The organism is Paraburkholderia sp. J41 (genome assembly GCF_905220235.1).
Classification (GTDB): domain Bacteria; phylum Pseudomonadota; class Gammaproteobacteria; order Burkholderiales; family Burkholderiaceae; genus Paraburkholderia.
Genome location: NZ_CAJMZE010000022.1, coordinates 1 through 97709, shown reverse-complemented (window position 1 = coordinate 97709; position 97709 = coordinate 1). Strand labels below are relative to the sequence as shown.

Below are 97709 nucleotides of genomic sequence, written 5' to 3'. Positions count from 1 at the left end.
GTGGGCCGAGGGCACCAACCGGCAGCAGTGCCGGCTGACGTATTCGCTACCGGCGACGATGAACGCGAAGTCGTCCACGTGGACGACCATCGATGCGGCCTGTGAGAAGTAAGCGGGCAGGCGCGGCGTTCCGCACAACCGGTACGGATGGCCGTGCCACACGCTGGCAGCCGCGAATGTCGCCGGCCAGCAGGGACTGAGCATGGATTTCGTGAAGATCTTGGACTTTTTTTCGATGACAGTTATGCGCAGGCGGTGGCCGCGCGCCCGGGTGCTCCGGCATCGGCTGTGTGCGGCAAACTCCAGCGCTGGCGAAGCGAACGGACAATCGACAACTGTCCCTTCCATCCCTTCCGGGCTGGTGGTTCCCCAGGGTGGCAATTCGATGGCTTCCCCGGGTATCGCCGGGCAATCGAAGCGTGGCACGCGCCGCGCGATGAATATCGCATCGCAGGTTCTCGCGGTCTGCCGGAAAAAGGCGCTGCCGGTGCTAGCGCTGCTGACACTTGGCCTCGCTCCGGGGCTTGCCAACGCGACTTGCACTTTCGCCGTCGGGGCCTTTCAGATCGACGCCATTGACCTGGGCAATGTCACGATGCCGCTGAATCCGGCCATCGGAACGATCCTCGCGACCAAATCGGGTTCATACGACAATCTGTTCCAGCATCAGGGCGTTGACTGCGGGGCCAACGTATCGACCACGGCGACCTGGAACATGACAGGGGCTGGATCGGCAGGCATCTATCCGACCAACATTCCGGGCATCGGCATCCGCGTTTCGATCTGGTCCAGTACAAGCTACTGGAATACGCCGCAGGCGCCGACGCCCGCGCCGCTGTCGTACACCTATTCCTATCCCTGTTGCAGCGGAAATTACGGATCGGGCTATCTCCAGGTGAAGGTGGAACTCATCGTAACCGACACTATCACGAACTTCGGGACCAATGCGCTCTCCTACAGCGTGGGCTCGTGGCTTCAGTTTTCGGGAGGAGGCTATTCGCTGAATGCCGCGAATCTGGCAGTCACCGCAACCCTGAACCACCCCGCATGCAGCGTGACCACGACCTCGGTTCACGTCGCCCTGCCGAGCGTATCGTTCGGCACGGCGCCCGCCGGAACAACCAAAGGCGCGACACCCTTTGACCTCGTGTTCGACTGCGCGGCCGGTGCCTACATTGCCATCACCCTGAGCGACGCATCTAATAGCGCGAATACGTCGAACGTCCTGAGTCTCGCGTCGGGGTCCGGCGCATCGGGCGTTGGCCTCCAGATTCCCGATGGTGCAACGGTCGTTTCGTACGGCGCCGATTCGTCGTCGTGGGGAAACCCGAACCAGCTTTCGCTCGGTACCGCGACGGGTGGCCCGATGGATCTTCACCTGACGGCCCAGTACACCCGCACGGCAGGTCCACTGGTTCCTGGCCCCGTGAATGCGCTCGCCACGTTCACGATGTCGTATCAATAGCGCGGCGCGCGGGCACTATGATATGAAGCGTGCGCGGGCGCCTTGCCGATCATCCGGGTGCGGACGGGGCCGAGGGCACCAACCGGCAGCAGTGCGGCGTTAGATACGCGTTACGCGACGCGGTCGGCGCGAAGTCAACGACGTGGGCCACGATTGATTCGGTGTGCGGGGTCGGCGGATAAGCAGGATCTACGCGAAAGCGCCAGCAGCGCGAATCGTACAGAGAGAGTGATGGCAAAGAGTATGCAGTGGTTTAAGTCTGGGCGTCATGCAGGTTTCCGGCGCATTTACGACGTTCTGGCGAACAGGGTCGGGTTTCTGCGCGATGCGCGCAGGCAGTCCGCAATATGCGCACAGACGGATGGCGATGGACCCCGTTCGGGGGCGGCGAGCCGTTGCCGCCAGACGGCGCGCGTTGCTGCCTTGCTGGTGCTCGGATTCTGCCTTCACAATTCGGCATTTGCGGTATCAACGTGCGCGGCGACCTCCGGATTGCCACAGACGCTCACGTTTCCCGGGACCATCAAGGTGGGAAGCAACCTCCAGCCCGGTGACACGATTCCAGGGACAACGGTGCCCTTCACGATCACAGGGTCCTGCGTGCTAGGCATTGGCAGCCCGAACACCATTCAGGTAGGCAGCGCCATCGTCGCGTGTACCGAAAACGGCGGCTCGACCGAAGTCATGTCGGGTGTGTATTCCACGAGCATCGCCGGTATCGGCATGCGTATCAGAAACGGCGCCGGGACGGCGATCACCAATGCGGCCGGTTCAACCTGCGCCTCGGTCATTGCAACGATCGGCGCAGGTGGCGTGTTCAACTTTTCCGGCACGCTCGAGCTTGTCAGGCTATCCGGCGCCATACCGGCCAATGCGTCCCTGACGCCGGGCAATTTCGCCTTCATATTCGGCGTGTACAACACGGGCTATGTGCTGAACTCGGACGTCAGCAGAACGCCTGCCGTCTCATCCTACATCGCGCCGTCCGGCAACATCGTCCTGAACAACCTGACCTGCACCGTCAGCAATCCCGCGAGCGTGACGTTGCCGACGGTCTCGAGCGGCGGCATGCCCGCTGTCGGTTCGGTGACGGGAACGACGCCGTTCACGATCGGCCTGAACTGCACGGGTAGCGCCGTGGTCGGCATTACCCTGGATGCAGCGCCGATAGTGCATGTGGACAATCCCGCAGCCGGCTTGCTTTCCGTGGTGAGCGGCGGCGCGACCGGTTACGACATTCAGGTGCTTCAGGCAAATCATAATCCGATGCCCCTGCAAACCCGCGTTCCGCAAGGCTCGATTGCAGCGAATCAGCAGTACAACTATTCGTTCTTCGCCCAATACCAGCGTGTTGCCGCTTCCACAACGCCGGGTGCGGTGACGAGCGCGCTGATCTTCACTTTCGACTATCAGTAGAAGGCTGGAACGGCGCTGGTAAAGGCGTTGTCAGGTTGGCGCGCGCAGCGTTGACGAGACGATGAAGAAGCCCGCCACCGCATGACGGCGCAGTCCCCTCGCACCTGACTCAAGGCGCGCCGTGCAGCGCGGAATCGTTGGACCGTGAGTGATGCTGCCACGTGCATGCATTGATAAGGACACCGATTCGTCGGCTGCCGCCGGGTTGACTGCGCCCCCCGCAGATAACCATTCGTATTCTCAGGAAGGTGCGCGTTGCCGGAATCGCTCCCTGGCAACGCGTTTACTGGCGTGCCGCGCATAGCCACCCGTCAGGCTGATGGGGTTCCAGCCGGGCGGCGCGGCGTGCGAGACCAGCCTCTCGACGATCTCACGCAGGGGGAGGGTCGCCGGGCGCGAGCCAGCCTTCGGCGATGCCGCGCGCCTTCCAGTTCGCGATCCCGACCGCACGAGACGCCTTCCCCGGCCCACCCGATATGTCGACAGTTGCCGGCGCGGCCTTCGCCGACGCATGCAATCCACACCCAAAGTGTCGACACTTAAATCAAAATAACTTGGTTTCGCGCAAACCGGCAGCGTACAATGCGGCAAAGTGTCGACGTTACGCTGTCGGCAACGGATTTTCGTGGTGTCCGCACCGCTGCCGCGATGCCGGGGAGCGTTCCCGGCGCGGCGGTCACTGTCTGGAGGAATCGACCCAATGAGTTCCATCGCCGCCGCGTTCGCGCACGGCCTGCATCAACTGGCGCGGCAACCGCTGCCGCCGGATGTCGCCGACGAGGCCCGGCGCTCTCTCATCAACGTCATCGGCACGTCGATCGGCGCGTCGCATCATCCGGGCGTCGAGGCGATCCTCGCTGCCGCGCGCGATCTGGGCGTGCCGCACGAGGCGCCCGTGCCGGGCCGCCGCGAGCGCGCCGACGTCCATTTCTCGGCGCTCGCCACCGGCTTCGCGGGCCATCTCGACGATTTCGACGACACGCATCTCGCCACCGTGATTCATCCGGCCGCTTCGGTGTGGGCGGTGCTCACGGCGCTCGCGCCGTCCACGCGGCCCACCGGCGAGCAGGCGCTCACGGCGTTCGCGCTCGGCTGCGAGGCGCAATTGCGCGTGGGCGTGTCGATCTCGCCCGAGCACTACGACCGCGGCTGGCACATCACCGGCACCTGCGGCGTGATCGGCTGCGCGGTGGCGGCGGCGCTGCTGCTGGGTCTGGACGCGCAAGGCATCGCGCGCGCGAGCGAAATCGCGGCGTCGATGTTCGTCGGGCAGCGCGAAGCGTTCGGCACCATGACCAAGCCGTATCACCCCGGCAAGGCCGCCGCCAACGGCATCGCGGCGGCGCGGCTCGCGCAGGGCGGTCAATCGGCCGAAGCGGAGATTTTCGAGGCGGCGGGCGGCTACTCGCATTCGCTTTCGACCAAGGTCGATTTCGACTTGATGAACGGCCAGATGGGCGAGCGCTGGGAACTGCTCTCGAACACCTACAAGCCGTATCCGTGCGGGATCGTCGCGCATCCGGCCATCGACGCGGGGCTTGCGCTCTCCGCGCGGATCGCCGACGCGAGCCAGATCGAAACGATCACGCTGCGCTGCCATCCGCTCGTGCCGGAACTGATGGGCAACCCGCAGCCCAAGGACGGCTTGCAGGCGCGTTTTTCGGCGATTCACGGCGTGGCGGCGGCGCTTTGCGACAAACGCGTGGGCCTCGCGCAATACGACGATGCGCGCGTCGTGCAGCCCGATGTCACGGCCGTGCGCGCAAAGACGAAGCTCGCGCCGGACGCGGGCGTGAACCGCGACGAAGCGTTCATCGAGGCGCGGCTGCGCGACGGCAGCACGGTCGCGCATCACGTCGAGCACGCGCGCGGCAGTCTCGCGCGCCCGCTCACGAACGAGGAACTGCGCGAGAAGATCGAACTGCTGATCGATCCGGTGCTGGGCGCGGGCGCGACCGCGCGCATTGCCGAGGCGGTGCGCGACATCGTTTTGCTGCCCGCGCTCGGCCCGTTCTTCGAACTGTGCTTTCCCAAGGAACCGAATCATGCATGAGGCCGCTTCCCATTCCGCCGTATCCGAAGCGCTGGTGACGCTGGCGCTCGCGCCGTTGCCGAAGCAGGGCGAGGCCGCCGTCGAGCAGGCGCGGCGCGCGCTGAACGAAACGCGCGCGGGCGCGCAGGCGGGCGAGGCCGCCGCGCCGCGCGTGGCGTCGACGCAAAGCCCGACGCAAACCTCGCTCGACGCGCGCGTGCGGGCGTGGACGCTCGGCGCGCAACTCGCCGCGCGCGCGGTGCCCTCGCTCGCCACGCCCGTGCTCGCGGCGGCGCTCGCGGCCGGCGAGCGCTTCGGCGCTTCCGAGGACGATCTCGCCGAAGCGGTCGCGGTGGGCGTGGAAGCGGGCACGCGCGTGCTCGCCGCGCTCGATAGCGACGAATATCGCGCGCGCTGGAACGTGGCGTCGTCGATCGGCGTGCTGGGCGCGACGCTCGCCGTGGCGCGGCTCATCAAGCTCGACGCGGCGCGCACGCAGCACGCGCTGGGCGTGGCGGCCACCCAGGCGGCGGGGCTGGCGCGCAACGCGGGCAAGGCCATGGAGGCGATCGAGATCGGCAAGGCGGCGGCGGACGCGATCGAGTCGGCGCTGATCGCGAAGCACGGCTTCACGAGCGCGGTGGCGTCGATCGACGGCCGGCGCGGGCTCGCGGCGCTGATGGCGTATCGCTTCGACGCCGCCCGCATCGTCGGCCACGCGGGCGAGCCGTGGATCACGGCGGCGTGAAATCCGCGCGCCGCACGAGCAGGCTGTCGATCAGGCGACGTTAAACGCGAGGGGCGCGATGAACGCGAGGAGCGTGAGAAACGCGCGGCGTCAATCCTGCAAGCCGCGCGTGTTGCGGTACACGCACTGGCTCGACTCGACGTAACGCACGCGAAACTCCACCGGCTTGTCCTTGAACGTGTAGGCGGTGCGCTCGATGCGCAGCACGGGCGTGCCCGCCCGCACGCCCAGCGCCTCGGCCATCGCGGCGTCGGCGATCGCGCCGCCCAGGTCCTCCACCACGCGCACGACCGAAATGCCGAAGCGCTCCTGATAAAAGCCGTAGATCGAGCCGCGCCGTGCCGCGAAGGTGTCGGCGTCGAGTTCGGGGAACACGTCGAGCGGCATCCACAGATGATCGAGCATGAGCGGCACACCGTCGCGCAGCCGCAGGTTTTCGACGCTCGCCACGCGCGCGCCGCGTTCGAGCTTGAGCGTGGCGGCGAGCGCGGGCGTCGCGCGCTCCTTGCCGAAGCGCAGCAGTTTCGCGCTCACCTGCACGGCGGCGCCGTTGCGGTCGACGAAATTGAAATACTGGTCGAACGCGTGCTCGTCGGCGAACTTCGCCACGATGGTGCCGCGTCCCGCGCGCCGGATCAGCAGGCGCTCCGCGACCAGTTCCTCCACCGCGCGCCGGATCGTGCCGATCCCCACGCCGAACGCCTCGGCCAGTTGCGGCTCGGTCGGGATCTTTTCCCCCGCGGCCCAGACGCCCGTGCGCAGGCGTTCGAGAATGCCTGCGCGAACGATTTCATAAAGCGGCTGGTCGCCGGAATTGCGGATGCCTGGCATGGGTTGAAGCGCAAGAGTGCGTGAGTCGAAAGGCGCGGCGCACGGCGCGCGCAAATGACCGAAGGATACAGGAAGGCGTTTTCGTTGCGTTTCCGTTGCGGCTTCCCGCGTTGCGCGCCGCGCCTGCCGCTTGCGGCGTCGCCCTCGCTGCCGGGCGCACGATCGCGCGCGTTTATGTCGATTTGTTGACGGATCCGCGCCCGTTCGCGCACATGACTGTTGCGCCGATGACGATAAAGCTTTGCGCTCCGCTGCCGATATGCAATGAGCATGGTTTATCCGCAGACAATTGCCGTATTGCGAACACCGCCGGCAGCGACCGCCTTTCCTGTGAGCGTCTATGTCTTTGATCAAGCTTCAACCGGGCGATATCGAATCCGATAGTCCCATCCCGTTTCCGATCTATGCCGCCGACGGAAAGTTGTTGCTTCAGGAAGGGCAAGTGGTGGCCACCGAGAGCCTGCTCGGCCGCCTCTACGATCTCGGGCACCGGCGCATCATGGACACGCTCGACGCCAACGGTCACGCGCTGACCGGAACCGCGCTCGCGCCGCAACCGTCGCCCATGAGCATCGAAGCCGGCCCGAACGGCGCGGCCATTTCCTTGCCGGATCTCGCGCGGCGCGTGGACTTCTTTCATCTGACGCCGGCCGGCGGCTCCGGCACGATTCCGGTCGAGCTGGTGGGCGTGGTGCGCGAAAAGGCGATCATCGTGAAGGGCATCAATCAGGATGCCGAACTATGTCTGGACCCGTTCAACGACTACGATGCGAAGCTGCTCGCGGGATGCCATCTGTCGTCGTTCCAGACGCGCCTGACCGACGGCGGCGTGGCGCCGTTCGGTTGCTTCTTCCTGACTTACCCCGAGAATCTCGCGCATTCGACGGTGCGCCGCTACCGCCGCGTGATGACCTCGGTGCCCGCGAAAGTGCAATCGGGCGACTATCTGCGCGCCGCCGTGGACGTGACGGTCTCGAACATGAGCCTCGTGGGCGCGGGCCTCGCGTCCGACATCGACTGTCTCGCCGTGGGGCAAACGGCGCGGCTCGCGATGAATCTCGCGATCGGCAGCCAGTTGCGGCCGGTGCTGGTCTCGGTCGAGGTGCGCAATCGGCGCGAGCGCGACGTGGGCTTTTTTTACGGCATCGAATTCGTGCGCATGAGCGAAGACGTGCGGCACGACATCAAGGATTTCGTGTTCGAACGGCTTTCGATGCTGTAGCCCGAGGCTTTGGCGCGCCGTAGCGCGGCTCACTCGGCCTGTACCCGCACGCCCACTTCCACCTGATGCGCGCCGCCGCCCAGAATCACGCCGCGCAGCAGCGAAACGTCGCTGTAATCGCGGCCGATCGCGAGCGTGACGTGCCCCTGGTCGGCGAGCACGTCGTTGGTCGGATCGAGGTCGACCCAGCCCGCGTGGCGTTTGCCGGGAACGTAGAGCGAAGCCCACGCGTGCGAGGCGTCCGCGCCGATCATGGGCGCCGCGCCGGCGGGCGGGTCGTTGCGCAGATAGCCGCTCACATAGCGGGCCGCGAGCCCGAGCGTGCGCAGGCAGCCGATCATCACCTGCGCGAAGTCCTGGCACACGCCGTGACGCAAGTCGAAGGCGCGCGCCGCGGGCGTGTCGAACGCCGTGGTCGCGGGCCGATACGCGAAATCGGCGTGAATGCGGTGCATGAGGCCGATGGCGCCCGCGAGCACGGGCGTGCCCGGCGCGAAGCTTTCGAGCGCATACGCGCGCAACGCGGGCGAAAGCGCGATGTTCGGCGAGGCGAAACAAAATTCGGATTCCGAATGAAATGCGCCGCCCGCCTCGAAGCGCAGCGCATGCGCGACGCTTTCCCATGCGGGCGTGGCGTCGGCGTCGAGCGCGGCGTAGCGCGGCGCGAGCAGTACGCTCGTTTCGCTCGTCATGCGCAGATGATCGTGCGGCGCGTCGAAAGCGAAGTAGGACACTTCGTTGCCGAACGCGTCGGTCCGGCTCGTGCGATACGAGGGCGCGGGCTCGATGCTCGCGCGATAGTCGAGCACGCGTTGCCACGGCAGTTCGAGCGGCCGCATGGTCGCGAGATGCTGCGCGGTTTCCACGGGCGTGGAGTAACGGTAATCGGTGCGATGCACGACCGTCAGCCGGATATCGCTCATGACCACACCTGCGCGGCGGTGGGCGTGGCGTGGCTGAACCAGCGCGCGCTGATTTCGTTGGACGCCGCCGCCATGTTCGCGGCGAGGCTTTCGCACAGCGCGCCGAGCGCGGGATAGCGGCCGTCCTCGCCGGGGTCGCACAGCGCTTCGAGCGAAGGCAATGCGTCGACGGCGGCGAGCTGCGAGGCGAACGGCTCGCGCTTCGGGCCGCCGGCCGCGTGGGCGATCTCGTCGAGCCGCGTGCGCAGGCGTCCGTACACGCCGTAGAGGCCGCGCGGATTGGCGGGGTCGGTCACGATCATGTCGAGCAAGGCGGGCACTTCGAGCCGTCCTGGATAGAGCGCGCGATAGGTGAGCGTGCTGTCGAAGAGTTGCAGCAGCAGGTCGAAGCCGGCGGGCGTGGCGAGCATGCGTTGCTGCGCGACGATGCGCAGCACCGTGGCCATGGCCGCGATGCGCTCGATGTGGCGTCCCGCGAACAGCAGGCGCCAGGCTTCGTCGCGCGTCATGCGGTCGCCCTGGCAGCCGCTGATCGCGCTCAGTTGCGTGGCGAGCGTGTCGAGCGCGCGCATCAGCGTCACGCGGTCGTAGGGCGCGGGGCGGCGGAATTCGATGGCCGCGCCCCGGCGCGCGGGAGCGGGCGCGAGCGAAAGCGCCTCGAGCGCGTCGCGGAAGTCGTTGCGCGAGGCGAGCACGGTGCGCCAGTGGTCGCTGGAAAGCCGCCCGCGAATTTCGCCGCACGCGTGCGCCTGGCTCGCGAGCGTCTGGCCGATGCCGGCGGCGCCCGTGTTTTCGTGCAGATTGGCGGCCAGCACGCGCTCGAATGCGTCGAGGCCGCGCTGCGCTTCGCCATCGGCCAAAGGCACGAGACCGCTCGCGGCCGCGAGTTCGACGAAGGTGCCGAACAATTGATCGGCGTCGCTGCCTTCGAGCGAGCCGAGCATGAGGCGCGCGAGGCGCACGCCGTTTTCGGCGCGTTCGCCGTAGCGCCCGGCCCAGAACAGGTTTTCGGCGGCGCGGCTCGGCACGCGGCGCGGTTTGCGGCGCACGTCGGCGGGCTTCATCGGCGTGGGCAGGAGCGAGAACGTGGAGCCGGGCTGGCTCGACAGCACCCAGGTGTCGACGCTGCTGCCGCCCGCCTGCATCGACACGGACTCCTGGTGGTCGGCCGCGAGGCGCGTGAAGCCGCCGGGCAGCACGCGCCAGCCGTTTTGCGCGGCCGGGTCGGCGATGGCATAGACGCGCAGCACCGCCGGGCGCGCGCCCAGCACGCCCGCGCCGCGCTCGAAACGCGGCGCGTAGCTATAGCTGAGCGGCTGCTGGATCGTGAAGGCGTCGGGCATGGACTCGATGCGCGCGCGCCAGTCGTCGAGCGGCTGCGGCCCGGCGGCGAGGCCGGGCGGCGCGGCGTTTTCGAGCGGCTTCGCGGCGCGCTTTGCTTCGTGCCCGGTTTCGTGCCTCGTTTCGTGCTTTGCTTCGTGCCTGATTTCGTGCCTGATTTCGTGCCCGGTTTCGTATTTCGCGGCGTCGCCGTCGTGCGGGCGGCGGCGCGGCGCCATCTCGGGCCACGTCGGCACGAGCCAGCCTTCGTCGAGATGCGCGAGCGCGTCGCGCCACGCGGCGGCCTCGCCGCACCACCACGTCGGCACGCCCGGCAGCGCGAGCGGCTCGCCCAGCAGCGCCTGCGCGATGGCGGGCAAAAAGCCGTGCAGCGCGGGCGATTCGGCAAAACCCGCGCCCGGCACGTTCGAGACGATCACGTTGCCCGCCCGCATCACCTGCAACAAGCCCGGCACGCCGATGGTCGAATCGGCGCGCAGTTCCACCGGGTCGCAGAACGTGTCGTCCAGCCGGCGCAGCACCGCGTGAACGCGTTCGAGGCCGCCGAGCGTCTTGAGATACAGCATGTCGTCGCGCACCGTGAGGTCCTTGCCTTCCACGAGCGTGAGGCCCAGATAGCGCGCGAGAAACGCGTGCTCGAAATAGGTTTCGCTGAACGGCCCCGGCGTGAGCAGCACGATATGCGGCGAGCCGCCTTCGCTTTCGCGCTCGCCCGCGCCTTTGCCGGACTCCGCGCGCAGGAGCGCGCGCGCGGCGCTCGCCAGCGTGCCGACCAGTTGCGAGTAGGTGGGCGCGAGGCGGTGTACGCGCATCGCGCGAAACGGCTCGGCGAAGAGGCCCGAGACGATCAGGCGGTTTTCGAGCAGATAGCCGAGCCCGGAAGGCGCTTCCGTGCGATGCGACACCACGGTCCACTCGCCGTCCGGCGCGCGCGCGAGGTCGAGCGCGACGGTTTGCAGATACTGGCCGTCCGGCGGCGCGAAGCCTTTCACGGCGCGCAAATAGCCCGGATGGCCGAATACCAGCGCAGGCGGCACGAGACCGCGCGCGAGCAGCGTTTGCGGCCCGTAAATATCGGCGACGATCTCGTTGAGCAGGCGCGCGCGCTGCGCGACGCCGCGCTCGATCCGCGCCCATTCGTCCTCGCCGATGATGAGCGGCAGCAGGTCGAGCGCCCACGGGCGCGGGCCGCCGCCGTCGGCATAGACGTTGTAGGTGATGTCGTTCTCGCGCACCTGGCGCGCGACCGAATCCGCCGCGCCTTCCAGCCCGGCCACGCCCGGCTTGCCGAGCAGCGCGAAAAACTGCCGCCACGGCTCGCGCAGCGCGCCCTGCGGCGTGTGCAGTTCGTCCCAGTGGCCGCCGCGCACGGGAAGCGTGCGCAGCGGCGCGGCCGGCTCGTCGTCGTGGGCCGCGGCATCGAACGGCAGGGTGGATTGAGTCGGCAAGATCGTGAATGGTGGCGGCGCGCCCGGGCGGGGCGCGCCTTCGGTGAGTTCTAACCGGTTATCGGCAAACGCGCGGCGCGAATTCAGCGGCGCCGCAGGTCCAGCGTGAACGGAAATTCGAGGCTGCGCGCGGGCGGCGCGACCTCGACCGTGCCCGGCGTGTGCCCGCTCGTGAAAAAGCGCGCGCGCCGGCGAGCTTCGGCTTCGTAGGCGTTGACGGGAAACGTCTGATAATTGCGACCGCCCGGATGCGCAACATGATACTGGCATCCGCCGATCGCGCGCGAACTCCACGTATCGACGATATCTATCGTGAGCGGCGCATGCACGCCGATGGTCGGATGCAGCGAGGCGGCCTGCTGCCACGCGCGAAAGCGCACGCCCGCCACGTGCTCGCTCGCGCGGCCCGTGGGTTGCAGCGGCAGCGCGTGCCCGTTCACCGCGACCAGATGGCGGTTCCCGTTCAGGCCGAGCGCGCGCACTTCGAGCCGCTCGACCGAGGAATCGACATAACGCACCGTGCCGCCGGTCGCGCCTTCCTCCCCCATGACGTGCCACGGTTCGAGCGCGTTGCGCACCGTGAGCGCGATGCCGCCCGTGTTCAGTTCGCCGATCAGCGGGAAGCGGAATTCGAAATGCGGCGCGAACCACGCCGCATCGAGCGCGAAGCCGGCGGCGGCCGTTTCGGCGAGCACGTCGTCGAAATCCATCTGCACGAAGGTCGACAGCATGAAGCGGTCGTGCAGTTCCGTGCCCCAGCGCGTGAGGCGCTGCGCGTACGGCGTGTGCCAGAACCGCGCCACGAGCGCGCGCAGCAGCAGTTGCTGCGCGAGGCTCATGCGCGCGTGCGGCGGCATTTCGAAACCGCGCAGTTCGAGCAGGCCGAGCCGGCCGGTCGGGCCGTCGGGCGAATAGAGTTTGTCGATGCAGAATTCGGCGCGATGCGTGTTGCCCGTCACGTCGATGAGGATATTGCGCAGCGCGCGGTCGATGAGCCACGGCGGCACGCTCCGCCCGCCGCTCGCGGCTTCGCCGTAGCCGCGCAGCAGATCGACCTGGCGCTGGATTTCCGCGAAGGCGATTTCGAGTTCGTAGACCTGATCGTTGCGCGCTTCGTCCACGCGCGGCGCCTGGCTCGTCGGGCCGATGAAGAGGCCCGAAAACAGGTACGAGAGCGACGGATGGTTGTGCCAGTACGCGACGAGACTCGCGAGCAGGTCGGGGCGGCGCAGGAACGGGCTGTCGGCGGGCGTGGCGCCGCCTAGCACGAGGTGATTGCCGCCGCCCGTGCCCGTGTGGCGGCCGTCGAGCATGAATTTTTCGGTGGAGAGCGCGGTTTCGTGCGCGGCGCGGTAGAGAAATTCGGTGCGCTCGACGAGATCGTTCCAGTTCGCCGACGGGTGGATGTTCACTTCGATCACGCCGGGGTCGGGCGTGACCTGGAGCATCTTCAGGCGCGCGTCGCGCGGCGGCGGGTAGCCTTCGACGACGACGGGCAGCGCGAGATCGGCGGCCGTGGCTTCGACGGCGGCGAGCAGGTCGAGATAGTCGTCGAGTTCCGCGAGCGGCGGCATGAATACGTGCAACTGGCCTTGCGCGCGGCCGAGCGCGGCGGCTTCCGCTTTCGGCCCGGCCGCGCGCGACGGATCGCGCGCTTCCACGCACAGCGCCGTGCGGCGAATCCAGGCGGCCGATTCGCCGCGCCCGGGGTAGCGTTCGGCCGAGGCGCGGCCGGCGGTGGCGGCGGTGGCATTGCGGTCATTGGCATTGCGGGCGGCATGGCCGTGCGGCGACGTCGCGCGATCGTCCGCGCTTTCGTACTGCATGCGCAATTCGGCGGCGCGGCGCAGCGGCGCTTGCGCGGCGAACGGATCGCGCGCGTGCTGCCACGGATAATCGCCGGCGGCCACCCACGGCAGCGAATCGAGCGGCAGGCGATAGCCCATCGGCGAATCGCCGGGAATCAGATACATGCGCTCGTCGCGGAAGAACCAGGGGCCGCTCATCCAGCGCGCGCCGTCCAGCGCGGGCTGGTTCGCGGATCGGGCCGCGCTTTCGCGCGCGAGCGGCAGCACGTAGCCGGTCACGGTGTCGAGACCGGCGTCGAACACGCGGCGCAGGCGCAGGCGTTCGAGTTCGTCGTCGAGGCGCGAGTCGAACGGATCGACGTTCACGGGCAGGCGGCGCTCGCGCCACAGGTAGTACCAGGTGTCCTCGTAGCCGGGCTGCACATGTTGCGCGTCGACGCGCAGCTTGCCCGCGAGATGCGTGATGAAGCGCTGCGCGTCGGCGGCCGTGTGATGCGCGGGCGTGCGCTCGTCGGCGAAGAGTGCGGGGTCGCGCCAGCACGGCTCGCCGTCCGCGCGCCAGAAAAGCGAGAGCGCCCAGCGCGGCAACTGCTCGCCCGGATACCACTTGCCCTGGCCGATATGCAGAAAGCCGCGCGCGCCGTATTGCGCGCGCAGCTTGTCCATCAGCGAAATGGCGTAGCGGCGCTTGGTGGGGCCGAGCGCGTCCGTGTTCCATTCCGGTGCATCGCGGTCGGCGGCGGCCACGAAGGTCGGCTCGCCGCCCATGGTGAGGCGCACGTCCTGCGCGTCGAGCGCGGCGTCCACCCGCGCGCCCATCGCGTGCATGTCCGCCCATTGCGCTTCGGTGTAGGGCTTGGTCACGCGCGGCGTTTCGAGCGCGCGCGAGATCGACATCGAATGCGAGAACGTCACTTCGCAGTCGTCGAGCGCGCCGGAAATGGGCGCGGCGCTGCCCGGCTCCGGCGTGCAGGCGACGGGAATGTGGCCCTCGCCCGCCAGCAGTCCCGAAGTGGGGTCGAGGCCGATCCAGCCCGCGCCCGGCAAATAGACTTCGCACCACGCGTGCAGGTCGGTGAAATCGGCTTCGGCGCCTTGCGGCCCGTCGATCGCCTTCACGTCCGGCGTGAGTTGCAGCAGATAACCGGAAACGAAGCGCGCGGCGAGCCCCAACTGGCGCAGCGTCTGCACCATCAGCCAGCCCGAGTCGCGGCACGAGCCCGAGCGCTTTTCGAGCGTTTCCTCGGGCGTCTGCACGCCCGGCTCCATGCGGATCAAATAGCCGATCTCGCGTTGCAGGCGCTGGTTCAGATCGACGAGAAAATCGACCGTGCCGCGCGCGCTCCTGTCGATCGACTCCACGAACGCGGCGAATTGCGGCGTGGGTTCGCCGCGCACGAGGTAGGGCGCAAGCTCGGCGGCGAGCTCGGGCGCGTAGGCGAATGGAAACTGCTCGGCGCTCGGCTCCAGAAAGAAGTCGAACGGGTTGTAGACGGCCATTTCCGCCACGAGGTCGATGGTGACGCGGAACTCGCGCATCGGCTCGGGAAAGGCGAGCCGCGCCTGATAGTTCGAAAACGGGTCCTGCTGCCAGTTGACGAAGTGATCGGCGGGCTCCACGCGCATCGAATACGAAACGATGGGCGTGCGGCAATGCGGGGCGGGGCGCAGCCGCACGACGTGGGGCGCGAGATGCACGAGCCGGTCGTAGCGATACTGCGTGACATGGTTTAACGCGACACGGATGGACACACCCGACTCCTCGTTCGACGTGAAGGAAAAAGTGACGATGATGCCGACGCCGACGCCGACGCCGACGCCGACGCCGACGCCGATGCCGATGCCGATGCCGGCCGCGCCGGCGGCGTCCGGCGCGCGGCCATGATGCAAGGCGCGCGAGTGCTGGATATGACAGCGGCGCGCGGGGCGGCCCCGCCGCCGGTTCGCGGCGCTCGCGGCACGCCGCGTGCTGCCGCAGCGTGCGCACTCAACCGGGAAAAGCGGCGATGAAGACGTTCCACTGCGACCACTGCAATCAACTCGTATTTTTCGAGAACGCGCGCTGCGAGCGCTGCGACTCCCTGCTCGGCTACGAGCCGCTCACCGGCGCGATGCACGCGTTCGAGGACGCCGGAGAAGGCCGCTGGCGCAGCCTCGCCGCCGACGCGCAAGGTGCGCTTTACCGGCAATGCCACAACTACGCGGTGGAGAACGTCTGCAACGGCATGATTCCCGCCGGCAGCGAGGACACGCTGTGCCGCGCCTGCCAGTTCACGGGGACGATCCCCAACCTCGAACGCCCCGAGAACCGCTTGTACTGGTATCGGCTGGAAACGGCGAAGCGCCGCCTGCTCTACACGCTGGGCACGCTCGACTTGCCGCTCGTCACGCGCGCGGAGGACGCCGAGCACGGCCTGCAATTCGAATTTCTCGCTGATACGCCCGGCGGCCCGCGCGTGCTGACGGGTCACGATCACGGCCTCATCACGATGAACGTCGCCGAAGCCGACGACGCCCATCGCGAAAGCACGCGCGTTTCGCTGCACGAGCCGTATCGCACCTTGCTGGGGCATTTCCGTCACGAGATCGGCCACTACTATTTCGATCAACTGGTGGTGAACACGCGCCGCCTCGAACCGTTTCGCACGCTGTTCGGCGACGAGCGCGCCGACTACGCGGCCGCGCTGGCCGCGCATTACGAGCAGGGCGCGCCGCCCGACTGGGCCGAGCATTATGTGAGCGCATATGCCTCGGTGCATCCGTGGGAGGATTGGGCCGAAACGTGGGCGCACTATCTGCACATGGTCGATACGCTCGACACGGCCACGGCGTGCGGGCTCGCGCTGCTGCCCGACGCGCCCGACGAACCCGTGCTGCTCGACCAGACGCCCGTTGACGAAGCGAGTTTCGACAGCCTGATGGCGCGCTGGTTCGCGCTCACCTACGCGCTCAACAGCCTGAATCGCAGCCTCGGCATGCCCGACGGCTATCCGTTCGCCCTCGCGCCGCCCGTGGTCGACAAGTTGCGGTTCGTTCATCGCGTGATCTCGGCGGCGGCGCTGCGCGCGTGAAAACCGCGCGGCTTACGCCGCGGCGGCCACGGCCTCGGGCAAGGCGGGGCGCACGAGGTCGCGGCCCAGCCGGCGCGCGAGTTCGTTGATGCGGGCAATGAGCGCGAGCAGCCAGCCGCGCAGCGCTTGCGGGCGCTCGTTCGCAAGCGGCGCATGACGCATTTCCTCGCACAATTGCAGCGCCAGCCGCTCGATGGGCGCCGATTGCGGATTGCGCAGGCGCACGACGATGCGGCGCACTTCGTCGAGGCTGGCGGCGAGCGAGCCGGGCCATTCGGCGCACTGGAGCAGCAGCGCCGCCGCGCGCGCGGGATCGAGCGCGTCGCGATGAATGCGCCGCCACGCGTCGCCGGCGTTGGCCGCGTTCAGCAGCGCGTTGAGCCGATGCCAGTCGAATGCCTGCGCGCGCGCTTCAAACGGCTCCGCATGCGCTACAAACGATTCCGCGCGCGCTTCAAATAACTCCGCATGCGCTACAAATAACTCCGCATGCGCTTCGGCGAGGCGCGCCATGTGGTCGGCGCGCTCGATCGCGCTGCCCAGCCGCAGGAAATCGAACGCCTCGTCCTGCACGGGCGCCGCGAACTGCACGCCGCGCACGAGATGCGAACGCGCCTTGATCCACTCGAAAAACGCCTGCGTATCGTGCTCGAACGCGCGTTCGGCGATCAGGCGCCGCAAGTCGAGCCATGTTGCGTTGAGCGTCTCCCACAGTTCCGCCGAAGCCCAGCCGCGCACCGCGCGCGCGTTTTCACGCGCGAAACCGAGGCTGCTCGCGATCGACGACGGATTCGCGGCGTCGGCGCTCATGAACGCGATCACTTCGCGCGCCGTCACGTCGTGATGCGCGAGCCGCCAGGCGTCCGTGATCCCGGCGATCGAAAGAACCGCGAGCCAGCCGTCGTTCGCCTCGGGCCGCAGCATCGAAAGCTGCCAGTTCGCTTCGAGCAGGCGCGCGAGATGTTCGGCGCGCGCGGTGTGGCGGGCCATCCAGAACAGATGTTCGGCGGTGCGGCTCAGCATGAAACCTCCCTCGTTGCGAATCGTTCGGAATCCTGATGGAAAGGCGATCAGCGTTCGAGCACCCAGGTGTCCTTCGTGCCGCCGCCTTGCGAGGAATTGACCACGAGCGAGCCTTCGCGCAGCGCGACGCGCGTGAGGCCGCCAGGCACCATGCGCACGTCCTTGCCCGAAAGCACGAACGGCCGCAAGTCGATATGGCGCGGCGCGATGCCCGCTTCCACCCACGTGGGGCAGGTCGAAAGCGAGAGCGTGGGCTGCGCGATATAGCGCGCGGGATCGGCCAGCAGCGCCGCGCGAAACGCCTCGATCTCGGCGCGCGTGGCCGCCGGCCCGATCAGCATGCCGTAGCCGCCCGCGCCGTGCGTTTCCTTCACCACGAGTTCGCTCAAATGATCGAGCGTGTATTGCAGATCGTCGGGCTTGCGGCAGAGCCACGTCGGCACGTTGTTGAGGATCGGCTCCTCGCCCAGATAGAAGCGCACCATGTCGGGCACATAGGGGTAGATCGACTTATCGTCGGCGACGCCGGTGCCCGCCGCGTTGCACAGCGTGACGTTGCCCTTGCGATATACGCTCATCAAACCGGCAACGCCGAGCGTCGAGTCCTGGCGGAACACCTGCGGGTCGAGAAAGTCGTCGTCCACGCGCCGATAGACCACGTCCACGCGCTGCGGGCCTTGCGTCGTGCGCATGTAGAGATGGTCGTTGTCGACGAACAGGTCCTGGCCTTCGACGAGTTCGATGCCCATTTGCTGCGCGAGAAACGCATGCTCGAAATACGCCGAGTTGTACATGCCCGGCGTGAGCACGACCACGGTGGGATTGTCGGTGCCCGCGGGCGCGGCGGCGCGCAGCGTGTCGAGCAGCAGGTCGGGATAATGCGCGACGGGCGCGATGCGGTTGCGCACGAACAGATCGGGGAAAAGCCGCATCATCATCTTGCGGTTTTCGAGCATGTACGACACGCCCGAAGGCACGCGCAAGTTGTCCTCGAGCACGTAGAACTCGCCTTCGCCCGCGCGCACGATGTCGATGCCCGCAATGTGCGCGTAGATATCGCGCGCCACGTTCACGCCCTGCATTTCCGGGCGATATTGCGCATTGCGCAGGATCTGCTCGGCGGGCACGATGCCGCGCTTCACGATGTCCTGCTCGTGATAGATGTCGTGGATAAAGCGGTTGAGCGCGTTCACGCGCTGGCGCAAGCCGCGTTCGAGCCGGTTCCATTCCTCGCGCTGGAAGATGCGCGGAATCACGTCGAAGGGAATGGTGCGCTCGGTGCCCGCGCCGGTCACGTCCTTCTCGCCGTACACGGCGAACGTGATGCCCACGCGCCGGAAGATGGTGTCGGCCTCGGCGCGCTTCTTGTGCATCTGCTGCTCGCTCTGGCTGCGCAGCCATGCGAAGAAGTCGCGGTAGTGAGGGCGCGGCTCGCCGGCCTGCGTGAACGTGGCGGCCGCCATGCCGCGCACGTCGAATTCCCCTTGCTCGAACATCTCGTTGAAGAATGGTTGCGTCATAGTCGTTCTTCCGTCCGCTGCTTCTTTCGACTGGGTTGGCCCCGACTTCCCCGGCGGCCTTGCGTATGATGAGCAGGCTGCGCGCAACGATCAGCGGATGTCGCCTGATCGAAAGCGCACTGGCGCATGCCGGTGATCGGGCTGGAAAAGGGCAATGCAACTTCCATGCCGATGCGAAAAGCGCCGCGCAGGCGCGCGTTCGCGGTGCAAAAGCGCGGCGCGGCCGCCGACGCGGGACGAACAGACCGCGCTTCGTGCCCGATGATGGTGCGCGCCGCGCGGGCTTGAACCGGCGTTGCCGAACGTTGAGGATTTCGAGGAAAGACGCATGGCGCACGAGACCACCGCCGACCATTGGCTGCGCGCGTGCCGCGACCCGGAAACGGGCATCGAAGGCGTGCGCGCGCATTTCAGCGGCCACGCCTTCGACCTGCACGATCACGACGACATGCTGATCGGCTACACCGAGCAAGGCGTGCAGCGCTTTCGCTGCCATCGCGCGCTGCACACGAGCGTGCCGGGCCGCGCGATCCTGATCGAGCCGCACGCGCTCCACGACGGCCATGCCCCCGAGGCCGGCGGCTTCACTTACGCCATGCTGTATCTGCCGCAACGCTGGGTCGAGCGCGCCGCGCGCCGCCTGGGCATTGCGGGGCTTTCGGGCGTGGAGGCCGCGTTCGGCCGCACGCTGGTGGACGACGCCGCGCTCGCGGCGACGATTCGCGCGGCGTTCCTGGCGCTGGAAGGCCGCGAAGGGCGGCTCGCGCGCGACCAGGCGCTCGATCGCATGCTCGCGTATCTGGGCGCGCAGGTGCGCGCCGCGCCGCCCGCGCAAGGCGCGCCCGCGTTGGCGCTCGCGCCGGAAATCGCCCGCGTGCGCGACTATCTGCACGCGCGCATGGACACCGACATCGGCCTCGACGAACTCGCGGCCGTGGCGGGCGTGGACCGCTTTCGCCTCACGCGGCGCTTCGCGCGCGCGTTCGGCATGTCGCCGCATGCGTATCTCGTGCGCCTGCGTTTGCGCGTCGCGCGCCGGCTGCTCGCGGCCGGGCGCAGCCCCGCGCAGGTGGCCGCGGAAACCGGTTTCGCCGATCAAAGCCACCTGGGCCGCTGGTTCCGGCGCGCCTATCGCATGACGCCCGCCGCCTACCGGCGGCTATGCACAAACGTTCCAGACTGAACGCGCGCGTTCGCGCACCATGAGCGGCTCGACTCACTCGCTGCAAGCCGGAGCCCTCCATGTTCGATACCAAGGTCGCGCTGATCGTGCGCGACGATCTCGCCGTCTGGCAAAAACTCAACGTGGCGGCCTTTCTCGCCACCGGCGTCGCGGCCGCGCGACCCGAGGCGCTGGGCGAGCCTTACGAAGACGCCGCGGGGCGCCGCTACGGCCGCATGCTCGGCCAGCCGATGATGGTGTTCGCCGCCGATCTCGCGGGCCTGCAAGGCGCGCATCGGCAAGCCGTTGCGCGCGAGCTGGCCATCGTGCCCTACGTGTACGCGATGTTTTCCACGGGCCACGACGCCGCGAACCGCGAGGCGTTTCGCGCGGGCGACGCCGAAAACCTCGACTTCGTGGGCCTCGCGCTGCACGGGCCGAAGAAGGCCGTCGACAAGGCCGTCAAGGGGCTGAAGCTGCACACGTAAGCCACGCAGGCCGGCGCCGCGCCTTAAGCGGCGCGCGCCGGTTCACAACATCGGCGAATGCAGATGATCGGGATGATCGAGCATGTCGGCGACGAGATGCAGCGACTCTTCCATCGCAAGCGCGTCGCCGGGGCCGCCCAGACAAATGCGCACGGCGTTGGGCGGATTGCCGTCGGTGCTGAAGGCCGCGCCGGAAACCACGCCGATCTGCTTCGTGCGCAAGTGCGAGGCGAGTTCGGACGCGCTCCAGCCCGTTTCGGCGGGCACCGTGAGCCACAAATGGAAGCAGTCCTTCGACGTTTCGAACGCGCGCGAAGCGAACACTTGCGCGGCGATGTGCTGGCGCACCGCGCATTCGCCGCGAATGGCCGCGAGCATGCGCTGCGCGACGCCGTTTTCGATCCAGCGCGCCGCGAGATGCGACATGTACGGGCTCGCCATCACCGTGGTCGCCCGCAGCGCGCCCGAAAGGCGCTCGGCGTGGCGCGCGCCGGGCGCGACCACGAACGCCACGCGCAAGCCCGCGCCAAAGCACTTCGACATGCCCGTGACGTAATACGTGAGTTCGGGCGCGAGCGTGGCGAGCGCGACGGGCGGCGTTTCGCAGAGCATGCCGTAGGCGTCGTCCTCGATGATGGGCACGTCGTAGCGCAACGCAATGTCGGCGATATGCTCGCGGCGGTTCTGCGAGAGCGTGCGCGTGGTCGGATTCTGGATGGTGGGATTGCAGTAGAGCACGCCGGGCTTGCGCGTCTTGCAGAGCGCCTCGAACGCGGTGGCGTCGAGCCCTTCGTCGTCGCGCGGCAGCGGCGCGAGCGTCATGCCCAGTTGATTGGCGATCACCTTCAGGCCCGGATACGCGAGGCAATCCACGCAAATCGTCTCGCCCGGCTTCACGAGCCGCAACAGCAGCGCGACCAGCGCGTTGTGGATGCCGGGGCACACGAGCACGGCGTCGGCGCGATGCTCGGGCACGGTATGGCGCAGCCACTGGCTCGCCATGTTGCGCTCGAACTGCGTGCCGCCGAAATCCTGATAGCGCAGCAGCGACCACGCGTCGGCCCCGCCGATGATCTGCGCCGCCGATTCCGCGAGCAGCGCCGTCATTTCCGGCGGCTCGGGCGGCATGTTCATCGTCATTTCGAGCGCGGTGCCCGCGCGCAGCGGCACGGCCGGCGGGCGCCCGCGCACGTAGGAGCCGCTGCCCGCGCGCGAATCGATCAGGCCGCGCTTGCGCGCTTCCGCATAACCGCGCGCGAGCGTCGTATAGTTGATCTTTAAGGCATCCGAAAGATCGCGCAGCGCGGGCAGGCGGTCGCGCGGACGCAGGCGCCCGCTCGCGACATCTTCTTCGATCAGATCGGGAATGGTCTGGTAAACGGGCTTCTCGCTTTCCACGAGCCGTTTGAGCCAGTGAGCGGCGACGTTCGACATGGGACTCACGCGTGACAGGAATGGGCGAAATCATTCTAGTCAGAATGCGCGCGAAAAAATAAATCAATTGATCGCACGCGATCGCATCGAATGATCCGATTTGATGCATGCGCGCACCGAAGCGAGAAGCGCATTCCCCACGGCGGGGCGAAGCGCGGTTTCGCCGGCATGGCGAGTCGTGCGCGCGGTGCGCGCCGGGCCTGCATCGCGCAAAAAAATTCGCCTCGATCATTCCCGTCATGCGGCATTGATTGGAAATTGATTGCATGACGCGTGCCGCTTGATGGCATAGCCGTTGCAAAAAGAAGGGCGCCGGCTGCGAAAGCGCAGACCGCGACAAGCCCTCAACCATCGAACGGAGTCACGCAATGCCCGCCATCACCACGCCCGCCCACAAAACCGGTGATTTCCTCGTCGACTATGAAGAGAAAGTGTTCGAGGACGTCAAGGCAGAACCCGGCGAGAAAGCGCTCGTCACGTTCCACACCGTTGCATTCGAAGGGTCGATCGGCTTCGTCAACATGCTGCAAGCCACGCGGCTGCAACGCAAGGGCTTCGAAACCTCCATTCTGCTCTACGGCCCCGGCGTGATGCTGGGCGTGCAGCGCGGCTTTCCCACGCTCGGCGCCGAAGCTTTTCCCGGCCACCTGAACTTCAACAATCAACTGATGAAATTCATGGCCGAAGGCGGCAAGGTCTACGCGTGCCGCTTCGCGCTGCAAGCGCTTTACGGTCACGGCGAAGCCTCGCTGATCGAAGGCGTGCGGCCCATCAATCCGCTGGACGTGCTCGATCTGAAGCTTCTGCATCGCAAGTCGAACGCGCTCGTGATCGACACCTGGACCGTTTGAGCGCACACGGGTATCGCCATGCCGATCACAACTTCGAAACGCATCGTGCGCGCCGCCGCCGTGCAGATCGCGCCGGATCTCGCATCGGGCGCGGGCACGCTCGCGCGCGTGTGCGACGCGATTGTGGACGCCGCGCGCGAGGGCGTGCAGCTCGCCGTGTTTCCCGAAACGTTCCTGCCGTACTACCCGTACTTTTCGTTCGTGCTGCCGCCGGTGCAGTCGGGCGCCGAACATCTGCGGCTTTACGAAGAAGCGGTGACGATACCCGGCCCCGTAACCGGCACCGTGGCCGCGCTCGCGCGCGAACACGGCATGGTGATCGTGCTCGGCGTGAACGAGCGCGATCACGGCAGCCTCTACAACACGCAACTGATCTTCGACGCCGACGGCCAGCTCAAGATCAAGCGCCGCAAGATCACGCCCACGTTTCACGAACGCATGATCTGGGGGCAAGGCGACGCGGCCGGCCTCAAGGTCGCGCAAACGGCCGTGGGCCGCGTGGGCGCGCTCGCGTGCTGGGAGCATTACAACCCGCTCGCGCGCTATGCGTTGATGACGCAGCACGAGGAAATTCATTGCAGCCAGTTTCCCGGCTCGCTCGTCGGGCCGATTTTCGCCGAGCAGATCGAAGTGACGATTCGTCATCACGCGCTGGAGTCGGGCTGCTTCGTCGTCAATTCGACGGGCTGGCTCACCGATACGCAAATCGTCTCGATCACCGCCGACCCCAAATTGCAGAAGGCGCTGCGCGGCGGCTGCAACGCCGCGATCGTCTCGCCCGAAGGCCAGCATCTCGCGCCGCCGCTGCGCGAAGGCGAAGGCATGGTGATCGCCGATCTCGACATGGCGCTCATCACCAAGCGCAAACGCATGATGGATTCGGTCGGCCACTACGCGCGGCCCGAGCTGCTGAGCCTCGCGATCAACGACCGGCCCGCCACGCCCGTGATGTCTTTCGACGATGCGCCCATCGTCCCTTCCTGGAGTGCTTACGATGAATGCCAGCGTCAACCTGCCGGAATCGAACCTGCAACTCTTGACTGAGCTGCAATCGAGCGGACTGCGCCTCGCCGCGCCGCAAAGCGACGGGCTTTCCCGTCGCGGCGGCGCGGGGCCGTCCGATCACAAGGCGCTCACCATCGACGGCGTGACGCTGATGGTGCCCGTGCATACGCATGGCGCGCATCAGTCGGCGTTCGTTGCCGAGGCGCCCGACGCGAACGGCGTGAGCACGCTCACGCGCGGCGCGATTCCCATTGCGCAGATCGCGTTTGCGAAAGCGCCGCGCTTCTACAAGCTGCAAACGCTCGACGGCGTGCCGTATTCGCACATCGCCACGCTGCACGGCACCGACGTGCTCGCCACCACGGTGCTGCAAACCTGCATTCGCTACGAGAGCCGCAAGAAGGCGTGCAAGTTCTGCGCGATCGGCCAGTCGCTCGCGGCGGGGCGCACCATCGCGCACAAAACACCCGAGCAGCTTGCGGAAGTCGCGCGCGCGGCCGTGCTGCTCGACAACGTGAAGCACATGGTGCTGACCACGGGCACGCCCGCCACGCCCGACCGCGGCGCGGCCATTCTGTGCGACAGCGCCCGCGCGATCAAGCGCGCCGTGGACTTGCCGATCCAGGCGCAATGCGAGCCGCCCGACGACGACGCGTGGTTCGCGCGCATGCGCGACGCGGGCGTGGACACGCTCGGCATGCATCTCGAAGTGCTGGGCGAAGCGGAGCGCGCGCGCATCATGCCAGGCAAGGCGACGGTGCCCGTGAGCCGTTATATGGAAGCGTTCGAGGCGGCCGTGCGCGTGTTCGGGCGCGGCCAGGTGAGCACCTATATTCTCGCGGGCCTCGGCGACACGCCGCAGCGCATTCTCGAAACGGCGCAGCAACTCGTGGCGATCGGCGTGTATCCGTTCGTCGTGCCGTTCGTGCCGATCTCGGGCACGCCGCTCGAAGACCACGCGCCGCCCACGCCCGAATTCATGCGCTCGATTCTCGCGCCGCTCGGCGCGCTGGTGCGCGAAGGCGGCTTGCGCGCGGGCGACATCAAGGCCGGTTGCGGCAAATGCGGCGCGTGTTCGTCGCTTTCCTCATACGAGAAGCTCGACGAGAAGGTGGCCGCGTGAACGCCAGCGACGACAACGCCGAAATCGTGGTGCGCTGGGCGCGCGAATGCTGGGAGCGCGAAGGCGCGTTCGCGCTCCGGCGCGACGTGTTTTGCGAGGAACAAGGCATTTTCGAGCGCGACGACCGCGACGCGATCGACGCTCATGCGCAGTTGCTCGTGGCGGTGCGGCTCGCGCCGGGCGCCGCGCCGCGCGTGGTGGGCACGGTGCGCATTCATCGCGATGTCGAGATCGACACGACCTGGTACGGCTCGCGCCTTGCGGTGAGCGCCGATTTTCGCCGCCACGGCCGTATCGGCGCCACGCTGATCCGGCTCGCGGTGAGCAGCGCGCACGCGCTGGGCTGCCGCACGTTTCTCGCGCACGTGCAGGCGCAAAACGCGCCGTTGTTCCGCCGCCTGCATTGGCGCACGATCGAGGAAGAAATCCTGTTCGGCCGCGCGCATCATGTGATGGAAGCCGATCTCGCGCAGTATCCGCCGTGCGCCACGCCTTACGAGGGTTTCGCCATCGACCAGCGGAGGGCGGCATGACGCTCGATGCGATCGTCGAGACATTGCGCGCGGGCCGCGGCGTCGCGCACAAAACCGATATTGCGCCCATGCTCGCCGCGTTCGATGCGAACTCGAGCGAAAGCGCCGTGATGGCGGCCGGCGACGATTGCGCGGCGATTCCCGACGGCGACGGCTATCTGCTGTTCGCGGCCGAAGGCATGGTGAGCGATTTGATCGACGCGATACCGTGGTTCGCGGGCTATTGCTCGGTGCTCGTGAACGTGAGCGACGTGTGCGCGATGGGCGGCCGCCCGCTCGCGGTCGTGGACGTAATCTGGAGCGACGGCGTGGGGCCGGCCGCGCCCGTGATGGAAGGCATGGCGGCCGCATCCAGACAGTTAGGCGTGCCAATCGTGGGCGGCCACAGCAACGCGCGCAGCGAGCGCACGCAACTGGCCGTGGCCATCGTGGGCCGCGCGCGGCGTTTGCTTTCGAGCTTCGCGGCGCGCGCGGGCGAGCGCCTGTTGATGGCGGTCGATCTGCGCGGCGCCTTCGTCGAGCCGTACCCGTACTGGAACGCCGCCACGCAAGCGCCCGGCGCGCGCCTGCGCGGCGACCTGGCCGTGCTCGCGGAAATCGCCGAAGCCGGGCTCTGCGCGGCGGCGAAGGACATCAGCATGGCCGGTATCGCGGGCACGGCCATGATGCTCGCGGAATGCTCGCGCGTGGGCGTGCGCATCGACCTCGAACGCATACCGAAGCCCGAAGGCGTGCCGCTCGCGCGCTGGCTCGAAACCTTCCCGAGCTTCGGCTATCTGCTGAGCGTGCCCGAACATAACGTCGCCGCGGTGATCGCACGCTTCGCGGCGCGCGAGATCGCCTGCGCCGAGATCGGCGCGATCCATGCCGAGCCGAGCGTCGATATCCGGAGCGCGGGCGACACGCGCACGGTATGGCGGCTCGACGAGCAGCCCTTCATCGTGCCCGGCGACCGGCGCGCCACACGCGCGTTCGAGACGAAAAACGTCTGAATGCCTTTGAAACGGAGAACCTCCCGATGCCCGTGACTCATTTCGTCGTGCGCTGGCCCGACGGCAAGGAAGAACGCTGTTATTCGCCCTCGACCATCGTGCGCGACTACCTGCACCCCGGCGCCTATGCGCTCGACGACTTTCTCGCGCGCGCGCACGAAGGACTCGAAGCCGCTTCCGGCCGCGTGCGCGAGAAGTTCGGCTACGCGTGTTCCTCGGCGCTCGACCAGTGGAGTGCGATCGAGCGCACCGCAACGCAATACCGTTCGCATCCGGCGGCGCAAGTGACCGTCGTGAGCGTTGATTGAACCCTTGAAGGAGAGTTGCATGTCCCATCACGCCGAGGAGCATTTCAGCGTCGCGATCGTCGGCGGCGGCCAGGCCGGCTTGTCGATGAGTTATTGCCTCAAGCAGTACGGCATCGACCACGTCGTGCTCGAAAAGCGCACCGTCACGCATACGTGGCGCGAGCAGCGCTGGGACGCCTTTTGTCTCGTCACGCCGAACTGGCAATGCGCGTTGCCCGATTATCCGTATCGCGGCGACGATCCGCATGGCTTCATGAAGAAAGAGGAAATCGTCGCGTGGCTCGACGGCTTCGTGCGTCACGTGGATGCGCCGGTGCGCGAGGGCGTGGCCGTTACGCGCGTGTCGCGCCGCGCGAATGGCGGCTTTCTCGTGCAGACGAGCGAGGGCGCGTTGAGCGCCGATCAGGTGGTGGTGGCGTCGGGCGGCTATCACACGCCTATCGTGCCGCGCATGGCCGAGCGCTTGCCTGCCTCGATCGTGCAGATTCAGTCGTCCGAATACCGCAACGCGGGCGCGCTGCCGGAAGGCGCCGTGCTCGTGGTGGGCTCGGGTCAATCGGGCGCGCAGATCGCGGAGGACCTGCATCTCGCGGGGCGCAAGGTCGTGCTCGCGGTGGGCGAAGCGCCGCGTTGCGCGCGCTTCTATCGCGGCCGCGACGTGGTGGACTGGCTCGCGGACATGAAGTATTACGACATGCCCGTGGAGGAGCATCCGTTGCGCGAAGGCGTGCGCGACAACACGAATCACTACGTGACGGGCCGCGACGGCGGGCGCGATATCGACCTGCGCAAGTTCGCGCGCGAGGGCATGGAACTGTATGGCGTGCTGGAGGAGTTCGACGGCCGCGCGCTGCAATTTCGCACGAATTTGCGCGCGAGTCTCGATAGCGCGGACGAAACCTATAACCGCATCAATGCGTCGATCGACAAGTTCATCGCGCAGCAAGGCATAGGCGCGCCGCCGGGCGAGCCGTATCGTCCGGTATGGGAGCCGCAGCAGGAGCGCGCGACGCTCGATCTCGCGGCAAGCGGCATCGGCAGCATTGTCTGGTGCATCGGCTTTCGGCCCGACTTTAGCTGGATCGACTTGCCGGTGTTCAACGGGCGCGGTTATCCCGGCCACGTGCGCGGCGTGACCGCGCAAAGCGGCCTCTATTTTCTCGGTCTGCCGTGGCTGCATACGTGGGGCTCCGGCCGCTTCTCGGGCGTCGCGCGCGACGCCGCGTATCTCGCCGATCGTGTCCTTTCGCTAGCGAGGCCCGATGCGCGCGCGGCGTGAGGCGGTGCGTGCGGAGGCGCGTGCGAGGGTGCGCGGAAACGCCCGCCCGGCGGCGGCGCGCACGAATTACGTGGCGGGCATGCCGGAGCTGGCGTTCGCGGGACTCTCGGAGCAGTGGTTGCTGCGTACGTGCGGGCAGTTGCACTGGAGCGCGCTCGCCGCGCAGTCGAGTCTTGCTTCGCCCGACTTTTACGACGAAGCGGGACACAAGTCGTATGCGGCATTTACGGCCCTGCGCATACACGAGGCGCGGCTCGAGGACGTGAGCGAGAACCAGCGCTTCGCCATTGAAGCCGACGTCCGGCGCATCGCGGGCGCGCGGCACTTCGGCGAATTCCGCGTATTCACCACCGAAGGCGCGATCGCGAAAGTGGACATGCTTTCCACCTTCGTGCGTCGCGAGAAGGCGGGCGACAATCATTCGGTGTCCAAAGCAATGTTCAACGGCACGGCCGTGAGCCCGACGCCGGCGGCCGCGCAAGCGCTGATCGAGCAGGCCAAACGCTTTCGCGCGGGCGACTGGGCGCGTCATGGCCGGCTCGATCGCGCGGCGCACGTGGTCGAGCATAGCGTCGATTATCTGCCGTGCCCGTCGCTCGATTTCAACGGCGCGCATTTGCTGTATTTCGCCAGCTTTCAGTCGATGGTGGAGCGCGCCGAATGGCACTGGCGCTCCGCGCCGCATTCCGCGCCGCCCTCGCTGGTCGAGCGTGAAATGGCGTTCTACGGCAACGCCAATATCGGCGACCGGCTCGTTCTTGCATTCGGCGCGCGCCATGCGGGCCACGACGGTCTTTCGCACTGGTGCTCCATCACGCGCGCGGGCGATGGCGTGCGCATTGCCGACGTGGTGACGCACAAACGGTGGTCGCATGAGTGAAGCCGATTTGCGGCCGAGAAAGCCGCTTTATACGCGCGCCGATATCGACGATATTCCCTGGCTCGACGCGCGCCCCGGCGAGTATCCGTTCCAACGCGGCATTCACGCGACGATGTACACGCAACGGCCGTGGACGATACGCCAGTACGCGGGCTACGCCGACGCGGCGGCTTCGAATCTCGCTTATCGCCGTGCGTTGGAGCAGGGCGCGAAAGGCCTTTCCATTGCGTTCGATCTACCCACGCATCGCGGCTACGATTCGGATAACGAACGAATTGCCGCCGACGTGGGCATGGCGGGCGTGGCGATTGATTCCGTGGAGGACATGAAGCGCCTGTTCGACGGCATCGCGCTCGATACCGTGTCGGTTTCGATGACGATGAGCGGCGCGGTGCTCCCCGTGCTCGCGGCATTCATCGTCGCGGCGCGCGAGGCGGGCGTGAGCGCGGACCGCTTGCGCGGCACGATCCAGAACGACATTCTCAAGGAGTTCATGGCGCGCAATACGTATATCTTCGCGCCCGAGCCTTCGCTGCGCATTGCCGCCGACGTGGTGAGCCATGTGCTCGAACAGATGCCGCATTTCAATGCGATGTCGGTGTCCGGCTATCACTTGCAGGAAGCCGGGGCGAGCGGCGTGCTCGAACTTGCGCTCACGCTCGCCAATGCACGCGAGTACGTGCGGCGGCTCGTCGAGCAAGGTGCCGACGCCGACCGCGTATGCGCGCAACTGAGCTTCTTCTTCGCGGTGGGCCGCGACTTCTTTGGCGAGATCGCCAAGCTGCGCGCGGCGCGCGTCTTGTGGGCGGAACTCGCGCGTTCGCTCGGTGCGCATTCCGCGCGCGCGATGCAGTTGCGCATGCATTGCCAGACGGCGGGCTCGACGCTGAGCGCCGAGCGGCCTCACAACAACGTGGTGCGCACGACCGTGGAAGCGTTGGCGGCCGTGTTCGGCGGCACGCAGTCGCTGCATACCAACGCATGGGACGAGGCGCTTTCGTTGCCGGGCGTTTCGGCGGCGGAACTGGCGCGCGACACGCAACGGATCTTGCAGCACGAAGCCGGCCTTTGCGATGTCGTCGATCCGCTGGGCGGCGCGTGGTTCGTGGAGTCGCTCACGGCGCAAACCGTCGATGACGTGAACGCCGCGCTCGCGGAAATCCATGCGCGCGGCGGCGTGATTGCCGCGATCGAATCCGGCTGGGTGCAGGACCGTCTGCATCGCGGCGCGGCGCGCGTGCAGGCTCGCATCGACACGGGCGAACACGTGGTGATCGGCGTGAATCGTTATCGGGGTGCGCCGCAAACCGCGCCGGAGCGCCTCGCCGTGGACGGCCGCATGGTGCGCGCGCAGCAGGCGGAACGCTTGCGGCAACTGAGGACGGCACGCGATAGCCGGCGTGTGCAAGCCGCACTCGACGCACTGACGCAAGTGGCCGCAACGGGCGAGGGCAACCTGCTCGCGGCGACGATCGAGGCGATGGCCGCGCGGGCCACGGTCGGTGAATGCACCGCCGCACTCGAACGTGTGTGGCCGCGCTGGCAGGCGCCGTTGACTGCCGACTCGCGCGCATATGCCGATGCACGCGCGAACGACGCCGCATGGGCGCGCACCCAGGCCGACGTCGCGCGCTGGCGCGCGGCGCACGCACGCAAGCCGCGCATGGCGCTCGTGAAGCTCGGCCAGGACGGCCACGACCGTGGCGCGCGCACGATCGCGGCGGCGCTCGGCGACGCCGGTTTCGACGTGGCGCTCGGCCCGCTGTTCGCGGCGCCGCATGAGGCCGCGGCATGGGCGTGCGCGCAGGCGCCCGATATCGTCGGTATTTCCTCGCTGGCGGGCGCGCACGCGCAACTGGTGCCGCAATGCTTGCGCGCCGTGCGCGAGGCCGGCGTGGACGCGCCCGTGGTGCTGGGCGGCATCGTGCCCGAAGCGCATCGTCATGCGCTGCGCGCGGCGGGCGTGGCCGCGATCTTCGGCGCGGACACGCCGCTCGAATCCATCGTGCGCGATCTGCTGGCCGTTCTTGCGCTGCCGGCATCCACGAAAAGCCGTATCGACTGTAATCCGTGATGTGACCAACCGGTTGGCGCGGAGACGATTTCACTCACGCGCGCGCCGAACGCCTTCGTGCGCGGCTCACGCGTGTCGTATCGCATGGTGTCGTGTCTCTTTCGGCGGCAACTCGGCCGATAAAGTCGCGAAGGTTTTCATCCTGCACGCGACAACCCGTAAACTCACTTCCACTGCGATGTGCGAGTCAGTCAGTAGACGAACCGTATCTCGACAATGGCTTGCGTAAGACGAGCGTACCGGCTTCGTCGCGCAAGCGTCAAACAAGCGCCTTTATCGACGAAAGCCCGTGCTGCCGGGCGAAGCGCGAGAGTAGTAAGTCAATGTAAAAGGAGTGGATTTGAGGGTCGGTTAGGAATAAAAAATGCGTTCAGGAATCAATCCGCCAACAAGTGAGATTGTGGCGGAATTGGCCGATTGATCTTCGCGAAAAACTAGCCCATATTCGGAGTGATATCATTCACGTCCGCCGCCTTTCCACTCACATACGACAACGCTGCGCCTTGTTTGACTGGCAGCAGTGAGTTCGACGCAACCACGCTCTCGCACTCCTATGCTGAACGAAACCGGACACGCTGGCTCTGGGCCGTGGCAATGTGGCCACTGTGGCACCAGAATGAAAGCACCGCTGATCTTTTGCCCCCATTGCGGCGCAAATCAAATGAGCGCGCAAACGAGCGCTCCCGCGAGTGCGCCCGCAAGCCTGCACGCCGATACCGCGCGAACCGAACCCGCATGGCACGAACCGCCGCGCGGCGCGCATTATCGAATGGACGCGCCTGCAAGAGGGATCGAACCTCAATTTCGCGGTGCGCCTCGCAGCACGCCTTATGGCGACGACTACTCGCCGCAGCCGGAACCGGGCTACGGGCGTCGTGCCGCTTTTTACCGGAATTCGCGCGAGGCGTTTTACGTATGCGCGGCGCTCGCGATCATCGCGGGTGTGGTCGGCTCTTTCTGGGCGATGAATCGCGACAATGGATCGCAAACCGACAATACGCGCGTGACGATGGGCGCGGTGGCCGATCCCCCGGCGCCGGCGCAAACGGTCAAACAACCCGCTGAGCCGGTCGAATCGGTGGCCGTTGCGGCTGCGCCGGTCAAACCCGTCGTGGTCGCGCCGGTAGCGGGTGCAACCGGTGCAGGCGTTGCGGCATCGGCGCAGGAAACGCCGGCGCGGCCGCGCGCGGTCACGGCGCAGATCGCGCCGCCGGTGGCTGCCACGGACGATACGCGCACCGGCAAATCGACGATGTATCCACGCGCCGATCTCGCGCGCAATCTCGCCATCGCGCATGCGGGGCTCGACAAGGACAACCTCGCGCTCGCGCATTCGGCGATTGCGCGCGTGCTGTCCGAGCAACCGCGCAATAGCGACGCGCAGGCCATGCGCGAGGACCTTGCCTCGCGCGAGGCGGATCGCGATTCGCTGCTCGGTTTCGCGCGTCTTTGCGCGAGTCAGCAAAACTGGAATTGCGCGTGGCAAAACGCGGGACATGCGTTGACGATCGACTCGTCCAGTCATGAAGCGCGCGACCTGCTTTCGCAGGCCATTGCCGAGCGCGGCGCAGCGCCCACGCCGCCGCAACCGGACGTGCCCGCCGTGCCGCAAGCGCATTGACGTCATGCGGATGTGACGAACACCGCGCGCCGCGGCTAACGGGCTTCGGGGCTTCGGGGCTTCCGGTCTATTGGGTCTATTGGGTCTATTGGGTGTATTGAACGGCGATCAACTCGTCGTCGTATGCAGCGTGCCCGCCTGGGCGAGCACGTAATTCGATAACGAACGCGGGGAGCGTGTCGATCAGGCGGCTGCGCGGCCGCTTTGTGAAGCGCATCGTCGCGTGCCGATGGCGGGCCTTGATCGCGCGGCCTGAACCGCCGAATGCGGCGCGGGCATCGTGCGAGACGCATGGCCGCCGAAGCCGGCCACGCATCGCGGACAGAAACCGCTCACGTCGGCTCAGTCGACCGACGGGCTGCACTCGCAATCGAGTTCGGCGATTCGCGCGGGGCGCTCCATTGCCGCGAGCCGTTGCAGTGTCACGAGGCCAAGCAGCGCGAGTCCGATGCCGAGCACGAAATCCGCGTGTATGCCCGCGCGGTCGACGATCGTGCCGCCCACGGAAGAACCCACGGCAATCGCCACCTGAATCACGCTCACGAACAGCGCCGATCCCGCTTCGGGCAGATCGTCGGTGCTGCGCTGAATCCACACGGAGAAGCACAGCGGCAACGCGCCGAATGCGACGCCCCACGTCAGCATGGCGGCGACTTCGGCCGCGCGCACGTGGTCGAGCACGATCATCGCCGAGATCGCGCAGAGCAGCAGCGCCGTCATGGCCGCAACCGAAGTCTTGAGGCGTTTCGATACCACCATCGACATCAGCGCGTTCGAGAAGAAGCCGATCACGCCGAAGCCGAGCAGCATCAGCGTGATCGCGCCCATCGAAAAATCTTCCTGAAGCAGCGGCGCGATGAACGTGTAGGTCGAGAAGTGCGCGCCGAACACGAGCGCGACCATCAGCATGCTCAGGCGCATGTGCGGGCGGCGCAGCAGCGCGACGAAATCGGCGATGCGCAACGCCGTGGCCGAGGGCAGCGAGGGCACGAGCAGCGCCTGCGCCGCGAGCGCGAGCGCGACGAGCCCGCCCGTGACGATGAACGACATGCGCCACGATGCAAAGCCGGCGATGAAGGTGCCGAGCGGCACGCCGATCACGGTGGCGAGCGTCACGCCGGTGAGAATCACGGCGGTGGCGCGCGGCGCGTCGCTGGTATGCACGAGACGGCCGGCGGCGGCCGTGGCGAGCGTCCAGAAGCCGCCGAGCGCGGCGCCCAGCATGGCGCGGCCGAGCAGCATGACGGGCAGGTTGGTGGACCATGCGGAGACGAAGTTCGAGACGAGCAGCATGGCCGTGAGCAGCAGGAACACCACGCGGCGGTCCATGCGCCCCGCGAAGATCATGAGGCCCGGCGCGAAGATCGCGGCCATCACGCCCGGCGTGGTGACCATGAGCCCGGCGGTGCCCGTCGTCACGCCGAGATCGTGCGCGATTTCCGTGAGGAGGCCGACGGGCAGAAACTCGGACGTCACGAACGCGAACGCGCTGATCGCCACGGCGAACACGGAGAGCCATTGGCGCAACGTGGTTTCGCCCGGCGGCGCGGACGCGGAAACGGAGGGGCGGTCGTTCATCATGAGATAACTGTTTTATGTCGAGCGACTAATAAAAGCGATTGTTCGGAAAATACGCGCTAAAAATCCCGGGAAATCGCCGAATTAATCGAATAGGCGAGAAAGGCGTTTAACTTAGCACTGCGGACGACATTGCGCTCGCGCCGCACGAGTAACGGTGCTGGCGGAAGGGTTATGAAGGCGGTGTGACGCGAGCGGATTGAAATCGCGAACGCGAATTATCGCATTTTTACGCGAAAAAATTAAATCAAACTTTTTGCACCGCGATTTGCGGGCTTTTATGGCCGAAAAGCGCTAGTGCCCCATCATCGGCGTTTGCGTTTGCGTTCTCGTTTGCGCATTGGCGTGGGCCGCTTCCACGCCGGTTTTGCCGTGAAATCCGCCAGGCGGCATGCCGAGTTCGCGCCGGAACATGTCGCTGAAACTGCTGGGCCGATAACCGAGCGAATGCGCCACCGCGCTCACCGATTGCCCTTCGGCGAGCTTCGACACCGCAATCGCGAGCTGCACCTGGCGGCGCCATTCGGCGAAACCCATGCCGAGCGTTTGCGAAAACAGGCGCGCGAGCGTGCGCACGCTCGCGCCGACCGTGGCCGCATGCTGCTCGAAATTGACCGCCGCCGTGGGGTTTTCGATCACGGAGCGGCACAGCATGTCGAGGCGGCGGTCGCTCTGGCCGGGCAGCGGAATACGCAGCGAATAGCGCGCCGCATGGCCGAGTTCGAGCGCGACGAACCGGTACGCGGCGTCGAGATAATCGTCGCTTTTCGTGGCGCCCGTTTCGGCCAGCGTGGTGATGAGTTCGCGCAGCAGGCCGTTGACTTCGAATACGTCGGGCTCGCGGCTCAAATGCGGCACGTCGGCTTCGCGCAGGTACAGGTTGCGCATTGCCACGGCGCTCATCATGCGGATCGAGTGCGTGGTGCCGGGCGGCAGCCACACGGCGCGCTGCGGCGGCACGACCAGCGCCTGCTGGCCGACTTCGACCCACATCACGCCCGAGACCGCGTAGAGCACTTGCGCCCAGTCGTGGCGGTGCGGGTCGATGCGCATGCCGCGCGGGTAGGTTCTCGCCACCGACTTGCCGTGGCCGGCGTTGCCGGAGAGATCGGGAGGCGCGGCCTTCGGCATGGTGTTACCGCGCGATGCCGGCGAGCGCGTTCGTCGGCGGATTGGCGTTTCGCGTGGTCATCTTTTCTCCCGTTGCGGTGGCCGGAACCGGCAATCCGGTATTGTAGGATGCTTTGATTTCGCCGGGATTTTCGCAGGCGGCCAGTGTGTCGCGCCCGCTCTGTCGTCCCCTCTTGCCGCGTATTGTTCACGCAGGGTTCAAGCAGGATGCCATTGTCGCGAACGATGCCAATAATGTCGTTTACGACTCTGGCCACGCGAATGCCCGCGAACTACACTGCGTAACCTATTCAACGCAGGAGCGAACGATGGCTGAAGTGACCGCGCACGAACCGGTCGAAGGCGTTCATCCGCTGGACGATGTGACCTGGAACGCGCTAACCGGCCCGCACCGCGCGTTCGCGGAAGGCGGCGGCCGCGTGCTGCGCTATCCAGGCGCCGTGGCGCCGTTTGCCTCGATGACGGATACGCTGCCTTCGTCGTTCGATGCTTTGCACGCGCTGGTGCAGCGTCACGGCGTGGCGGCCCTCACAACGCTCGAACCGGTCGCGCCGCCCGAAACGTTGACCGTCGTGCGGCAGGCGAAGCTCGTGCAAATGGTCTGGCAAGGCAAGGCGATGGAAGGCGCCGCAACCGGTTATGTGCGGCTCGACGCAAGCGACGTGCAGGACATGATCGCGCTCACGACGCTCGCGCAGCCCGGCCCGTTCGGCACGCGCACCGTCGAATTGGGCGATTACTTCGGTATCCGAAACGAGGGAAGGCTGGTCGCCATGGCGGGCGAGCGCATGAAGCTCGACCGCTTCACCGAAATCAGCGCGGTTTGCGTCGATCCTGCTTATCGCGGGCAAGGGCTGGCCGCCGGCCTGATGAAGCGGCTGATCGAAACCATCGGCCGGCGCGGCGAAACGCCGTTCCTCCACGTATTGACGACGAATCACGGCGCCATCGCGCTTTATCGGATGCTTGGGTTTGTCGAGCGCCGCGAAATGCATCTCACGGTGCTGGACGCCGCCGCGCGTTGAGCGCGCGGGTCTGCGGACGCGAGTCTGGACGCGGCACGAGCCGCGCACTATAGTCGTAAACGATCTTTTGTCATCATTTACGACATGCGAATCGTTATCCTCGCTTTCGACGGCGTGTTCGACACCGGCATGACCGTGCTGCTCGACACGTTCGCGACAGCCAACGAACTGGCCGTCGCGAACGGTTTCGCCAAACCGCCTTTCGACGTGAAGCTCGTGGGCGCGCGCAAACGTATCCGCACGGCCCTCGGCCTCAGCACGCTGGTCGAACCGCTCGCCGCCGTGCGCAAGCCCGATTGGGCGATCGTGCCGGCCATCAATGCGAAGCAGCCGGACAAACTCGCGGCGGCGCTGCAACGGCGCGACGTGCGCGAGGCGCTCGCGCATCTTCGGCCGTGGCATGCGAAAGGCGTCAACGTGGGGGCCGCCTGCATCGGCACGTTCCTGCTGGCCGAGGCGGGGTTGCTCGACGGGCGCGAGGCCACCACGACCTGGTCGCTCGCGCCGTTCTTTCGCGAGCGTTATCCCGCCGTACGGCTCGACGATTCGCGCATGGTGGTGGCTTGCGAACGCGTGGTGACGGCGGGCGCGCTGATGGGCCATCTCGATCTCGCGCTCTGGCTCGTGCGCCGGATGACGCCCGATCTCGCAACCCTCGTCGCGCGTTTCATGCTGATCGACAAGCGGGATTCGCAGGCGCGCTACATCATTCCCGACCATCTCGCGCACGCCGATCCGATGATCGCCGGCTTCGAGCGTTGGGCGCGCGCCAATCTTTCGGCGGGCTTTTCGCTGCACGATGCCGCGCGCGCCCTGGCGGTTCACACGCGCACCTTGCAGCGCCGCACCGAAGCCGTGCTCGGCAAGTCGCCGCTCGCGTTCTTTCAGGACTTGCGCATCGAACACGCGCAGCACCTGGTGTCGTGCGGTTATGACCTGGAGACGATCGCGGTCGAAGTGGGTTATGACAACGCCGCGACACTGCGCAATTTACTGCGCCGTAAGCTTGGGCGCGGCGTGCGCGAACTACGGGCGGAAATGCGCTAACGCGGGCCGGATGGGAGTGCGGCAGAGCTTAAGCATAACTTCAGGTTTCATCGGCAACACTAAATAATTGCGGACGAACGTCCGATGTCATGCGAGCGATCTATACCGAACTCAAGCGCGTCCAGATGCGCCCGACCTCGAGCCGCGTCGTCGTGCTCAAGCTCTTTCACGAGTTTCCCGGCGAACACATGACCGCCGACCAGGTGTTCAGGAAGGTGCCGCAGGGTGTCGAGCAATGCAGTCTCGCCAGCGTCTACCGCGCACTGGGCGGCCTCGTGGGGGCCGGGCTGCTCACTTCGACTTCGATCGGCGAGCAACGCGTGGTCTACGAACTGGATCACGGGCCGCACTCGCATCTGGTTTGCGAAACCTGTGGCGCCATTCACGACATGCGCGACGCCGAAATGGACGCGCGCAATGCGGTGATTGCCGCGGCGCACGGCTTCAGCTATTCGAGTTCGAGCCTCGTGGTGTTCGGGCAATGCGACGCATGCGCGTCGAAGCGCGAGGTCGCGACGAATTGACGGCCATGCCGTGTGCATGCCGATACTCGCGGTGCGCTCGAAGTGCGGCGCGGCACGAAGCGCTTCGCGCGCCGTCTGTTTTGCTTAAAAGCGCTTCAAACAAAGAGCGAAACGATGCCGCCGAGCGTCAGGCCCGCGGCGATCCATCGTCCCGTCGAATACGCCTGGTTCGGGTCGGCGGGCTGATCGGGGCGGTCCAGGCCGAGCGTGCCGTATACGAGCGATTTGACGGGCTGGGCGTTGGCCTGGTCGGCGGCTTCGGAGGATGTGCCGCCGTACGCATCACCTTGTTCCGCGATGTCGCCGATGTCGCCGTCATCGACGTCATCGACGTCATCGGCGTCATCGACGTCGTCGGCATCGTCGTCGGCGGTCGCCGCATAGCCTTGCGGCGAGATTCGCACCGCATCGTCCTGCGATGGAAAACGCGCAGCAACGCTGCTGGAATCGTCGGCCGAATCCATGCTGTCCGTCGCGGCAGGATCGGCTGTCGCGTCCTTGTCGAAGAGACGCGTCAACGCGTTGTCGTAGCCGGATTGGTGACTGCCCCCGATTTGCATGATCCCTTCCTTTCCACTTTGATTAACGCACCGCGCGATTGCCGCCGCGGATACGCGAGTTGGGGCGAACGGCAAGCGCGCGCGAGGTCAGGCGCCGCCGGGCGCCGGTAACAGCGCGGTGGCGCGTTGCGACGCGAGCGGGTTGCGCGTGGCGCCCGCGCGCGAGGGCGGCGCGCATAGCGAGCAGGTAAAAGGCTTGTAAGCGTCGTTGATCTGCCGAACGAAGCGGCCGCGGCAAACCTGGCACCGCGAAAGCGTCAACAGGCCGCCATCGAAAAAGCGCAACAAGGTCCAGGCGCGCGTGAAACTGAGCACGCGCTCGGAGTTCGAATGCTCGCAGTGTTCGATATAAAGACGATAGGCGCGCGTGAGTGCGTCGAGGCGGCTGCATTTCGCCGTGTCTTTGAGAAAAAGAAAGATGTTATAGAACAGCGAGGCGTGAATATTGGGGAGCCATGTGAAATACCAGTCCGCCGAAAAAGGCAACATGCCTTTGGGTGGCGAGTTACTTTTTAGCTCGCGATAAACGCGAATCAAACGATTGCGCGAAAGCATCAATTCCTTTTCGAGCACGGGCATGCGCGCGCCAAGCTGGATCAACTCGATCGCGCGGAGCACTTCGCGCGCCTCATCCGTCACACTGCCTTTGTACATGCGCGGGACTCCCACTGGCTTTCACCGTTTCCGGGCCGATTATAAAAGCGCGGCAATGCGCGTCAAGAATAATATTCAGGAAGAATTGGTGAGAATTGAAAATGAATTTCTTGACACGCGTATATCGTGTATGCGGATAATCAATTAAACGGAAAATAGCAGCAATGCTCCTCGCAAGGTAAGGATTGGAAAGGAGTAAAGCGAATTGCCTGTGTGCTTGCGGCGTGAATCGTCTTTATGACGCTTTACGATATGCGGTTCAAGGCGCCACGGCCGCCGGCGTCGGCATGGCGCATAGGGCGCATGGGGTACATAGGGACGCATCGCATCCCGAAACAATACGAACTATTACAGCGTTTTGCACCGTAACCTTTTGGCGTGCATCTGCCTGTAAACTTCGACCTTTCCGAACGCAAGCAACGCGCGACGTAATTGATGAACCTGCTTTTCTCCGCCTACTCAACTTCGCTCGCGCAGGCGCGCAAGCGTTTGCCTGTGCCGCGTCCAGTACACGGAGCCGCTCGCGCCGCCGGCGGTTGCGAACGGCACGGCCACGCCGGGCTCGCGAGCCTGCCGCGCCGCCGGCTGCTCAAGGGCACGATGAGCGTGCTCGCGCTGGGCGGCTGCGCGAGCCCGTTGTTGAGCGCATGCGGCGGCGATTACACCGGAGACGGTGGCGCGCAGGACGCGCCCACGCCCGTCGTTCATTCCGTGGCGAATTTCCGCGACGTCGGCGGCGCCGCGCCCGGCTATTCCACCAGCGACGGCGGCCATGTGCGCCGCGGCGTGGTCTATCGCTCGGACGTGCTCACGCCCAACGCCGCGGACGCGGCCACGCTCGAAAGCCTCGGCATCGCCTGCGTGTATGATCTGCGCACGCCCATGGAAAACAGCAACACGCCGCGCGCGGCGCTTGGCAGTGCGAACAGTCTTGCGCTCAACGTGCTCGGCACGCTGGCGCCGCCGTCGTTCGCCAACATGCAGGCCGTCGAGCTGGACGCGGCCATGCAGGCGCATTGGCGCAGCTTCGTCATCGGCCGCGCGCAATGCAACGCCTATGGGGCGTTGCTCGAGCACATCGCGGAGGAGTCGGGGCCGGGACTGATTTGCGGAGGCGCCGGGGTGGACGTGGTGGGCTGGGCGAGCGCGTTGTTGCTGTTGATCGCGAACGTGCCGCTCGAAATCGTCGTCGCCGACTTTCTGCTGACCAATGCGTGGCGCTCGACGGGCGTGGATGCGCTCAACGTCGCGCCGCCCGTGCAGGCCAGTTATCTGCAAAGCGCGTTCGACGCCTTGCAGAACGGTTTCGGCGATCTCAACCGCTATCTGACGACGGGGCTCGGGCTTTCTTCGGCCACGGTCGATACCTTGCGCGCGCGGCTGCTCGTTTAGGCGGCGTGCATAACGTCACGCCGACTCATTCGAACTGACTCCGGCTCACTCGACAGGCAGTGAGATCGTGATGCGCAATCCGCCTTCGGGGTGATTCGACAACTCGCAGCGGCCGCCCTGGTTGCGCACGAGCCGCGTGACGATCGCGAGACCCAGCCCGCAATGGCCTTCGCCGCCGCGCGCTTCGTCCAGGCGCACGAAGGGTTTGATCGCGGCGGCCACGCGTTCGGCCGGAATGCCCGGACCGTGATCGCGCACTTCGATCACCCAATGGGCGCTGTCGCGGCGCGTGGCGATTTCCACGGGCGGCACGCCATGTTCGAGCGCGTTGTCGACGAGATTCGACACGAGCCGGTCAAGCAAGGTGCGCGGCATGCGAAATTCCGGTCCCGCTTGCAAATCGAGCTTGAATAGCGAGTGCGCGTCGTCTTCGTCGGCGGATTCGGAAAAGAATTGCTCGCTCAGCAAGGTATCGACCACGACTTCGGGGCTCGCTTCCGGGCGCTGCCGCGCGAACTCCAGAAACTGCTGCACGATGTCGTTGAGCGAATCCACTTCGCGCGTGAACTGCTCGCGCTCGCGGTCGGAAGCCAGCATGCTCGCGCGCAGTTTCAGGCGCGTGAGCGGCGACTTGAGATCGTGCGCGACGCCCGCGAGCATGACGCCCTGATCGTCGTCGGCGTCGTTGAGCTGTTTCATCATGCCGTTGAATGCGCCGATCAATTCGCGCAATTCGCGTGGCCCATGCACCTTGACCGGCGCGGGGCGATTCCCCGTTCCGAAGGCGCGCGCGGCCTGCGAAACGAGGGAAAGCGGGCGTTGCAACTGCCACATCGCGAGCAAGGCGAGCAGCAGCGAAATGACGAGCAGCGAACCGAATTGCGGCAGCAGGTTGGGCACGGGCGGCAGATCGACGGGCGCGACGATCCACGTCGGACGGCCTGGAAAACGCACCCAGAGCGCTTCCTGGTGACGCATGTCGGCGAGAATTTCGGTGCCGGGCGGCAAGTCGCGCAGCAGTTGCTTGCGCAGGTCGGCAAGGGGTTCGCGCTGCGGCACTTCGAGCCGCACGTCGGCGGGCATGTTCCAGGTGGGCACGAGATGCACGCGCAAGGCGGGCGCGAGTTCCAGTTCGTTGGGCGCGGCATTCGTGGCCGTGTGCAGCATGAGCAGCAGGCCGCGCTCGAACCCTTCGAGTTCGTGGCGGCGCGGCTGCGGCGCGAACACCACGAACCAGCACGCCTGGATCGCGAACAGCACGAGCGCGGAAATGAGCGCCATCCTCCCGAACAGCGTATTCAACGGATTATTCATGCGTGCGGGCGTTCAGGCGGCGGGCGGCGCAGCGTGTCCGTCCATGCGCCGGTCGCCGAGCGGCACGAACACATAGCCCTTGCCGCGCACGGTTTGCACGAAGCGCGGTTGCGAGGGGTCGTCTTCGATCACGCGACGCAAGCGCCAGATCGGCACGTCGAGGCTGCGTTCGTGATATTCGAGCCCGTCCGCGTAGAGCAGGTCGTGGATCAGCACGCGCGAGAGCACGCGATACGGGTGGCACGTCAACACCTTGAGCAGCACGAATTCGCTGTCGCGCAGCGGGACGCGCGTGCCGTCGCGCAGCAGCGCGCGCGAGGCGAAGTCGAGTTCGAACGGGCCGAAGCGGCAGCTTTCCCGCGCTTCGGGCGCGGCGGCCGGCGCGGCGCCGCGCCGGCGCAACACCGTTTGAATGCGCAGCAACAGCTCTTGCACGTCGAAGGGCTTGGCCACGTAGTCGTCCGCGCCCAGCGCGAGGCCCGCGATGCGATCGGGCACCTCGGCGCGCGCGGAGGCGAAAATCACGGGGATGTCGTCGCCTTTCGCGCGCAACGAGGCGAGCGCGCGCAGCCCGTCGGTGCCCGGCATCATGACGTCGAGCACGATTACCGAAGGCCGCTCGCGCTCGAGCCGCTCGCATAAATGCGTGCCGTCGTGCAACACGGAGACTTCGAAACCGTGGGTCCGCAAAAAGCGGGAGAGAAGATCGCGCACGACCGGATCGTCGTCGACGATGAGAACGTGTGGACTCATCGCTATATTTTATTTGATAACGACCTGTTGCAGAAACGCGCGAATCTTACGATTTCTTGCCTGCGTTTACGCGTGGTTCTATTTTAATGCGACAGCGGCGTCGGGCTTGGCGGCGCTGGGCGCGGCGCTTTCCGCTGCGTGGTCAGCCGCTTTTTCCGCCACGGCTTTCGCCGTTTCGGCTTGATCCGGCGCTTTTTCCTGGGCGCGATTCGCCGCTTTCGCTTCCGCTTTCGCTTCCGCTTTCGCTTCCGTTTCCGCTGCCGTCTCCGCTTCCGTTTGGCGGTGCGCGCGCGGGGCATCGGTGGATTCAGCGGCGGGTGCGTCGGCGGGTGCGTCGGTAGGTGCGTCGGTAGTTGCGTCGATGGGCGCGATGCCCGCCGCCTTCGCGAATGCGCCGCCCGACGCGGCCATTTTCGCTTCCATCGCCGAAGGGGCGACGTCGCCGGGCGGAAGGTGATGCCGGTGCGCTTCGGCAAGCCGCTGCGCGCGCGCGTCGGCGGCCAGTCCGCTCGGCATCTTCTTCAGATGCAGCGTATCGCTCCCGGCCGGCGCGGCTTTCGCGCCCGCGTTCGTCGCATCCGTGGCGTCGTTCGCGGTGTTTCGGCCGTTCGGCTTCGTTTCGATGTGCTTCATTTCGAGCACGGCGTCCTGCGCCGAGGGCGCGAGATGCTGGTCGACGACGCTGTCCTTCACGCGTTGCGCGGCGGCCCGTTTGCCGTGCTGGACATCGCCCTGAAGTTCGGCGATGCGGCGGTTGTACCAGTCCGTCACGCACGCCTTGTCCTTGCAGTTGTGCTGACGCCATTGCCATTGACTCACGCGGTCGGCTTCGAGCGCGGTGGCGTCGTTCGAGGCATCGACGGCATTGCGGTAAAGCGCGGCCAGTTGGTCGTCGAGCGAGGAAAGCGCGGGGTCGCCGCACACGAGTCGTTCCGAGGCGGACGCGTTATGCAGGCAGCGGAAACTCGCGGCGTGAGCGAGCGGCGAGCCGGCAAGCGACGCGAAGAGGGCGATCGCCGCGGCATTCAAGCCGCGATTGAAAAGGGGGGCGCGACGGTTTTTCGTTTCTCGATTCATGGCGGGCATGATGGGTTGAATGGCGAAGAAGGCGGGACACGGCGGGCGGCTCGCCCGGTGTCGTCACGGCGCAAGGCGCGGCAGTGCAAACCGCAGTGAAACGATATGCGCGCGAGCCGCGACGCAAAGCCCGGCTCAAAAGCCGGAATGCAGCAGTGCTTACGAAGCCTTACGCCATGGCTCGGCACCGTAACAGACGCCATTCATCGCGCACGAAACTCACTCGCGTTACTTACCTGGAGAGAGATTTGCGAAGAAGTGGGAAGCGTCGCGCGAGTTTGGCCGATGTTGCGGCCATCGTGCCCAACGCTTTGCCGCGAAGATACATGCCGAGCCCTGCCAATCGCGCGCTGTTGTTTTCGCGTTGCCGTTTTCGCTATTGCGCAGCCCAGACACGTCACCGCTATCCGCATTCATGTCACTCGAACTGGTCTCTCGCATGCCCTTCGCGCGCGCAGTGAAAATTGGCGCCGCGCTCGCGCTGGCATTGGGTCTCAACGGCTGCGCGTGGACGCTCATCACGGCCGCCGACGCGACCGGCTCGGTGATTCAGGCGGGCTATGCGGTGGCCGCGAATTACTCGTCGCCGAAATTCATTACGGGCCGCCCCGTGAATATCGCGTCGATCTGTATCGAGAACAACCCGATGGTCACGGCCGCCGACTTCGTGCCTTCGCTGCAACTCGTGCTCGCGCAGCGCGGCGTGCAGTCCGATGTCTATAGTCCCGGCACCGAGCCAGTGAGTTGCGACGCGCGCATTGTCTACAACGCCTCGATCGAATACGGCCGTCCCACGTTCAGCGACGACAGTCGGGCCTATCTTTCGACGATCAATCTCACGATTCTTCTGCACAACCATATTGCCGTTTCGGCGCGTTACGAGGTTCACGGACTCGGCACCGACCGCTATTCGAGCGCTGCCGTCAAGCTGAAAGGTCTCGTGGAGGGCATGGTGGTCGATCAAATGGAGTTGGGCAGCACGCTTGCTGCGGCTTCGAGCGGCCAGTAATGCTTTCGCGCGGGGCCGCGCGGAAAGGAATGGTAAGGCCGCCCGCCTATGCCGGTTTGTTGGCGTCACTTACGATTCGGGCATGGCCAATACCCTCTTTCTTGTCGACGACGACCCGGTCGTGCGCGACGTTACCGCCGAGTATTTGCAGATGCGCGGCTTCATCGTGACGAAACTCGCTTCCGCGCGCGCGTTGCAGGAGCGCTTGCGCACCGAGCGGCCGCAGGTGGTGGTGCTGGACGTCATGATGCCGGAACTCGACGGGCTGAGCGCGCTGCGCATCCTGCGCGACAGCGGCGACGATCTGCCCGTCATTCTGCTGACCGCGCGCAACGAGGTGGTCGACAGAGTCATGGGTCTTGAATTCGGCGCCGACGATTATCTGGGCAAGCCTTTCGACCCGGGCGAACTCGCCGCGCGCATTCGCTCGATTCTGCGCCGCCACAGCATCGCCACGCTCACGGGCGCGCCGGAAAACCGTGCTTCGTTTCGCTTCGGGCCGTTCGAGCTGCATTTTCACTCGCGCGAACTCTTTCGCGACGCGGAGCGCATTCCCTTGCGTTCGAGTGAGTTCGCGTTTCTGAAAGTGTTCGTCAATCATGCGATGACGACGCTTTCGCGCGAGCGCATCATCGAGATCGTGTACGGGGAAACCGGGCGTTACAGTAATCGCAGCCTGGACGTTGCGATCTGGCGTTTGCGGCGGCTGATCGAAACCGATCCCTCCGAGCCGCGCTATCTGCAAACGGTTTGGGGCCACGGCTACGTGTTCGTGCCCGATGGCGAAATGGGTTACGCCGACCAGTTCGGCGAATGACGGCATGCGCCGTTCGAATTCGTCCGCCGGTTTCGGCGCGAAGTCCGGAGAGGCTTCGCCGCGCGAATCCGTTTAGAACGTCAGCACGCTCAGGAACATGCGCTGAAGCCAGCCCACGGTGGTGGCGTCGTTGAGCAGGCCGTGACCCACCTGCTCGATGCGCGCGTTCGCGATCTTGCCTGAATCCACGTAATTGTCGGCTTCCACGTCGTTGGGGTTGACGATGCCGGAAAGGCGCAAGCGCTGATGCTCGCCGCTCATCGCAATTAGCTTCTCGCCCGAGACCACGAGATTGCCCGTGGGCGTCTTGCTGATTACCGTGACCGCCAGCGTGCCCGTCATGTCGCTTGAGAGCGCATGGCTGCCGGTGCCGTTGAACGAGGTGGACGCCGAGCCGATATTGAAGAGTCGCGCGAGCCGCGCCGCCGCGCCCGTCGACTGGTCGGCGGCCGTGGCCGTGATCGAGCTGTCGCGCCTGGCCGTGGCGGTGGCGCTGTCGTTGCCGCTATAGGCTTCGGAAAGCCGGATCGTGAGCACGTCGCCGATGCGCTGCGCGCGCGGCGTTTCATAGAGCGCGATGGCCGTGCCCATCTGATAGATCGAGCCGCTGGTGTTGACGTTGAGCGGCGGTTCGGCGAGCGGCGGCGTCATGGGCGTATTGACGATCGAATCGGGCGTGGAGCAGCCCGGCAGCGCCGCGGCAATCGACGCGCAGAGCAGGGCGCCAGGCACGAGCCGCACGCGCGCCGTTCGAGCCGCGCGAAAAAGTAAGGATTCCGATCTAATCAATGACATGGCAAGCTCGTGGTGGAATTCGAAGGATGCGTCGGGTGCGGGGTTGCTGGTCAGCCTTCGTCGAACTGACTGATCTTCAGCGCCTTGTCGACACCTTTGCCTTGCAGGCCGTCGGGCTTGAGCAGATAAGTGAGCGTGGCGCGGCCGCTGGCGGGCAGGAGGCAAATCGTGATCGTGCTGGCGCCGTTGTCCCAGACGAGCAGCGGCAGCGAAGGCGCGCCGAGCACGCGCGGCGCGCCGTAACGCGAGGCGAGCAGATCGCGCAGATCGAACGCCGTCATGCCGTCCACCACGAACGACATTTCGTAGAGGCGCAGCGGTTCGCCCGCTGCCGCATGCGCGAAGCGCAAGATGTGATCGGCGGCCGGCGCGCCGTCCACGACGGCATGCGAAGACACCCAGCCGCGTGCGGAGCGGTGCGCCCAGCGGCACGCGACCGTGAGGCTGGCGTCGCTCTTGATCGTCATGCCCAGATCGCCGCCGGCAATGTCGGTTTCGCAAAGCAGTTCGCTCTCGTGCGGCGTGGCGCGCACCATGTGGGTGGCGCGCAGCGCGGCCAGCGTGATGCCGAGCGGAATGCCGCGAAACGCGAACGGCGTATCGTCGGGCACGGCCGTTCGCGTTCGCACCATGGCCGCAGCGGCTCCGGGCGCGGCGTGCCGCTTGGCGGCGCGGCGAGCGGGCGCGTAACCGAGCGCGTGACGGGGCGCGTAGGCGGGCGCGTAACCGGGCACGTAGGCGGCCGGCGGCTTGAGCGGGGCATTGGCTTTCGCATCGGCGGGTGCCTGGGCGGGGGCGGCGCTCGCGAGGGTGGCCGTCATGCGCACCGGGCCGGCGGCCTGCGCTTCGAGCGGCGCATCGGATTGCGTCTGCGCTTGCGCGCGCGCATGCCACGCGGCACAGCACGCGGCGCACACGGCCAAAGCGATCAATGGAGACCGTCTCATCGCGGAACCTCAATCAGTCGATCAGTCGATGGCGGCCGCGCACGCGTCGAACGGCACGGACGCGGCATGGCCGACCACCGGCACGATCTTCAGCGTGGCCGAAGCGACCCGGCAGGGAAACGCCCCCACCGCGCAACCGTCGAGCGGCAGGACAAGGCAAGCCAGCGCCACGGCCCGCGTGGCGCGCGCCATCCACGAGGGCAAGCGCGAGCGTGAGCGTTGGCGCGCGGGCAACGCCTCTCGCCAAAGCAAAGCCATCATGCGGTGGTGTTGATGTTGTGACCGAGCGGGCCGACCGGCGTGGCCGGATGCACGGTTTCGGGCTGGGCCGGCGTGCCGGTCGCGGTGCCGGCCGGGGTCGGGTTGGCGTTGCGGGGGTTGGTCGGCGGATTCAGCGGTGTGAACTTCGTGCTGCTGGAGCCGATAGGGCTGGTCATGAATGGCCTCCTTGGCGGATTGCGCCGGATTTAACCGGTTTTGAAACGGTTTTGAAACGGCTTTAAAGCGGCTTTTGAAGCGGCTTTTGAAGCGGCTTTTGAAGCGGCTTGAAAGGAAAAAGGAGGGCGCGCCGCGAGAGAGAGAAAGAAGCGCGCCCCGCGTCGCCTCGAAGCGGGGCTACCGATGCAACGCGGGGTCATCTTCGCCGCCAGGCGGTTTTGACGAAGGAGAAATCAGCGGGCGCTTTGACTCGCGGCTTACGAGTCCTTGCACTGGCGCACGCGCGTGGAAGGCGTGTTACGGCGCGTTTCGGAAACCGGGCGAGTGGGGCGCGCGATCATGCGCCGAATCGTGTGCCGAATCGGGCAATGAATCGCGCCGTGAATCGAGCCGTGAATCGCGCAATGAGTCGCGCAATGAGTCGCGCAAAAAATTCCGCAGTGAAGTTCCGGCGATTTCCTGCCGATAACACGGGAAACCTCTCTTTTTCCGCTCAGGCCCGCATGAAGCTCACCATCAAGTTCCGTCTCCTTGCCACGCTGGCGCTGCTCGGGCTGCTGCTGACCGTGACCGGCGTGCTCGGCATCGCCGGCATGCATGCATCCAACGGCGCGGTGGCGCAGGCTTACGGCAGCGACGTGGCCGCCGCCACGGCGCTCGGCAAGTCGAACCTCAACCTCACGGTGGTGCGCACCACGCTCGACCGCGTGCTGCTGCATCCGGAAGCGCCCGGCACGGCCTCGCTCATCGACAAGGCGCTCAGCTATCTCGCCGTCTCCGACGCGGCGTGGAAGGATTACCGCGCGCTGCCTGCTTCGGACGCCGAAGCCGCGCTTTCGAAAGACGTGGCCGACGCGCGCGCCGCGATGCTGCACGGCGCGCTCGAACCGATGATCGACGCCATGCGGCACGGCGACCACGACCGCGCCGACCATATCGCGATGGTGGACATGCCGCCGCTCGCTTCCGCGCTCACGCAAAAGAGCGCCGCGCTCGACAAGTTCCGCAACGACCAGGGCGCGGCGCGCAACGAGGCGGCGCAGGACCGCTACCGCACGCTTTTCGCGTTCACGGCCGCGGCGATCGTCGCGGGCTGGCTCGCCTGCATCACGAGCGGCTTTTCGCTGCTGCGCGCGATCTCGCGGCCGATCGACATGACGGTGCAGCACGTGGAGCGCATCGCGCAAGGCGACATGTCCCGGCAATTGCGCATCGACAGCCGCGACGAAATGGGCCGCCTCGTGCGAAGCGTCGGGCAGATGCAGGATGGCGTGGCTTCGATGATCGAGCAGATCGCGCGCGGCAGCGAGTCGATTTCCGCCGCCACGCAGCAGATTTCCGCGGGCAACGCCGATTTGTCGGCGCGCACCGAGGCGCAGGCGGCTTCCGTCGAGGAAACGGCGGCGAGCATGGAGCAACTGACCAGCGCGGTCACGCAAAACGCCGAGAACGCCCGCGAGGCGCGCGCGCTTGCCGAATCGACCAACGCGACGGCGGGCGCGGGCGCGGAAGTCGTGAGCCAGGTGATCGTCGCGATGAAGGACATCCACGACGGCGCGAAACGCATGAACGAGATCATCGGCGTGATCGAGGGCATCGCGTTCCAGACCAACATCCTCGCGCTGAACGCGGCTGTCGAGGCCGCGCGGGCGGGCGAGGAAGGCCGCGGCTTTGCCGTGGTGGCGGGAGAAGTGCGCACGCTGGCGCAGCGTTCGGCGAGCGCGGCGAAGGAGATCAAGGCGCTGATCGACGCATCCGCTTCGCGCGTGGACGACGGCTCGCGCCTTGTCGAGCAGGCGGGCCAGACCATCGGCGAAGTGCGCGCGGCGGTGAGCCGCGTGTCGACCATCATGAGCGAGATCGCGCGCGCCTCGGCCGAGCAGAGCGACGGCATCGAGGAAGTCAACCGCGCCGTTTCGCAGATGGATGAAATGTCGCAGCAGAACGCGGCGCTCGTGGAGCAAGCCGCCGCGGCCGCGGCGTCGCTCAAGGATCAAACCGATAGGCTGAAGGCCGCCGCGGGACGCTTCCGTCTTGCGGGCGACGCGGCACTGGCCTGAGCGCGTTATATCGCCTGGGCGCCGGTTCGGCGCCCGGCGCGGCGAAGTGAAAGGCTCAGGCTGCGCTTCTTGTCGCGCTTCCTGCTGCGCTTGTTGCTGCGCTTCTCGCCGAGCTTCTTGCCGCGCTTCTCGCTGTGCTTCTCGCTGTGCTTCTCGCCGCGTTTTTTTTTCGCGTTGTGTGCCGCGTTTCCGGCCGCGCTCGAAGGTGACTTGGCGCGACTTCGCGCGACTTCGGGCGATTTCAGGCGACTTCAGGCGATTTCGTGTACGCCGAGCGTGGCGCCGGGTGGAAAGAACGGCACGGCCAGCGTTCCCGAACCGTTCCCGTACTGCGCGCCCTTGTACTGCGTAAAGACGTCGCCCGCCGCGCCCACGCCGTAAGCGTTGCCGCGCGCCGTTTTGTCGTAGACGGCGCCGTAGCGCGAGGCCTGGGCGTCGCTCATGAAGCCGAGAAAACCGTTCGCGGTGCCGGTATTGCGGCTCAGGTCGATCTTCTTGCCGCTCAGGTCGTAGATGTTCTTGTCCTCGGTCGGCGCGGTGGGCGTGCTCGCCACGCCCATCCGATGAAACAGGTCCAGGAAGCTCACGAGGCCGTCCGCCTGTTTGCTGGCGGCCTGCGTTTGCGTGCTCGTGAGCGGCGTGCCGTCGGCGTCGGCCCATGCGCTGTAGCCCGTCACGAGATCGTCGTGAAAATGCTGGACCGCCTGAACCAGCGTGCCGTTGCCGTTGAGCAGATTCTGAATCCATTGGCGGTCGCTGTTGCTGAGCGTGCTGGATGTGACCTGGATCGCGCCGTCGTCGGACTGGAAATCGAACTGCGCATTCGCGAGTTCCGGCCGTTGCGCGGCGAGCTGCTGCATGACCGGCACGAGCGCCGTGGCCACGGCTTCGGCGTTCTGGCCACTGCGCGCGTTCGCGTCGAGCGCGGTCTGGTATTTCGCGAGCGCGGCGGCGGCGGCGTCGCTGCCCGGCGCCACGTTTTGCAAGGCGGCCGGCGTCAAGCCGTTGGCACCCAGCGCGGCTTCCACGCCAAGCCATTTTTCCTGAAACGCCTGCATCGCGGCGGTATCGACCGCCTCGATGCCGGTGACGCCGGAAACCGCGCCGGTCTCGCTTTGCGTGGAAGCCTGCGAAAGCGCGGTGGCGCTCAGGCTTTGAACGTCGCTCAGGGCGACGGCGTTCGTCGAGTTGATTCTTATCTCCATCGTATTCCCCGCCGTGTCGATTTTTGTATAACGGCGTTGAATGGAACGGCTTGAATATTTTATTCGCGATGGATTAACGCACGGCAAAGCAGGGGATTTAAATCGGCATGAATCGGCATCCCGGGCGATATGGCGAATTCGATCCGCGATATTTAAAGGCGGTCGAAATATCAATTAAAGCCATTCACGCACAATATGACCCGCGCGCGCGCAACACACGCCCATCGCACGCCCAACACGCCCAACATGCCGATTCAAACCGCCGCCCGCCCATGCACCCATTGCGCGAGCGCGCCGCACGCGATCAGCAATGCGCCGGTCACGAAAAACACCGCGTGCAGCCCGAAATGCACGCCGATCGCGCCGCCGATCAGCGGCCCGACAACCTGCCCCGAAAATTGCGCCGATTGCAGCCAGCCGAGCATGCGGCCCGTGTTGCGTTCGGCCACGGCCTGGCGCGCGAGTTTGCCGATCGAGGGCAGCAGGCCCGCGAGCGTCATGCCCATTACCACGCGCAGCGCCGCGAGCTGCCACCACGCGCTCACGAACGCCTGGGGAATCATCGCGAGCCCGGTGAGCACGAGGCACGCGACGATCACGCGCCAACTGCCGAAGCGGTCCGCGAGCCCGCCCAGCCGCGCCGCCGTCAACATGCTGCCCAGCGCCGAACACGCCATGACCACGCCCGCCGTGCGCGCGAGATGCGCGGCGCGCACGCCGAGCGAGCCGATATAGACGGTGATGATCGGCTCGATCGACATGTTGGCGAGCAGCACCATCATCGCGGTCACGAGCAGCGCGGCCACCACGGCCGGGTCGGTGCGATGCGCGGGCGCGGCGCTCGCGCCGGGCGTGCGTTTGTCGCGGCGCGCGTCGAGCGCCGGATGGAAGTCTTCCTTCACGACGAAGACGGTGAGCAGCGCCGCCGCCGAGATCATCGCGCCGCCCGCGAAGAAGGTGCCGCGAATGCCGATCCAGTCGGGCAGCGCGCCGCCCACGAGCGGGCCGATGAGATTGCCGGCGAGCGCGCCCGTCGAAAGCACGCCCAGCGCCCAGCCCGCGCGTTCGCGCGGCGCCTGCGTGCCCACCATCACCGTGGACGCCGACGCATAGCCGCCCACGAGCCCCGCGATCAGCCGCAGCGCGACGAGTTCGTAGACGTTGTGCGCGAGGCCGATCAGCGACATCACCACCGCCATGCCGATGGCGGCGCGCACGAGCATCGGCTTGCGGCCGAAGCGGTCGGCGAGCCGGCCCCACAGCGGCGCCGTGAACGCCGTGCCGAGAAAGGTCGCGCCGAACGCCACGCCCGACCACTGGATCACCGCCGACTGCTCGCTCACGCCGAGCTGCCGCACGTAGAGCGGCAGGAACGGCAGCAGCATGCTCAAGCTCACGAGCGTCGTGAACGAACCGAACACGCAAACGACCAGATTGCGCCGCCAGTACCGCACGTTGCGGTCGGCGTAACTGTGCGCGGGCTGCGCGGCGCCCGCCATCGCGGGCTTCGAAAGCATGTGCTGCATGACACCTCCTCGGACAGGAGGCAGTCTACGTTGATCCGCGCAGCGAGAGAATCGACGTGCGGCGTAAGTCATTCTTCCGCGAGGCGAGCGAATTTCTTATCGACGAATGGACCTGCAAGCGGACTTACCGGCGAACGTGCAAGCGGACCTGCGAACGCGCACGAGCGCGCGCGAACGCGGCACAAAGCGGCACAAAGCGGCACAAAGCGGCACAAAGCGGCGCAAATGCGGCAGCAAGCGCCCGACGCCCCGCTCAATCCAGCGTGACGACGATCTTGCCGACCTGCTCGTTCGATTCGAGAAAGCGCGTCGCGTCCTGGATCGCGTCGAACCTGAAGGTGTGCGAGATGAGCGGCGTCAGCGCGCCCGATTCGAGGCCCGCGTTGATGAACGCCTTGGCGCGTTCGAGCAGTGCGTCGTTGCTCGTGACTTCGATGTAGAGATAGCCCTTGAACGTGAGGCATTGGCCGAGCAGCGCGAATTGCGGGAACGTGCCTTCTTCGGTGCTCAGCGCGCCGTATTCGAGCAGGATGCCGCCGAACGCCATGCACGCGGCGAGCTGCGCGATGGCAGGGCCGCCGATGGGATCGAACACCACGCGCGCGCCCTTGCCCTGCGTGATCTCGCGTACGCGCGCGGCGAGGTCTTCCTCCGACGTGGCGATCACGTGGTGCGCGCCGGCGTCGAGCAAGGGCTGCGCCTTGGCCCGCGTGCGCGTGGTGGCGATCACGGTGGCGCCCACGCTGCGCGCGATCTGGATCGCCGCGATCCCCACGCTGCTCGACGCCGCCGAAACGATCACGAAATCGCCGCCGCGCAGTTGCGCCTGCGCGACCAGCGCGCCCCATGCGGTGACGTATTGCATCCACGAGGCGGCGGCCTGTTCGAACGTCAGCTTCGCCGGGTGCCTGACCACGTACTTCGCGGGAATGTTGATGATTTCGCCGTAGGTGGGCCAGCGCGCCATGTCGAGCGTGGGGATCACGCTCACGGCGTCGCCGGGGGCGAAGCCCTGCACGTTCGCGCCCAGCGTCTTGACGAGGCCGGCGGCCTCGTAGCCGAGCTGCGACGGAAACACGGCTTCCTGTAGATAGCGGCCCGAGCGGAACATCGTTTCGGCGCGATTGAGGCCGATGGCTTTCACCGCGATCTGCACTTCGTCGGCGGCGGGCGCGGGAACGTCGATGTTTTCGATGCGCAGCACGCTCGCATCGCCGTATTCGTGAAAGCGGACAGCACGGCTCATGGCAACTCCTTGAAGTGAGGCCCGGGCGGAGGCGCGCGGGCGTCATCCTGCATTGTTGGTGCGGGAGCGGTGCGGCGCAATACTCCATTTTTCTACATATACTACCCAAAAGGGTAGTGTAAAAAGCGATGGAAACGCGTCCATCCGTGCCGGAAAAGGAGGTCGCGATGCCCAAGCGTCGCAAATACGATGAAGTGCCCGCGTGCGCGATGGTAGCCACGCTGAACCTGATCAACGGGCGGTGGAAAGGCGTGATCCTGTACTACTTGCTGACGGAAGGCACGCTGCGGTTCAACGAACTGCACCGGCGTTTGCCCGGCTGCACGCCCAGGTTGCTCGTGAAGCAATTGCGCGAACTGGAGGAGGACGCCTTTCTCACGCGCACGGTGTATCCCGTGGTGCCGCCGAAAGTGGAATATGCGTTGACGGAGGAAGGGCGCTCGATTGGCCCGATTCTCGCGCAGCTCAACGACTGGGGCGTGGGCTGGCTCACGCGGCGCGGTTTGCGCGAGGCGCCGCCGCCGTGCGAAACGGTTTGATGCGCGGTTTGACTTGCGCATGCGCGTGGCACGTTGGTTTTGCCGAAGCCGTTATGTCTGCCGGGCCGCCCGATTCGCCCGATCGGCTCGGGCCGTGCGATCCGCTCGATCCGCTCGATCCGCCCGATTCGCTCGATTCGCTCGATCCGCTCGGGCCGCCTGATCTACTCGATCCACTCGATTCGCTCGCCCGCGCGATCCGCGCTATCCGCTCAAGCGCCCTTACGCGCCGCCTGATAGCGTGCGATAAAGCGGTCGAGCTGGCTGGCGAACGCCTTGCTGTCGCGCGCGCCGAACGGCGCGGGGCCGCCGGTTTCCACGCCCGAATTGCGCAGTTGGTCCATCACGTCGCGCATCGTCAAACGCTCCTGGATGTTGTCGCGCGTGAACCAGTTGCCGCGCGGGTCGAGCGCGTGCGCGCCGCGCTCCAGCACGGCGGCGGCGAGCGGAATGTCGGCGGTGATGACGAGATCGCCCGCGGTGGCGAGTTCGACCACGCGGGCGTCGGCCACGTCGAAACCGGCGCTCACCTGGATCGCCTTGATGAACGGCGAAGGCGGCGTGCGCAGGAACTGGTTGGCGACCAGCGTCACGACGATTTCGGCGCGCTTGGCGGCCCGAAACAGCATCTCCTTGATGACGCCGGGACACGCGTCGGCGTCGACCAGTATCTGCATGAAAACGATTCCCTCACGTTAAACGGCGTGCGATTCACGCGAGCCCGCATGATAGTGCACGGCCCGCGCCGGCCCTCGCGCACGCCCGCGCGGCTTCCCTTACACTCGGCGTGAGCGGATTTCCACGAGGCGCCGATGACGCATCTTGAAGGCCCCGTCGAGGCCGAACGCTTCGACGACGAATGGCTCGAAGCCGACGGCGCCGGCGGCTTCGCTTCCGGCACGCTGGGCACGGCGCGCACGCGCCGCTATCACGCGCTGCTGCTCGTGGCCACGCAGCCGCCCACGGGCCGCGTGGTGCTCGTCAACGGCATGGAGGCGTGGCTCGAAACGGGCGGGCTCAGGATCGCGCTGACCATGCAGCATTACGCGCCCGATCTGCTCACCGGGGAGGGCGCGCGGCGCCTCGCGAGTTTCGGGACTTCGCCGTGGCCGACGTGGCGTTACCGGCTCGACGGCGGCGCGGTGCTCGTCGCCGAACTGTTCGTGGCGAACGCGAGCCGCGAGACGGTGCTGCGCTGGCGGTACGAAGCGCCGGACGCCGGCCCGGCGCTCGCGCACGCACCCGCGCCCACGCTGAAAGTCCGCCTGCTGATGTCGGGCCGCGATTACCACGCGCTGCATCGCGAGAATCCGGCCTTCGCCTTCGCGGCGCGCATCGAAGGCGAATGCGTGCGCTGGCAGCCGTACGGCGATTTGCCGGCCGTCGTCGCGCGCTCGAACGGCAGCTACGCGCAGGCGCCCGACTGGTATCGCAACTTCCGCTACGCGCGCGAGCAGGAACGCGGCCTGGATGACATCGAGGATCTCGCGACGCCCGGCGTGTTCTCGTTCGATCTGGGCGCGGGCGAGGCCGTGCTGATCCTGGGCGCGCAAAGCGGGTCCGGCACGCAAGCGGCGTTGCGGCAGCAGGGGCAGCAGGGGCAGCAGGGGCAGCAAGCCTCGACGGAAAGCGCCGCGAACCGCGCAACGCGCCTTGCGGGCTTCGAGGCGCTGCGGCGCGAAGCGTGCGGCTCGCGGCTGCAACGCTCGGCGGCGGCTTACGTCGTCGCGCGCGGCGACGGCCGCACGATCGTCGCCGGTTATCCGTGGTTCACCGACTGGGGCCGCGACACCTTCATCGCCATGCGCGGGTTGCTGCTCGCGAGCGGCCGCCACGAAGAAGCGGGCGCGATCCTGCTCGAATGGGCGGGCAACGTTTCCGCGGGCATGCTGCCCAACCGCTTTCCCGACGCGGCCGGCGGCGCGCCCGAGTACAACGCCGTCGACGCCTCGCTGTGGTTCGTCGTGGCCGTCCACGACTATTGCGCGGCGGCGAACGTGCCGGACGCCGTGCGGCGCGTGCTGCAACGCGCCGTGGAGGCGATTCTCGACGGCTACGCGCGCGGCACGCGTTACGGCATCGCCGCCGACTCGCGCGACGGGCTGTTGCGCGCGGGCGCGCCCGGCGTGCAGCTCACGTGGATGGACGCCAAGGCGGGCGATTGGGTCGTCACGCCGCGCATCGGCAAGCCGGTCGAAGTGCAGGCGCTCTGGATCAACGCGCTGCGTATCGCGAGTGCGTGGGACGCGCGCTGGCGCGAACTCGAAGCGCGCGCCAGCGCCGCGTTCGCCGTGCGTTTCGTCGATACGTCGACGGGCGCGCTCCACGATGTGATCGACGCCGATCATGTGGATGGCAAGCTCGACCGCTCGATCCGGCCGAACCAGATTTTCGCGGCGGGCGGCCTGCCGTTCGCGCTGCTCGAAGGCGAGGCGGCGCGCGCGGTCGTCGCTCAGGTGGAAACGCATCTGCTCACGCCGATGGGCTTGCGCACGCTCGCGCCTTCGGACCCCGCGTATCGCGGCCGGTATCGCGGCGGCACGCTGGAGCGCGACGGCGCGTACCACCAGGGCACCGTGTGGCCGTGGCTGCTCGGGCCGTTCGTGGACGCGTGGTTGCGCGTGAACGGCGACGCCGCGCCGCAACGCGCGCAGGCGCACGCGCGCTTTGTCGCGCCGCTGCTCGCGCATCTCGATCGCGCGGGTCTCGATCATCTTTCCGAAGTCGCCGATGGCGACGCGCCCCATGCGCCCGGCGGCGCGCCGTTCCAGGCGTGGTCGCTCGGCGAATTGCTGCGCACGCTCGAGCGCCTGGGCGAGCCGGCCCAGCCGCCGCGCGGATTGCCCGCGAGACCGTGGCAGCCGGGCGATCCGCGCTAGCATGGGGGACTCGCCGCGCGGCCTCGCGTAAAGTACGTAAGGTACGTGAGGACGCACGGCGCGCGAACGCAAGCACCAGGACGTACAGGAGATTCCATGCTTCAGCGCACTGCCGGCCTCGTCGAAACGGATGAAGGCAAACGACTGTATTCGAGCGACTACGCCCGCTGGCAGCGCTGGGGACCGTACCTGAGCGAGCGCCAGTGGAGCACGGTGCGCGAGGACTACAGCGAGCACGGCACCGCGTGGAATTACTTTCCGCACGACCACGCGCGCATGCGCGCGTACCGCTGGGGCGAGGACGGCCTTGCCGGTTTCGCCGACGAACGGCTCACCTGGTGCTTCTCGCTCGCGTTGTGGAACGGCCGCGACCCCATCCTCAAGGAGCGATTGTTCGGCCTCACGAACGAAGAGGGCAATCATGGCGAGGACGTGAAGGAGCTTTACTTCTATCTCGACGCCACGCCCACGCATTCGTACATGCGCATGCTCTACAAGTATCCGCAGGCGGCGTTTCCGTATCAGAACCTGATCGACGAAAACGCGCGGCGCGGCACCGGCTTGCCCGAGTACGAGATTCTCGACACGGGCGTATTCGACGACGAGCGTTATTTCGACGTGCAGATCGAATACGCGAAGCACACGCCCGAAGACATCGTGATGCGCGTCACGGTGGAAAACCGCGCGGGGCAGCACGCCTCGCTCGACGTGCTGCCGCAAATCTGGGCGCGCAATAGCTGGTCGTGGAAGGACGCGGGCACGAAGCCTTCGCTCGTGCTGGTTGCGTCGGCAACGGGCGAGCAGCATGTGATCGCGCATTGCGGCACGCACGAGCCGCTCGTGGTGACGGCAGGATCGACGGCGTTGATGGAAGGCGCGCGCGTCGAATGGCTCTTTTGCGAAAACGACACCAACGTCAAGCGTCTTTTCGGCATGGACGGCGCCGGTCCGTTCAAGGACGGCATCGGCGATTACGTCGTGCATGGCGAAACCGGCGCGATCGCGCGCGACGCGGGCACGAAGGCCGCCGCGCGCGTGCATCTCGAACTGCCCGCGCACGGCCGCGCCGTGGCGTGGCTGCGCTGGCGGCCGCTTTCCGTGGCGAAGGACGAAGTGGCGCTCGATATCGACGCGCTGTTCGCGCATCGGCTTGCCGAAGCGGACGCGTTCTACGGCGCGCTCCAGCGCGACATCGAAAGCGACGACGCGCGCCTCGTGCAGCGCCAGGCGCTGGCGGGCATGCTGTGGTCGAAGCAGTATTACCAGTACGACGTGAATCGCTGGATCGAAGGCGACCCGCTGCAACCGGCGCCGCCCGCGAGCCGTCAGCATGGGCGCAACGCCGACTGGCGGCACCTGTGCAACGCCGACATTCTCTCGATGCCGGACAAATGGGAATATCCGTGGTACGCCTCCTGGGATCTCGCGTTTCAGGCCGTGGCGTTCGCGCTCGTCGATCCCATGTTCGCGAAGAAGCAGATGCTGCTGCTCGTGAAGGACCGCTATCAGCATCCCAACGGGCAGTTGCCCGCCTACGAATGGGCGTTCGGCGACGCCAATCCGCCCGTGCATGCGTGGGCCGCATGGCGCGTGTACGAAATCGATCGCTCGATCACGGGCAAGGCCGACCGCGAATTCCTCGAACTCATCTTTCACAAGCTGCTGCTGAATTTTTCGTGGTGGGTGAACCGCAAGGACGCGGACGGCCGCAATATTTTTCAGGGCGGCTTTCTCGGGCTGGATAACGTCGGCATTTTCGACCGGTCCTCGCCCCTGCCCACCGGCGGTCATCTCGATCAGGCGGACGGCACCGCGTGGATGGCGGCCTACGCGCTGGACCTCATGCGCATCGCGCTCGAACTCGCCTTCGCGAACCATGTGTTCGTGGATATCGGCGTGAAGTTCTTCGAGCACTTCCTGTATATCGCGGGCGCGGTGAGTTGCGACGACGGCTGCGAAACGGGCCTGTGGGACAGCGTGGACGAATTCTTCTACGACAAGCTCAAGCTGCCCGACGGCACGAGCACGCCGCTCAGAATGCGCTCGATCGTCGGGCTGATTCCGCTGTTCGCGGTGCACGTGCTCGAAGAACACGTGCATGGCAACCTGCCGGGCTTGCGCGAGCGGCTCTTGTGGTTCCTCGAACACCGGCCCGATCTCGCGCGGCTCGTCTCGCGCTGGAACGAGCCGGGCAAGGGCAATTCGCTGCTGCTTTCGCTGTTGCGCGGGCATCGCATGAAGGCGCTGCTGCGGCGCGTGCTCGACGAAAGCGAATTTCTCTCCGCACACGGCGTGCGCGCGCTTTCGCGCACGCACCTCGAAGAACCGTTCGTGTATCGCTACAACGGTTGCAGTTTCAGCGTGAAATATCTGCCCGCGGAATCGGACTCGCGCGTGTTCGGCGGCAACTCGAACTGGCGCGGCCCGATCTGGATGCCGGTCAACTATCTGCTGATCGAATCGCTCTACGAATTTCACCGCTATTACGGCGACGAATTTCTCGTCGAATATCCCACCGGCTCGGGCAGGAAACTCACGCTCGCGCAGATCGCCGACGAACTCGCGCGGCGCGTGACCACGCTGTTCCTGCTCGACGGCGACAACGAGCGGCCCGTGATGGGCGCGTATCCGCTCTTGCAGGCCGACCCGCGCAGCCGCCATCTCGTGCTGTTCCACGAATATTTTCACGGCGACAACGGGCGCGGCGTGGGCGCTTCGCATCAGACCGGCTGGTCGGGGCTCGTCGCGCTGCTGTTGCAGCCGCGCGTGATGAGCGGCTCGGGCAACGTGCCGGCGGCGGGCGAGATGAGCGATGCCGTGAAGGCTTGAGCGGGCGTTGCGCGGGCCGCATTGCGCACCGGCGCGGCTCGCGTGAAACGCGACTAACGGCCTGCGAACTTCCCGCCCGCGAATTTTCGCGCTGCCTCGCGTGCCTCGCGTGCCTCGCGTGCCTCGCGTGCATTAACCGCCTCGCGTGCATTAACCGCCTCACGCGCGTCAGCCGCCTCGCGCGTCAGCCGCCGCGCGTCCGGCGCGCAGCCGGAGCGGCTTGCGTCGGCATCACGCCCGTTCCAGCGCCTTGATCGCCAGCGCCGTCGCCGCCGCGCGCGTTTCGACATGGAGCTTGCGGAACAGGTGCTCCAGATGCTTGTTCACCGTGCGCGGCGCCATGCCCAGAATGTCGCCGATGTCGCGATTGGTCTTGCCGCGCGAGACCCAGAGCAGCACCTCGGCCTCGCGCACGGTCAGCGCGAAGCGCGCGGCGAGTGCGTGGCAGTGCGCCGTGTCGTCGCTTTCCTTGAGGATCACGATCCACGTGCCGGGCTCGGGCGCGGACGTGGCGCTGGCGGACCGCCGCACGTGTCCCGTCGCGAACTCGTGTATGGCGTCGGCGGGCGCGCCGCGCGCGAGCCAGTCCGCGAACCAGTCGCGCAGCGGCGCGGGCAGCAGCGCTTGCGTGTCAGTGTGCGCGACGGGTTCGGCCTGGTCCGCGCGCCACGCGGCGATCTGCGCGGCGGCCTGCGGGCTTTGCCAGCGTATCGCGCCGTCCGCGCCCACGATCAGCGCCGCGCGCGCGTCGAGCGAGAGCGCCGCCTGCGCGTAAAGCTGCGCGCGCGAGCGCTGCACGTGCGCGCCGATGCGCGCGCACACTTCCTCGGGGCGCACCGGCTTCGTCACGTAGTCGATGCCGCCCACGCGAAAACCGCGCACCACGTGCTCGCTTTCCGTCAACGCGGTCATGAAGATCACGGGCAGATGTTCGTGACGCGCGTCCTGTTTCATGCGGCTACAGGTTTCGAAGCCGTCCATGCCCGGCATCATGGCGTCGAGCAGCACGACGTCGGGCGTCACGCGCGCGAGGCGCTTGAGTGCGTCCTCGCCCGAAAGCGCGACGAGCACCGCGTAGCCGTGCGCCTGAAGCGTATCGGAGAGAAACGCGAGGTTGTCCGGCGTATCGTCGACGATCAGCACGACGGGCCGGTCGCCGAGCCACGCGGGCGGCGTGCCGGCGGCGGTCGCGATGCGCGCGTCACGCGTCGGCGCGAGGCAGTCGGTCGAGTTCATGCTCCAGTTCCCTTAGCTGAAAGCGTTCCGCCAACGCGCGCAAGCCGTCGATCTGCGCTTGCAGCGCGGGCCAGGCCGCGCGCGCGGCGTCGAGTTGTTCGATCACGCCTTGCACGTAGCCGACTTCGAGATGCGCGCGCAGCCGTTCGAGCAACGCGGGCGGCCACGCGGGCTGCGCGGCGCGCGCGGCTTCGGTCGAAGTTCCGGTCGAAATTCCGGTCGAAGTTCCGGTCAAGGTTCCGGCCGAGGCTTCTGGCGCGGCGGGCAATGAAGGTATGAGCGAGGAGGCCGCGGACGCCGGCGCGTCGGAGGCGATCCAGTCGAGCGCGAGCAGTTGCGCGAGCTTGTCGAGCAGCACGTTCACCTGGAGCGGCTTCACGAGATAGCCCGCGCAGCCGGTCGCGCTCGCGCGCTCGCGGTCGTCGGCGAAGGCGTTGGCGGAGAGCAGCACGACGGGCGCGTTCGACAACTGGTTTTCGCGGATCAGGCGGCTGGTTTCGTAGCCGTCCATGAGCGGCATGGAAATGTCCATGATGATGGCGTCGGCGCGGTGCGTGGCGAGCCAGCGCAGCGCGTCGGGGCCGCTGGCCGCCTCGGTCACGTCGAAGCCGAGCGGCGTGAGCAGTTGCACGACGATGCCGCGCTGGTCCGCAAGATCGTCGACCACGAGAATCGCGCGGCGCGCGCCCGCATAGCCGCGAATGGCCGCGAGTTCGGTGCGCGCGTCGGCGGCGGCGTCCACGGCGGGCGCGAAAAGGCGCACCACGAAGCGCGTGCCGCGCCCGACCTCGCTGTCCACTTCGAGGCTGCCGCCCAGCGCCTGCGTGAGCAGGCGGCAGATCGTGAGGCCGAGACCCGCGCCGCGATCGTGCGCGTGCGCCGCCTCGCCGCGTTCGAACGGCAGGAACAGGCGCTCCATTTCGGCGTCGGGAATGCCGGGGCCGGTGTCGATCACTTCGAACTTGAGCGTGTCGAGCACGTGGCTCACGCGCAGCGTGACCGTGCCCGTGGACGTGAAGCGGATCGCGTTGCCGATCAGGTTGGTGAGAATCTGGCCCATGCACTTCTGGTCGGAGCGCACCGTGGCGGGCAGGCGGCCCGCTGTTTGCACGTCGAAGGCCAGCGCTTTTTCGAGCGCCTGCGGACGCAGCATCGACGTGACGTGCGCCACGAAATCGGCCAGCGGCACGCGCGCGATGTTCAGTTGCAGCTTGCCCGCCTCGATGCGCGCGACGTCGAGCAAACCGTCGACGAGCGCCAGCAGATGCTCGCCGCTGCGATGTATCGTGCGCACCGCGTTGTAACGCGTCGGCGAAAATTCCTCCTTCGCCTGCAACAGCAATTGCGCGTAGCCGAGAATGCTGTTGAGCGGCGTGCGCAATTCATGGCTCAAGCCGGACACGTAGCGGCTCTTGGCCTGATTCGCCGATTCGGCGGCGGCCGTCGCGCGTTTGAGCGCGGCGTCGGTTTTCTGGTGCGCGTCGATTTCCTGCATCAGCAATTCGTTTTGCCGCTGCGATTCCTCTTGCGTCACGCGCCGGCTTTCGCGCTCCAGCACGAACCACCACGCGGCAATGCAGCCCACGAGCGAAAGCGCGAAAAAGATCTTCAGGAAGCTCCTCGCGATGGCGCTGTCGATGGAGGCGTCGTTCGCGGCCAGCGACGTCACGCTCTGCGACCAGATCAGATAGAGCACGCTCGCCAGCACGCCGAGCATGGCGAGCACGAGGCTCGCGTAATGCGTGAGCCGCAGCGCGGCGGGACCGAGATGCAGGCGCGGAAACACGCGGTGCAGCGCGCGGTCGGCTTGCGAGGCGAAGCGCGCGTGCGGCTTGCAGCGGTCGTGGCAGCGCGAGTCGAGCGAGCAGCACAGCGAGCAGATGGTGCCGCCGTAGGCGGGGCAATACGCGGTGTCGTCGGGTTCGAAGGCGTTTTCGCAGATCGCGCAGCGCAGCGACGCGGCGTCGCCCGTGGGCTGCGCCGCGCGCGCGATGTAGTAGCGCCCGCGCGTGACGACGGCGAGCACCGGCGCGCACGCGAACGCCGCGCCGAACGCGATGAACGACGACATCGCCCGCGCCAGCATCCCGAACATGCCGCTTTGCGCGAGCATGGCGACGGCCGCCGCGATCAGCATGGCGCCCACGCCCACGGGATTCACGTCGTAGAGATGCGCGCGCTTGAATTCGATATGGCGCGGGCTGTAGCCGAGCGGCTTGTTGATGACGAGATCGGCGAAAAGCGCGCCCACCCAGGCGATGGCGATGTTCGCGTAGAGCGAGAGCACCTTGCCGATCGCCTCGAACACGCCCATTTCGACGAGCAGCAACGCGATCATCACGTTGAACACGAGCCACACCACGCGGCCCGGATGACTGTGCGTGAGGCGCGCGAAAAAATTCGACCACGCGAGCGAGCCCGCGTACGCATTCGTCACGTTGATCTTCAACTGCGAGACGATCACGAACAGCGTCATCGCGGGCAGCGCCCAGCTTGCGAGCCCGAACGGATCGAGCAGCAGATGATAGGCGACCAGATACATCTGCGTGGGCTGCGCCGCGTAGCCGGCATCCACTTCGTACTGGATCGCGACGAAGGCGAGAAATGCGCCGCCCAGCATCTTGAGCGCGCCCGGCACGATCCATCCCGGCCCCGCCGCAAGCAGCGCGAGCCACCAGCGCGTGCGGTTTTGCGCCGTGAGCGGCGGCAGGAAACGCAGGTAGTCGACCTGCTCGCCCACCTGCACGATCAGCGCGAACACCACGGTGGAAGCCTGGCCGAACGCGATCACGCTGAACGCGCGGCCTTGCGGCGCGAAGCCCGCGAACGTCGTCCATTCGCGGAGCAAGCCCGGATGGCGCCACAGCACCGCCGCGTAAGGCAGCGCGAACAGCACGAGCCAGAGCGGCTGGGTCCAGCTTTGCAGCCGGTTGATGAGCGTGATGCCGAACATCACGATCGGGATCACGACCAGCGAACTCAGCACGTACGCGATGGCGAGCGAAATCGGGAAGTAGAGCTGGAGCGCGAGCGACATGATGGCCGCTTCGAGCGCGAAAAAAATAAACGTGAAGACGGCGTAGAGCAGCGAGGTGAGCGTGGAGCCGATATAGCCGAAGCCCGCGCCGCGCGTGAGCAGGTCCATGTCCACGCCGTAACGCGCGGCGTAATAGCTGATGGGCAGGCTCGTGATCCAGATCAGCACGGATACGGCCGCGATCGCCCAGATCGCGTTCGTGAAGCCGTAGTTGACGACCAGACTGCCGCCGATGGCTTCGAGCACCAGAAACGACACCGCGCCGATCGCCGTGTTGGCGACGCGCAATTCCGACCAGCGGCGAAACGAGCGCGGCGTGAAGCGCAGCGCGTAGTCCTCGAGCGTTTCGTCGCCGACCCACGCGTTGTAGTCGCGCCGCACCTTCACGATGCGTTGCGTGCTGGGCGCGCCCACGGACGGATGCGGCTGTGACATGAAGATGATCCGGTTTGGTGCGAACGCGCGAAATCGCGGCGCGTTCGCGACGTGAGCCAAGCGCGATGCAAGTTACATTCCAGTGCGATAGCGGGGAATACGTCAATCGACGTATTTCGATCGCCAAATTGGCTTTCTACATTGCGTCCAACCTCGACCCAGCTCTCGCATGAAGCGCAGGGCGCCAATAAGGAGAACGTGATGTCCGCAGACGATCGAATCGACGACGATGCCCGCATGCCCTCGCCGCTGCGCCGGAAAATGCTCGGCGGCCTGGCCGCCGCGCCGCTGATGGCGCTGGGCCTGCCGCGCAGCTCGTTTGCGCAAACGCCGCCCACGGCGAAGGTCAACACCACGGGCCTCGCCGTGACGGATACCACCGTGACGGTCGGCCAGTTGCATTCGGCCACGGGCACGATGGCGATCTCCGAAACCGGCTCGATCCAGGCCGAGCGCCTTGCCGTCGAGCAGATCAACGCGATGGGCGGCGTGCTGGGCCGCAAGATCCAGATCATTCAGGAGGACGGCGCCTCCGACTGGCCGACTTTCGCGGAGAAGTCGAAGAAGCTGCTGGAAAACGACCACGTCGCGGCCGTGTTCGGCTGCTGGACCTCGGCCTCGCGCAAGGCCGTGCTGCCCGTGTTCGAGAAGGACAACGGGCTGCTCTACTACCCGACCTTCTACGAAGGGCTGGAGCAGTCGAAGAACGTGTTCTACACGGGCCAGGAAGCCACCCAGCAGATTCTCTGGGCGCTCGACTGGGCGTCCAACACGAAGAAGGCCAAGACGTTCTTCCTGATCGGCTCGGACTACATCTGGCCGCGCACCTCGAACAAGATCGCGCGCCGCCATATCGAGCAGCATCTGCACGCGAAGGTCGTGGGCGAGGAGTATTACCCGCTCGGCACGACCGAATTCGCCTCGCTGATGAACAAGATCAAGCTCGCGCGCCCCGACTGCATTTTCGCGACCGTGGTGGGCGGCTCGAACGTGGCGTTCTACAAGCAGTTGAAGGCCGCGGGCATCACGCCGCAGAAGCAGTTCCTGCTCACGCTCTCCGTGACGGAGGACGAAGTGCTCGGCATCGGCGGGGACAACTTCGCGGGCTTCTATTCGTCGATGAAGTATTTCCAGTCGCTCGATAACGAGAACAACAAGAAGTTCGTCGCGGCGTTCAAGGCGCGCTACGGCCAGAAGGCCGTGATCGGCGACGTGACGCAGGCCGCCTATCTCGGGCCGTGGATCTGGAAGGCCGCGTGCGAGCGCGCGGGCAGCTTCGACGTGGACAAGGTGGTGGCGTCCTCGGCGGGCATCGAGGTCGCGAACGCGCCGCAGGGCTACGCGAAGGTCGATGCGAACCATCACCTGTGGAGCAAGTCGCTGATCGGCGAAGGGCAGGCGGACGGCCAGTTCAAGGTCGTGGCGCAGTCGGCGCAACCGATCCAGCCGAATCCGTTCCCGAAGGGCTACATGTAATCCCCCAACCGAAGCTGCGCGGCGGCATCGTGCGCCGCCGCGCGAGGAGCGCTCGATGTCCGCTACCGACATTTTCAACATCACGCTGATGCAGGGCTTCGCCGGTTTGAGCCTTTTCAGCGTCCTGCTCCTGATGGGGCTCGGGCTTGCCGTGATCTTCGGCCAGATGGGCGTCATCAACATGGCGCACGGCGAATTCATGACGATCGGCGCCTACACCGTCTACATGTTTTCGTGGCTCGCGCAGAACGTGTGGCACGCGTTCACGCCCGTGTACTTCTTCTTCGCGATCTTCGCGGCGTTCGCGCTCGCGTTCGCGGCCGGCTGGCTCGCCGAATGGGCGCTCATCCGCCATCTGTACAAGCGCCCGCTCGACACGCTGCTCGCCACGTGGGGCTTGAGCCTCGGCATGCAGCAGGTGTTTCGCTCGACCTTCGGGCCGAAGGAAGTGAGCCCGGCGCTGCCCGACTGGCTGATGGGCTCGTGGGAGCCCGCGCAGGGGCTCGACATTCCGGTGAGCGGCATGTTCGTGATGGGGCTCGCGCTGCTCATGACGGGCGGCCTGCTGCTCGCGCTCTATCGCTCGCGCTGGGGCTTGCGCGTGCGCGCCACGGTCGCCAACCGGCCGATGGCGAACGCGGCGGGCATCAACACGCGGCGCACCGACCGCATGACCTTCGCGATCGGCTGCGGCATTGCGGGCGTGGCGGGCGCGGCGTTCACGGCAATCGGCTCGACCGGCCCCACGAGCGGCTCGCTTTACATCGTCGACTCGTTTCTCGTCGTCACGTTCGGCGGCGCGGCGAGCTTGCTCGGCACGGTCGCTTCGGCGTTCGGCATCGCGCAGATGCAGTCGATCAGCGAGTTCTTCCTTTCCGGCTCGATCGCGCGCGTGCTCACGCTGCTGACTGTCGTGGTGATCCTGATGCTGCGTCCGCAGGGGCTGTTCGCCTCGAAGGTGCGGCGCGTCTGAACCCGCGGCAAACCCCGCTGCAAGACCCCGGCACGCCGGGTCATTCACTGTTTCACTCGTACGGAGAGATGGACATGGAACCCATCCAAAGCGCGGCGGGCGGCGTCTCCCCGCGATCCGGTCCCGGCGCGGCGCCGGGCGGCTGGCGCGCGATCGCGGCGCGGCTCGACGCCTCGGGCTACGCAGGCATCGCGCTGCTCGCGGTGCTGATCGTGGTCGTGTTTCCGCTCGCGCTCGACACGTTCCGCCTGAACCTGATGGGCAAGTACCTGACCTACGCGTTCGTGGCCATCGGCCTCGTGATCGCGTGGGGTTACGGCGGCGTGCTCAGTCTCGGCCAGGGCGTGTTCTTCGGCCTCGGCGGCTATGCGATGGCGATGTTCCTGAAGCTCGAAGCGTCCGATCCGGCCGCCACGCGCACGCAAACCACGCCCGGCATTCCCGACTTCATGGACTGGAACCAGCTCACGGCGTTGCCCGCGTGGTGGAAGCCGTTTCACTCGCTGCCGTTCTCGATTCTCGCGGTGCTCGTCGTGCCCACGGCGCTCGCGTTCGTGATCGGCTACGCGATGTTCAAGCGGCGCGTGGGCGGCGTGTACTTCGCGATCATCACGCAGGCGGTCGCGCTGATTCTCTCGGTGCTCATCATCGGCCAGCAGGGCTACACGGGCGGCGTGAACGGCATCACCGACCTGCGCACGCTGCTCGGCTGGGACATTCGCACCGACCACGCAAAGCTCGTTCTTTACTTCGTCAACGCCGTGCTGCTGATCGGCGCGCTGCTCGCGTGCCGCTGGGTTCAGCGCAGCAAGGCCGGCACGCTGCTGCTCGCCATGCGCGACAAGGAGGACCGCGTGCGCTTTTCCGGCTACGACGTCGCCATGTTCAAGGTGTTCGCGTTCTGTCTCGCCGCGCTGCTCGCGGCCGTGGGCGGCGCGATGTTCACGTTGCAGGTGGGCTTCATGTCGCCGTCGTTCGTGGGCATCGTGCCCTCGATCGAAATGGTGATCTACGCGGCCATCGGCGGGCGCATGTCGCTCGTGGGCGCGGTGTACGGCGCGATTCTCGTCAATCTCGGCAAGAGCTGGTTCTCGGAGAGCTTTCCGAACCTCTGGCTTTACCTCATGGCGGCGATGTTCATCGGCGTGGTGATGGTGTTTCCGAACGGGCTCGCGGGACTTTACGAAGCACATGTGCGGCCGCGCGTGCGCCGCTGGCTCGGCGTGTCGAACAAGGAGGCATGAAGCATGAGCAACACCGACTTTCTGCTTGCGATAGAAGACCTGAGCGTGTCGTTCGACGGCTTCAAGGCGATCGACTCGCTGAACCTGTATCTCGAACGCGGCGAGTTGCGCGTGGTGATCGGGCCGAACGGCGCGGGCAAGACCACGCTGCTCGACCTCATTTGCGGCAAGACGAAGGAAACGGCGGGCAGCATCAAGTTCCGCAACGAGGAGATCACGAATCTCGCCGAATTTCGCCGCGTGCGCAAGGGCATCGGCCGCAAGTTCCAGACGCCTTCGATCTACGAAAACCTGAGCGTGGCGCAGAACCTCGAAGTGTCGTTTCCGCGCGGACGCGGCGTGTTCGGCGCGCTCGCCTATCGCGAGGACGACGAAGTGGCCGAGCGCGTGCGCAACGTTGCCGACGAGATCGGCCTCGCGGCCCTGCTCGACCTGGAGGCGGGGCTGCTTTCGCACGGCCAGAAGCAATGGCTCGAAATCGGCATGCTGCTTATGCAGGACCCCGAACTATTGATGCTGGACGAGCCGATTGCGGGCATGAGCGTGCGCGAGCGCGAACTCACCGCCGAATTGCTCGACCGCATCTGCCGCAACCGCTCGATGATCGTGATCGAGCACGACATGGCTTTCGTGGAGCGCATCGCGCACAAGGTCACGGTCATGCATCAGGGCAAGATTCTCGCGGAAGGGCCGATGGCGCAGGTGCAGGCCGATCCGCGCGTGATCGACGTCTATCTCGGCCATTGAATGCGCCGCCAACGCGCGGCAACGACTGAATGGAGAACACATCATGCTGGAAGTCGACGATCTCGTCGTCAGCTATGGCCAGAGCGAAGTGCTGCACGGCATCGGCTTTTCCGTCAATAGCGGCGAAAGCATGGCCGTGATGGGCCGCAACGGCATGGGCAAGACCACGCTGTTCAAGGCGCTGATCGGCATGCTGCCCGCCAATCGCGGCACGGTGCGCGTGGGCGGCGCCGACGTTTCGAAGGACGAGAGCTACCGGCGCGTCGCGCAAGGCATCGGCTACGTGCCGCAAGGGCGGCAGATTTTCGCCTCGCTGAGCGTCGAGGAAAACATTCAGACGGGGCTTGAAAACGCGCAGAGCCAGCGCGTGCCCGACGATCTCTACGCGCTCTTTCCCGTGCTGTTCGACATGCGGCGGCGCAAGGGCGGCAATCTTTCGGGCGGCCAGCAGCAGCAACTCGCCATCGCGCGCGCGCTCGCGACCGACCCGAAAGTGCTGCTGCTCGACGAACCTACCGAAGGGATTCAGCCTTCCGTCATCAAGGACATCGCGAAGGCGCTCAACCAGATTCGCCAGACGCGCAACATCGCCATCGTCGTGTCGGAGCAGGTGCTGAGCTTCGCGCTGGATGTCGCGGACCGGCTGTTCGTGATCGAGGGCGGCCGCTTCGTCCACCAGAGCACGCGCGACGCCGGCGACACCGGGCGCATTCGCGAATACCTCTCCGTTTGAGCGCCGCCCATTTCATTCGCCAACACGTCAACCTTCGCATCAAGGAGCGAACGCCATGCCAGAAACGCTTATCAAGGTCGATCTGAACCAGTCCGCGTACGAGAACGACCAGGTCCACAACCGTTGGCACCCCGACATTCCGATGGCCTGCTGGGTCAATCCCGGCGACGACTTCGTGCTGGAAACCTACGACTGGACCGGCGGCTTCATCAAGAACGACGACAGCGCCGACGACGTGCGCGACATCGACCTCTCGATCGTCCACTTTCTTTCCGGCCCGGTAGGCGTGCGCGGCGCGCAGCCGGGCGACCTGCTCGTGGTCGACCTGCTCGACATCGGCGCGAAAGCCGATAGCCAATGGGGCTTCAACGGTTTCTTCTCGAAGTCCAACGGCGGCGGCTTTCTCACCGATCATTTTCCCGACGCGCAAAAGTCGATCTGGGACTTCCACGGCCTGTACACGAGTTCGCGCCATATTCCCGGCGTGAATTTCGCGGGCCTGATCCACCCCGGCTTGATCGGCTGCCTGCCCGACCCGAAGCTGCTCGAAACGTGGAACGCGCGCGAAACCGGTTTGATCGCCACCGCGCCCGAACGCGTGCCGCCGCTCGCGAATCCGCCGTTCGCCGCCACGGCGCACATGGGCAAGCTTGCCGGCGAGGCGCGCGACAAGGCCGCCGCCGAGGGCGCGCGCACCGTGCCGCCGCGCGAGCACGGCGGCAATTGCGACATCAAGGATCTGTCGCGCGGCTCGAAGGTGTTTTTCCCCGTCTACGTGGACGGCGCGGGGCTTTCGGTGGGCGACTTGCACTTCAGCCAGGGCGACGGCGAGATCACGTTTTGCGGCGCGATCGAAATGGCGGGCTGGGTGCATATGCGCGTGAACGTCATCAAGGGCGGCATGGCGAAATACGGCATTCGCAACCCGGTGTTCCAGCCGAGCCCGATCACGCCCAACTACAACGATTACCTCATTTTCGAAGGCATTTCCGTCGACGAACAGGGCGGCCAGCACTATCTCGACGTGACCGTTGCGTATCGCCAGGCGTGCCTGAACGCCATCGAATATCTGAAGAAGTTCGGCTACTCGGGCGCGCAGGCGTATTCGCTGCTTGGTTGCGCGCCGGTCCAAGGGCATATCAGCGGCGTGGTCGACATTCCCAACGCGTGCGCGACGCTGTGGCTGCCCACGCAGATTTTCGACTTCGACATTCGCCCGAACGCCGACGGCCCCGTCAAGCACGTTCAGGGCGGCGTCGACCTGCCGTGCTCGCCCGATCTCGCGAAGGCGTGATGGGCCGTCGAAGCCGCACAAGGAGCCTGTCATGCCGATCTACGATTTCGAATGCGCGAGTTGCGGCCCGTTCGCCGTGATGCGCCGCATTGCCGAGCGCGAAAAGCCGTGCCGTTGCCCCGGCTGCGGCGGCGAAGGCGCGCGCGTGATGAGCGCGCCTTCGCTCGCGTTGATGGCGGGCGCGCGGCGTCAGGCGCACGCGGCCAACGAACGCGCCGCGCATGCGCCGCGCCAGTCCGGCGAGGGGCCGCCGCTGCGTCACCGGCCCGGTTGCAGTTGCTGCGCGGGCGGCGCGAAACTCGCGGGCGCCCAGGCGGACGGCCTCAAACGCCCGGCCGGCCGGCCCTGGATGATCAGCCATTGAAGCGCGCTTGCGCGCCAACACAGAGGAGAACACGTCATGCGACATGGCGATATTTCGAGCAGCCGCGACTGCGTGGGCGTTGCGGTGGTCAACTACAAGATGCCGCGCCTGCACACCAGGGCCGAGGTGCTGGCCAACGCCCGGCGCATCGCGGAGATGGTGGCCGGCATGAAGCAGGGTTTGCCGGGCATGGATCTCGTGGTGTTTCCCGAGTATTCCACGCACGGCATCATGTACGACCGCGAGGAGATGTTCGACACGGCATCGGCCATACCTGGTGAGGAAACCGAAATATTTTCGGCCGCGTGCCGCAAGGCCAACGTGTGGGGCGTGTTCTCGCTCACGGGCGAGCGCCACGAGGAGCACCCGCGCAAGGTGCCGTACAACACGCTCGTGCTGATCGACAACCACGGCGAGATCGTGCAGAAGTACCGCAAGATCATGCCGTGGACGCCGATCGAAGGCTGGTATCCCGGCGACCGCACCTATGTGACGGAAGGGCCGAAGGGCCTCAAGATCAGCCTCATTATCTGCGACGACGGCAATTATCCCGAGATCTGGCGCGACTGCGCGATGAGCGGCGCGGAACTGATCGTGCGCTGCCAGGGCTATATGTACCCCGCGAAGGACCAGCAGGTGATGGTCGCGAAAGCCATGGCGTGGATGAACAACACTTACGTGGCCGTGGCCAATGCAACGGGCTGGGACGGCGTGTACTCGTACTTCGGCCATTCGGCGATCGTGGGCTTCGACGGGCGCACGCTCGGCGAATGCGGCGAGGAGGAAATGGGCGTGCAGTACGCGGAACTTTCGGTGAGCGCGATTCGCGACGCGCGCCGCAACATGCAGTCGCAGAATCATCTCTACAAGCTGCTGCATCGCGGCTACACGGGCACGCTCAATTCCGGCGACGGCGCCGACGGCGTGGCGGCATGCCCGTTCGGCTTCTATCGCAACTGGGTCGAAGATCCCGAAGGCACGCGCCGCGGCGTGGAAGCGTTGACGCGCCCGACGCCGGGCACGGCGGAATGTCCGATCGAAGGCATTCCGCACGGGGAATGATCCGGCGCGTCGCGATCGGCGCGTAATGCGCATACGTCGACAAGGCCCGTTCGCGCGCAACGGGCCTTGGCTTTCGCGCTCGCTGCCCGCGCCTTAGAACTTCGCCCGAATGCCCGCGCCGAAGGTGTCGCCGCTCGAGAGCTTGTCGAAGTGGTCGTACATATACGCGGCATACACGTCGGTGCGTTTGGACAGTGCGTAATCGTAGCCGAGCGCGGCGGTCTGGCGCGTCTGGTCGAGGCCGCCGCTGTCGCGCGAATACGCATACGACGCCATCACGCTGCCGCCGCCGAGCGGCACCGAAGCGCCGCCCTGATACGTGTTCACGTGCCAGCTGCTCGCGAACTGGTCGTTCTTCGTGTACATGTACTGGCCGAACCATTTCACGGCCTTCAGATCGAAGGAAATCCCGACCTGCGCCACGCCCTGGCTGCGCATGCCCGCCACGAGCGTGGCGAGGTCGCCGGGCGTGCTGTTGAAATTCGCGTACTGATACACGCCGGTGGCCGCGAACGGGCCGTGGAAATAGAGGAATTGCGCGCTCCATTTTTTCGAGCCGTTTTCGCCCGCCTGATTGCCGAGCCCGTACATGAGCGAGCCGGTCAGGCCGTTGTAGTTCGGCGTGGAATACTGCACGGTGTTGCTCCAGCCCGAATCGGCCACCACGCCCATGTCGGTCGTGTAGGTCGGGCCGCTGCCGAGGCCGAGATACGTGTGCCACACCATCGGCGAGAATTCATAGGAATCCACGAACGGATTGAAGAGGATCGTGGAGATAAAGAGCGGCGTGGTTTGACGGCCGAGCGTGAGCGTGCCGTAGATCGACTCGATACCCACATAGGCGTTGCGCGAGAAAAACGTGTCGCCCGTGAAGCGGCCCGCCTGGCCGTTCTGCGGCAGGAAGAAGTCTTCGAGCGTGAAGATGGCCTTGTAGCCGTTGCCGAGGTCCTCCGAGCCTTTCAGGCCCCAGTAGGACGTGGACATGCCGCCGCCCGACACTTCCCACGCGCGCTGGCCACCCGGCATTTTCTGCGCGCCGATCCACGTGTCGACCTGACCGTAAAGCTGCACGCTCGACTGCGCGAAGGCCGAGGTCGAAGCGAGCGCGAACGCGCCGGTTGCGAAAACGCTCCATGCCGCGCGTGCGAGAATCGAATTTTTCATATTGATTAGCATGACTAATGATCGAGTGGAAAAAAAGGAGGAATGAAGCAGGAATGAAGCAGGAATGAAGCAGCGGCCCCCTGAAACGCGAGGCCGCCGCGTCGAACGGCAAATTTCAGCGGCTGAACGGGCGCGTGAGCGCGGGCGGCGCGGTTTGCCGGCCGATCAGGCCGGCCACGGCCACGAGCGCGAGTAGATAAGGCAGCATCACGAGCAAGGCGGTCGGCACGTGCAGGCCGAACATCTGCAACTGGAACTGCATGGCCGTGGCCGCGCCGAACAACACGCAGGCGAGCGCGGTGCGGCCGATCTTCCAGTTGCCGAAGATGATCGCGGCAATCACGAGATAACCGGTGCCGTTGGTCATGCCTTCGGTGAACGTGTGAATGTCGCCGATGGAAATAAAGCAGCCCGCCGCCGCCGACATCACGCCCGAAAACAGCACCGCGCCGTAGCGCAGCTTCACCACCGACAAGCCCGACTGATCGACGGCGCGCGGCGAAACGCCCACCGCATGCAGCGCGATGCCGAGCGCGGTGTGCCGCATCGTCCACGCCGTGGCCGCGAGCACCAGCAAGCCCGCATAGAGCAGCCACACTTGATGGAACACCGGCTCGCCGATCACCGGCAGTTGCGAAAGACCCGGCGGCGCCCAGCGCGCGAGGCCCGGAATGGCGGCTTCGGAGCGCGAGCCGAAAATCTCGCGATAGGCGAGCGTGGTGCCGCCGAGCGCGAGAATGTTGATGCCGATGCCCGTCACCACCTGGTTCGCGCGCAGCGTCACGCTCAGGAACGCCTGCAACAGCGCAACGGGCAGCACGCCCAGCATGCCGCACAGCAGCCCGATGGACGGACTGCCGGTCCACCACGAAGCCGTTGCGCCCACGAACGCGCCCGTCAGCATCATGCCTTCCACGCTCATGTTGAGCACGCCCGCGCGCTCGCTCACGAGTTCGCCCGTGGAGGCGAGCAGCATGGGCGCGGCGAGGCGAATGGACGAGCCCGCGAAAACGGCGAGCAGTGCGGCGTTCATTGGCGTTCTCCCTTGTGTTCCAGCCAGATCGCGCCGCCCGCGAGCGCGACGGTGACAATGCCTTGCACGATCAGCACCAGCGCCGAAGGCACGCTTGCGACCATTTCCATGTTGATGCCGCCCGAGCGCAAGAAGCCGAACAACAGCGCGCAGGCGAACACGCCGGTGATCGAGCCGCGCGAGAGCAGGCCGACCACCAGCCCGTCGAAGCCATAGCCCGACGAGAAACCCGCCTTGAGCGAACCCTGGTCGCCTTGCAGCATGAGCGCGCCCGCCAACCCGCCGAACGCGCCCGCGATGGCCAGCGCGGCGACGATCGTCGAGGTGATGGGCAACCCCGCGCGGCGCGCCGCCACGGCGTTCAGGCCGGTCGCGCGCAATGCGAAGCCGAAGCGCGTGTGGCGCAGCACGAGCGTGGCCGCGAGCGCGAGCGCGAGCGTGACGGGCAGGCCGATATGCAGGCCGAGGCCGCTGTCGGCGAATAGCGCGGGCAGATGCGTGGCGTCGGGAATGTCGAGCGATTCGGGCAGCGTGGCGGCGGTGGTCATCGGCTGGCGCAGCAGCGCCTCGCTTTGCACGCACCAGTAAAGCAGCCACACGGCGACGAACGAAAGCAGCAACGTGCTGATGACCTCGTTGGTGCCCGCCTTCGCCTTGAGCACGCCCGAGATGCCGCCCCAGCACGCGCCGGCCGCGGCCGCGCACAGCATCGGCACGATGAAGGCAAGGCCGAGCGGCAGGCCCGCGCAATGGCCGTAGAGGCTCACGGCCGTGGAGACTATGCCGCCGATGGCGATCTGCCCTTCGGCGCCCACGTTGGTCAATTGCGCGCGATGCGCGATCACGAAGCCGATGCCCACCAGCGCGAACACGAGCGCGCGATTCACCGAAGCGCCCACGGCGTAGGGCGAGCCCCATGCGCCGTCGGCGAATGCGGCGAGTGCGTCGCGCACGTTCACGCCCATCAGCGCGATCAAGCCGAGCGCGATGCAAAACGCGAAGGCGATCGCGCCGCCGATCACGCACACGCCGCGCAACGGCGAGACGCCGCCTGGCGCGGCGGGCGCCGCCAGCGGCCAGGCGCGCGCGGCGAGCGATTTACGAAGCGAATTCATTGCGGTTCTCCTGCGCCGGCCATCCATGCGCCGATGCGTGCGCGATTGGCCGCCTCGGGCGTGCAACTGCCCATGATGCGGCCGCGATACAGCACGACGATACGGTCGGCGACGCTCATCAGTTCGTCGAGTTCGGAAGAGATCAGCAGCACGCCCACGCCGCGCTCGCGCGCCGCGCGAATGTGCCGGTACACGGCCGCCACCGCGCCCACGTCCAGGCCGCGCGTGGGTTGCGCGGCAAGCAGGAAGTGCAGCGGGTCGAGCGTGAGTTCGCGCGCGAGCACGGCCTTTTGCTGATTGCCGCCCGAGAGGCCGCCGAAGATCGCGTCGGGGCCGCTGGCGCGAATGTCGAAGCGCTCCATCAGTTCGAGCGCGCGCTCGCGCATCGCGCGGCGTTGCAGCCAGCCCGCGCGCGAATAACGGTCGAGATGATTGAGCATGAGGTTGTCGACGAGACTCATGCCGCTCACGCAGCCCACCGCGTGGCGGTCCTCGGGCACGATGCCCACGCCCGCGCGCGTGAGTTCGCGCGGCGTGGCGCGCGTCATGTCCTGGCCCGCGACGAAGAAGCGGCCCGCCGCCGCCGCCGTCATGCCCGCGAGCACGGCGCCCAGCTCGCTCTGGCCGTTGCCTTCCACGCCCGCGATGCCGACGATCTCGCCGCGATTCACCACGAGCGTGCAGTCGGAAAGACGCGTCACGCCTTCGGCGTCGCGCGCGGCGAGACCGTCGATCTGCAACACTTCTTCGCTCAGCGCCCGCGACCACGGCGAGCCTTCGCGCGGCGGCGCGAGCGAAAGCCGCGCGTGCAGGTCGGCGGCTTCGGCATGCGCGGCGCGGCGGATCATCGCGTCGACAAGACGGTCGATGTCGCTCGCGGGCGCTTCCGAGCGCGCGACCGCGCGGCCCGATTGCAGCACCGTCGCATGCGTGGCGATGCGGCAAATCTCCTTGAGCTTGTGCGTGACGAGCACCACGGCGCAGCCGTTCGCGGCCACGCGCGCGCAGGTGTCGAGCAGCGCGTCGATCTCGGCGGGCAGCAGCACGGCCGTGGGCTCGTCGAGCAGCAGGAGACGCGGCTCGCGCATCAGGCATTTGACGATTTCCACGCGCTGGCGCTCGCCCACCGAAAGATCGGCGATGCGCGCTTCGAGCGGCAGCGCGAGGCCCACGCGCGCGAGCGTCGCCTCCACGCGGCGCGCTTCGCGCGCGCGGTCGAGCTTGCCGCGCGCCTGGCCGAGCAGCAGGTTGTCGAGCACGCTGGCATCGTCGACGAGACTGAAGTGCTGATGCACCATCGCGATGCCGTGTTCGATTGCCTCGCGCGGGCTGCGCGGCCGGTACGCGGCGCCGCCGATCCGCATCGCGCCCGCGTCGGGCTGATGCACGCCGAAGATCACGTTGCACAGCGTGGACTTGCCCGCGCCGTTTTCGCCGAGCAGGCAATGCACGTCGCCGGCCATGAGATCGAGCGACACGTCGTCGAGCGCCTGAAACGCGCCGAAGCGCTTGCCGATGCCTTCGAGTGAAAGCACCGGCGCGGCGGCGCTCGCGGGGGAAACGACGGCGTTCATGGTCAGCCTTCCAGTACCTTGATCTTGCCGCTCAGGATGTCGTCCTCGATCTGCTTGAGCTTCGTGTCGATGGCGGGCGTGGAATGGCAGACGACCATGCCCGACGACTTCGGCCCCATCGCGAGGCCGAACGCCTTGTAGCCCGGCTGCCACGTGCCTTTTTCCAGTTGCTCGATGGCGTATTGCGCCTGATAGCCCACGCCCGTGATGCTGTACGCGACGTAGAGCGGATCGCTGCCGCAACGGTCCGTGTAGCTGCCGATGATGTGCGTGTTCTTTTCCTTTGCCGCCTGTTCGATGCCGCGCAAGCCCAGATTGAGGATGTGATAGTGAATGTCGGCGCCTTGCGCAATGGCGGCGGCGGTGGCTTCGCGCGCCTTGGCCACGTCGTCGAAGTCGCCCGTGTAGCTTTCGAAATACTTGATCTTCGGATTGATGTAGCGCGCGCCTTCGCCGAACTCCTTGCCCGCGTTCACGATCGACGGAATTTCCATGCCGCCCACGTAGCTCACCGCGTTCGTCTTGGTGAGCAGGGCGGCGGCCGCGCCCGCGACGAAGGCGATCTCGGCCTGCTTCACGTCGTAGCCCGCTACGTTGGGCGGCATGGCTTGCCCCTTGCTGCCGCCGACAATGGAAAACTTCACCTTGGGAAAGCGCCTGGCGATCTTGATGACGGCGGCTTGCGTCTGCCCGCCCACGCCGATCACGAGTTCGTTCTTCGAAGCGAGATTCGTGAGCGCCTGCTCCATATCCGCGTAGTTGATGTTCTCGATGATCTGCGTTTTGAGCTTCGGGCCGAATTCCTTTTGCGCTGCCGTCACGCCGTCATAACCGGATTCCATCCAGCCCTTGTCCGTTTTCGAGCCGGGAATCAGCACGCCCACGTGCATGGCGTCGTCGGCGGCATAGACGGCGGGCGGCGTGACGGCGCTCAGGCCCAGCGCAACGCCGAGCGCGGCGAGCGCGCGCACGCGCATGCGAACCGGCGCGCGACGTGGCAGGGAACGGTGGGAAAACAGCTTCGCGGATGACATCGTTGGCACTCCTTTGCCGTGGCGTTCGAGGTTTCGTTTCGAGTTTCAGTAAGTGAACTCTTCATGAACGAAACCATAAAAGCAAGTTGAATGCCATGTGTCTCGCACGGTTGCCGCGCGTTGCCCGGCGAGTCGCGCAACGCCAATGCGCAAGCGTGTTTGCGCGTCAAGCGGCACGGCGTGGCCGCGCGCCGGCAAAGGCTTCGCGCATGCACCAAAGCCGGTTGCGATGCCTGCGCGCGGGGCGTGCGCGAAGGCGATGGCGCGTGTGCGCACCAAGGCGGCGCGCGGTGCGCGTGCGTGGCATGCGAAGCGCGTTGCGCGCGAGTTCGCACGGGGCGCGCCGTGCTGCTATATTCGCGGCAAGCGGTCATGCGCCGCTGGACCTTTCTTCCGCACGAACCAGCTCACTCCTGCCATGACGCGTGTTGCCGCCCGCTTAGCCAGTCCTTCCAAGCCGACGAAAGCCGCGGCAAAAAAAACGGCCGACGCCGCCGCGAAAAAAGCCAAAGCGCCTGCACAAAAGCCTGCGCAAGAGCCAGTGCAGGAGCCGGTGCGCGAAACTTCGCGGCAACGTCTTGCGGCGGCCACGCGCGGACGCATTTTTCGCGTCGCGCTCGCCGAATTCGCGGAGAAGGGGTTGAGCGGCGCGCGCGTGGAAACCATCGCGAGCCGCGCGAAGGTCAATATCCGCATGATTTATCACTACTTCGGCGGCAAGGAAGCGCTCTATCTGGAAGTGCTCGAATTCGTGCTCGGGCGGCTGCGCGCCGAAGAACTCAAGCTCGAACTCGACGTGGACCGCGTGAAGCCTGTGGAGGGCATCGTGCAGCTCTACGAATTCATCGAAGGGCACTTCGCGGCGCATCAGGAACTGGGCAAGCTGCTTTCGTTCGAGAACCTGAATCGCGCGCGCGTGATGAAGCGCTCGAAGGCGATTCCCGAAATGGCCTCGCCGGTGCTCGTGCTGTTGCGCACGCTGATCGAGCGCGGCGAGAAGGACAAGACCTTGCGCGCGGGGCTCGAACCGCTGCATCTTTATGTGGCGCTCGTGAGCTTGTGCTCGTTCCACAAGTCGAATGCGTACACGCTTTCGTGCATTTTCAACGCCGATCTGCTCGCGCCGCGCTGGCAGGACGAGCAGAAGCTTCAGGCCGAGGAAATGGTGCGCGCGTTCGTGCGCGCGTGAGCTTCGTGTTGCCGCCCGAATCGGGCTGGTTCGGTTTATAAGCGAGCGGTCATGAGGGAGCGAGTCGGCGTGTCGAAACCGGCCGCCATGGCAAGGCCGTCGCTGCGCGGATCGTGGGCGCCGAGCGCGCCGCCGTCCGCGTCGATTTTGATTACGCCCGGATGCCCCGCAAGCGGACTGCGTGCCGCGATCGCCGAGACTTCGTGGCCGCGCGACGCAAGTTCCGCGAGCACGGCGTCGCCCGCATCGGCTTCGAGCTTGAGCGCGTCGCGCGTATCCGAAAACGTTCTGCCAAGCAGGAAGCGCGGTCGCGAGAGCGCCGCAAGCGGGTCCATGCCGTAGTCGATCAGGCGCGTGAGAATGGCGGCGAGCGTTTGCGGCTGGCCGTCGGCGCCTTGCGTGCCGAACAGCAGATGCGGGCGCTTGTCGCGCAGAAACATGCCCGGCGTGAGCGTATGAAACGGCCGCTTGCCCGGCGCGAGCGCGTTGGGATGCCGCGAGTCGGTGCTGAATGCCGCGCCGCGGTTGTGCCAGAGCACGCCTGTGTCGCCCGCCACCACGCCGCTGCCCCAATCGAAATACACCGTTTGCAGCAGGCTGACCGAGCGGCCTTCGCGATCGGTCGCGCCGATGAACACCGTGTCGCCATGACGAAAACGATGCGGCCATGCGCGCGCGCGGCGCATGTCGATGGAGCGCGCGTGCGCGGCGAGCGTTTCCGGCGCGAGCAAGGCGGCGACGGGCACCTCGGCGAAATCGGGGTCGCTCACGTAGCGGTCGCGGTCGACGAAAGCACATTTCACCGCTTCCACCAGCACATGATAGTAATCGGCGCTGCCTTCCTCGATCGCGCCGAAATCGAAATGCGCGAGCGTGCCCATGATTTCCAGCATCGTCACGCCTTGCGTGGGCGGTTGCAGCCCCACGAGTTCGCCGCCGCGATACGGCACGCGCAAGGGCGCTTCCTCGCGCGCTTGCGTAGTCGCGAGGTCGCGCGCATCGAGCGGCGAACCGGCCGCGCGCAGGCCGCGCACGAGGCGCTCGGCAAGGTCGCCTTCGTAAAATTCGCGTGCGCCGAGGCGTGCGATGCGTTCGAGACTGCGCGCGAGCGCGGGCTGCGCGAAGCGCGTGCCGGGCGCGGGCGCTTCGCCGCGCGGCGCGAACGTTGCGGAAAAACCGGGCTGCGCGCGCAATTCGTGGGCGCGCAGCGTTTGCCAGAAGTGCTGCGATTGCGTGACAGGAAAGCCCTCCGCCGCATATTCGATGGCACGTTCGAACAACGCGGACCAGGCGAGCGTGCCGCCCCATGCTTCGCGCGCATGCGCGTAAGCGCGCGCCCAGGCGTCGAGCGTGCCGGCGCTCGTGAGGGCCGCCGCGCCGCCGCGCAACGGAATCGCGCCGCCGTAGGGCGGCGGCTGCATGGCGGCCTGGCCCGCGCCCGATATCGTGCGCACGTCGCCGGTGCGATCGGCGATTACCCAGAAGGCGTCGCCGCCCAGGCCCGTGAAGTGCGGATAAGTCACGCACAGCACCGCGCCGATGGCGATGGCCGCTTCGACGGCGTTGCCGCCCGCGCGCAGCACGTCGCGGCCCGCAGCGCTCGCGAGCGCATGCGGACTCGTTACCATGCCGTCGCGCGAGCGGGCGAGTGAGGCGTTCAAAATTCAGGACTCCGGTTTATTTTCAAGCTTTGTGACGAGCGTTCGTGCAAGCCGCAGCAAGGCGCGGTCGGTGCCGCGCGCGCCGATCAGCGAAAGCGCGAGCGGGCCGTCGTGCCGGCCTGCGCCGGTGTTTGCGTTTGCGTTTGCGGCTGCGTTTGCGACTGTGTCTGCATTCGCATCGGCGTTTGCGTCCGCGTTCACGAGCGGCAGCGTGATTTGCGGCAGGCCGCCGAGCGAAGCGATGGCGTTCAGCGTGAGCGCGTCGTCGTAAAAGCGCGCGAGCGTCTCGCCGCTTGCGTCCTTGGCGAGCAGCGCGCACGGCGTGGTCGGCATCACAAGCACGGTGTCGCGCAACAGCGCGTCGAGGTACGCGGCAAGCGTCGTGCGCAACGCGCGCCAGTGCGGCACGCGCTCGCGGTCGTAAAGGTCGATGCGCGCGAAACGCGGCGCCATCGACGGGCCGAAACGCGGTTGCGTCGCGCGTATCCACGCGCCCAGCGAAGCGTCGATTTCGGCGTCCTGCACGGCTTGATAGCAGGCGAGCCAGGCGTCGGCGGGATGGCGCGCGAACAGCGGGAGCGCGTCGAGTGCGCCGATGGCGCGCGCGCGTGCATCGAGGCGCGCGGCATCGCCGGGTTCGTTGCGCGCGCGCAGGGCGAAGGCTTCTTCCACGCGCAGCAAGGCGGGCGAGCGCGCGGACGCGGTGGGGTCGGCGGGCAGCAGCACGTCGCCCACGGAGGCGAGCAGCGCGGCGGAGCGCGCGAACCAGCCGACGGTATCGAGGCTGGGCGCGAACGGCACCACGCCGTCGAGCGCGATGGCGCCGTGCGTGGGCCGCATGCCGAAAAGGCCGCAGAACGCGGCGGGCACGCGCACCGAGCCGCCCGTGTCGGTGCCGAGCGCGAAGTCCACCGCGCCCGCCGCGACCGCCGAAGCGGAACCGCTCGACGAGCCGCCCGGCAGCGCGTGCGGCCAGCGCGGATTGAGCGGCGTGCCGTGGTGATGGTTCGCGCCTTCGAGGCTATAGGCGAGTTCGTCGGTAATGGTCTTGCCTTCGAGCGCCGCGCCCGCGCGCAGCAACGCCGTCACGCAGGGCGCATGAGCGCGCGCCGGGGTCTGCGCGGCGAGCCAGTCGGGATTGCCGCCGCCCGTGCGCACGCCCGCCACGTCGATCAAGTCCTTCACGGCGAATCGCAAGCCGTCCAGCGGCCCGCGCGCGAGCGGCGCGACGCGTGTGGCGTCGCCGGGAACGAATGCGTTCACGCAGGCTGCTCCAGCGCGCTCACGATGCGCGCCGAGTCGGTAATGAAGCCGAAGCACTTCTTCACGTTCCAGACGGTCGCCTCGGTGCAGAACGCCGGCGACGACGTGGCGCAGCAGTCTTCGACCAGCACGCAGCCGTAGCCGAGAAAATTGGCGTCGGTGAGCGAGTGCAGCACGCACTGGTCGGTGTTCACGCCCGCGAACAGCAGCGTGCGCACGCCCAGATTGCGCAGGATGCTGTCGAGCGGCGTGTCCCAGAAGCCGCTGATGCGGTATTTATCGACGCAAATGTCGTGCGGCAGCGGTTTGAGTTCGTCCACCACGGCCGCCGCCCACGAGTCCTTTTCGAGCACGTGCGAGCCGTTGCTCGCGAGCGGTTCGCCAAGGCCGGTGCCGTGACCCGTCGGCTTGTAGAGATGCAACTGGTTCGGCGGCATGTTGGCGAGATCGGGCCGGTTGCCCCAGTTCACCCAGATCACGGGTACGCCGCGCGCGCGCAGCGCGGGCAGCAGCCGTTGCAGCGGCGCGATGGGCGCGCGGTCGGCCGCGTAGTCGCCGCCGATCTGCGAGACCCAGCCGCCTTCGGTGCAGAAGTCGTTTTGCATGTCGATCACGACAATGGCGGTGCGGCTCAGGTCGAGGCGAACATCCTGCGGCTCGCAGGCGAACGTGGCCAGGCGCGGCTCGGGACCGCGTGCGGCCATGTCGACGAGCGTGGGGCTGGCAAGCCAGTGATAGGCATTGGCTCGGCCAAGGCGGCCGGGGGCGGCGGCTTCGCCGCTCGCATGGGTGGCATCGGACATCGGCTATGGCTCTCCGGGCGCGTTTCGTTCATGAATAACCTACTTACCGAAACATGCAAGAGCGATGCCAGCTCGTCAAAAAGCCTGGCCGCGACGGTAGCGGCGCGAACGAGCGGTGCGTAACGGTGCGCCACGGTGCGGCAGGCGCCGCGGTGGTGCGCGTCATGCCCGGAAACGGGGCGCAACGCACGAAATGTCGTCGGCCGTGCGCGAAGGGCGCGGGTTTCTCGTCGGCCCGATACGCGCCGGAATCAGCGGACTGCGCTTTTCCGGATTGCCTGCGTGATGCGATGAAACGAAGCGCGGTGCTGCACGCGCCGCCACGGCTTTCGGATACTGCGAGTGGCGGCGGCAACGTTGCGGCGCTTTTGATCGTCGACATGGAGCCATCAACTGCCGAAGTACACATTGCAATAGCTCGCCGGTCCCACGCACGCCGGGGCCGCCGGCATGCGCGCCGACGCGCGGCCGCTCGCCGCGGACGTGCCGTATTGCGCCGTGCCGCCAACGGCGTCGTTGGTCATCTGCTGGTTTTCCTGGGCCGCGACTTTCGCTTCGGCAGCCTGAATGTCGGTGGGATAGTTCGAATCGTTGCCCCTCGCCGGATCGTAGCCGGCCTTTTCCACGCGAATGAGATCGGCAAGCACCTGCGCGCGGGTGACGGGCGCGGTACTCTGCGCGAAGCTCGCAAGCGGCGCGGCAAGCGCGGCGGCGGCGAGGGTGAGACACAAGAGGGATTTCATGACGTACTCCTTAATAAATGGGACTGACGAGTTCGTAACGATGCGGGCGGCGATGTGCCGGGAGAATTAACTGCCGAAATACAGCGTGCAAAAACTTGCCGGTCCAACGCAAGGCGCGGAGGATGCGTCGGCATGTCCCGCATCGGCGGCCGAGTTGCCGCTCGCCACGCCGCCCGTGCTTTCGTCACGTTGTTTCTGGCGCGCGACTTGTTGCTGGAACACGGGACTCACATCGGGATAAGACGCGTCGGCCACGAAGCGGGAGCCGTCGGCTTCGGCCTGGACGAGTTGCTGCCGCACTTCGGCGCGGGTAAGGCCCTGTGCGGAGGCTGCGGTGGCGAAGCCGGCGCAGGTGAGAACGAGCAGCGAGGCAGCAACGGTATTAAAGGATTTCATTTCGGACTCCATATAAAGTGATGGGAAGGATTCAACTCGAACTGTTGTTGAACTTCTTGTTGGGGCAAACACGGCGAGGAGCCGGGATATTCCAGAACGATTCGACAATTCAAAATTGCAGAAAATGTCGATCAGGACAGCCGATTCGGCGTGGATGCATGGCGGGAAGCCGCCGCCAGGCTGCCCACTCGCGAAGCGACGGACGCGGCATCGACATCGACGGCAAAAAGACGCGTACAGGTGTCGATGAAATTGCGCGTGCGCTGCGGCACGACGCCGTGGCGCACGTAGGCAACGGCAAGCGAGGCCGGTTGACTGATCACGCGATGATCGGGGAATGGACGTATCAAGCTTCCGCTGAGCAGGTGCTCGGTCACGAGAAACTCGGGCAGCAACGCCATGCCGAAGCCGGACAGCGCGAGTTGAATGGCCGTCGACCCGCTCACGCTCATGCGCACGCTGGCATTCGAAAGCCGCTTCATTTGCCCTTCGCGTTCCAGCCGTATGCCGTGCTCCGGTTCCGGTTCGCTGTGGCAAGAATGGCAAGAAAGAATGACGTGCCCGCCCAACGTTTCCTGCGCGTCGTCGAATCCGGTGCGGCTCAGGTAGCCGGGGCTGGCGACCAGTACGATGGGCGAGTCCAGCACGCGCCGGCAAATGGCTTCGGCGTCGAGAATAAGGCCGGGGGGATAAACGGCCACGTCATAGCGGTCGTGTTCGAGGCGCATCGGCACGCTGTGCGTATTCAGCACGATTTCGACTTCCGGTGCGCTGCGCTGATATTCGCCGACCACGCGCGATAGTCCCGCTTCGATCGCAACAGGATGCGCCGCGATTCGCAAGACGCCGCGCGCTTGCGCGCGATCTTCGAGCAATCGTTGTTCGCCCTCGTGAAGCCGGTCGAGCACTTCGACGCAGATATCGAAGTATTCGCGTGCGCCGGGCGCAAGCGAGACGAATCGCGAGGAGCGGTTCACGAGATGCGTGCGCGTATGCGATTCGAGGCTGCTCACCGCGCGCGAGAGTGAGGCGAGCGACGTATTCAACTGACGGGCCGCCTTGGTAAAGCTCTGGAGTCGAACGACCGTGACGAATGCCTTCATTGATTGTATTTGGTCCATCGCGCTCCCTCTCCAATCCCATACCTGGTTCTAGCAAGCTGCCCGGCCGCGGTTGCGCGAAGGGTCGCGTGCAACGGTTCGGACGGCAGACAGGCCGTGTCTGCATGGGGCCAACACGCCGGGTCCGTGATCTATTCCGAAGTTGCGGATATTTCCGCTTTTGGCGCTGGCCGCCGGTGAAATCGCGCGCCCGGCCTGTTGCGCGGAATTCACACCGCGCGCCGCCTGGACGGGGCGCTCGCGGCCCGAAAGCGGCAAAGGGGAATGACGAGGCAATGTGGCTTGCGCGAAAAATGCCGTGTTTTCAAGGATCGAAACAAGACGTGAAGCAAGGATTCTTCGCGGATAAGGATTTGTGAATGACGGTTGCGAATTGCACAAGCTTGCTTTTCGATCCGCGCGTGCCTGATAGCCGAAGCGCGAACCTATACTCGCCCCGCCTGTTTCGGGTAAGCCGTTCATTCCTCAAAATCGCTCTCTCTCTCTCTCTCTCTAGTTGGAGAACAGATCATGAAATTGCAGTATTGGTCCGCCTGCTCCGCACTGCTGTTTGCGTGCGTGGCGCATGCGCAAAGCAGCGTGACACTCTTCGGTATCGTCGATGAAGGCGTGGTGTACGTGAACAATCAGCGTAATGCCGCGCCTCCAAGCGGCGGTTCGAGCAATTGGCTCGTCAATAGCGGCAATCTCTCGACATCGCGCTGGGGACTGCGCGGAACCGAGGACCTCGGCGGCGGTCTCGCCGCGACGTTCTGGCTGGAAAGCGGCTTCAACGCGTCCAGCGGCAAGCTCAACAACGGCGGCGATCTTTTCGGGCGTCAGGCATGGGTCGGGCTGAGCGATCGTCGATACGGCGCGCTCACGCTCGGTCGCCAGTACGATTTCGTCGTCGATTACGTGGCGCCGCTTTCGGCCGTGGGTGCGGGCTTCGGCGGCAATCTCGCGAGCCATCCGTACGACAACGACAATCTGGCCAACGACCTGCGCATCAATAATTCCGTGAAGTTCAGCAGCGTCGCGTTCGACGGCGTTCGCTTCGGCGCGTTGTATGGCTTCTCGAACGATGCCGGCGGCTTCTCCAACAATCGCGCATATAGCCTGGGCGCGAGCTACGCGTACGGACCGCTCGGCGTGGGCGCGGCCTTCCTGCAAGTCGATCGTGCGACAGGCGCGAGCGCGAACGCGGCGGGCGCGACGAGCACGGCGGACGGCGATGTGCTGACGACCGGCGGCCGTCAGCAGATTTATGGCGCGGGCGCGAAGTATCTGTTCGGCAAGTCCCAAGTCGGCGCGGTCTGGACGCATTCGTCCACCAACGGCGTGACGGGCATCTCGCAGGGCGGCGGCATTGCGGCGCTCAACGGCACTCGCGTCAGGTTCGACAATCTGGAACTCAACGGCCGCTACTTCCTCACGCCGGCGTTGAGCCTGGGTGCTTCGTACACCTACACGATGGGCGAATTCGATGGCACGGCCGGGAAGCTCAAGCCGCATTGGAATCAGGCGATGGCGCAGGCCGACTATCAGATTTCGACGCGCACCGATCTTTACCTCGAAGGCGTGTATCAGCACGTGAGCGGCGGTGGCGGCAATGCGGTGTTCAATGCGGGCGTGTTCAATCTCACTCCCGCTTCAGGCAATCAGCAGGTAGTCGTGGCGGCGGGCATGCGCCATCGTTTCTAGGCGCGTTCGGCCGAAAGCCGCATCGAATTCGTGACTGAAGCGCGATGCGGCGCGACGCGGAAATGCGCGGCAGGTCTCGCCTGTTCCCGCGTCGCGGCGTTGATTGATTCGGTGCCCGGTCCTTCCGCCATCACGGGATTTAGCCCCGGAAATCACGCCGAAGCGTGCGCCGAAGCGGGCCCCAACTCGTTTTGCGGATGTCATTTATACTCCGGAAGAAGGGCGCCGCAGCACGCGTCCAGCAACTTCCACGATAGATCCACGGCACGTTGCGCGCCGCGGGAATGACGAAAAACGAGGTCGATATGCCGAACGTTACGATGTATTCCACTCAGGTGTGCCCGTACTGCATGCGCGCGGAAGCGCTCTTGAAATCGCGCGGTGTTCAGGAGATCGAGAAAATTCTCGTGGACCGTAATCCGGAGAAGCGTGCGGAGATGATGGAGCGCACCGGCCGGCGCACAGTCCCCCAAATCTATATCGGCGACACGCACGTGGGCGGCTTCGACGACCTCTCGCTGCTCGATCGCAACGGAGGACTCGCCCCGTTGCTCGCGTCCGGGAACGATTGATTCGTGCTGCGCGGCGCGCGTCGATCGGGCCGGGTCAGTTTGCAACGCATTGCTCGATTGCGCGCGAAGCCGGCTCGTGAACGCCGGCGTTCTCGCGCGCCGGCAATGCTTTGGCCTCTGTGGCGAGACAGTGCGCGAGATTGGCTTGCGCGGCTTGCGGCGCGTATCGAATTGCAGTCGCGAGGAAAAGGGCCAGCGTAATTAGCGTCGCGAAAGCGCATGGCGTGAAATAGCGAGGGTGCCGCCGCGGAATGCGTTCGCGAAGTCGATAAGTCATTGGGGCGCTAATGCCGGTCAGCGGTTGCGCCACGCCCCACAGCAGGGTTTTGCAGCGCGAGCGCAAGGCCGAATACCTCGCGCGACCAACCGTGGTCGCGCGTGACCGGCAGCAGGAACAACCCTTGTACGTTGCGAACGCCAAGCGCCGCGCCATCACGATTCCTCCCGCGATCACGAGCGCCCAGCGGCGGCGCCAGTCAGTGCCTGTTCCGGTCATTGCGTTGGTCTCCTCGCACTGCGGCTTGCCTCATGGGCGGCGTTTTTACGGAGTAGAGCGCGAAAGAGCGGTTTGAATCAAACGCATTTTCGGCGCGCTTCGCATGCGTAAAAATCATGCGAGTCGGCTTCGCGGTGGCGCATGATGCGCGTGCGTGGACATTGTGGTCGCGGCAATTATTCTTCGATGCAGCGATTTTCTCTGGACGACAACGGACACCGCGCGGAACAAGCGCGCAGCTAACTCGCGTCATCGTGCGTGGCCAGATGCAAGCCACGCATGCGAACGGTTTGGCTCGCGTAACGAAAGCATTCGCACGCCCTCACTAATGAATCGGACCCGCTCGTGACTCACTCGCTCACGCGTCGAAAACTGTTGGTTGGATTGCCGCTGCTCGCGGGCATGAGTATCGCGCCCGCGCTACGCGCCGCCGAAACGCCGCTCGCCGGAATCGAGCGCCGGCATGGCGGCCGCCTCGGCGTGTATGCCCTCGATACCGGCTCGGGGCGCGCGCTGAGCCATCGCGCCGACGAACGCTTCCTGATGTGCAGCACGTTCAAGGGGTTGCTCGCGGCGCAGATACTCGCGCGCGTGGACCAGGGCGCGGAGCGGCTCGACCGCCTCGTGCGCTACTCGGAGAAGGACCTCATTTTCACGTCGCCGGAAACGAAGGCCAACGTCGCGCACGGCGCGATGTCGGTGGAAGCGCTGTGCCGCGCGATTCTGGTGGAAAGCGACAACACGGCTGCGATCCTGCTGATGCGCAGCGCCGGTGGTCCCGCCGCGCTGACGCGCTTCGTTCGCGGCTTGGGCGACACGGTCACGCGTTCCGACCGCTACGAGCCCGACTCGAATGGCTATGACGGCGCGCTCGACACCACCACGCCCAGCGCCATCGTCGCCACGGCACGGCGACTTTTGCTCGGCGACGCCTTGAGCGCCGCGTCGCGCGCGCTGCTGGAGCGCGGCATGGTCGACTGCAAGCCGGGCCTCGGGCGCATTCGCGCCGTGCTGCCCGCCGGTTGGCAAGCCGCCGACCGGCCCGGAACCAGCGTCGAGCGCGAGACCAACGACTATGCGCTCGTCCGCCCGCCCGGCCGCGCGCCGTTGCTCGTGGCCGTCTATTACGACGCGCCGGGCGCAAGCATGGAGGCGCGCGAAGCCGTGCTGCGCGAGGCGGGCGCGGTGTTCGTGCAATGGGCCACGAGCGCCGCGTGACGCGATTCGGCGCGCGCCATCGTCAGATCCATTGCGCGCGATGTCGGCGGGGCCGCCATGGGCAGCGCGCTTTTTTACGGCGGAGCTAGTCGAGAGTTAACACGTCGCGCTAGCAGCGAAGATCGGGTGACTGTCCGCGATCAGAACAAGTATGGGAAAACGGCTCATGGCGATGAGTTCCTCAGCGGCAGTTCATTTGGCGACCGTTCTGCAGAACGATTGGGATCGTTGATAAGGCGTCACTTCGAAGCCGTACGAGTCCGGAAGTCACATTGGCTCGCCATGGAGACGAGGTCGCTTTCGGTGTGCGCGTTGTGCTTTTAACCAGTCAACGGAATTAGAAAAGATATCCGGATAAGCAGTTAAATTCGGACAAGTCCGGAGCCAGAGGACAGCGACGAGCGTTAAATTTCAAAACAATTCGGATCGTTGAGATCGGAACGGCGAGTTTCGGCCCCGCGGGGCCGGAGGACTAAAAATTGAACGACGTACTCACCTGGGCGCGGGCCACCGTATGCAAAAGTCATACTGGCACGGAACAATGGCAGGTCGCGTGTATGAAAGGACTTCCAATGGAGAATCCGCTTTCAGTCATTGAATTGAGCGTTCTATTGGCGTTTGCCAAGCTCGGAAGAACGCAGCAGGATCGCATTCTGGCAGCGGTGAACGAATATCTGCTGGCCTCGCTTCCGCGAAGGCATTTAATGATCGATCTGTGGAAAAGTGGGGCGGATCAAGAAGAAAATTGATGCGAAGCCTATGGGCGATCGGTCGGAACGCACCATCGACTATCTTTATCGCGCTCGCGCGCCGGGCATGTGCGTAATGTTTGTTTTCCAGAAGAAGTACGGGGATGTCGAGTCGAGTTCGGGATAACAAACCTCGTGCGGGCTAACAAAGTAAATTCCGCATTACAAACGCCCTTATGCCAGAATGTTCCGTGAACCAGACGAGTCTGGTGCGTCGAAGTCGGGCAGACAAGTACGATCAGGTATTTGGACATCGGAGTTCCCGCGTTCTGGGGCAGGAGGCATTATGAATATCGACTTGCTCGTTGCAGACGACCATCCCACGGTAATCGCTGGAATACTTCAGGAAGTGGGTCCGGTGCCGTTTATCAAGCTCATCGGCACGGCGGACAATTCCACCGAAATCGTCCAGATACTTAAATCGTCACACTGCGATGTCCTCGTGACCGACTACGCAATGCCGGGCGGCGAGTTCGGTGACGGGCTCATGTTGCTGACGTTTCTCGCGCGGCGTTTCCCCAACGTCAAGCTCGTGGTCTTTACGATGATGGACAACCAGGCGATGGTGCAGCAAATACGCAACGCCGGCATTCGCGCCGTTGTCAGCAAGCGAGATCCAGCACGCTATCTGGTTACGGCGATCAGCGAGGTCTATGCAGGCGCTGAATACTATTCGCCCAGCATCAGGGGGGAAGGACAGGCGCTCGCCGCGGGGTTGCCTCTACAGGTTGGGGACGACGTGGAATCAAGGCTCGTCCGCCTGTCTGCCAAGGAACTGGAATGTCTCCGGCTTTATGCCTTGGGCTACTCGGTCGGACAAATTGCTGAGAAGTTGCACCGCAGCAAGCAAACGATCAGTGGGCAAAAAGTCAGCGCGAAGCGCAAGCTCGGCATCACGCGCGACGCGGATCTGTTCCGTTTTGCTTTCGATGCCGGATTGGTCATGGGGCGTGAAGAGCGGAACCCCCCCTCCGTGACCGCAGAGGACAAAGGATTGCACGAAGGGAAGGTCGAATGATCGGCGGCCGGAGGTTGTTGCAGCGCGACGCCGGTGTTCGTGTGAACCCAAATGGCATGAGGATACGACATGCCCAGAATAAGCCGGTTTCGGCCGTTAGCGGAGCTTCGCCACTATAACCAACTGGTGGTGTTCGGCGGCGGGGCGGTTATATCCGCTATGGTCATCGTTGCGTTTCTCGTCAACGTCGCGGTGATGATCACAACCCAGATCAATGACAAGCGGCAGCAGTTTTCTAGCGACAAGAACCTTGTGACGGACGTCATCAAGGTGCGAGAGGCGTTTTTTCGCGCGATGCTCGTAAACCTCGAGTTGTCGTGGAAGCAGCGCAGGGTGGCGCCGCCGGAGGCGGTCAAGGCATACGTTGACGGGGGTTGTGTCCTGTTCGACCGGCGGCTGGCGCCCGGCAAGGTCGCAATTTCAGTGGGTCAATTGGGGTGTACACAGTCGGATGCCGCGCTGCCGCGGCTCCTGGCGCTGGCTCACGTCTTGCAGCAAGCGGTTGCCGTTGACAGCGAGGCATGGGGGAATGCCCCGTTGGCGGCGTACTTCTACCATTCGAATCCCGATTTCGCAGGCATACTGGGCACGCGGCCGCGCGCGGCCATGTTACGTGACCAGATCCATCGCGATCGGTCGGAACTGATGAAGTGGGTTCGCGTCGACCTTGCGCAGCCCAGTCCGCCCGGGAATGGAGTCCAGCCGCTTGTCGTGCGGCGCAGGCTTGAATTGCTGAGTCCTGCGGTCAGTCCAATTACCGGCGAGAAGGTTCTTCGTGTCGCCGGGCTGGCGCTTGATGACGGCGTCCCTTTCGCGGTTGTCGTGGTTGAGCTCGACCAGAGGGCGGCGCTCGCCAGCCTGGCGACAGGGAACGAGGACGCTTTGCAAGAAGGCGCGTACCTGCTCACCGACCCGCAAGGACATCTGGTGGCGGCGAAGACGATGAGCGGCTACGGCGACCTGTCGTTGTCGGAGCTTGCGCAATTGGACCACCAGCGGGCAGGCGGCTTCCGGTTGTCGAATTACTTCGCGGGGCGTTCGGTCAGCTTCTCCGAGGCGCTTGGCGATACGGGCTGGACGCTGACATACGTGTTTTCCTGGCGCACGGTGGTGTCGGCCATCGCCGGCCGCGTTCTGCTTTCCGCATGTACGACGTTCGGGATTCTGCTGGGGCAGTGGGTGATCTTGCTGCTCATGATGAAGCGGTACTTCAAGCCCATCATGGACCAGTCGGGCCGCGTTTTCGAGAGCGAACAACTCAGCCGGACCTTGATAGAAACAGCGCCGATCGGCCTGAGTTTGATTGCAAAAGCCAGCGGTCAGCCGCTCCTGAACAGTCCCACCATGCATACGATGGGAACTGCCGCCATTCCCGTGTTACTCGCGAAAGTGAGCACGGACGAGTTTCGCCAGCCGCAAGCAAAACGTGGCGCAACGGAGCGATTCGTCAGGCCGGTTCAGATCGAAGTCGGCTCGGCGGGTGGCAAAAGCAATGTTTATTCCGTGAACGTCTCGTCAGCCCGCTACCTTGGCCAGGACATCCTGGTGGCGGCGTTTTCCGATGTCACCGAGCAGAAAAAGCTCGAGGGGTATCTTAAGGAGGCCAAGCAGGCGGCGGAATCCGCAAACGCGGCGAAATCGAGCTTTGTCGCCATGATCAGCCACGAGATACGAACGCCTTTAAGCGCGATGATCGGCAATCTCGAGTTGTTGGGCGAATCCGCGTTGAACAATACGCAGCGCGCGAGACTGGCGACGATAAGGGCGTCGTCGGCCGGACTGCTGAACATCATAAACGACGTGCTCGATATCTCCAGAATCGGGTCCGGGCAGATGAATATCGAGTCCGTGCCTTTCAAGGTCGTCCCGGTCATCGAGCAGGCTTTGATGTTGTTTGCACCGGTTGTCGCCGGCAAGGGCATCTTGCTGACGAGCGAGATCGACATGACCATCGATCAGGAGCTAAACGGCGATCGCAATCGCCTCGGGCAGGTCATCCAGAATTTGCTTAGTAATGCGATCAAGTTTACGCCGGCGGGTATGGTGAAAGTGCGGGCGAGGCTCGACGCCGCGCAACGCATGCTCGTGATCGACGTGTCGGACACCGGGATCGGCATGACGAAAGAGCAGTTGGGCAAGATATTCGAGCCCTTTGTTCAGGCCGATGCGTCCGTCGCCAATCGCTTTGGCGGAACGGGTCTTGGCCTCTTTCTTTGCCAGTGGTTCGTGCGTGCGATGAAGGGCGAACTGTCTGTCGAGAGCGACGCTGGTGTCGGGAGTTGCTTTAGCGTCCGATTGCCATTGGGCGAACAGGTTCGAATCGCGCAAGGGCCTTCGGGCCTGCGCGGGAGCGTCCTCTTTCTGGCGCGTCTGGATGAGTGGCGTGCGTGGGCCGTGCCTCATCTTCAGAATTGGGGGTTATCCGTTCGGAATGCGGAACATCTGGACCTGTTGGATAGCGACGAGGTGGAGCGTTACGACGTTGTCGTCATTTGCCACGATCGGGCGGCGTGGGACCAGGAAGAAGAAGACCGGATAGTCGACGCTGCGAACTGGGTTGTGGATTGTCAGACCGATGCGCCGGCCCGGCCAGTAAAAACAGGGAAGCTGATTACGGTTTCCACCGGTTCGATCACGGCATTGCATGAGGCCGTGAGCATGGCACTAAGCGGGGGAGTCAGTACCGTCGGCGCGAGTGCGTCGGACGAGAGCTTTGATGATGACGCCGAGGCTTCCCATCTTCGCCAGCCGATACGCGTCCTGGCCGCAGAAGACAATCCGGTCAATGCGCAACTGCTGGCCGATCAGCTTGAGAGAGTGGGTGCTGACGCGCTCGTGGTGAACTCGGGCACGGCGCTCCTCGCACAACTCCATGCAAAACCGTGGGATGTCGTGCTGACCGATCTCAACATGCCGGATATGTGCGGAGACGAAGTCTGCGCCTCGGTGCGCGAAGCGTTGCCGAACCTGCCCAGCTACGTGATCACGGCACAGGCAACGGCGAATGAGCGCGAGCGATGCGTACGAGCGGGCGCCACGGACATTCTATTAAAGCCCGTATCGGTCCATGCACTATACAAACTGTTGCAAGGCCTGGGCGGCGGGGGGCGCGCTCGTCTGGACGAAGCCATGCCGGAGGAGCGGGTGTCGATGCCTGCGCACGTACGGGCGAGCTTCATCACAACAAGCGCGAAATCCATCGAGCAAATCCGGCTGGCGTATGAACATCACGACGAAGCAAAAATGCACGCCGAACTCCATTCTTTAAAAGGCATGCTGTTCGTGACTGGAGTCGGACCGTTGGGGCTGCAATGCGAGGCGATGGAGCAAGCGCTGTCTCGCGGCATTTGGGATTTGGGCGAGCAGATAGAAGCGCTGGCTGCCGAGCTTGCCGCCCTGGCGTCCGCGGACGCCGAAGGCGCGGAGTGACGGCGCCGCCTCGCGCGCCGCTGGCCGGTCCCGGTCGCCTTTCGCTTATCTCCCGTTCTTTCCTTTCTGCTTGAGCCGGCACGCCGCCAGTGAACGGCGGCGTCCCATCGCGTCATACGGCGAGACGGCTCCTTTCCAGACTTGTCCGTATCGGCCCGCCTCTGCTTCCGGACTTGTCTGGTACTGGCATGTCTCTCCGGGTAATAACATCGCTATGTTATTACTGACTTTTCAATTCCCGATACCACGCAGTATGCGCGAAATTATTCGCTCATGCAGATGCGGCACGTCTTTAGCAATCCCATGATGTGGCCGTGAATGCAACGGGTGAGAGGATCACCTGTATTCAGTGGTGCGGCGATTAATCCAAAAAAGGCAGAGTAACGGCCATTCTGAATGGCAGTTGGATTTTCTTCAGGAGAATCTATTTAATTATTTTTTATGGGTTGATATTCGAGTTGGAAATGAAAGACAAGGAAGATTCTTTCTATGAAATGAGGTCGGTTACGTTTTTTGTCGTCACGATACTGGCTGCCGGGTTCATCGTGATTTTTGGCGTTTGTATTTCTCTTTTCTTTTTCGGATTTCAACCGCAATCGATTCCTTTTGTGAGTGGATATCTGGAAGCGAAATCTGTGAAATTTCATGTGGGTTGTTCGGGTTCCACAGAAGATGTCGGTGCATGCATTTCGAAAGCCCTGGATGTTTGCGGTCGACAGAAAAATGGAGAGCAAACGCTCTATATAAAACAGATATCGGTCCATGGCGAAAATGAGCCGATAGATGTTTTCTTTCGATGTGAGGCGGACTCGCACGACTCGATTACCGGGGCGGAGCAACACTCATAGCGTGCGGCGGCCTTTCGCGCGATTGGCCGTGCAAGTGACACAGGTTTATCTAGATGCACCTGGAGCGCGCCGGCGCCGAACGCATCTTTCCGAACTGCGAGGCCATTTCACAGGTGCATTGGCGATAGTCGCGCGGTCTGATTTTACTGCTGTATGGGACGTTCTTTATCCGGATGAACCGGCACCGTGGTGAGTAACGGTCGAAAACGTTAGCAATTGTCATATCCCCTCCGCGCCAGGCGGTAATCGTACTTGTCCAGTTTGGCGACCAAGTGCTTTTCCGCACTATTGAAATGCTGCTGGATTGATCGGCGACGTACAGGTGTTCTAGAAGTATCGGACCGGTGCTGGCGCGATATTTCTGTCTCGCACCAAAAAAACGGACCAAGAGTACCGATTGCTCTCTATCTAGACGCGTTACGTCAACGACCAAATCCGTACTCGTCCTGTGCCTCTGGTTTGGTCAGTCGCGTACTCTAACAAATAGAAAAATAAAAAGTTGAACCTTTTTTAAGGTATCGAATGAGTTGATGGGTTTTTACGAATCCGTAGGACAGGCGAGAAATGGTCAGGAATATTTATAAATTAATAGGAGTGCCAAATGAATCGGTCTTGGCGGCCGGTGTTCGCTTTTGGCAATTTTCTATCCCAATAGGTCAAGAGGCTAATAGTTGACCGCTCGGTTTATCGAGAAGTGGCGAAATATTGTAAATAATTTGATAGTATCAAGGATTGGAAATGAATAAGTCGTATCGATTGGTGTGGAACGATGTTACGGGAATGTGGGTCGCAGTTCCCGAGAGTGCCAAGGCAAAAGGGAAGCGCTCGAAGGCGGTGGTTAATATTGCTGCTACATTGGTAAGTGTGGCCGGCGTCGCCGCTGTGACTGCAGAGGACGCGAACGCAACCGCAGCATGCGCGAATGCGTATATCTGCGTTGACCAGGATGGTAGTTATCGTGCGACCGTCGGCGTCAGATCTTCTGCAATGGGCTATAACGCAAATGCGACGGGCGGAAACGCATTAGCTTTGGGTCGGGACACTTACGCTACAGCTGCCCAGTCCACGGCAGTTGGTGGTGACCTGGTCACGGCAAGCGGGACTGATTCGACAGCTTTGGGATCGTACTCAACCGCAACTGGAACCGGAGCGACAGCGATTGGGGGGGGCAACGCGAGTAATACGAATGCTATCGCGATTGGCACTGGTTCGATCGCAAGCTTCGCGAACTCGGTTGCGCTGGGCAACGCCGCGACAGTGGCTGGTCCGGGTTCCCTCGCGCTCGGTGCCAGTAGCTATGCGTACTCGACGGGGAGCGCCAATGGTCAAAGTGTTGCGCTGGGTGCTGGTACGAGCGCGTACGGGGATTACTCCACCGCCGTAGGCGGCCTTGCTGAAGCGGGTACTGCGGCGACTGCCTTGGGTGTCAATGCAACTGCATCGGGGCAGCGCGCAATCGCGATCGGCGCGAGCTCGACAGCGAGCGGTAGTTACTCGACCACATTGGGTACCGCGTCGCAAGCAACCGGTGCGAACGCGACGGCGCTTGGCACTTCTGCATACGCCGGTGCTAACAACGCATTGGCGCTGGGTAACTCGGCGACTGCTTCTACCGCGAACTCGGTGGCGTTGGGCAACGGCGCAACGACGGCAGCAGCTGTTGGCACGGCAAGCGGCGTGATCGGCGGCACGACGTACACGTACGCGGGCACGAGCCCGACGGGTACGGTCAGCGTCGGTGCGGCCGGCGCGGAGCGCACGATCACGAACGTGGCGGCAGGCCGGGTGACGGCTGCGAGCACGGACGCGGTGAACGGCTCGCAGCTGTACGCGACCAACACGCAGGTGACGGCCAACACGAACAGCATCAGCACGCTCAACGGGCAGGTCACGACGCTGCAAGGCAACGTTTCGACCATCAACAGCCAGATCACGAACCTCAACGGCCAGATGGCCAACGCCGTGATGTACGACTCGTCGGCGCATAACTCGGTGACGCTGGGCGGCGCGGGCGCGGTGGCGCTGCACAACGTGGCCAACGGCACGCTGAGCACGG

Annotated in this window: 83 protein-coding genes and 3 pseudogenes; 48 read left to right on the top strand and 38 right to left on the bottom strand. The window is 65.7% G+C overall.

Annotated features, from left to right (window positions below):
- The coding region (locus U5805_RS21885) for a hypothetical protein (protein ID WP_322105587.1) at positions 1-204 on the bottom strand (204 nt) is incomplete at its 3' end.
- On the opposite strand from U5805_RS21885, the gene U5805_RS21880 reads away from it, so the two are divergent.
- The 4 genes from U5805_RS21880 (at position 203) to U5805_RS21865 (ending at position 5661) form a co-directional block, all read left to right on the top strand.
- Positions 203-1465, top strand: coding sequence for a fimbrial protein (locus tag U5805_RS21880; RefSeq protein WP_322105586.1), 1263 nt, complete (start codon positions 203-205; stop codon positions 1463-1465). The two genes, U5805_RS21885 and U5805_RS21880, sit on opposite strands and share 2 nt — an antisense overlap.
- Positions 1466-1696: 231 nt before the next feature.
- The gene (locus U5805_RS21875; protein ID WP_322105585.1) at positions 1697-2881 is read left to right on the top strand and encodes a fimbrial protein; all 1185 of its coding nucleotides are present in this window, start codon (positions 1697-1699) and stop codon (positions 2879-2881) included.
- A gap of 700 nt (positions 2882-3581) precedes the next feature.
- Entirely contained in the window at positions 3582-4934 is a 1353-nt protein-coding gene (locus tag U5805_RS21870) for an MmgE/PrpD family protein (RefSeq protein WP_322105584.1), read from the top strand.
- Entirely contained in the window at positions 4927-5661 is a 735-nt protein-coding gene (locus U5805_RS21865) for an MmgE/PrpD family protein (protein WP_322105583.1), read from the top strand. The genes U5805_RS21870 and U5805_RS21865 overlap by 8 nt, the downstream gene beginning before the upstream one ends.
- Before the next feature lie 90 nt (positions 5662-5751).
- Here U5805_RS21865 and U5805_RS21860 read toward each other — a convergent pair whose 3' ends face one another.
- Complete coding sequence (locus U5805_RS21860; protein WP_322105582.1) at positions 5752-6492, bottom strand: GntR family transcriptional regulator; 741 nt, start codon at positions 6490-6492, stop codon at positions 5752-5754.
- A gap of 340 nt (positions 6493-6832) precedes the next feature.
- Between U5805_RS21860 and U5805_RS21855 the strand changes: the two genes are divergently transcribed.
- Positions 6833-7714 carry a PilZ domain-containing protein gene (locus U5805_RS21855; protein WP_322105581.1) on the top strand — a complete coding sequence of 294 codons (882 nt, stop codon included), beginning with the start codon at positions 6833-6835 and terminating at the stop codon, positions 7712-7714.
- 29 nt (positions 7715-7743) lie between these two features.
- Here the strand turns inward: U5805_RS21855 and U5805_RS21850 are convergent, their stop codons facing one another.
- From U5805_RS21850 to U5805_RS21840, 3 genes are all read right to left on the bottom strand, one after another.
- Complete coding sequence (locus tag U5805_RS21850; RefSeq protein ID WP_322105580.1) at positions 7744-8637, bottom strand: transglutaminase family protein; 894 nt, start codon at positions 8635-8637, stop codon at positions 7744-7746.
- The gene (locus U5805_RS21845) at positions 8634-11426 is read right to left on the bottom strand and encodes a circularly permuted type 2 ATP-grasp protein (RefSeq protein ID WP_322105579.1); all 2793 of its coding nucleotides are present in this window, start codon (positions 11424-11426) and stop codon (positions 8634-8636) included. Before U5805_RS21845 ends, U5805_RS21850 begins: the two co-directional genes overlap by 4 nt.
- Before the next feature lie 83 nt (positions 11427-11509).
- Positions 11510-14986, bottom strand: a complete 3477-nt coding sequence (locus tag U5805_RS21840) for a transglutaminase family protein (protein WP_322105578.1) — start codon at positions 14984-14986, stop codon at positions 11510-11512.
- Between U5805_RS21840 and U5805_RS21835 the strand changes: the two genes are divergently transcribed.
- Together U5805_RS21835 and U5805_RS21830 are read left to right on the top strand one after the other, a co-directional pair.
- Positions 14979-15119: a hypothetical protein gene (locus U5805_RS21835; RefSeq protein ID WP_322105577.1), complete on the top strand. Its 141-nt coding sequence runs from the start codon at positions 14979-14981 to the stop codon at positions 15117-15119. The genes U5805_RS21840 and U5805_RS21835 overlap by 8 nt on opposite strands.
- Positions 15120-15240: 121 nt before the next feature.
- Positions 15241-16305 (top strand): putative zinc-binding metallopeptidase, encoded by a 1065-nt coding sequence (locus U5805_RS21830; RefSeq protein WP_322105576.1) that lies wholly within the window; start codon positions 15241-15243, stop codon positions 16303-16305.
- A gap of 12 nt (positions 16306-16317) precedes the next feature.
- Here U5805_RS21830 and U5805_RS21825 read toward each other — a convergent pair whose 3' ends face one another.
- Together U5805_RS21825 and U5805_RS21820 are read right to left on the bottom strand one after the other, a co-directional pair.
- On the bottom strand, positions 16318-17328 hold the full coding sequence (locus tag U5805_RS21825; RefSeq protein ID WP_322105575.1) for an alpha-E domain-containing protein: 1011 nt from the start codon (positions 17326-17328) through the stop codon (positions 16318-16320).
- A 47-nt stretch (positions 17329-17375) separates the two neighbouring features.
- On the bottom strand, positions 17376-18848 hold the full coding sequence (locus U5805_RS21820) for a circularly permuted type 2 ATP-grasp protein (protein ID WP_322105574.1): 1473 nt from the start codon (positions 18846-18848) through the stop codon (positions 17376-17378).
- Between the two features lie 328 nt (positions 18849-19176).
- Here U5805_RS21820 and U5805_RS21815 point away from each other — a divergent pair, with 328 nt between their 5' ends.
- Positions 19177-20031, top strand: a complete 855-nt coding sequence (locus U5805_RS21815) for an AraC family transcriptional regulator (protein ID WP_322105573.1) — start codon at positions 19177-19179, stop codon at positions 20029-20031.
- A gap of 59 nt (positions 20032-20090) precedes the next feature.
- Positions 20091-20498, top strand: a complete 408-nt coding sequence (locus U5805_RS21810) for a DUF2000 domain-containing protein (protein WP_322105572.1) — start codon at positions 20091-20093, stop codon at positions 20496-20498.
- Between the two features lie 42 nt (positions 20499-20540).
- Here the strand turns inward: U5805_RS21810 and U5805_RS21805 are convergent, their stop codons facing one another.
- Positions 20541-21932, bottom strand: a complete 1392-nt coding sequence (locus U5805_RS21805) for a PLP-dependent aminotransferase family protein (protein WP_322105571.1) — start codon at positions 21930-21932, stop codon at positions 20541-20543.
- 368 nt (positions 21933-22300) lie between these two features.
- Here U5805_RS21805 and U5805_RS21800 point away from each other — a divergent pair, with 368 nt between their 5' ends.
- The 10 genes from U5805_RS21800 to U5805_RS21755 all read left to right on the top strand — a co-directional run bounded on the left by U5805_RS21800 (position 22301) and on the right by U5805_RS21755 (position 32598).
- Positions 22301-22783: an MSMEG_0572/Sll0783 family nitrogen starvation response protein gene (locus tag U5805_RS21800; RefSeq protein ID WP_322013731.1), complete on the top strand. Its 483-nt coding sequence runs from the start codon at positions 22301-22303 to the stop codon at positions 22781-22783.
- Between the two features lie 18 nt (positions 22784-22801).
- Positions 22802-23827, top strand: coding sequence for a Nit6803 family nitrilase (locus U5805_RS21795; RefSeq protein ID WP_322105570.1), 1026 nt, complete (start codon positions 22802-22804; stop codon positions 23825-23827).
- Entirely contained in the window at positions 23778-24911 is a 1134-nt protein-coding gene (locus U5805_RS21790) for an MSMEG_0568 family radical SAM protein (RefSeq protein WP_322105569.1), read from the top strand. Before U5805_RS21795 ends, U5805_RS21790 begins: the two co-directional genes overlap by 50 nt.
- Positions 24908-25444 (top strand): MSMEG_0567/Sll0786 family nitrogen starvation N-acetyltransferase, encoded by a 537-nt coding sequence (locus U5805_RS21785; RefSeq protein ID WP_322105568.1) that lies wholly within the window; start codon positions 24908-24910, stop codon positions 25442-25444. The genes U5805_RS21790 and U5805_RS21785 overlap by 4 nt, the downstream gene beginning before the upstream one ends.
- Complete coding sequence (locus U5805_RS21780) at positions 25441-26436, top strand: sll0787 family AIR synthase-like protein (RefSeq protein ID WP_322105567.1); 996 nt, start codon at positions 25441-25443, stop codon at positions 26434-26436. The genes U5805_RS21785 and U5805_RS21780 overlap by 4 nt, the downstream gene beginning before the upstream one ends.
- Positions 26437-26462: 26 nt before the next feature.
- Entirely contained in the window at positions 26463-26744 is a 282-nt protein-coding gene (locus U5805_RS21775; RefSeq protein ID WP_322105566.1) for an MSMEG_0570 family nitrogen starvation response protein, read from the top strand.
- A 19-nt stretch (positions 26745-26763) separates the two neighbouring features.
- Entirely contained in the window at positions 26764-28023 is a 1260-nt protein-coding gene (locus tag U5805_RS21770) for an MSMEG_0569 family flavin-dependent oxidoreductase (protein WP_322105565.1), read from the top strand.
- Between the two features lie 28 nt (positions 28024-28051).
- Entirely contained in the window at positions 28052-28903 is an 852-nt protein-coding gene (locus U5805_RS21765) for a Pnap_2097 family protein (protein ID WP_322105564.1), read from the top strand.
- On the top strand, positions 28896-30977 hold the full coding sequence (gene scpA, locus U5805_RS21760) for a methylmalonyl-CoA mutase (protein ID WP_322105563.1): 2082 nt from the start codon (positions 28896-28898) through the stop codon (positions 30975-30977). Before U5805_RS21765 ends, scpA begins: the two co-directional genes overlap by 8 nt.
- Positions 30978-31746: 769 nt before the next feature.
- Positions 31747-32598, top strand: coding sequence for a hypothetical protein (locus tag U5805_RS21755; RefSeq protein ID WP_322105562.1), 852 nt, complete (start codon positions 31747-31749; stop codon positions 32596-32598).
- A 342-nt stretch (positions 32599-32940) separates the two neighbouring features.
- On the opposite strand, the gene U5805_RS21750 is transcribed toward U5805_RS21755, so the two are convergent.
- On the bottom strand, positions 32941-34179 hold the full coding sequence (locus U5805_RS21750; RefSeq protein ID WP_322105561.1) for an MFS transporter: 1239 nt from the start codon (positions 34177-34179) through the stop codon (positions 32941-32943).
- Between the two features lie 291 nt (positions 34180-34470).
- On the bottom strand, positions 34471-35307 hold the full coding sequence (locus tag U5805_RS21745; RefSeq protein ID WP_322105560.1) for a helix-turn-helix transcriptional regulator: 837 nt from the start codon (positions 35305-35307) through the stop codon (positions 34471-34473).
- Positions 35308-35615: 308 nt separating this feature from the next.
- On the opposite strand from U5805_RS21745, the gene U5805_RS21740 reads away from it, so the two are divergent.
- From U5805_RS21740 to U5805_RS21730, 3 genes are all read left to right on the top strand, one after another.
- A complete protein-coding gene (locus tag U5805_RS21740; protein WP_322105559.1) occupies positions 35616-36332 on the top strand; it encodes a GNAT family N-acetyltransferase in 717 nt (238 codons plus the stop codon).
- 84 nt (positions 36333-36416) lie between these two features.
- Positions 36417-37379, top strand: a complete 963-nt coding sequence (locus U5805_RS21735) for a GlxA family transcriptional regulator (protein ID WP_322105558.1) — start codon at positions 36417-36419, stop codon at positions 37377-37379.
- An 89-nt stretch (positions 37380-37468) separates the two neighbouring features.
- Entirely contained in the window at positions 37469-37903 is a 435-nt protein-coding gene (locus U5805_RS21730; RefSeq protein WP_322105557.1) for a Fur family transcriptional regulator, read from the top strand.
- Positions 37904-37998: 95 nt separating this feature from the next.
- On the opposite strand, the gene U5805_RS21725 is transcribed toward U5805_RS21730, so the two are convergent.
- Positions 37999-38538: a hypothetical protein gene (locus tag U5805_RS21725; protein ID WP_322105556.1), complete on the bottom strand. Its 540-nt coding sequence runs from the start codon at positions 38536-38538 to the stop codon at positions 37999-38001.
- Between the two features lie 12 nt (positions 38539-38550).
- Positions 38551-39117 carry a flagellar transcriptional regulator FlhC gene (gene flhC, locus U5805_RS21720; protein ID WP_322105555.1) on the bottom strand — a complete coding sequence of 189 codons (567 nt, stop codon included), beginning with the start codon at positions 39115-39117 and terminating at the stop codon, positions 38551-38553.
- A 435-nt stretch (positions 39118-39552) separates the two neighbouring features.
- On the opposite strand from flhC, the gene U5805_RS21715 reads away from it, so the two are divergent.
- A complete protein-coding gene (locus U5805_RS21715) occupies positions 39553-40509 on the top strand; it encodes a tyrosine-protein phosphatase (protein ID WP_322105554.1) in 957 nt (318 codons plus the stop codon).
- 45 nt (positions 40510-40554) lie between these two features.
- Here U5805_RS21715 and U5805_RS21710 read toward each other — a convergent pair whose 3' ends face one another.
- The 3 genes from U5805_RS21710 to U5805_RS21700 form a co-directional block, all read right to left on the bottom strand.
- A complete protein-coding gene (locus U5805_RS21710; protein WP_322105553.1) occupies positions 40555-41823 on the bottom strand; it encodes an ATP-binding protein in 1269 nt (422 codons plus the stop codon).
- A gap of 12 nt (positions 41824-41835) precedes the next feature.
- Positions 41836-42576 (bottom strand): response regulator, encoded by a 741-nt coding sequence (locus U5805_RS21705; protein ID WP_322105552.1) that lies wholly within the window; start codon positions 42574-42576, stop codon positions 41836-41838.
- Positions 42577-42654: 78 nt separating this feature from the next.
- A complete protein-coding gene (locus U5805_RS21700) occupies positions 42655-43500 on the bottom strand; it encodes a hypothetical protein (RefSeq protein ID WP_322105551.1) in 846 nt (281 codons plus the stop codon).
- A 24-nt stretch (positions 43501-43524) separates the two neighbouring features.
- Between U5805_RS21700 and U5805_RS21695 the strand changes: the two genes are divergently transcribed.
- The 3 genes from U5805_RS21695 (at position 43525) to U5805_RS21685 (ending at position 45479) form a co-directional block, all read left to right on the top strand.
- Positions 43525-43752, top strand: a complete 228-nt coding sequence (locus U5805_RS21695) for a hypothetical protein (RefSeq protein ID WP_322105550.1) — start codon at positions 43525-43527, stop codon at positions 43750-43752.
- A gap of 358 nt (positions 43753-44110) precedes the next feature.
- Positions 44111-44662 carry a hypothetical protein gene (locus U5805_RS21690; protein WP_322105549.1) on the top strand — a complete coding sequence of 184 codons (552 nt, stop codon included), beginning with the start codon at positions 44111-44113 and terminating at the stop codon, positions 44660-44662.
- 82 nt (positions 44663-44744) lie between these two features.
- Positions 44745-45479, top strand: a complete 735-nt coding sequence (locus tag U5805_RS21685) for a response regulator (RefSeq protein WP_322105548.1) — start codon at positions 44745-44747, stop codon at positions 45477-45479.
- A 72-nt stretch (positions 45480-45551) separates the two neighbouring features.
- Here the strand turns inward: U5805_RS21685 and U5805_RS21680 are convergent, their stop codons facing one another.
- From U5805_RS21680 to U5805_RS21665, 4 genes are all read right to left on the bottom strand, one after another.
- Positions 45552-46274 carry a flagellar basal body L-ring protein FlgH gene (locus tag U5805_RS21680; protein WP_322105547.1) on the bottom strand — a complete coding sequence of 241 codons (723 nt, stop codon included), beginning with the start codon at positions 46272-46274 and terminating at the stop codon, positions 45552-45554.
- Positions 46275-46324: 50 nt separating this feature from the next.
- Positions 46325-47221: a hypothetical protein gene (locus U5805_RS21675; RefSeq protein WP_322105546.1), complete on the bottom strand. Its 897-nt coding sequence runs from the start codon at positions 47219-47221 to the stop codon at positions 46325-46327.
- A 21-nt stretch (positions 47222-47242) separates the two neighbouring features.
- Positions 47243-47413 (bottom strand): DUF6726 family protein, encoded by a 171-nt coding sequence (locus tag U5805_RS21670; RefSeq protein WP_322105591.1) that lies wholly within the window; start codon positions 47411-47413, stop codon positions 47243-47245.
- 65 nt (positions 47414-47478) lie between these two features.
- Entirely contained in the window at positions 47479-47658 is a 180-nt protein-coding gene (locus U5805_RS21665) for a hypothetical protein (protein WP_322105545.1), read from the bottom strand.
- Between the two features lie 504 nt (positions 47659-48162).
- Here U5805_RS21665 and U5805_RS21660 point away from each other — a divergent pair.
- Entirely contained in the window at positions 48163-49719 is a 1557-nt protein-coding gene (locus U5805_RS21660) for a methyl-accepting chemotaxis protein (RefSeq protein ID WP_322105544.1), read from the top strand.
- Between the two features lie 251 nt (positions 49720-49970).
- Here the strand turns inward: U5805_RS21660 and U5805_RS21655 are convergent, their stop codons facing one another.
- The 3 genes from U5805_RS21655 to U5805_RS21645 form a co-directional block, all read right to left on the bottom strand.
- Positions 49971-50924, bottom strand: a complete 954-nt coding sequence (locus U5805_RS21655; RefSeq protein WP_322105543.1) for a hypothetical protein — start codon at positions 50922-50924, stop codon at positions 49971-49973.
- A 254-nt stretch (positions 50925-51178) separates the two neighbouring features.
- A complete protein-coding gene (locus U5805_RS21650) occupies positions 51179-52450 on the bottom strand; it encodes an MFS transporter (protein ID WP_415914644.1) in 1272 nt (423 codons plus the stop codon).
- 253 nt (positions 52451-52703) lie between these two features.
- Positions 52704-53696, bottom strand: coding sequence for a zinc-dependent alcohol dehydrogenase family protein (locus U5805_RS21645; RefSeq protein WP_322105542.1), 993 nt, complete (start codon positions 53694-53696; stop codon positions 52704-52706).
- A gap of 167 nt (positions 53697-53863) precedes the next feature.
- Between U5805_RS21645 and U5805_RS21640 the strand changes: the two genes are divergently transcribed.
- The gene (locus tag U5805_RS21640; RefSeq protein ID WP_322105541.1) at positions 53864-54235 is read left to right on the top strand and encodes a helix-turn-helix domain-containing protein; all 372 of its coding nucleotides are present in this window, start codon (positions 53864-53866) and stop codon (positions 54233-54235) included.
- Positions 54236-54447: 212 nt separating this feature from the next.
- Here the strand turns inward: U5805_RS21640 and U5805_RS21635 are convergent, their stop codons facing one another.
- On the bottom strand, positions 54448-54912 hold the full coding sequence (locus U5805_RS21635) for a YaiI/YqxD family protein (RefSeq protein ID WP_322105540.1): 465 nt from the start codon (positions 54910-54912) through the stop codon (positions 54448-54450).
- A gap of 135 nt (positions 54913-55047) precedes the next feature.
- On the opposite strand from U5805_RS21635, the gene U5805_RS21630 reads away from it, so the two are divergent.
- Positions 55048-57114 (top strand): amylo-alpha-1,6-glucosidase, encoded by a 2067-nt coding sequence (locus U5805_RS21630; RefSeq protein WP_322105539.1) that lies wholly within the window; start codon positions 55048-55050, stop codon positions 57112-57114.
- A gap of 96 nt (positions 57115-57210) precedes the next feature.
- A complete protein-coding gene (locus tag U5805_RS21625; RefSeq protein WP_322105538.1) occupies positions 57211-59943 on the top strand; it encodes an MGH1-like glycoside hydrolase domain-containing protein in 2733 nt (910 codons plus the stop codon).
- A gap of 231 nt (positions 59944-60174) precedes the next feature.
- Here U5805_RS21625 and U5805_RS21620 read toward each other — a convergent pair whose 3' ends face one another.
- Positions 60175-61179, bottom strand: coding sequence for a response regulator transcription factor (locus U5805_RS21620; protein ID WP_322105537.1), 1005 nt, complete (start codon positions 61177-61179; stop codon positions 60175-60177).
- Entirely contained in the window at positions 61145-64651 is a 3507-nt protein-coding gene (locus tag U5805_RS21615; protein ID WP_322105536.1) for an ATP-binding protein, read from the bottom strand. Before U5805_RS21615 ends, U5805_RS21620 begins: the two co-directional genes overlap by 35 nt.
- A gap of 201 nt (positions 64652-64852) precedes the next feature.
- Between U5805_RS21615 and urtA the strand changes: the two genes are divergently transcribed.
- The 8 genes from urtA (at position 64853) to U5805_RS21575 (ending at position 72544) form a co-directional block, all read left to right on the top strand.
- Positions 64853-66127, top strand: coding sequence for an urea ABC transporter substrate-binding protein (gene urtA, locus U5805_RS21610; protein ID WP_322105535.1), 1275 nt, complete (start codon positions 64853-64855; stop codon positions 66125-66127).
- A gap of 55 nt (positions 66128-66182) precedes the next feature.
- A complete protein-coding gene (gene urtB / locus U5805_RS21605) occupies positions 66183-67100 on the top strand; it encodes an urea ABC transporter permease subunit UrtB (protein WP_322105534.1) in 918 nt (305 codons plus the stop codon).
- 74 nt (positions 67101-67174) lie between these two features.
- Positions 67175-68344, top strand: coding sequence for an urea ABC transporter permease subunit UrtC (urtC, locus tag U5805_RS21600; RefSeq protein ID WP_322105533.1), 1170 nt, complete (start codon positions 67175-67177; stop codon positions 68342-68344).
- A gap of 3 nt (positions 68345-68347) precedes the next feature.
- Positions 68348-69091, top strand: a complete 744-nt coding sequence (gene urtD, locus U5805_RS21595) for an urea ABC transporter ATP-binding protein UrtD (RefSeq protein ID WP_322105532.1) — start codon at positions 68348-68350, stop codon at positions 69089-69091.
- 43 nt (positions 69092-69134) lie between these two features.
- On the top strand, positions 69135-69824 hold the full coding sequence (gene urtE, locus U5805_RS21590; RefSeq protein WP_322105531.1) for an urea ABC transporter ATP-binding subunit UrtE: 690 nt from the start codon (positions 69135-69137) through the stop codon (positions 69822-69824).
- A gap of 55 nt (positions 69825-69879) precedes the next feature.
- On the top strand, positions 69880-71118 hold the full coding sequence (gene fmdA / locus U5805_RS21585; RefSeq protein WP_322105530.1) for a formamidase: 1239 nt from the start codon (positions 69880-69882) through the stop codon (positions 71116-71118).
- Positions 71119-71149: 31 nt separating this feature from the next.
- Positions 71150-71482, top strand: a complete 333-nt coding sequence (locus U5805_RS21580) for a zinc ribbon domain-containing protein (protein ID WP_322105529.1) — start codon at positions 71150-71152, stop codon at positions 71480-71482.
- 36 nt (positions 71483-71518) lie between these two features.
- A complete protein-coding gene (locus U5805_RS21575; RefSeq protein ID WP_322105528.1) occupies positions 71519-72544 on the top strand; it encodes an aliphatic amidase in 1026 nt (341 codons plus the stop codon).
- Positions 72545-72637: 93 nt separating this feature from the next.
- On the opposite strand, the gene U5805_RS21570 is transcribed toward U5805_RS21575, so the two are convergent.
- The 5 genes from U5805_RS21570 to U5805_RS21550 all read right to left on the bottom strand — a co-directional run bounded on the left by U5805_RS21570 (position 72638) and on the right by U5805_RS21550 (position 78464).
- Entirely contained in the window at positions 72638-73708 is a 1071-nt protein-coding gene (locus U5805_RS21570) for a porin (protein WP_322105589.1), read from the bottom strand.
- Between the two features lie 115 nt (positions 73709-73823).
- On the bottom strand, positions 73824-74741 hold the full coding sequence (locus tag U5805_RS21565; RefSeq protein ID WP_322105527.1) for an ABC transporter permease: 918 nt from the start codon (positions 74739-74741) through the stop codon (positions 73824-73826).
- Entirely contained in the window at positions 74738-75856 is a 1119-nt protein-coding gene (locus U5805_RS21560) for an ABC transporter permease (RefSeq protein ID WP_322105526.1), read from the bottom strand. The genes U5805_RS21565 and U5805_RS21560 overlap by 4 nt, the downstream gene beginning before the upstream one ends.
- Entirely contained in the window at positions 75853-77430 is a 1578-nt protein-coding gene (locus tag U5805_RS21555; RefSeq protein ID WP_322105525.1) for an ABC transporter ATP-binding protein, read from the bottom strand. Before U5805_RS21555 ends, U5805_RS21560 begins: the two co-directional genes overlap by 4 nt.
- 2 nt (positions 77431-77432) lie before the next feature.
- Positions 77433-78464 carry a BMP family protein gene (locus tag U5805_RS21550; protein ID WP_322105524.1) on the bottom strand — a complete coding sequence of 344 codons (1032 nt, stop codon included), beginning with the start codon at positions 78462-78464 and terminating at the stop codon, positions 77433-77435.
- Positions 78465-79017: 553 nt separating this feature from the next.
- Here U5805_RS21550 and U5805_RS21545 point away from each other — a divergent pair.
- Positions 79018-79653 carry a TetR family transcriptional regulator gene (locus U5805_RS21545; RefSeq protein WP_322105523.1) on the top strand — a complete coding sequence of 212 codons (636 nt, stop codon included), beginning with the start codon at positions 79018-79020 and terminating at the stop codon, positions 79651-79653.
- 35 nt (positions 79654-79688) lie between these two features.
- On the opposite strand, the gene U5805_RS21540 is transcribed toward U5805_RS21545, so the two are convergent.
- The 6 genes from U5805_RS21540 to U5805_RS21515 form a co-directional block, all read right to left on the bottom strand.
- Positions 79689-81281: a gamma-glutamyltransferase family protein gene (locus tag U5805_RS21540; RefSeq protein WP_322105522.1), complete on the bottom strand. Its 1593-nt coding sequence runs from the start codon at positions 81279-81281 to the stop codon at positions 79689-79691.
- Positions 81282-81317: 36 nt separating this feature from the next.
- Positions 81318-82577: an amidase gene (locus tag U5805_RS21535; RefSeq protein WP_322105521.1), complete on the bottom strand. Its 1260-nt coding sequence runs from the start codon at positions 82575-82577 to the stop codon at positions 81318-81320.
- Positions 82574-83380 (bottom strand): cysteine hydrolase, encoded by an 807-nt coding sequence (locus U5805_RS21530; protein WP_322105520.1) that lies wholly within the window; start codon positions 83378-83380, stop codon positions 82574-82576. Before U5805_RS21530 ends, U5805_RS21535 begins: the two co-directional genes overlap by 4 nt.
- Positions 83381-83769: 389 nt before the next feature.
- Positions 83770-84123 carry a DUF4148 domain-containing protein gene (locus U5805_RS21525; protein WP_322105519.1) on the bottom strand — a complete coding sequence of 118 codons (354 nt, stop codon included), beginning with the start codon at positions 84121-84123 and terminating at the stop codon, positions 83770-83772.
- Positions 84124-84189: 66 nt separating this feature from the next.
- On the bottom strand, positions 84190-84531 hold the full coding sequence (locus tag U5805_RS21520; RefSeq protein ID WP_415914643.1) for a DUF4148 domain-containing protein: 342 nt from the start codon (positions 84529-84531) through the stop codon (positions 84190-84192).
- 119 nt (positions 84532-84650) lie between these two features.
- Complete coding sequence (locus U5805_RS21515) at positions 84651-85622, bottom strand: LysR family transcriptional regulator (protein WP_322105518.1); 972 nt, start codon at positions 85620-85622, stop codon at positions 84651-84653.
- Between the two features lie 528 nt (positions 85623-86150).
- Between U5805_RS21515 and U5805_RS21510 the strand changes: the two genes are divergently transcribed.
- The gene (locus U5805_RS21510) at positions 86151-87323 is read left to right on the top strand and encodes a porin (protein ID WP_322105517.1); all 1173 of its coding nucleotides are present in this window, start codon (positions 86151-86153) and stop codon (positions 87321-87323) included.
- Here U5805_RS21510 and U5805_RS21505 read toward each other — a convergent pair.
- Positions 87273-87527, bottom strand: coding sequence for a hypothetical protein (locus U5805_RS21505; protein ID WP_322105516.1), 255 nt, complete (start codon positions 87525-87527; stop codon positions 87273-87275). The two genes, U5805_RS21510 and U5805_RS21505, sit on opposite strands and share 51 nt — an antisense overlap.
- A 101-nt stretch (positions 87528-87628) precedes the next feature.
- Here U5805_RS21505 and grxC point away from each other — a divergent pair, with 101 nt between their 5' ends.
- Positions 87629-87895, top strand: a complete 267-nt coding sequence (gene grxC, locus U5805_RS21500; RefSeq protein WP_322105515.1) for a glutaredoxin 3 — start codon at positions 87629-87631, stop codon at positions 87893-87895.
- A gap of 280 nt (positions 87896-88175) precedes the next feature.
- Here grxC and U5805_RS21495 read toward each other — a convergent pair.
- Positions 88176-88391 (bottom strand): annotated as a pseudogene (locus U5805_RS21495) (MFS transporter); the annotation flags it as partial.
- Positions 88392-88736: 345 nt separating this feature from the next.
- Here U5805_RS21495 and bla point away from each other — a divergent pair.
- From bla to U5805_RS21465, 7 genes and pseudogenes are all read left to right on the top strand, one after another.
- Positions 88737-89609: a class A beta-lactamase gene (gene bla, locus U5805_RS21490; RefSeq protein WP_322105514.1), complete on the top strand. Its 873-nt coding sequence runs from the start codon at positions 88737-88739 to the stop codon at positions 89607-89609.
- A gap of 479 nt (positions 89610-90088) precedes the next feature.
- On the top strand, positions 90089-90358 hold the full coding sequence (locus tag U5805_RS21485; protein WP_322105513.1) for a hypothetical protein: 270 nt from the start codon (positions 90089-90091) through the stop codon (positions 90356-90358).
- Between the two features lie 286 nt (positions 90359-90644).
- Positions 90645-91376, top strand: a complete 732-nt coding sequence (locus U5805_RS21480) for a response regulator transcription factor (RefSeq protein WP_322105512.1) — start codon at positions 90645-90647, stop codon at positions 91374-91376.
- Between the two features lie 69 nt (positions 91377-91445).
- Complete coding sequence (locus tag U5805_RS21475; protein WP_322105511.1) at positions 91446-94805, top strand: hybrid sensor histidine kinase/response regulator; 3360 nt, start codon at positions 91446-91448, stop codon at positions 94803-94805.
- A gap of 464 nt (positions 94806-95269) precedes the next feature.
- On the top strand, positions 95270-95653 hold the full coding sequence (locus U5805_RS21470) for a hypothetical protein (RefSeq protein ID WP_322105510.1): 384 nt from the start codon (positions 95270-95272) through the stop codon (positions 95651-95653).
- Between the two features lie 738 nt (positions 95654-96391).
- Positions 96392-97261 (top strand): annotated as a pseudogene (locus U5805_RS31855) (ESPR-type extended signal peptide-containing protein); the annotation flags it as partial.
- 15 nt (positions 97262-97276) lie between these two features.
- Positions 97277-97709 (top strand): annotated as a pseudogene (locus tag U5805_RS21465) (adhesin); the annotation flags it as partial.

Excerpts from the sequence above, each read along its gene's own strand:
- U5805_RS21635 (WP_322105540.1), bottom strand. The coding sequence starts at position 54,912 with ATGCAGATACTGGTCGACGCCGACGCGTGTCCCGGCGTCATCAAGGAG.
- flhC (WP_322105555.1), bottom strand. The coding sequence starts at position 39,117 with ATGTACAAAGGCAGTGTGACGGATGAGGCGCGCGAAGTGCTCCGCGCG.
- U5805_RS21680 (WP_322105547.1), bottom strand. The coding sequence starts at position 46,274 with ATGTCATTGATTAGATCGGAATCCTTACTTTTTCGCGCGGCTCGAACG.
- U5805_RS21570 (WP_322105589.1), bottom strand. The coding sequence starts at position 73,708 with ATGAAAAATTCGATTCTCGCACGCGCGGCATGGAGCGTTTTCGCAACC.
- U5805_RS21780 (WP_322105567.1), top strand. The coding sequence starts at position 25,441 with ATGACGCTCGATGCGATCGTCGAGACATTGCGCGCGGGCCGCGGCGTC.
- U5805_RS21615 (WP_322105536.1), bottom strand. The coding sequence starts at position 64,651 with ATGTCACAGCCGCATCCGTCCGTGGGCGCGCCCAGCACGCAACGCATC.
- U5805_RS21515 (WP_322105518.1), bottom strand. The coding sequence starts at position 85,622 with ATGAAGGCATTCGTCACGGTCGTTCGACTCCAGAGCTTTACCAAGGCG.
- U5805_RS21860 (WP_322105582.1), bottom strand. The coding sequence starts at position 6,492 with ATGCCAGGCATCCGCAATTCCGGCGACCAGCCGCTTTATGAAATCGTT.
- U5805_RS21730 (WP_322105557.1), top strand. The coding sequence starts at position 37,469 with ATGCGAGCGATCTATACCGAACTCAAGCGCGTCCAGATGCGCCCGACC.
- U5805_RS21525 (WP_322105519.1), bottom strand. The coding sequence starts at position 84,123 with ATGAAATCCCTCTTGTGTCTCACCCTCGCCGCCGCCGCGCTTGCCGCG.
- U5805_RS21470 (WP_322105510.1), top strand. The coding sequence starts at position 95,270 with ATGAAAGACAAGGAAGATTCTTTCTATGAAATGAGGTCGGTTACGTTT.
- U5805_RS21645 (WP_322105542.1), bottom strand. The coding sequence starts at position 53,696 with ATGAGCCGTGCTGTCCGCTTTCACGAATACGGCGATGCGAGCGTGCTG.
- U5805_RS21640 (WP_322105541.1), top strand. The coding sequence starts at position 53,864 with ATGCCCAAGCGTCGCAAATACGATGAAGTGCCCGCGTGCGCGATGGTA.
- U5805_RS21530 (WP_322105520.1), bottom strand. The coding sequence starts at position 83,380 with ATGTCCGATGCCACCCATGCGAGCGGCGAAGCCGCCGCCCCCGGCCGC.
- fmdA (WP_322105530.1), top strand. The coding sequence starts at position 69,880 with ATGCCAGAAACGCTTATCAAGGTCGATCTGAACCAGTCCGCGTACGAG.
- U5805_RS21475 (WP_322105511.1), top strand. The coding sequence starts at position 91,446 with ATGCCCAGAATAAGCCGGTTTCGGCCGTTAGCGGAGCTTCGCCACTAT.
- U5805_RS21575 (WP_322105528.1), top strand. The coding sequence starts at position 71,519 with ATGCGACATGGCGATATTTCGAGCAGCCGCGACTGCGTGGGCGTTGCG.
- U5805_RS21795 (WP_322105570.1), top strand. The coding sequence starts at position 22,802 with ATGCCGATCACAACTTCGAAACGCATCGTGCGCGCCGCCGCCGTGCAG.
- U5805_RS21775 (WP_322105566.1), top strand. The coding sequence starts at position 26,463 with ATGCCCGTGACTCATTTCGTCGTGCGCTGGCCCGACGGCAAGGAAGAA.
- U5805_RS21655 (WP_322105543.1), bottom strand. The coding sequence starts at position 50,924 with ATGGAGATAAGAATCAACTCGACGAACGCCGTCGCCCTGAGCGACGTT.
- U5805_RS21865 (WP_322105583.1), top strand. The coding sequence starts at position 4,927 with ATGCATGAGGCCGCTTCCCATTCCGCCGTATCCGAAGCGCTGGTGACG.
- U5805_RS21665 (WP_322105545.1), bottom strand. The coding sequence starts at position 47,658 with ATGACCAGCCCTATCGGCTCCAGCAGCACGAAGTTCACACCGCTGAAT.
- U5805_RS21830 (WP_322105576.1), top strand. The coding sequence starts at position 15,241 with ATGAAGACGTTCCACTGCGACCACTGCAATCAACTCGTATTTTTCGAG.
- grxC (WP_322105515.1), top strand. The coding sequence starts at position 87,629 with ATGCCGAACGTTACGATGTATTCCACTCAGGTGTGCCCGTACTGCATG.
- U5805_RS21750 (WP_322105561.1), bottom strand. The coding sequence starts at position 34,179 with ATGATGAACGACCGCCCCTCCGTTTCCGCGTCCGCGCCGCCGGGCGAA.
- U5805_RS21630 (WP_322105539.1), top strand. The coding sequence starts at position 55,048 with ATGACGCATCTTGAAGGCCCCGTCGAGGCCGAACGCTTCGACGACGAA.
- U5805_RS21870 (WP_322105584.1), top strand. The coding sequence starts at position 3,582 with ATGAGTTCCATCGCCGCCGCGTTCGCGCACGGCCTGCATCAACTGGCG.
- U5805_RS21625 (WP_322105538.1), top strand. The coding sequence starts at position 57,211 with ATGCTTCAGCGCACTGCCGGCCTCGTCGAAACGGATGAAGGCAAACGA.
- U5805_RS21505 (WP_322105516.1), bottom strand. The coding sequence starts at position 87,527 with ATGACATCCGCAAAACGAGTTGGGGCCCGCTTCGGCGCACGCTTCGGC.
- U5805_RS21685 (WP_322105548.1), top strand. The coding sequence starts at position 44,745 with ATGGCCAATACCCTCTTTCTTGTCGACGACGACCCGGTCGTGCGCGAC.
- U5805_RS21770 (WP_322105565.1), top strand. The coding sequence starts at position 26,764 with ATGTCCCATCACGCCGAGGAGCATTTCAGCGTCGCGATCGTCGGCGGC.
- U5805_RS21880 (WP_322105586.1), top strand. The coding sequence starts at position 203 with ATGGATTTCGTGAAGATCTTGGACTTTTTTTCGATGACAGTTATGCGC.
- U5805_RS21650 (WP_415914644.1), bottom strand. The coding sequence starts at position 52,450 with ATGCAGCACATGCTTTCGAAGCCCGCGATGGCGGGCGCCGCGCAGCCC.
- urtD (WP_322105532.1), top strand. The coding sequence starts at position 68,348 with ATGAGCAACACCGACTTTCTGCTTGCGATAGAAGACCTGAGCGTGTCG.
- U5805_RS21675 (WP_322105546.1), bottom strand. The coding sequence starts at position 47,221 with ATGAGACGGTCTCCATTGATCGCTTTGGCCGTGTGCGCCGCGTGCTGT.
- U5805_RS21565 (WP_322105527.1), bottom strand. The coding sequence starts at position 74,741 with ATGAACGCCGCACTGCTCGCCGTTTTCGCGGGCTCGTCCATTCGCCTC.
- U5805_RS21740 (WP_322105559.1), top strand. The coding sequence starts at position 35,616 with ATGGCTGAAGTGACCGCGCACGAACCGGTCGAAGGCGTTCATCCGCTG.
- U5805_RS21705 (WP_322105552.1), bottom strand. The coding sequence starts at position 42,576 with ATGAGTCCACACGTTCTCATCGTCGACGACGATCCGGTCGTGCGCGAT.
- U5805_RS21480 (WP_322105512.1), top strand. The coding sequence starts at position 90,645 with ATGAATATCGACTTGCTCGTTGCAGACGACCATCCCACGGTAATCGCT.
- U5805_RS21820 (WP_322105574.1), bottom strand. The coding sequence starts at position 18,848 with ATGACGCAACCATTCTTCAACGAGATGTTCGAGCAAGGGGAATTCGAC.
- U5805_RS21835 (WP_322105577.1), top strand. The coding sequence starts at position 14,979 with ATGGACACACCCGACTCCTCGTTCGACGTGAAGGAAAAAGTGACGATG.
- U5805_RS21875 (WP_322105585.1), top strand. The coding sequence starts at position 1,697 with ATGGCAAAGAGTATGCAGTGGTTTAAGTCTGGGCGTCATGCAGGTTTC.
- U5805_RS21710 (WP_322105553.1), bottom strand. The coding sequence starts at position 41,823 with ATGAATAATCCGTTGAATACGCTGTTCGGGAGGATGGCGCTCATTTCC.
- U5805_RS21695 (WP_322105550.1), top strand. The coding sequence starts at position 43,525 with ATGCAGGCAGCGGAAACTCGCGGCGTGAGCGAGCGGCGAGCCGGCAAG.
- U5805_RS21580 (WP_322105529.1), top strand. The coding sequence starts at position 71,150 with ATGCCGATCTACGATTTCGAATGCGCGAGTTGCGGCCCGTTCGCCGTG.
- urtA (WP_322105535.1), top strand. The coding sequence starts at position 64,853 with ATGTCCGCAGACGATCGAATCGACGACGATGCCCGCATGCCCTCGCCG.
- U5805_RS21520 (WP_415914643.1), bottom strand. The coding sequence starts at position 84,531 with ATGGAGTCCGAAATGAAATCCTTTAATACCGTTGCTGCCTCGCTGCTC.
- U5805_RS21715 (WP_322105554.1), top strand. The coding sequence starts at position 39,553 with ATGAACCTGCTTTTCTCCGCCTACTCAACTTCGCTCGCGCAGGCGCGC.
- U5805_RS21815 (WP_322105573.1), top strand. The coding sequence starts at position 19,177 with ATGGCGCACGAGACCACCGCCGACCATTGGCTGCGCGCGTGCCGCGAC.
- U5805_RS21755 (WP_322105562.1), top strand. The coding sequence starts at position 31,747 with ATGGACGCGCCTGCAAGAGGGATCGAACCTCAATTTCGCGGTGCGCCT.
- U5805_RS21850 (WP_322105580.1), bottom strand. The coding sequence starts at position 8,637 with ATGAGCGATATCCGGCTGACGGTCGTGCATCGCACCGATTACCGTTAC.
- U5805_RS21800 (WP_322013731.1), top strand. The coding sequence starts at position 22,301 with ATGCCCGCCATCACCACGCCCGCCCACAAAACCGGTGATTTCCTCGTC.
- U5805_RS21805 (WP_322105571.1), bottom strand. The coding sequence starts at position 21,932 with ATGTCGAACGTCGCCGCTCACTGGCTCAAACGGCTCGTGGAAAGCGAG.
- U5805_RS21745 (WP_322105560.1), bottom strand. The coding sequence starts at position 35,307 with ATGCCGAAGGCCGCGCCTCCCGATCTCTCCGGCAACGCCGGCCACGGC.
- U5805_RS21790 (WP_322105569.1), top strand. The coding sequence starts at position 23,778 with ATGAATGCCAGCGTCAACCTGCCGGAATCGAACCTGCAACTCTTGACT.
- urtE (WP_322105531.1), top strand. The coding sequence starts at position 69,135 with ATGCTGGAAGTCGACGATCTCGTCGTCAGCTATGGCCAGAGCGAAGTG.
- U5805_RS21855 (WP_322105581.1), top strand. The coding sequence starts at position 6,833 with ATGTCTTTGATCAAGCTTCAACCGGGCGATATCGAATCCGATAGTCCC.
- U5805_RS21550 (WP_322105524.1), bottom strand. The coding sequence starts at position 78,464 with ATGTCATCCGCGAAGCTGTTTTCCCACCGTTCCCTGCCACGTCGCGCG.
- U5805_RS21540 (WP_322105522.1), bottom strand. The coding sequence starts at position 81,281 with ATGGTAACGAGTCCGCATGCGCTCGCGAGCGCTGCGGGCCGCGACGTG.
- U5805_RS21620 (WP_322105537.1), bottom strand. The coding sequence starts at position 61,179 with ATGAACTCGACCGACTGCCTCGCGCCGACGCGTGACGCGCGCATCGCG.
- U5805_RS21555 (WP_322105525.1), bottom strand. The coding sequence starts at position 77,430 with ATGAACGCCGTCGTTTCCCCCGCGAGCGCCGCCGCGCCGGTGCTTTCA.
- U5805_RS21825 (WP_322105575.1), bottom strand. The coding sequence starts at position 17,328 with ATGCTGAGCCGCACCGCCGAACATCTGTTCTGGATGGCCCGCCACACC.
- U5805_RS21660 (WP_322105544.1), top strand. The coding sequence starts at position 48,163 with ATGAAGCTCACCATCAAGTTCCGTCTCCTTGCCACGCTGGCGCTGCTC.
- urtB (WP_322105534.1), top strand. The coding sequence starts at position 66,183 with ATGTCCGCTACCGACATTTTCAACATCACGCTGATGCAGGGCTTCGCC.
- urtC (WP_322105533.1), top strand. The coding sequence starts at position 67,175 with ATGGAACCCATCCAAAGCGCGGCGGGCGGCGTCTCCCCGCGATCCGGT.
- U5805_RS21510 (WP_322105517.1), top strand. The coding sequence starts at position 86,151 with ATGAAATTGCAGTATTGGTCCGCCTGCTCCGCACTGCTGTTTGCGTGC.
- U5805_RS21560 (WP_322105526.1), bottom strand. The coding sequence starts at position 75,856 with ATGAATTCGCTTCGTAAATCGCTCGCCGCGCGCGCCTGGCCGCTGGCG.
- U5805_RS21810 (WP_322105572.1), top strand. The coding sequence starts at position 20,091 with ATGTTCGATACCAAGGTCGCGCTGATCGTGCGCGACGATCTCGCCGTC.
- U5805_RS21735 (WP_322105558.1), top strand. The coding sequence starts at position 36,417 with ATGCGAATCGTTATCCTCGCTTTCGACGGCGTGTTCGACACCGGCATG.
- U5805_RS21670 (WP_322105591.1), bottom strand. The coding sequence starts at position 47,413 with ATGGCGCGCGCCACGCGGGCCGTGGCGCTGGCTTGCCTTGTCCTGCCG.
- scpA (WP_322105563.1), top strand. The coding sequence starts at position 28,896 with ATGAGTGAAGCCGATTTGCGGCCGAGAAAGCCGCTTTATACGCGCGCC.